At 66.3% G+C, this 113,514-nt stretch carries 99 protein-coding genes, 7 tRNA genes, 1 pseudogene and 1 riboswitch (2 of these 108 running past the window's edge); of the genes and pseudogenes, 40 read left to right on the top strand and 67 right to left on the bottom strand.

The window, feature by feature from the left end; translation table 11 throughout:
* The 5 genes from ABV518_RS04080 to ABV518_RS04060 all read right to left on the bottom strand — a co-directional run.
* On the bottom strand, window positions 1-853 hold the 5' portion of the coding sequence (locus ABV518_RS04080) for an NAD(P)/FAD-dependent oxidoreductase (protein WP_367765521.1). Its footprint begins 554 nt before the window's first position; the window shows 853 of its 1,407 coding nt (coding positions 1-853); it begins with the start codon at window positions 851-853; the stop codon falls past the left edge of the window.
* A 103-nt stretch (window positions 854-956) separates the two neighbouring features.
* Window positions 957-1,691 (bottom strand): SDR family NAD(P)-dependent oxidoreductase, encoded by a 735-nt coding sequence (locus ABV518_RS04075; protein WP_367765520.1) that lies wholly within the window; start codon window positions 1,689-1,691, stop codon window positions 957-959.
* Window positions 1,692-1,773: 82 nt separating this feature from the next.
* A complete protein-coding gene (locus ABV518_RS04070; RefSeq protein ID WP_367765519.1) occupies window positions 1,774-2,880 on the bottom strand; it encodes an alanine racemase in 1,107 nt (368 codons plus the stop codon).
* Window positions 2,881-3,014: 134 nt separating this feature from the next.
* Window positions 3,015-3,500 (bottom strand): RidA family protein, encoded by a 486-nt coding sequence (locus ABV518_RS04065; protein ID WP_367765518.1) that lies wholly within the window; start codon window positions 3,498-3,500, stop codon window positions 3,015-3,017.
* Window positions 3,501-3,515: 15 nt separating this feature from the next.
* The gene (locus ABV518_RS04060) at window positions 3,516-4,205 is read right to left on the bottom strand and encodes a haloacid dehalogenase type II (RefSeq protein ID WP_367765517.1); all 690 of its coding nucleotides are present in this window, start codon (window positions 4,203-4,205) and stop codon (window positions 3,516-3,518) included.
* Window positions 4,206-4,611: 406 nt separating this feature from the next.
* Here ABV518_RS04060 and ABV518_RS04055 point away from each other — a divergent pair, with 406 nt between their 5' ends.
* Both ABV518_RS04055 and ABV518_RS04050 read left to right on the top strand, forming a co-directional pair.
* A complete protein-coding gene (locus ABV518_RS04055) occupies window positions 4,612-5,289 on the top strand; it encodes a GntR family transcriptional regulator (RefSeq protein ID WP_367765516.1) in 678 nt (225 codons plus the stop codon).
* A gap of 370 nt (window positions 5,290-5,659) precedes the next feature.
* Entirely contained in the window at window positions 5,660-5,896 is a 237-nt protein-coding gene (locus ABV518_RS04050) for a cupin domain-containing protein (protein ID WP_367765515.1), read from the top strand.
* Between the two features lie 1,216 nt (window positions 5,897-7,112).
* Here the strand turns inward: ABV518_RS04050 and ABV518_RS04045 are convergent.
* Window positions 7,113-8,045, bottom strand: a complete 933-nt coding sequence (locus ABV518_RS04045) for an ABC transporter substrate-binding protein (protein ID WP_367765514.1) — start codon at window positions 8,043-8,045, stop codon at window positions 7,113-7,115.
* A 438-nt stretch (window positions 8,046-8,483) separates the two neighbouring features.
* Here ABV518_RS04045 and ABV518_RS04040 point away from each other — a divergent pair, with 438 nt between their 5' ends.
* The 3 genes and pseudogenes from ABV518_RS04040 to ABV518_RS04030 all read left to right on the top strand — a co-directional run bounded on the left by ABV518_RS04040 (window position 8,484) and on the right by ABV518_RS04030 (window position 9,606).
* Window positions 8,484-8,888 (top strand): helix-turn-helix domain-containing protein, encoded by a 405-nt coding sequence (locus ABV518_RS04040; RefSeq protein WP_367765513.1) that lies wholly within the window; start codon window positions 8,484-8,486, stop codon window positions 8,886-8,888.
* A pseudogene (locus ABV518_RS04035) lies at window positions 8,885-8,998 on the top strand (hypothetical protein); the annotation flags it as partial. The gene ABV518_RS04040 and the pseudogene ABV518_RS04035, both read left to right, overlap by 4 nt.
* A complete protein-coding gene (locus tag ABV518_RS04030) occupies window positions 8,962-9,606 on the top strand; it encodes a transposase (protein WP_367765512.1) in 645 nt (214 codons plus the stop codon). The pseudogene ABV518_RS04035 and the gene ABV518_RS04030, both read left to right, overlap by 37 nt.
* Before the next feature lie 126 nt (window positions 9,607-9,732).
* Here the strand turns inward: ABV518_RS04030 and ABV518_RS04025 are convergent, their stop codons facing one another.
* From ABV518_RS04025 to ABV518_RS04010, 4 genes are all read right to left on the bottom strand, one after another.
* Window positions 9,733-11,460: an ATP-dependent endonuclease gene (locus ABV518_RS04025; protein ID WP_367765511.1), complete on the bottom strand. Its 1,728-nt coding sequence runs from the start codon at window positions 11,458-11,460 to the stop codon at window positions 9,733-9,735.
* Window positions 11,461-11,772: 312 nt separating this feature from the next.
* Window positions 11,773-12,645, bottom strand: coding sequence for a C40 family peptidase (locus tag ABV518_RS04020; protein ID WP_367765510.1), 873 nt, complete (start codon window positions 12,643-12,645; stop codon window positions 11,773-11,775).
* A gap of 242 nt (window positions 12,646-12,887) precedes the next feature.
* Window positions 12,888-13,532, bottom strand: a complete 645-nt coding sequence (locus tag ABV518_RS04015) for a hypothetical protein (protein ID WP_367765509.1) — start codon at window positions 13,530-13,532, stop codon at window positions 12,888-12,890.
* A 112-nt stretch (window positions 13,533-13,644) separates the two neighbouring features.
* Complete coding sequence (locus ABV518_RS04010; RefSeq protein ID WP_367765744.1) at window positions 13,645-14,421, bottom strand: sigma factor; 777 nt, start codon at window positions 14,419-14,421, stop codon at window positions 13,645-13,647.
* A gap of 303 nt (window positions 14,422-14,724) precedes the next feature.
* Here ABV518_RS04010 and ABV518_RS04005 point away from each other — a divergent pair, with 303 nt between their 5' ends.
* Complete coding sequence (locus ABV518_RS04005; RefSeq protein ID WP_367765508.1) at window positions 14,725-15,048, top strand: ArsR/SmtB family transcription factor; 324 nt, start codon at window positions 14,725-14,727, stop codon at window positions 15,046-15,048.
* On the opposite strand, the gene ABV518_RS04000 is transcribed toward ABV518_RS04005, so the two are convergent.
* On the bottom strand, window positions 15,002-15,511 hold the full coding sequence (locus ABV518_RS04000; protein WP_367765507.1) for a hypothetical protein: 510 nt from the start codon (window positions 15,509-15,511) through the stop codon (window positions 15,002-15,004). The two genes, ABV518_RS04005 and ABV518_RS04000, sit on opposite strands and share 47 nt — an antisense overlap.
* Window positions 15,512-15,718: 207 nt before the next feature.
* Here ABV518_RS04000 and ABV518_RS03995 point away from each other — a divergent pair, with 207 nt between their 5' ends.
* Window positions 15,719-16,030 (top strand): winged helix-turn-helix domain-containing protein, encoded by a 312-nt coding sequence (locus tag ABV518_RS03995; RefSeq protein WP_367765506.1) that lies wholly within the window; start codon window positions 15,719-15,721, stop codon window positions 16,028-16,030.
* A 325-nt stretch (window positions 16,031-16,355) separates the two neighbouring features.
* Here ABV518_RS03995 and ABV518_RS03990 read toward each other — a convergent pair whose 3' ends face one another.
* Together ABV518_RS03990 and ABV518_RS03985 are read right to left on the bottom strand one after the other, a co-directional pair.
* Window positions 16,356-17,486, bottom strand: coding sequence for a tyrosine-type recombinase/integrase (locus tag ABV518_RS03990; protein WP_367765505.1), 1,131 nt, complete (start codon window positions 17,484-17,486; stop codon window positions 16,356-16,358).
* A gap of 87 nt (window positions 17,487-17,573) precedes the next feature.
* A tRNA-Leu gene (locus ABV518_RS03985) sits at window positions 17,574-17,655 on the bottom strand.
* 204 nt (window positions 17,656-17,859) lie between these two features.
* Between ABV518_RS03985 and ABV518_RS03980 the strand changes: the two genes are divergently transcribed.
* Window positions 17,860-18,465, top strand: a complete 606-nt coding sequence (locus ABV518_RS03980) for an ANTAR domain-containing response regulator (protein ID WP_066285573.1) — start codon at window positions 17,860-17,862, stop codon at window positions 18,463-18,465.
* A 128-nt stretch (window positions 18,466-18,593) separates the two neighbouring features.
* Here ABV518_RS03980 and pyk read toward each other — a convergent pair whose 3' ends face one another.
* The 11 genes from pyk to hisI all read right to left on the bottom strand — a co-directional run bounded on the left by pyk (window position 18,594) and on the right by hisI (window position 33,852).
* Window positions 18,594-20,084, bottom strand: coding sequence for a pyruvate kinase (gene pyk, locus ABV518_RS03975; protein ID WP_367765504.1), 1,491 nt, complete (start codon window positions 20,082-20,084; stop codon window positions 18,594-18,596).
* A gap of 72 nt (window positions 20,085-20,156) precedes the next feature.
* Window positions 20,157-21,614, bottom strand: a complete 1,458-nt coding sequence (locus ABV518_RS03970) for a glutamate synthase subunit beta (RefSeq protein ID WP_367765503.1) — start codon at window positions 21,612-21,614, stop codon at window positions 20,157-20,159.
* Complete coding sequence (gene gltB / locus ABV518_RS03965) at window positions 21,607-26,220, bottom strand: glutamate synthase large subunit (RefSeq protein WP_367765502.1); 4,614 nt, start codon at window positions 26,218-26,220, stop codon at window positions 21,607-21,609. The genes ABV518_RS03970 and gltB overlap by 8 nt, the downstream gene beginning before the upstream one ends.
* Window positions 26,221-26,482: 262 nt before the next feature.
* The gene (gene lgt / locus ABV518_RS03960) at window positions 26,483-27,625 is read right to left on the bottom strand and encodes a prolipoprotein diacylglyceryl transferase (protein WP_367765500.1); all 1,143 of its coding nucleotides are present in this window, start codon (window positions 27,623-27,625) and stop codon (window positions 26,483-26,485) included.
* Window positions 27,626-27,630: 5 nt separating this feature from the next.
* A complete protein-coding gene (gene trpA, locus ABV518_RS03955; RefSeq protein WP_310164526.1) occupies window positions 27,631-28,443 on the bottom strand; it encodes a tryptophan synthase subunit alpha in 813 nt (270 codons plus the stop codon).
* On the bottom strand, window positions 28,440-29,762 hold the full coding sequence (gene trpB / locus ABV518_RS03950; protein WP_367765499.1) for a tryptophan synthase subunit beta: 1,323 nt from the start codon (window positions 29,760-29,762) through the stop codon (window positions 28,440-28,442). Before trpB ends, trpA begins: the two co-directional genes overlap by 4 nt.
* Before the next feature lie 97 nt (window positions 29,763-29,859).
* Window positions 29,860-30,681: an indole-3-glycerol phosphate synthase TrpC gene (gene trpC / locus ABV518_RS03945; RefSeq protein WP_367765498.1), complete on the bottom strand. Its 822-nt coding sequence runs from the start codon at window positions 30,679-30,681 to the stop codon at window positions 29,860-29,862.
* Window positions 30,681-30,968, bottom strand: coding sequence for an HGxxPAAW family protein (locus ABV518_RS03940; RefSeq protein WP_066285586.1), 288 nt, complete (start codon window positions 30,966-30,968; stop codon window positions 30,681-30,683). Before ABV518_RS03940 ends, trpC begins: the two co-directional genes overlap by 1 nt.
* Before the next feature lie 109 nt (window positions 30,969-31,077).
* Window positions 31,078-31,710, bottom strand: coding sequence for a Trp biosynthesis-associated membrane protein (locus ABV518_RS03935; RefSeq protein WP_367765496.1), 633 nt, complete (start codon window positions 31,708-31,710; stop codon window positions 31,078-31,080).
* Window positions 31,710-33,287, bottom strand: a complete 1,578-nt coding sequence (locus tag ABV518_RS03930; protein WP_367765495.1) for an anthranilate synthase component I — start codon at window positions 33,285-33,287, stop codon at window positions 31,710-31,712. The genes ABV518_RS03935 and ABV518_RS03930 overlap by 1 nt, the downstream gene beginning before the upstream one ends.
* A 121-nt stretch (window positions 33,288-33,408) precedes the next feature.
* Window positions 33,409-33,852 (bottom strand): phosphoribosyl-AMP cyclohydrolase, encoded by a 444-nt coding sequence (gene hisI / locus ABV518_RS03925; protein WP_131134312.1) that lies wholly within the window; start codon window positions 33,850-33,852, stop codon window positions 33,409-33,411.
* A gap of 112 nt (window positions 33,853-33,964) precedes the next feature.
* Between hisI and ABV518_RS03920 the strand changes: the two genes are divergently transcribed.
* Entirely contained in the window at window positions 33,965-34,609 is a 645-nt protein-coding gene (locus tag ABV518_RS03920) for a TIGR03085 family metal-binding protein (RefSeq protein ID WP_367765494.1), read from the top strand.
* 100 nt (window positions 34,610-34,709) lie between these two features.
* Here ABV518_RS03920 and hisF read toward each other — a convergent pair whose 3' ends face one another.
* The 14 genes from hisF to ABV518_RS03850 all read right to left on the bottom strand — a co-directional run bounded on the left by hisF (window position 34,710) and on the right by ABV518_RS03850 (window position 45,838).
* On the bottom strand, window positions 34,710-35,486 hold the full coding sequence (hisF, locus tag ABV518_RS03915; RefSeq protein WP_131134310.1) for an imidazole glycerol phosphate synthase subunit HisF: 777 nt from the start codon (window positions 35,484-35,486) through the stop codon (window positions 34,710-34,712).
* Window positions 35,487-35,542: 56 nt separating this feature from the next.
* Window positions 35,543-36,403 carry an ATP phosphoribosyltransferase gene (gene hisG / locus ABV518_RS03910; RefSeq protein WP_367765492.1) on the bottom strand — a complete coding sequence of 287 codons (861 nt, stop codon included), beginning with the start codon at window positions 36,401-36,403 and terminating at the stop codon, window positions 35,543-35,545.
* An 89-nt stretch (window positions 36,404-36,492) separates the two neighbouring features.
* The gene (locus ABV518_RS03905; protein ID WP_028270786.1) at window positions 36,493-36,756 is read right to left on the bottom strand and encodes a phosphoribosyl-ATP diphosphatase; all 264 of its coding nucleotides are present in this window, start codon (window positions 36,754-36,756) and stop codon (window positions 36,493-36,495) included.
* Between the two features lie 96 nt (window positions 36,757-36,852).
* Entirely contained in the window at window positions 36,853-37,338 is a 486-nt protein-coding gene (ribH, locus tag ABV518_RS03900; RefSeq protein WP_367765491.1) for a 6,7-dimethyl-8-ribityllumazine synthase, read from the bottom strand.
* Between the two features lie 20 nt (window positions 37,339-37,358).
* Window positions 37,359-38,087, bottom strand: a complete 729-nt coding sequence (gene ribA, locus ABV518_RS03895) for a GTP cyclohydrolase II (RefSeq protein WP_367765490.1) — start codon at window positions 38,085-38,087, stop codon at window positions 37,359-37,361.
* Complete coding sequence (gene ribB / locus ABV518_RS03890; protein ID WP_367765489.1) at window positions 38,084-38,794, bottom strand: 3,4-dihydroxy-2-butanone-4-phosphate synthase; 711 nt, start codon at window positions 38,792-38,794, stop codon at window positions 38,084-38,086. Before ribB ends, ribA begins: the two co-directional genes overlap by 4 nt.
* A complete protein-coding gene (locus ABV518_RS03885) occupies window positions 38,791-39,426 on the bottom strand; it encodes a riboflavin synthase (RefSeq protein ID WP_367765488.1) in 636 nt (211 codons plus the stop codon). The genes ribB and ABV518_RS03885 overlap by 4 nt, the downstream gene beginning before the upstream one ends.
* Window positions 39,426-40,592 carry a bifunctional diaminohydroxyphosphoribosylaminopyrimidine deaminase/5-amino-6-(5-phosphoribosylamino)uracil reductase RibD gene (ribD, locus tag ABV518_RS03880; protein ID WP_367765487.1) on the bottom strand — a complete coding sequence of 389 codons (1,167 nt, stop codon included), beginning with the start codon at window positions 40,590-40,592 and terminating at the stop codon, window positions 39,426-39,428. The genes ABV518_RS03885 and ribD overlap by 1 nt, the downstream gene beginning before the upstream one ends.
* Window positions 40,593-40,766: 174 nt before the next feature.
* Window positions 40,767-40,921, bottom strand: a riboswitch (FMN riboswitch).
* 40 nt (window positions 40,922-40,961) lie between these two features.
* Window positions 40,962-41,642 carry a ribulose-phosphate 3-epimerase gene (gene rpe, locus ABV518_RS03875; protein WP_131134303.1) on the bottom strand — a complete coding sequence of 227 codons (681 nt, stop codon included), beginning with the start codon at window positions 41,640-41,642 and terminating at the stop codon, window positions 40,962-40,964.
* Between the two features lie 18 nt (window positions 41,643-41,660).
* The gene (locus ABV518_RS03870; protein ID WP_367765486.1) at window positions 41,661-43,241 is read right to left on the bottom strand and encodes an RsmB/NOP family class I SAM-dependent RNA methyltransferase; all 1,581 of its coding nucleotides are present in this window, start codon (window positions 43,239-43,241) and stop codon (window positions 41,661-41,663) included.
* Complete coding sequence (gene fmt, locus ABV518_RS03865) at window positions 43,238-44,158, bottom strand: methionyl-tRNA formyltransferase (RefSeq protein ID WP_367765485.1); 921 nt, start codon at window positions 44,156-44,158, stop codon at window positions 43,238-43,240. The genes ABV518_RS03870 and fmt overlap by 4 nt, the downstream gene beginning before the upstream one ends.
* The gene (gene def, locus ABV518_RS03860; RefSeq protein ID WP_367765484.1) at window positions 44,155-44,742 is read right to left on the bottom strand and encodes a peptide deformylase; all 588 of its coding nucleotides are present in this window, start codon (window positions 44,740-44,742) and stop codon (window positions 44,155-44,157) included. Before def ends, fmt begins: the two co-directional genes overlap by 4 nt.
* Window positions 44,743-44,806: 64 nt before the next feature.
* A complete protein-coding gene (locus tag ABV518_RS03855) occupies window positions 44,807-45,661 on the bottom strand; it encodes a cytochrome (RefSeq protein ID WP_367765483.1) in 855 nt (284 codons plus the stop codon).
* A gap of 105 nt (window positions 45,662-45,766) precedes the next feature.
* Window positions 45,767-45,838, bottom strand: a tRNA-Val gene (locus ABV518_RS03850).
* A 238-nt stretch (window positions 45,839-46,076) separates the two neighbouring features.
* Here ABV518_RS03850 and ABV518_RS03845 point away from each other — a divergent pair.
* The 7 genes from ABV518_RS03845 (at window position 46,077) to ABV518_RS03815 (ending at window position 48,362) form a co-directional block, all read left to right on the top strand.
* Window positions 46,077-46,149: transfer RNA gene (locus ABV518_RS03845), tRNA-Gly, on the top strand.
* 47 nt (window positions 46,150-46,196) lie between these two features.
* Window positions 46,197-46,267 (top strand) — tRNA-Cys (locus ABV518_RS03840).
* Between the two features lie 40 nt (window positions 46,268-46,307).
* Window positions 46,308-46,382: transfer RNA gene (locus ABV518_RS03835), tRNA-Val, on the top strand.
* Between the two features lie 55 nt (window positions 46,383-46,437).
* A tRNA-Gly gene (locus ABV518_RS03830) sits at window positions 46,438-46,510 on the top strand.
* A 46-nt stretch (window positions 46,511-46,556) separates the two neighbouring features.
* Window positions 46,557-46,628, top strand: a tRNA-Val gene (locus ABV518_RS03825).
* Between the two features lie 153 nt (window positions 46,629-46,781).
* The gene (locus tag ABV518_RS03820) at window positions 46,782-47,018 is read left to right on the top strand and encodes an antitoxin (RefSeq protein WP_367765481.1); all 237 of its coding nucleotides are present in this window, start codon (window positions 46,782-46,784) and stop codon (window positions 47,016-47,018) included.
* 129 nt (window positions 47,019-47,147) lie between these two features.
* Window positions 47,148-48,362 carry a benzoate/H(+) symporter BenE family transporter gene (locus tag ABV518_RS03815; protein WP_367765480.1) on the top strand — a complete coding sequence of 405 codons (1,215 nt, stop codon included), beginning with the start codon at window positions 47,148-47,150 and terminating at the stop codon, window positions 48,360-48,362.
* Window positions 48,363-48,550: 188 nt separating this feature from the next.
* Here ABV518_RS03815 and zapE read toward each other — a convergent pair whose 3' ends face one another.
* Window positions 48,551-49,588, bottom strand: a complete 1,038-nt coding sequence (gene zapE, locus ABV518_RS03810) for a cell division protein ZapE (protein ID WP_367765479.1) — start codon at window positions 49,586-49,588, stop codon at window positions 48,551-48,553.
* 217 nt (window positions 49,589-49,805) lie between these two features.
* Between zapE and ABV518_RS03805 the strand changes: the two genes are divergently transcribed.
* Genes ABV518_RS03805 through ybaK form a run of 3 tightly spaced genes read left to right on the top strand, consistent with a single transcriptional unit; the run spans window position 49,806 to window position 51,701 of the window.
* On the top strand, window positions 49,806-50,717 hold the full coding sequence (locus tag ABV518_RS03805) for a sulfurtransferase (RefSeq protein WP_367765478.1): 912 nt from the start codon (window positions 49,806-49,808) through the stop codon (window positions 50,715-50,717).
* 10 nt (window positions 50,718-50,727) lie between these two features.
* Window positions 50,728-51,189 (top strand): SufE family protein, encoded by a 462-nt coding sequence (locus ABV518_RS03800; protein WP_367765476.1) that lies wholly within the window; start codon window positions 50,728-50,730, stop codon window positions 51,187-51,189.
* 14 nt (window positions 51,190-51,203) lie between these two features.
* Window positions 51,204-51,701: a Cys-tRNA(Pro) deacylase gene (gene ybaK, locus ABV518_RS03795; RefSeq protein WP_367765474.1), complete on the top strand. Its 498-nt coding sequence runs from the start codon at window positions 51,204-51,206 to the stop codon at window positions 51,699-51,701.
* Window positions 51,702-51,714: 13 nt separating this feature from the next.
* On the opposite strand, the gene ABV518_RS03790 is transcribed toward ybaK, so the two are convergent.
* Entirely contained in the window at window positions 51,715-52,989 is a 1,275-nt protein-coding gene (locus tag ABV518_RS03790; RefSeq protein ID WP_367765473.1) for an alpha/beta hydrolase family protein, read from the bottom strand.
* Window positions 52,990-53,124: 135 nt separating this feature from the next.
* Between ABV518_RS03790 and ABV518_RS03785 the strand changes: the two genes are divergently transcribed.
* From ABV518_RS03785 to ABV518_RS03745, 9 genes are all read left to right on the top strand, one after another.
* Entirely contained in the window at window positions 53,125-53,616 is a 492-nt protein-coding gene (locus ABV518_RS03785) for a hypothetical protein (protein WP_131134291.1), read from the top strand.
* 14 nt (window positions 53,617-53,630) lie between these two features.
* Entirely contained in the window at window positions 53,631-54,140 is a 510-nt protein-coding gene (msrB, locus tag ABV518_RS03780) for a peptide-methionine (R)-S-oxide reductase MsrB (RefSeq protein ID WP_367765472.1), read from the top strand.
* A gap of 164 nt (window positions 54,141-54,304) precedes the next feature.
* A complete protein-coding gene (locus ABV518_RS03775; RefSeq protein ID WP_367765471.1) occupies window positions 54,305-55,672 on the top strand; it encodes a DUF6421 family protein in 1,368 nt (455 codons plus the stop codon).
* Window positions 55,669-56,439 carry an SDR family oxidoreductase gene (locus tag ABV518_RS03770; protein WP_367765470.1) on the top strand — a complete coding sequence of 257 codons (771 nt, stop codon included), beginning with the start codon at window positions 55,669-55,671 and terminating at the stop codon, window positions 56,437-56,439. The genes ABV518_RS03775 and ABV518_RS03770 overlap by 4 nt, the downstream gene beginning before the upstream one ends.
* 30 nt (window positions 56,440-56,469) lie before the next feature.
* Complete coding sequence (locus tag ABV518_RS03765; protein ID WP_367765743.1) at window positions 56,470-57,576, top strand: low specificity L-threonine aldolase; 1,107 nt, start codon at window positions 56,470-56,472, stop codon at window positions 57,574-57,576.
* A 58-nt stretch (window positions 57,577-57,634) separates the two neighbouring features.
* Entirely contained in the window at window positions 57,635-58,288 is a 654-nt protein-coding gene (locus ABV518_RS03760) for a DUF3000 domain-containing protein (protein WP_367765468.1), read from the top strand.
* Between the two features lie 42 nt (window positions 58,289-58,330).
* Window positions 58,331-59,659, top strand: coding sequence for an HRDC domain-containing protein (locus ABV518_RS03755; RefSeq protein WP_367765467.1), 1,329 nt, complete (start codon window positions 58,331-58,333; stop codon window positions 59,657-59,659).
* Between the two features lie 122 nt (window positions 59,660-59,781).
* Window positions 59,782-61,068 carry an acetyl-CoA C-acyltransferase gene (locus ABV518_RS03750; protein ID WP_367765466.1) on the top strand — a complete coding sequence of 429 codons (1,287 nt, stop codon included), beginning with the start codon at window positions 59,782-59,784 and terminating at the stop codon, window positions 61,066-61,068.
* The gene (locus ABV518_RS03745; RefSeq protein ID WP_367765465.1) at window positions 61,065-63,266 is read left to right on the top strand and encodes a 3-hydroxyacyl-CoA dehydrogenase NAD-binding domain-containing protein; all 2,202 of its coding nucleotides are present in this window, start codon (window positions 61,065-61,067) and stop codon (window positions 63,264-63,266) included. The genes ABV518_RS03750 and ABV518_RS03745 overlap by 4 nt, the downstream gene beginning before the upstream one ends.
* A 39-nt stretch (window positions 63,267-63,305) precedes the next feature.
* On the opposite strand, the gene ABV518_RS03740 is transcribed toward ABV518_RS03745, so the two are convergent.
* The 3 genes from ABV518_RS03740 to ABV518_RS03730 are packed head-to-tail and all read right to left on the bottom strand — an operon-like array spanning window position 63,306 to window position 66,500.
* Window positions 63,306-64,883 (bottom strand): ABC transporter ATP-binding protein, encoded by a 1,578-nt coding sequence (locus ABV518_RS03740; protein ID WP_367765464.1) that lies wholly within the window; start codon window positions 64,881-64,883, stop codon window positions 63,306-63,308.
* A gap of 2 nt (window positions 64,884-64,885) precedes the next feature.
* Window positions 64,886-65,629, bottom strand: coding sequence for an energy-coupling factor transporter transmembrane component T (locus tag ABV518_RS03735; protein ID WP_367765463.1), 744 nt, complete (start codon window positions 65,627-65,629; stop codon window positions 64,886-64,888).
* Between the two features lie 10 nt (window positions 65,630-65,639).
* Entirely contained in the window at window positions 65,640-66,500 is an 861-nt protein-coding gene (locus ABV518_RS03730; protein WP_367765462.1) for an ECF transporter S component, read from the bottom strand.
* Between the two features lie 231 nt (window positions 66,501-66,731).
* On the opposite strand from ABV518_RS03730, the gene ABV518_RS03725 reads away from it, so the two are divergent.
* Entirely contained in the window at window positions 66,732-68,156 is a 1,425-nt protein-coding gene (locus ABV518_RS03725; RefSeq protein ID WP_367765461.1) for a mycothione reductase, read from the top strand.
* 28 nt (window positions 68,157-68,184) lie between these two features.
* Here the strand turns inward: ABV518_RS03725 and ABV518_RS03720 are convergent, their stop codons facing one another.
* The 8 genes from ABV518_RS03720 to ABV518_RS03685 form a co-directional block, all read right to left on the bottom strand.
* The gene (locus ABV518_RS03720; protein WP_367765460.1) at window positions 68,185-69,210 is read right to left on the bottom strand and encodes a nucleoside hydrolase; all 1,026 of its coding nucleotides are present in this window, start codon (window positions 69,208-69,210) and stop codon (window positions 68,185-68,187) included.
* Between the two features lie 12 nt (window positions 69,211-69,222).
* On the bottom strand, window positions 69,223-70,200 hold the full coding sequence (locus ABV518_RS03715; protein WP_367765459.1) for an aldo/keto reductase: 978 nt from the start codon (window positions 70,198-70,200) through the stop codon (window positions 69,223-69,225).
* An 11-nt stretch (window positions 70,201-70,211) separates the two neighbouring features.
* Window positions 70,212-70,772: a hypothetical protein gene (locus tag ABV518_RS03710; RefSeq protein ID WP_367765458.1), complete on the bottom strand. Its 561-nt coding sequence runs from the start codon at window positions 70,770-70,772 to the stop codon at window positions 70,212-70,214.
* Window positions 70,769-71,386: a DUF402 domain-containing protein gene (locus ABV518_RS03705; RefSeq protein WP_367765457.1), complete on the bottom strand. Its 618-nt coding sequence runs from the start codon at window positions 71,384-71,386 to the stop codon at window positions 70,769-70,771. Before ABV518_RS03705 ends, ABV518_RS03710 begins: the two co-directional genes overlap by 4 nt.
* The gene (gene dxs, locus ABV518_RS03700) at window positions 71,383-73,356 is read right to left on the bottom strand and encodes a 1-deoxy-D-xylulose-5-phosphate synthase (protein WP_367765456.1); all 1,974 of its coding nucleotides are present in this window, start codon (window positions 73,354-73,356) and stop codon (window positions 71,383-71,385) included. The genes ABV518_RS03705 and dxs overlap by 4 nt, the downstream gene beginning before the upstream one ends.
* Window positions 73,357-73,485: 129 nt before the next feature.
* Entirely contained in the window at window positions 73,486-76,296 is a 2,811-nt protein-coding gene (gene acnA / locus ABV518_RS03695) for an aconitate hydratase AcnA (protein WP_367765455.1), read from the bottom strand.
* Between the two features lie 165 nt (window positions 76,297-76,461).
* On the bottom strand, window positions 76,462-77,859 hold the full coding sequence (locus ABV518_RS03690) for a class I SAM-dependent RNA methyltransferase (RefSeq protein ID WP_367765454.1): 1,398 nt from the start codon (window positions 77,857-77,859) through the stop codon (window positions 76,462-76,464).
* Window positions 77,856-79,823 (bottom strand): APC family permease, encoded by a 1,968-nt coding sequence (locus tag ABV518_RS03685; RefSeq protein WP_131134416.1) that lies wholly within the window; start codon window positions 79,821-79,823, stop codon window positions 77,856-77,858. Before ABV518_RS03685 ends, ABV518_RS03690 begins: the two co-directional genes overlap by 4 nt.
* A gap of 453 nt (window positions 79,824-80,276) precedes the next feature.
* On the opposite strand from ABV518_RS03685, the gene ABV518_RS03680 reads away from it, so the two are divergent.
* The 3 genes from ABV518_RS03680 (at window position 80,277) to ABV518_RS03670 (ending at window position 84,117) form a co-directional block, all read left to right on the top strand.
* On the top strand, window positions 80,277-82,619 hold the full coding sequence (locus tag ABV518_RS03680) for a SulP family inorganic anion transporter (RefSeq protein WP_367765453.1): 2,343 nt from the start codon (window positions 80,277-80,279) through the stop codon (window positions 82,617-82,619).
* A gap of 80 nt (window positions 82,620-82,699) precedes the next feature.
* Entirely contained in the window at window positions 82,700-83,371 is a 672-nt protein-coding gene (locus tag ABV518_RS03675; RefSeq protein WP_310164599.1) for a TrkA family potassium uptake protein, read from the top strand.
* Window positions 83,371-84,117: a TrkA family potassium uptake protein gene (locus ABV518_RS03670; protein ID WP_367765452.1), complete on the top strand. Its 747-nt coding sequence runs from the start codon at window positions 83,371-83,373 to the stop codon at window positions 84,115-84,117. Before ABV518_RS03675 ends, ABV518_RS03670 begins: the two co-directional genes overlap by 1 nt.
* On the opposite strand, the gene ABV518_RS03665 is transcribed toward ABV518_RS03670, so the two are convergent.
* The 4 genes from ABV518_RS03665 to dut all read right to left on the bottom strand — a co-directional run bounded on the left by ABV518_RS03665 (window position 84,084) and on the right by dut (window position 86,544).
* A complete protein-coding gene (locus ABV518_RS03665) occupies window positions 84,084-84,830 on the bottom strand; it encodes a DUF3159 domain-containing protein (RefSeq protein WP_367765451.1) in 747 nt (248 codons plus the stop codon). The genes ABV518_RS03670 and ABV518_RS03665 overlap by 34 nt on opposite strands.
* On the bottom strand, window positions 84,827-85,156 hold the full coding sequence (locus ABV518_RS03660) for a hypothetical protein (RefSeq protein ID WP_367765450.1): 330 nt from the start codon (window positions 85,154-85,156) through the stop codon (window positions 84,827-84,829). The genes ABV518_RS03665 and ABV518_RS03660 overlap by 4 nt, the downstream gene beginning before the upstream one ends.
* Window positions 85,157-85,172: 16 nt before the next feature.
* Window positions 85,173-85,886: a DUF3710 domain-containing protein gene (locus ABV518_RS03655; protein WP_367765449.1), complete on the bottom strand. Its 714-nt coding sequence runs from the start codon at window positions 85,884-85,886 to the stop codon at window positions 85,173-85,175.
* 136 nt (window positions 85,887-86,022) lie between these two features.
* Complete coding sequence (gene dut / locus ABV518_RS03650; RefSeq protein ID WP_367765448.1) at window positions 86,023-86,544, bottom strand: dUTP diphosphatase; 522 nt, start codon at window positions 86,542-86,544, stop codon at window positions 86,023-86,025.
* A gap of 95 nt (window positions 86,545-86,639) precedes the next feature.
* Between dut and ABV518_RS03645 the strand changes: the two genes are divergently transcribed.
* Window positions 86,640-87,128 carry a DUF3093 domain-containing protein gene (locus tag ABV518_RS03645; protein WP_367765447.1) on the top strand — a complete coding sequence of 163 codons (489 nt, stop codon included), beginning with the start codon at window positions 86,640-86,642 and terminating at the stop codon, window positions 87,126-87,128.
* A gap of 30 nt (window positions 87,129-87,158) precedes the next feature.
* Here the strand turns inward: ABV518_RS03645 and ABV518_RS03640 are convergent, their stop codons facing one another.
* Window positions 87,159-87,458, bottom strand: coding sequence for a DUF4193 domain-containing protein (locus ABV518_RS03640; RefSeq protein WP_367765446.1), 300 nt, complete (start codon window positions 87,456-87,458; stop codon window positions 87,159-87,161).
* Window positions 87,459-87,752: 294 nt separating this feature from the next.
* Between ABV518_RS03640 and sepH the strand changes: the two genes are divergently transcribed.
* Window positions 87,753-89,093 carry a septation protein SepH gene (gene sepH, locus ABV518_RS03635; RefSeq protein WP_367765445.1) on the top strand — a complete coding sequence of 447 codons (1,341 nt, stop codon included), beginning with the start codon at window positions 87,753-87,755 and terminating at the stop codon, window positions 89,091-89,093.
* Here sepH and ABV518_RS03630 read toward each other — a convergent pair.
* The 4 genes from ABV518_RS03630 to ABV518_RS03615 are packed head-to-tail and all read right to left on the bottom strand — an operon-like array spanning window position 89,090 to window position 94,519.
* The gene (locus ABV518_RS03630) at window positions 89,090-89,809 is read right to left on the bottom strand and encodes a thymidine kinase (RefSeq protein WP_367765444.1); all 720 of its coding nucleotides are present in this window, start codon (window positions 89,807-89,809) and stop codon (window positions 89,090-89,092) included. The two genes, sepH and ABV518_RS03630, sit on opposite strands and share 4 nt — an antisense overlap.
* Entirely contained in the window at window positions 89,802-91,049 is a 1,248-nt protein-coding gene (locus ABV518_RS03625; protein WP_367765443.1) for an alkaline phosphatase family protein, read from the bottom strand. The genes ABV518_RS03630 and ABV518_RS03625 overlap by 8 nt, the downstream gene beginning before the upstream one ends.
* Window positions 91,049-91,795, bottom strand: a complete 747-nt coding sequence (locus ABV518_RS03620) for a DUF5998 family protein (RefSeq protein WP_367765442.1) — start codon at window positions 91,793-91,795, stop codon at window positions 91,049-91,051. Before ABV518_RS03620 ends, ABV518_RS03625 begins: the two co-directional genes overlap by 1 nt.
* A 42-nt stretch (window positions 91,796-91,837) precedes the next feature.
* Window positions 91,838-94,519 (bottom strand): GNAT family N-acetyltransferase, encoded by a 2,682-nt coding sequence (locus tag ABV518_RS03615; protein ID WP_367765441.1) that lies wholly within the window; start codon window positions 94,517-94,519, stop codon window positions 91,838-91,840.
* Between the two features lie 90 nt (window positions 94,520-94,609).
* Between ABV518_RS03615 and ABV518_RS03610 the strand changes: the two genes are divergently transcribed.
* Both ABV518_RS03610 and ABV518_RS03605 read left to right on the top strand, forming a co-directional pair.
* Window positions 94,610-97,114, top strand: coding sequence for a DNA topoisomerase (ATP-hydrolyzing) subunit A (locus ABV518_RS03610; protein WP_367765440.1), 2,505 nt, complete (start codon window positions 94,610-94,612; stop codon window positions 97,112-97,114).
* A 9-nt stretch (window positions 97,115-97,123) separates the two neighbouring features.
* Window positions 97,124-97,642, top strand: a complete 519-nt coding sequence (locus ABV518_RS03605) for a DinB family protein (protein ID WP_131134259.1) — start codon at window positions 97,124-97,126, stop codon at window positions 97,640-97,642.
* 6 nt (window positions 97,643-97,648) lie between these two features.
* On the opposite strand, the gene ABV518_RS03600 is transcribed toward ABV518_RS03605, so the two are convergent.
* Window positions 97,649-98,641, bottom strand: coding sequence for a GNAT family N-acetyltransferase (locus ABV518_RS03600; RefSeq protein WP_367765439.1), 993 nt, complete (start codon window positions 98,639-98,641; stop codon window positions 97,649-97,651).
* Between the two features lie 131 nt (window positions 98,642-98,772).
* Between ABV518_RS03600 and ABV518_RS03595 the strand changes: the two genes are divergently transcribed.
* A complete protein-coding gene (locus ABV518_RS03595) occupies window positions 98,773-100,290 on the top strand; it encodes an FAD-dependent monooxygenase (protein ID WP_367765438.1) in 1,518 nt (505 codons plus the stop codon).
* Between the two features lie 5 nt (window positions 100,291-100,295).
* On the opposite strand, the gene cydD is transcribed toward ABV518_RS03595, so the two are convergent.
* The 3 genes from cydD to ABV518_RS03580 are packed head-to-tail and all read right to left on the bottom strand — an operon-like array spanning window position 100,296 to window position 106,495.
* Window positions 100,296-103,817, bottom strand: a complete 3,522-nt coding sequence (gene cydD / locus ABV518_RS03590) for a thiol reductant ABC exporter subunit CydD (RefSeq protein ID WP_367765436.1) — start codon at window positions 103,815-103,817, stop codon at window positions 100,296-100,298.
* A 3-nt stretch (window positions 103,818-103,820) separates the two neighbouring features.
* The gene (cydB, locus tag ABV518_RS03585; protein ID WP_367765435.1) at window positions 103,821-104,870 is read right to left on the bottom strand and encodes a cytochrome d ubiquinol oxidase subunit II; all 1,050 of its coding nucleotides are present in this window, start codon (window positions 104,868-104,870) and stop codon (window positions 103,821-103,823) included.
* Between the two features lie 20 nt (window positions 104,871-104,890).
* Window positions 104,891-106,495 (bottom strand): cytochrome ubiquinol oxidase subunit I, encoded by a 1,605-nt coding sequence (locus tag ABV518_RS03580; RefSeq protein ID WP_367765434.1) that lies wholly within the window; start codon window positions 106,493-106,495, stop codon window positions 104,891-104,893.
* Between the two features lie 256 nt (window positions 106,496-106,751).
* On the opposite strand from ABV518_RS03580, the gene ABV518_RS03575 reads away from it, so the two are divergent.
* Together ABV518_RS03575 and ABV518_RS03570 are read left to right on the top strand one after the other, a co-directional pair.
* Window positions 106,752-107,138, top strand: a complete 387-nt coding sequence (locus tag ABV518_RS03575) for a BlaI/MecI/CopY family transcriptional regulator (protein WP_367765433.1) — start codon at window positions 106,752-106,754, stop codon at window positions 107,136-107,138.
* A 6-nt stretch (window positions 107,139-107,144) separates the two neighbouring features.
* The gene (locus tag ABV518_RS03570; protein ID WP_367765432.1) at window positions 107,145-108,140 is read left to right on the top strand and encodes a M56 family metallopeptidase; all 996 of its coding nucleotides are present in this window, start codon (window positions 107,145-107,147) and stop codon (window positions 108,138-108,140) included.
* 169 nt (window positions 108,141-108,309) lie between these two features.
* Here ABV518_RS03570 and ABV518_RS03565 read toward each other — a convergent pair whose 3' ends face one another.
* Complete coding sequence (locus tag ABV518_RS03565) at window positions 108,310-110,418, bottom strand: type IIA DNA topoisomerase subunit B (protein WP_367765431.1); 2,109 nt, start codon at window positions 110,416-110,418, stop codon at window positions 108,310-108,312.
* A gap of 257 nt (window positions 110,419-110,675) precedes the next feature.
* Here ABV518_RS03565 and ABV518_RS03560 point away from each other — a divergent pair, with 257 nt between their 5' ends.
* Complete coding sequence (locus tag ABV518_RS03560; RefSeq protein WP_367765430.1) at window positions 110,676-110,897, top strand: hypothetical protein; 222 nt, start codon at window positions 110,676-110,678, stop codon at window positions 110,895-110,897.
* Between the two features lie 174 nt (window positions 110,898-111,071).
* Here the strand turns inward: ABV518_RS03560 and ABV518_RS03555 are convergent, their stop codons facing one another.
* On the bottom strand, window positions 111,072-112,388 hold the full coding sequence (locus tag ABV518_RS03555) for an RNA polymerase sigma factor (RefSeq protein ID WP_367765429.1): 1,317 nt from the start codon (window positions 112,386-112,388) through the stop codon (window positions 111,072-111,074).
* A gap of 249 nt (window positions 112,389-112,637) precedes the next feature.
* Window positions 112,638-113,514: the 3' portion of a DUF4192 domain-containing protein gene (locus ABV518_RS03550; RefSeq protein ID WP_367765428.1), read on the bottom strand. 380 nt of this gene lie beyond the right edge of the window; the window shows 877 of its 1,257 coding nt (coding positions 381-1,257); the start codon falls outside the window, past its right edge — the gene reads right to left on this strand; its stop codon occupies window positions 112,638-112,640.

Genomic DNA, 113,514 nt, shown 5'->3' with positions numbered 1-113,514 from the left:
GCCCGTTCCAGCCGATCTGCTGCCACGCTTCTTCGGACAGCGGCTTGGTCACGATCATCGAGGAATTGATCGGTATCAGGGTCCTGCTGCCAAGCAGCTGTCCGGAATACCCCTCGGTGCAGATGAATGTTTTGACCGCGGTCACCCGCCCGTTGTTCACAGTAAGGGTCTTGTCCTCGACGCTGCCTACCCGGCTGCCTTCGTAGATGCTCACCCCCATGGAGGTCAGGGTCCCAGCGAGACCGTAGACAAGTTTGGCCGGATTCATCCGCGCGCAATGCTTGTAGAAGAGTCCGCCGTGGACGGTGGAGATGTTGATCTTGCTCTGGAACTCGTCCCGGTCCAGCAGGTGGACATCGTCTTCGGTCAGCCCGTACTTCCAGTCGGTGTCACGCCTGGCTACCAGCCGGCCCAGCCCCGCTCTGGTGTGGGCAGCCACCAGCGCGCCGCCCTTGTTCTGATCCGCGTCAATGCCTTCGGCCCGGAGAATATCGAGGACGGAATCGACGCCGGCGACAAACTCCTGCTGCAGTGCAATGCTGGCGTCGATCCCTCCGCCGGATGCGCGGGCGAAGGTGGCCCGGTTTCCCGGGGGCATTGCTGAGAGCCAGCCGCCGTTCCGTCCGGAGGCGCCGTAGCCAATCTGTTCTGCCTCAAACACCGCGACCTTGAGTGAGGGTTCGAGTTTCTTGGCGAAGTAGGCGGCCCAGAGGCCGGTGTAGCCGCCGCCGATGATTGCCACGTCCACAGAGTCCTGTCCCGTGAACCGGGGGTAGCTCTGCCTGTTGTCCGCGAGGCCGGCCATCCAGAAGCCGAGATCTCCATTTCGGGGTGTTGCCGCAAGGGCTGTCATTGTGTCCTTCTTTGTCTGGGAACCGCTGGGCTAATAGGACGGCGGGGCCATCACGCGGGAGCCTTGGCCGGCAGCCGATGTGGCACCGCCACACGTTGGTGTTTCAGGCGGCGGTGTATCCGCCGTCGACGGGCAGGACCGCGCCGGTGATGTAGGACGATTCCGGGGACGCCATGAAGAGGATGGCATCGGCGATCTCTTCGGGGGTGGCCAGGCGCTGGAGCGGGATCTGGCCCTCACGCTGGGCGCGGTAGGCCTCGGGGTCTTCCCTGCGCTGGAACGATGCTTCGATGACCGGGGTCGCGGTCAGCCCCGGTGCAACAACGTTGACGCGGATGTTGCGGGACGCCCATTCGATCGCGGCACCTTTGGCGAGCATGATCAGGCCGCCCTTGGCCGCGGAGTACAGGACTTCATCGGGCTTGCCGACCATACCCAGCCGTGAGCTGACGAGGACGAACGAGCCACCCGTAGCGGGCATCAGCGGCGCGAAGTGCTTCATCACCAGGAAGGAGCTAAGCAGGTTGCTGTGCAACACGTTCTTCGCATCCACATAAGCCATCTCCGTCAGCGGGCCGCTGACCTGCAGGCCGTGGTTGAGGACGACGACGTCCACGGTTCCGAAGGACTCGGCCGCCTGCCTAGCCAGGCTTTCGACGAACGCCTCGTCGTTGAGGTCTCCCGGGACGTACAGGTCATCGGGCTGGGCGCTGTCGAGGTGCTCCCTGCGGCCGGTAAGCAGCAGCCGGGCACCTTCGTTGCGGAAGTGGGAACATACTGCCTGCCCGATTCCGCTGTTGGCCCCGGTGACCAGGGCCGTGGTCTTATCAAGTCTCATATCGGTCACTCCATTGTGGGTAAGTTGCTGGGGTTGCAGGCTGGGGACGGACGTCCCGTCCGGGGCGATCGGTCCGTGTCGGTCAGTTGAGGAATCCGCGGGCGTCGACAGGCCACCGTTCCAGCGTTGCGCCGGTGCTGTCGGTGACGATGTACTCCTCGAAGTTCACGACGACGGGGCAGACGTGGTTGGGCACCACCGGAAGCACGGTCCCGACTCCGGGGCGGAAGTCCCCGCCGGGAAGTGGGAGGAACCCGTGGTATTCGTTGAGCCTGGACAGGACGGCGCTGGTGCCGGCAATGGCACCGTAGCCGATCTCTGCGTTGCCTTCACGGCCGAGGGCTTTGGTGCCGATATCGAGGATGACCTGATCGGGGACCCAGTCACTGACCACCGTGCCGGCAACGAACAGCGCGATCTGATCCTGGGTGCAGGCCCCGAGCCTGGTGTTGTTCAGGTCGTTGAACACGTATTCGCCGGGCCTGATCTCGGTGATGACGCTGTTGGTGGCGAACTCCACGGTGGGTGTGGAGCCGGCACTGACCACCTCTGCAGTGATCCCGGCCGCGCTGAGGCTGCGGACCGCCGTGACGAGCGCGGCATCCTGGTCAATGGCGGCGCGCTTGCGTGCGTCCGGTCCGGCGCTGCCGTGGCCCGGATAGGTGAAGACGCCGGCCGGGACCAGGCCTCGGTTGCGCGCGGCGAGGGCCAATTCGCCTGCGGCCTCGGCAGGAGCCCCGGAACGGCGGGCCCCGCAGTCGACCTCAATCACGATCTGCAGCAGCCCGGCTTCGTCGCCCATCGCGTCGGCGAGGGCATTGATCGCCGCGACGTTGTCGACGCCGATCCGCAGCCGGGTGGTTTCGGCCAGTTTCCGGATCCGCATCCCTTTCGTTCCGGCAGCCCAGATCGGGTAGGCGATGAAGATGTCGTCGAACCCGGCCGCGGCGAAGACCTCGGCCTCACCCACGTTGCCCGCGGTGATTCCGACCGCCCCGGCCTTGACCTGGCGCCGGCCGATTTCGACGCACTTGTGCGTCTTGACGTGCGGCCGGACGTCCAGGTTGTTCCGGGTAGCGAAGGCCTGCATCCGGTCGATGTTCTCCTGCATCACATCGGCCAGCACGATCGGTGCCGGGGTGTCGATCCGCTCGAGGAGAGCCTTGAATGTTGATTGAATGCGGTTCACGCTGTACTCCTTGTAATTCTGTTTATGAATCGAGGAGCGCGGTGCTGGCTTCCTCGGATGCTGAATGTGCGGGACCCGCATCAGCGGGCCCCGCACAACATCGCCCTCGGACGTTACCGCCGTCCTGTCTGTTACTAAACGGCCGTGCAGATCATCTGGATTTCGACCGGAGTGTTCAACGGCAGCCCGGCCACACCGATAGCGGTACGGGCGTGCCGCCCGTTCTCACCCAACACTTCGATGAGCAACTCACTGGCCGCGTTGGCCACCCGGGACTGCAAGCCGAAGTCCGGCCCACTGGCCACGAAGACCAACATCTGCACGATCCGGACGCGGTCCAGATCGCCTACCGCCTGCACAGCGGCAGCGAGGCAGTTCAGCGCGCAATGGCGCGCGAGCTCCTGCGCAGTCTCCAGCTGAATGTCCCGGCCAACAACGCCCGTGCCCAGCAGCACACCGTCCTTGTAAGGCAGCTGGCCCGAGATATGGATGCTGGAGTCCACCGCCCGGTGGTCCACGTAGTACGCGTTATCGGCGAGGACGGGCAGCTCCAGGCCCAGGGCCCGGAGCCGTTCCACAGCCGAGGCGCCCTTTACGGTTTGAGGCAGTGGCAGACTCATCTGTACAAGTCTCCCTTAGGAGGCTGCGGGGCGCGGCAGGCCGAAGAGGACCGGGAGTTCGGCGATGTCGGTGATCCGCTCGTAGCCGAGCCAGTGCTCGTCCTGCTCGAAGCCGCGGTCGACATACACCTTGTTCTTGATGCCCATGACCGCCGCGGGTCGGAGGTCGTACATCGGGCTCGCGGAGACGTGCACGATCTCATCCGGCGTCGCACCGAGCTTGTCGAACATGTACTCAAACGCACGTAGCCGCGGCTTGTAGACGCCCATCTGCTCAGCGGTGATCACCACTTCGAACGGGGCCTGGAGGTTCGCCGAGAGGCGCATCGCATGGGCGGTGTCGCTGTTTGTGATGATGACCAGCGGAACTGCCTCCGCCAGGCGGTTCAGCGCCTCAGTGACACCCGGGTAGGGGCCCCAGCTAGGGATCTCTTCGTAGACAGCCCGGGCGTCAGCCTCCCGGTACTCAACGCCGAACCTCGCGCAGGTCCGCCTCATCGAGTCCGCGATGATCTGGTGGAACGGCTTGTACTCGCCCGTGCACTCGTCGATCCGATACGAGCTGCCGGCCCGCCTGAAATCGTCGGCGAGCTCCGGCGGGAGCCGGTCCCCAAGTACCCGCTGGATCGTCTCGCCGATGGGGAAGTGGATCAGCGTCCCGTTCATATCGAACGAAACGAATTTCGGATTGGTATCGATTGTCATGATTCTCCAAAGATCAAGGGGCGGCAGTGCCCGGCATGGCCCGGCCAGCTGCCGTGTGGATGTCCCAACCGTACGTACTAAAATTGTGAACTGTCAACACTTTTAAGTGTTTTTATTGAGAATCGTTTTCACCTAATCATGGTTCGGACCATTTGAGTGACGGCTAGGGAGCCCGCAGGGAGTGCTCAGTGCCGCTGAGGTAGGCGCGAGTACGGGCATCTCCACAAGTGGTATGGTGATTGTTGACTGTTTGCAGTTTTCCGCCCTAGTGTTAGCTCCAAGCTAGCCATCAAGTGACCAAGTCAGCAGAGCAAGGGTGCAGGGGAAGCGCTATTCCAACTCAAGTGGGCTGTGGCCGGCGTCGGAACACTCAATGGCATGCTGAAGTGAAGAAAGGGGAACGCGCATGAGCCTCATGAAAGGCGCAGTTAAGTTCCAGTCAAAAGTGACCGCGGACCTCATCGCGGAGTATCTGCGGGAGCGGATTTTGGACGGGACATTCGGGCCGTCGACGAACATCAACGAAGTCCAACTCGCCGCCCACCTCAGCATCAGCCGCGGGCCTCTCCGCGAAGCCGTCCAACGCCTCGTGCAGGAGGGACTTCTTGTCAGCGTACGCAACTACGGCACCTCCGTTGTCGACCTCGGACCTGAGGACATCAAAGACATCTACAAGGCACGCGTCGCCATCGAATTAGAGGCGGGCAGGCTCGTCCTCCAGCAAGACACAACCAAGCTCGCCGCCGAGCTAAATAAGGTCCTTCAGCGCATGCATGATGCGCTGAAGGACGACAGATGGCAGGACGTCGCAACCGAGGACGTTAAGTTCCACCAAACCATCGTCCGCGCGACCCTCAGCCCCCGCTTGGACCGGATGTTCTCAACCCTCGCGGCCGAAACCCTGCTGTGCGTCCGACAATTCCAATACATTCATGAACGCAAGGAAACCATCCTCGAACAGCACCGCCGTCTCCAGGAATTCATCCAGTCCGGCGACGAACCCGGCTACCTCGCCGAAATCGAATGGCACCTCAAGAAATCTGTCCCAATGTTGGAAGCAGCACGAAAAAAACGCACATCCTAACCTCTCGCTAACACAGCCTGCGTCTGATCAACTCACCACACCGCACTCTGCGTCCAGGAATAGTGGTCCGTAGGGAAGCAGCGAGCGAAGGGCAAGGTGTGCCGTGAAAGCGTCCGAGCGATCAAACACAAGAATGTACTCATCCTCCGCAGTCATTTTGACAACCTGCGGGATGAGACGGTGCCAGTCTATTGGTGGCTGGCACATCAGCCAGGGCAGCTGAGCTGCCCAAGAAAATTGGAGTGATTACATGGTCAAGGCCACGGTGTTGAACGCCACGACACAAAACCTGGGAACGCACATCCCCAAAGCGACTTCGACGACTCCGGGGCAGACCGAGGTGTCCTTCCGCCCTTGGGAGGCGGATGGCATGAAAACAGGAATCTGGGAAGTGACTCCCGGGACGTTCACGAGCAACCGCCCCGGATACCACGAGGTCTGCCAGATCCTCAGCGGCACGGCAACGGTCACGGAGCCTGACGGCCAGAGCTTCGAAGTTGGCCCAGGCTCATTGTTCGTCACCCCGGAAGGCTGGGAAGGAACCTGGACCGTCCACACGACACTTCGCAAGGTGTGGGTCTCGCAAGCCCTCGCCGCTGCCGGCTAGACCAGACCCATATTTTCCTTTGCCGAAAGGCAAAAAGCAGGAAGTGGACCAGCACTAATAGAACCGCACGCCCAAAGTTGGAGCTGCTATTGGGCGGTGGTCCCAGCTCAGGTTCTGTTAGTCACGATTGCTCCCTCTCTTGGAGGTTCCGGCTCGTTAAGGTCGGAACCTCCCCTTTTGCATGTGAGACGACCTACCGTATGTGTACCACGGCAACGTCCCTACGTTGCCGCGACCAATGTCGAGAAGAACGATCATCAGCCGGGAGCAGCAGCCCAGGAGCGGCAGAAGGAGGCCGCGGCGCACTCCGCGCCACAGGAGCTTCAGGCTGCATTACCGGCAGTCTCGAAACAATAGCTTCAAGACACCGATTCGAGGGCCCGATGAGCCGGTCGAGCGGGCGGGAAAGCACGGGTTCCCTGAGTCTCGGAAACATGTCTTACTTCAAATAGTCTCGCCGAGGGAGCGTGCCGGTACTTTCGAGTCAAAAAGGGCTGGTGACACCTGTGGGTTTGTTATCAAACGGCATTGACCCCTCAACCACGACAGCCCGCTCTTCCCCGCCCTGTACCCAAATATCGTGCGATCGGACGTCTTCCTGGACCTCTACACCAGCGACTGGCGTTCAATCCTTGGCCTGCTGAGGAAAGCAGCTGGACGGACTGCGCTACATCGTTCTCCGGCACCGGCTTCAAAATGGCCTTCGCCGAAGGCGAAATCGCAGCCTACGAAGCCCTCGGCATGCGCTCTCTCCAAGGCCTGGACCTCGTCAGCCCCAAACGGCCAAGGGAACCAACCTGGCTAAGCAGGGTTCAGATGCTGCGCCCGACAGGGAGTAATCCTCTTCAATTTACGCCCACGGAGGTTCCTCCGATGGGTTGCCGGTCGCCGGATTGATCGAGGGCATTGCTTGCGTGATCACGCTGCGCAAGTCCATCGCACCACTCAGAATCACGATGGACAGGTACGGTTACAGCACGATCGGTTAGATGCCGGAGCCCCTCACGTTCGCCAGCCCAAGCCTCAGAAGAGTTCCCAGGGCCAGGCTGACAAGCGTGAGGAGGATTGTGGGCATCAGCCCACGGAGGATGGATTTCATGAACGTAGTACTGGGTAACGTAGCCTCACCTGCTGTTGGGCTAGCTTTTACGGAACCTCATCTCACTCCTGCCGAGTTCTATACTTTCGAGAGTTACTTGCTGCTTGGCAGCCCCTATTATTTGAGGTTGGCCGTGGTGATGGCGGCGCCGCCCATGCCCCAAGTGTCGAGCGACTTCTTGTATTCCGGGCTGTCGAGAACCGCCTGCACGGCCTTCTGCAGGGCCGGCGTCAGTGCGGAGCCCTTCTTGAGGCCCATGGCGTTGATGTGGTCCGTGCGGGTATCCACCTGCGGAGTCAGAATCGTGAAGACGTTCGGCTGCTGCTCGTTGGCCCAGACAAGGGACGGGGTGTCGTAGAAGACGCCGTCAACACGCTTCGAGGCCAGCTGCGTCAGGGCATCCTGGACGTTGGGAAGCGTAATGCCGTTGATGGCCGGCTTGCCCTTTTCCTCGCAGGTCCACTTCGAGACGTTCGGCAGGTGCTTCAGCTGGGCATTCGAGCCTTTCGTGACCGCAATGTTCTTGCCGCACATGTCATCGTTGCTGATGTTCAGCGGGTTGCCATGGGCGACCGCCACCGATACCCCGCTGTTGAGGTAAGTAACCATATCTAGCACCTTCAACCTCTCTTCCGTAGGGGCCATGGTGGTCACGGTGAAGTCGTAGCGGCCGCCGTCAATGCCCGGAATGATCGTGTCGAAAGAGGTGTTCTCGAACTTCAGCTTCAGGCCCAGCTTCTTCGCCACCAGGCGGGCGACGTCCGGGTTCAAACCAATGGGGGTGGTGTTGTCATCAGCCAGGAAAGTCGTCGGCGGGTAGTGCAGGTCCATCGCCACCGTGAGTTCGCCCTTGTCCTTGAAAGACTGCGGCAATAGCGTCACCGCGGCCTGGTCCGGCTGAACGCCCTCTGAGATGTCGGCGGTGTTCGCCGTCTTTGACTTGGCTTCCTCAGATGCCGGAGCGCCAGTGGCAGAGCCTCCGCAGGCGCTCAAGGCCAATACGACAGCGATGCCGGCTGCGGCAGTCTGAACTTTGTTGATGGTCTTCATGGTGCTTCCCTTCGAATGGTTCAGCTGAATCGATCCGCTGAATGGGCAGTCCTTCCAGGACCTTCCGATCGACATGCCAGCATGATGCGAGGCTGGTCCTAGACTTGTTGCTTCATGCGGGCTGTGATCCGTATCTCGTCCGCATTCAAGAGCAATGCAACCCCCTTAATTGCAGACTGTCAACAGTTTGGAGCCCGAAGTTCTATTTATTTCCTTGGATCCAGACCTAGCAACTTCAGGCACGGACTGCTGACTGTTTACAGTGAGCTACGCGCCTTGATCGAGCCTTTCCCCGCGCCCCGATGCTGCCACCGCCATCTTCAACCTGCCCGACTATCGCGTCACCGACATTGAGTTCCTCACGTTCGGGCAGCGCCGGATCAACGTCGAAGCCACCGCCGAGGCAAGCTGCCCGTCCTGCGGAGTATCAGCACCCGGGTGCATTCACGCCGGCCCCAACGTCTGCGTGACATCCCCGTCGCCGGCCCGGTCGAAGTGATCTGGGCCAAGCGGAGATTCTTCTGCGACGAATACCTCTGCCCGCGCAGGACATTCGCTGAGGAAACAGCCCAGGTTCCGCGCCGGGCTCGGTCCACCCGACGGCTCCGCGACGCCCTCGTGGCCGCCGTCATTGAATCCGGACGGGCCGCCGCGGAGACGGCTTCCTCGTTCGGTGTCTCATGGTGGGTGGTCCAGCGGGCTCTGGATTCCGCGGCGCTGACGCTGCCTGATGTTGATGCCCTGGCACCCCGGATGCTCGGCATTGATGAACATCGCTACCGGTCTGTCCGGTTCTTCCGCGACCCAGCCACGAAGGCCTGGAAACGCTACGAACGTGGATGACCACCATCGTTGATCTGGACACCGGCCAGGTCCTCGGAATCGTGGACGGCCGCGACAGCGAAGGAGTCGGAGAATGGCTGTTCGCCGGGCCGCTGCAGTGGCATCTTGGCGTGCTGGTCGTCGCGATCGACCCGTCAGCGGCCTTCCGCAAGGCCCTGCGGATGTGCTGCCACGCACGGCGGTCTCGGTCGACGCGTTTCAACTGGTCAAGCTCGGCAAGGACATTCTCACCGAAGTCCGGAAACGCCTCAGCCAACAGGTCCACGGCCGCGGGGACGCTCCATCGACCCAGTCTGGGCCAACCGCCGACTACTCCTTCGAGCCGGAGATACACTCTCGGACTGGTCACGGAACAGGCTCGACAGCGTCTTCGCCACAGACGACGCCACCGGGAAGCTGCAGGCCGCCCTGGCTGGTCAAAGAGCAGCTCCGTACACTGCTGTCCACCGGATCCCTCGCCGACGCGGCCATGGCGAAAGACCGACTGCAGGCCCTGGTCGAACACGCTGCTCAGCCGGAAACGAACCGGCTCTGGCGAACCGTCTGTCGGTGGTGGAAAGAGATTGAAGTCCTCATTTTCACCGGCGCGACAACGGCGAAAGTGGAAGCTAACGACACCGAGATCAAGCACATAAAAAGAACAGTCCGGGGATTCACCAACGCACGGAACTACAAAACACGTATCCTGTTGCGCAGTGCCGCCAAAACAACGGCATGAACATCCATCGCGGCAGAAAATTCACCACGAACCGTGAAGAGCCACTAATCCTGGCACGTACGGACCAAACGGCTACAGGAGAACGTGAAGTTCTTAAAGCCACCTGCGTTTCTGGATTCCCTGTTTCTAGCCGACGCTCGCCGTTTCGAGTGAGACGCCTTCGTCCCTAAGCCGCTCCAGGCGCCGCTGATGGAACCTTAGTGCACCTTCTAGCGCCGTCAGGAAGTTAACCCAAGGACCAGCCCACGACTGGCTCGCGTCCAATTCTGCACGTTTACAAAGAGCGCTGATAACCGCAGCTTTGTGGGCCGATTTCACCCTGTACGGTTCCAGCATGCCTTGGGAGTCCTCCGAGAAAATATCGAACCAGGTTGAGTGCTCTTGATGCAGATCCTGGACCCAGCTATCCGGGAAAAGCCCTTCTATCGCGAACCGATCACGCACTGACAGGTAGTCCTGATTGGACTGGAAGGGTGTCTGCTTTTGACCAAAGTACTGTTGCAGCTCCCGCCGTTCTTTGATACCTGCCTCATCGCCGTCAAAGACAGGCACTGCAACTCGCTCACGTCGGATGAAGCCGTAATTAGCCCGGAGGAATCCAGACAGGTGCTTAACTCCCCCGAAGTCCAGAAATGCAGCTGAAAATAATAGGGGACATTTTTTCTCCCCTACTAAGTCAATGGTCTTCATAGCCCACGGAATCAAATCTTTATCAGACTGGCCCTCGACGAGAACGTTGATTTCACTCAGATTGAAGTAATCGCTGAAAGCCACTCCTAAGGCCTGACTCAAGTTCTCGGTCGCCTCCCGGTAGTTGGGGAATGCCTCGATTCTGGTCGTACCATCCACGAGAGACACACCGCTAATCCTGTGAACATTCTGCGGGACAAACGCTAAGGCATGAGTTGTGATCAGGACTGTCGACTCTTTTCTGAGCTGGTCGACGAGGTCAAGAGCCGAGCGGGAAAGCTCAGGGTGCAGGTAAGATTCCGGTTCCTCCAAGAGCCAAATGGGGCTGGAGCCCTGAGACCTCAGTTGTTCGGAGATCCAAATTAAACTGGCAAGGAGAGCAACAGACTGCACACCCTGACCCTTATGTTGGATTGATGTTCGCGTCGGGTCCCCCAAGGCGAAGTCAAAACCAGTTAGGAGCCCTTCGAGAGAATCATTTGGAAAACCAAACGATGCCACAAAATGGGAAAGTCCAGCCTCCGTTAGAGCAGCGTTGATGGTTGCGGCCACTGTCTCGAGCGAATCCTCTATCTCAGATACATACGGGGAAATCGTTCCTGCCACCTTCTTCACCATGAAGGGCATCAGAAGCTCGGTGTTCAGTTGATCCATCGTTTTTGCAGCGGGCACGTATTGAACAGAAAACAGCCCGAGGAGGTCGGAAACCAACTTGGTCTGCAGCCTGCTGAACGCGGTTTGTTCCGCAGGTGACCCGGTCTTCTTGGCATTGGGAAAGAACTGGTACACCGGATTGTCGCTCGGAGACATGACAAGGGAAAGCGTGAACTCTGCACTGTCACGAGGCCTGACGTCCACGAACTCTGTGAGGCGATCATAGGCTGCGAATACAGTCCTGTCCGGATGCTCGTCCTCGTCCACACCTGCGAAAGTTGCTACCAGGCTTGTCTTACCCGATCCAGCGACGAACGAAAGATCCCGGGCCTTACTGAACCCGAATTTGTTCTCGGGCCCCGTGAAGAAAAGCTCGACCGCGTGCAAAAGATTCGTCTTTCCTGTGTTATTAGGGCCAACTAGTGTTGTCCCTCCCTCGCCAATTGAAAGGGTCTGATCGATCGAGCCGACAGTACGAAAATTTCTAACACGCAGCGCTTTGAGCTTCACTTCAGCGGGTCCCCCGGTCTGGATCTGGCAAATCTTTCCTCGATTCAAGCATGAAAGAGGCGAATTTTATCCTAAGAACCGCAGAACAAAGTCTCTTAATGTCATCTCGTCGATCCGCTCGGAATGACCAAACGACAAACTGAGGACAGCCCAACATGACCGGAAGGAGGAGTTCGATCGCAAACTGGCCTCTCCCCGGATACCGCACCACCAGGCAGCTGCCCGGGGAAATGGTCGAGGCACTCATAGAATGAAGCCGCGGCCGATTTTGACCTCATCTGGGCTCCATGGCATTGCCCTGCACCTGATGCGTTAGAGCAGCAGGTCAAAGTACGCGGCGCCGGGGTTCCAATCAACTGGATGTAACAAAGTCCCTGCTGAAGGGTTGAGCGCGCTGTACATCATCCCCTCCCCCGCATAGATCCCCACATGGCCCCAGTTGTCCGGGCCTTGCGGGTTTTGAACCACCAAGTCACCCGGCTGCGGATTGTTGATTCGAGTACCGACCCGCCACTGCTCCACGCGTGGCAACTCAATACCGGCCTGGCGATAGATCCACTGCACATAACCCGAGCAATCCCACGCCTTGAAGGCTGTCCCACCCCAAACATAAGCCCCGCCCAGACCTTGCCGTGTGAATCGCAAGATCTCCAAGCGGATCTGACTCAAGCCGTCGGCCGACGTTGGCAGTCCGGTTGTGAGCTCACCTTCTACGCATTTGGATGGCGGCGAAGTACCTGCGAGCGCGCGGACTATGGCTTCAGCGTCCTGCTCCCACCGTGCGTACAGCTCGGGGAAGGCGGAAACCTGGACTGCCTGAGCAGCTTGTCCCTTTTCCCTTGAAGTCCAACCCGGGATATCAAGGAGGCCTCGAGGGCTGCCGCGATTGGGACCATTAGGACCACCATAGAAGGCGCGCGCATTGTAGGTCGGGTCCATCAACTGCTGGACGGTCCCCCAGCCGGCTGCTGGTCGCTGTTGAGCCGTACCGAGGGAGTCGTGGTCCCGGCCCACGCCCTCATGCGGGAACGAGAGCGAGCCGGGGACGTTTGTGTTGGCCAAGACCCGCAGACCGGATTCCTGCAGCGACATCATGATCGCGATAACCTGTCCAGCCCTGGGCACCCCCATCTCTTGGCCGACGGAGATGTAGGTCCTTGCGACTGCCAACTGTGCGTTCGTCAACCAACTTGGGACCTGACCCTCAAAGCTGATTCTCAACCCGGCGGCGTCGTCATCCGATGATGCCGCTGTCGGTTCATTGGGAGCGCAGGCGGAAGCTGTACCCGGTGTCGCTGCAGCCATCAGCGCTACGCCGGCACAGACAACCATCCCGCACACGAGAACCACCGTTGAGACAGCCGCGAATATCGCACGGAGGAGGGTTCTTCGTCTTAGCAATCCGGCCAGGACAACCGGGGCCGGCATTAGTAAACGATCCTGCTCGGCGTGGCATAGAAGCCAACCATGGCGCAGCGGTCGTCGGGGGCGGTTGGTGCTGGTGGGCAATTCACCATGACACTCACCGGGGCTATGTAGGCGTTCTCGCCTCGTGCTGTCCGATCAACTACGTTCACCTTCACCGTACAAACGTGAAGTCCGAGCCAGGGTGCCGGATAGTCGCGCACCTTGGCCAACTCGCCGTCGCAGGCGACAGACTCCGCCGTGCCGATGCGATAGGCCTCCTGCCCTGCCAGAGTTGTGAATGTCCCGGCAGTGATACCTGTTGCTTCGAATTCTTGGACCAGCACAGTTAGTGGATTCGATCCGTCCGGCAGGAGCGTCCACAGGCCGCGAAGTCTCGAGTACACCTCCGAGTACGATGACGAGCGAGTGTCCCAGGTGTAGATCTCTTGGGCGGCAAACAATGCCAGCCCACGGTAGTCTGCACCCTTCGGAGCCGTCACGGGATCGGCCGCTCCGTCGTCATGAGGTGATGCGACGGACGCGGAAGGGGAAGGCAGTGGCGGGCGGGAAGCCTCTGTCGTGGTATCCGGCTTGTATGACTGCACCGACGGCTGTGACGGGAAGAGCAGGACGACGACAACCAATACCAGACCGATAACAGCCATAACCACCACCCACGGCCGCCGTAGCCCAAGCCGCCCGCGCCAGCCAGAGCTCGGCAAAAGGAACATGCCACACCTCCTCAAGAAGCCCATGGTGAACCCGTCAGACCATGCCCTAGTCCGCTGGCCTTAGCTGACCCCACAGCACTCGCCATGCTGCCCGGTACAGCTGTCTCACGGGGCCAATCTGCACGGCAATGTACCTTTCCGAAACACCGAACTCAGCGGCAAGGCGAGCAATTGCCCGGGTTCTGTCCGGACCGCTTACGCCGGGTTGGACGAGAACTGAGGCTATTCGACGCAGTACCGGCGCAGGAAGGCAGTTGGCCGCAGCGGTGCCGACATCCTCCTCACGGGTAGATGCGGACGCCACCTCCAAAGCTGCAGTGATTGTCTTCGCGGTTTGGCGGACAACGGATGCAGCGTGCCATCGACGCCTATCGGTTGGCGACGGCGGACCGTAGCGTCGAGGCGCAGTGAGACTGTCGACAGCCAAGTCCCACACTTCATTCGAGACGTTCTCCCTCACGAGAGCGAGCACCATCCGTGCCCATTCCTGGTCAATGAACCTCTCCGTGGCGCGGTCACCATAGAAGGACAGCCTGGCCCATCCGTTTAGGAGAACCGCACCTTCGCCAGTCACGGGGTCCAATAACAGGGGTGATGTGGCGCGGCTCAACTCACGACGGATGTGGGCGGAACATACGTTTGAACAAACGCCCTGCACCCAAGCACCGAACGGGACACCCGGGAGCTTACGGTAGCGACCCCGCATGACGCCGTCCCAAACAGCCACGCGGACGTCCTGCATCACGTCCTCGATGTCGCTGGCCCGACCGATCCGGGCGAGATGGGAAACCACGTAACCGCGTACGCTCTCAACAGCCACCATGATTTGATCCACCGGAACTGCTGCTGCCTCGGGCGACGGCGCCCGTTGCAAGGAGATGTCCACGACTGGTGACATTGGTTCATTCTGCTGGGCATCGATGGCCCATTGTTCTGCACTCACGGTCTTCACCGGCTTTGACAGAGTTCCATTACTTCCGACGCCGCCAATGGGGCGTCCTTCGCGTGATGGCATCTGGGCCGATCACGACCACGAAAGGCTATAGAAACTATTGTCAAAGATACTTAAAGTATCGTCAAGAGTCCTGTTCTTACTTTTTGCCTCACGATCGACAAGAATGGTGCCATGCCACGGCTTACTAAACCGCACGACGACGCGTGGTCGCCTGATGTCGAGGCAGCGGTGGAGACGTTCGGCAATAGGTCGCGTAACGAAATCCTCCGGTACCTGACAGCCCACGGCCCAGCAACCCGCGGAGACATTGTGCTATCTGTAAGCGCCGGGGAGCCCAGCGTGGCAAAACATCTCCTGGCACTTGAGGAGGCCGGCGCCATTACGGTTGATGTGGAGCCCGGACGTCGGCACGGCCGCTCGCCCCGCTACTCAGCGAACGCACCCCGGATCAAGGAGCTTCTGGATGCCCATCTTCGGTATCTTCTGGAGCAGTAGCAGCTGCCTGCTCGCCACGCGGGTGAAGATCGATGTCCTTGTTGAGGTATTCAGAGATTAGACGCAGCGTTTCGGGAGAAACATCCCCAAGAGTCCGTGCGGCGAAGGACTTTACACGAGCTGCACGTAAGGATTTTACGAACTCGAGCTGGGAGTCAATTCGCTCTGGCAACGCCGCATCACTGCCAGGAAGCAGGTACGACGGATCCACGTTGAATATTTCGCAGAGCGCCGTCAAGAGTTCCGGATCGCTGACCAGCCGTCCAGTCCCATCCTTCATATAGAACCAGCGGGCCCGTGACAGCTTCACGCCCTTGGAAGCAAGCTGCTCCTGGACCTCGCGGAAGGTGACCGGCTTCCCCCGTTCTGCAACGGCGATGTCGAGCAGGAGATTAAGTCGGCGGGCAAGTTCGGCCTGTGGTGACGGTGAATCACCTCCGAGTTTCACCTCGTCAGCTGCCATTTGCCCATCCCTCCTCTCCCCTGAGGACAGCCTAGGACTTATCTTTCCTGATCGGCACCTTGTGGGCTCAGTTTTCCCTCAAGATGCGGCGTCCTCAGAATTAGGGGGCGTCTGGTCCTTTTCAGGAACTTGTCGGAGGCGTACCCTGCTGCTGTAGACCCGTCTACAGCTACCTTCATTTCGCCGATATGCCGGGTTGTGGCCTCCATGTCTATTGTCCTGCTGAACAGAACACGAACCCGGATCCTCCGAGTCCTTCTTCTGGAAGGCCCTTCCACGTGTCATGAGTTGAGCTTGAAGCTCCGGCTCTCACTCTCGACCACCCGGCGCCACCTCAACGTGTTGACATCCGTGGGACTTATCGACCGCGTCCCTGCCGGGCGGTTTCGTGCCAGTCCCGAAAAAGTGCGCAGCGAAGTGGAAGCAATCGGAATCGTCTATCTAGGCGGGGGCATGCCGCCGGCTCCATTGCTTCAAGGGAATAGGGCGACGCCGGGGCCGCCACTAACGATCATGTAGATTCCGTGATTCAGTACATGAACTTCAAAATGGCAGCGCACTTTTGGAGTTCTAATGGATCTGGAGTTCTTCGAACCGGCAGAGGCCGCGGCCCTCATGCGTTGCACTGAGGCCTGGCTGCGCGAGGGTGCCACTAGCGGAAAGTTCCCGCACGCATGTTGGGGCAAAGGAAAGATCATTTTCACGTCCGAGCACATCGTCGAAATCGCCAAGTTGCGGGAGGTCCCTGCGCACGAAGTCCCTTCGACGCAACAGCGCCAAATTGGAACGAGGGCGAAGCGGAGGTTGGCGCCCGTACGCTATGTGCAGCCCTGAACGGCAGCCCTCAGCGAGCAAATCCACTGATCGAGCGCTCAGTGGCATCCGCGCCGGCCTGCAGTGCCTCTGGCATCAGGTGGCCGTAGACCTGCTCTGTAGTCCGCGTTGAAGCGTGGCCTAGACGCCGCGAAATGGTGAACAGGGGCACGCCATCCTGGATCAACCATGAGGCATGTGTATGACGCAGGTCGTGAATTCGTGGTGACTTCGTCAAGCCGTGCGATTGGGCAGCTTGGACTGCTGGAACCCAGTAGTGGTGCCAGAACAACTTGTGCACTATCCGCTCCCCCTTCGGCGTCGTGAACAGAAGGTCATCACTGGGCCGGCTGGCGACAAGCGGAACGAGCAGATCAACCAGGGCAGGGTTCAGGCCGATGGTGCGCTTCCCCGCCCCGGTCTTGGTTGTTCCGATGTAGTACTTGGACTGTCCGTCCCGTTTCCAGGCCTTGTTGACGCGAACAATAGGCGGCTTCGAGAGCAGGTCGACATCCGCCACCTTCAGCGCTGTTGCCTCGCCAAACCTGGTTCCCGTCATGACAAGGAAGTTGGTGAACGTCTTGTACCGCTCCCCCATCACTTCAAGGACCATGTTGAATTCGGCATGAGTAAGGAACATGGCTTCATCTTCAGCCTTGTCTATGCGCGGCAACTGCACGCCGCGACACGGATTGCGGGTGATGTACCCAAGCTGTTCTGCTGTGTTCATCGCAGCGGAGATGAGGCCGTGAACGTTGTGGATCGTCTTAGGCGCTTTGCCCTTGGCCATCATCGCCTTGGCCCAGTGGTTGAGGTGGCGATAGTCGAGTTTGTCGACGGGGATGTGGCCAATGATGTTCCGTATGTGCAGATTCAGCATCACTTGATACGTCCTGGTGGTTCCACTGGACGGCCGGATCAAGAGGTCGATGTGTTCCTGCACGACTTCCGCCACGGTGGGAACGCGGGCCTCGTTGGACAGAAGGGCGGATTGTGCGACTTCGAAGGACTGGCCATTAGCGTCCAGTAGGCGCTTTAGGGTCTCAGCTTCATATTCCGTGGCAACGGTTATGCCCTGCTGCTCGCGGCTCTTCGGGTCCCGCCACAACACCATGTAGGACGATGTGCCGTCCTTTTTGGTGCGTTTCCGAATGCTGGCCACACAAAAAACGGTACGCCGCTGTCAACACTTTGGGCGGTTTTGTCAACACCCAAAGACGAAACAGGCCCCTGACCTGCGGAAACACTGTGCCCGAGGTGGGACTCGAACCCACACACCTTTCGATACCGCATTTTGAGTGCGGCGCGTCTGCCAATTCCGCCACTCGGGCGCGGAATACATGGAGCAACAGGGTACGCCCACAGCTGATTGTGAGCAACGCGATCGCTTCACGTACGCGGAATTACTCTACATGCAGATAGGCTGAATTCCAGAATCGCGCCGTTGACGCCGCAAACGACCATGCAGATCAAAGTACAGCCGCGGGCGCACCTAAGATAGTGATGTTCCCGCCGTACCTTTTCAAGGAGATCCCGTGACTGAACAGACGGAGTCAAACCCCACGTCCCAGCCGGCGCGCCGCGTCATTGTGGCTGAAGATGAAACCCTCATCCGCCTCGACATCATCGAAATCCTCCGCGGCGAAGGATACGAGGTTGTCGGTGAAGCAGACAACGGCGAGAAGGCCGTGCAGCTCGCCGAGGAACTCAAGCCTGACCTCGTCCTGATGGACGTGAAGATGCCCGTCATGGACGGCATCTCCGCCGCCGAGAAGATCGTCAAGGCCCGCATCGCCCCCGTGGTGCTGCTGACCGCCTTCAGCCAGAAGGAACTCGTGGAGCGGGCCCGCGACGCCGGCGCCATGGCCTACGTGGTCAAGCCCTTCACCCCCGCGGACCTCATCCCGGCACTGGAGATCGCACTGTCCCGCCACGAGGAAATCAAGGCCCTCGAAAGCGAGGTTTCCGACCTCCAGGAGCAGTTCGCCACCCGCAAGCTCGTAGAGCGCGCCAAGAGCCTGCTGACCACCAAGATGGGCCTCACCGAACCCGAAGCCTTCCGCTGGATCCAGAAAACCTCCATGGACCGCCGCTTGAGCATGCGCGAGGTCGCCGAGACGATCATCAACCAGGTCAACTAGCACCCGGACACAAGAAAAGGACCCCTGCCAACCGGCAGGGGTCCTCTTCCTTAACCAGTAGAAAAACGCAAAAGGGAGGACCCGCGCCAGCCGGCGGGGACCCTCCCTTTTGTTCTAGCTATGGAAGCCTAGGACTTCTTCTTCTTTTCCGGCCACGGGCCGAGCTTTTCCTTGTTCCCGGATGCCTCGCCCAGACCAGTGGTGTCGGCGAGGTCGCCCACCTTGTGGACCTTCAGCGAGTTCGTGGAACCGGCCTTTCCGGGAGGGGAACCGGCAGCGATGACCACGAGGTCGCCGTCCTGCACCAGTTCCATTTCCAGAAGGCTGCGGTCAACCTGGGCGGTCATCTCGTCAGTGTGGCCCACCATCGGGACCAGCACGGGCTGGATGCCCCAGGTCAGCGCCAGCTGGTTCCACACGTGCTCCACCGGGGTGAACGCGAAGACCGGCTTGATGGGGCGCAGGCGGGACAGGCGGCGTGCGGAATCACCGGACTGGGTGAAGGTACAGATGTACTTTGCTTCCAGCTGGTCGGCGATTTCGACGGCGGCGCGGGTGATGGCGCCGCCACGGGTCTTGGGCTTGGTCCCCAGCGGCGGGACGCGCTCCAGGCCGTGGACCTCGGTGGATTCGATGATCCGGGCCATGACCTTGACGGTTTCGATCGGGTACTTGCCCACGCTGGTCTCGCCGGAGAGCATCACGGCGTCTGCACCGTCAAGAACCGCATTGGCGCAGTCAGAGGCCTCCGCGCGGGTGGGGCGCGGGTTGTCGATCATGGATTCGAGGACCTGGGTGGCCACGATGACCGGCTTGGCCCAGCGGCGTGCCAGTTCGATGGCGCGCTTCTGAACGATCGGCACTTCCTCGAGGGGAAGCTCAACGCCGAGGTCGCCACGGGCCACCATGATCGCGTCGAACGCGTCGATGATCTCGTGGAGCTGCTCCACTGCCTGCGGCTTTTCGATCTTGGCGATGACCGGCACGCGGCGGCCTTCTTCGTCCATGATCTCGTGCACGCGGACGATGTCGGACGCGTCGCGGACGAACGAAAGAGCAACCAGGTCAACACCGCGGCGCATGGCCCAGCGCAGATCGTCCTCGTCCTTTTCGCTCAGCGCAGGAACGTTGACGGCAACTCCGGGCAGGTTGATGCCCTTGTTGTTGGACACCATGCCGCCGACGGTCACGGTGGCGACAACCTTGACGTCGTCAACCTCGATGGCACGCAGCGCCACCTTGCCGTCGTCGATCAGCAGGGCATCGCCCACGTTGACGTCTTCGGTGAGGCTCTTCAGCGTCGTGGAGCAGATTTCCTTGGTGCCCGGAACATCTTCGGTGGTGATCGTGAAGATGTCACCCTCGACCAGTTCGTGCGGGCCGTCCACAAAGCGGCCCAGGCGGATCTTCGGACCCTGCAGGTCGGCCATGATGGCCACCGGCTTGCTCAGGTCGGCCGCTGCCTTGCGGACGTTCTCATAGGTGTTGTCATGCACGGAGTAATCGCCGTGGCTCATGTTCATCCGGGCAACGTCAACGCCGGCCTCGAGTACCGCAAGGGTGTTCTCGTAGCTGGCGATGGCCGGGCCGAAGGTGGCCACAATTTTTGCGCGTCTCATATACCTACCCTAGTAGTTTGCTGCATTGATTAAGTTGTTGCGGAGGTGAACCCGCGGCGAACTGCCCGGGCGTCAGAGAACCGCCATCGCCCGGTCCGTCGGAGCCACCGGGGCAGGCAGGATGGTGCTGCCCATAAGGAACTTGTCCACGGCGGCGGCACATGCCCGGCCTTCGGCGATGGCCCACACAATGAGCGACTGCCCACGGCCGGCGTCTCCGGCCACGAAGATGCCCTCGGTGTTGGTCATGTAGTAACCGTCGCGGGACACGTTTCCGCGACCGTCGAATTCAGCGCTGACCTGCTCGCTGATTCCTGCCGGCTCGGCGCCGGTGAAGCCCAGGGACAGGAACACTAGGTCCGCCGGGATGATCCGCTCGGTACCGGCCTTGGGGAGCCGCTTACCGTCGACGAATTCAGTTTCGGCAACCTTCACGCCGGTGAGCTTGCCGTTTTCGCCCACAAACTCCACGGTGGAAGCGAGGTACGTGCGTTCGCCGCCTTCCTCGTGCGCGCTGGCCATCTCGAACAGCGTGGGGAACGTCGGCCAGGGCTGGTGCCCGGCGCGTTCCGACGGCGGCTGCTTGCCGATGGCCAGGGTGGTCACCGACGCTGCGCCATGGCGGTGCGCGGTGCCGAGGCAGTCAGCACCGGTGTCGCCGCCGCCTAGGATCACCACATGCTTGCCCTTGGCGTGGATCTGGTTCTCGACGGTCTCTCCCGCCACTACGCGGTTCGCCGGTACGAGGTAGTCCATGGCGTAGTGCACGCCCTCAAGGTCGCGGCCCGGGATGGGCAGGTTCCGCGGGACGGTGGCGCCGGTGGCAATCACGACGGCGTCATAGCGGCGGCGAAGCTGCTCCCACGTCACGTCGGAGCCGACGGCGACGCCGGTGCGGAAGCGGGTGCCTTCGGCCTTCATCTGCTCGATGCGGCGGTCCACCTGTTCCTTCTCCATCTTGAAGTCGGGAATGCCGTACCGGAGGAGCCCGCCGATCTTGTCGTCACGCTCGTAGACCGCGACGGTGTGTCCCACGCGGGTCAGCTGCTGGGCAACGGCCAGGCCGGCAGGTCCGGAGCCGACGACGGCAACGGTCTTTCCGGTCAGGCGCGTCGGGGGCAGCGGGTTGACCCAGCCGTTTTCGAACGCTTCGTCGATGATGGAGACTTCAACCTGTTTGATGGTCACCGCGGGCTGGTTAATCCCCAGCACGCAGGACGCTTCGCACGGCGCCGGGCAGAGCCGGCCGGTCCACTCGGGGAAGTTGTTGGTGGCGTGGAGCCGCTCAATCGCTTCTTCGCCCTTGTCCCGCCAGGTGAGGTCGTTCCACTCCGGAATCAGGTTGCCCAGCGGGCAGCCCTGGTGGCAGAACGGGACGCCGCAGTCCATGCAGCGGCCGGCCTGTGCCTTCAGGACACCCTTTTCCTGGGCCTCATAGACTTCCTTCCAGTCCATGATGCGAACCGGAACGGGACGGCGCGGCTGGGTTTCACGCTGGCGTACTTTCAGAAATCCGCGTGGATCAGCCACCGGTCACCTCCAGGATTCGAGACCATACTTCTTCGCCGTCAGGGTCAAGGCCCTCTTCGATGGCGTCGAGACGGGTTTGCAGGACTGCCGCGTAGTCGCGCGGCAAGACTTTGGTAATGCGGGCAGCGGTGTCGTCGAAGTTCTCAAGCAGCCGCTGGGCGTGGAGCGACTCCGTCTCCTCGACATGCTTGACCAGCAGGCCGTGGACGATGTCACGGTCCTCGGCGTCAAGCTCGCGAAGCTGGAGTTCGCCGGACTGCAGGGCATCCTTGTTCACGCGGGTGGTCTGCAGGTCCAGCACGTAGGCGGTGCCGCCGGACATGCCGGCGCCGAAGTTCCGTCCGGTGCGGCCGATGATCAGCGTCTGCCCGCCGGTCATGTACTCGCAGCCGTGGTCACCGATGCCTTCAACAACGGCGGTGGCGCCGGAGTTACGGACCAGGAAGCGTTCGCCCACCTGGCCGCGCAGGAACATTTCACCACTGGTGGCGCCGTAGCCGATCACGTTGCCGGCGATCACGTTGCTTTCCGCCTTGAATACGTTGGTGCGGTCCGGCCGGACGATGATCCGTCCACCGGAAAGGCCCTTGCCCACGTAGTCGTTCGAGTCGCCGAACAGGCGCAGCGTGATGCCGGCGGGCAGGAAGGCGCCCAGCGACTGTCCCGCGGTACCGGTCAGCGTGATGTCGATCGTGTCGGTGGCCAGCAGGTCGGTGCTGAACGTCTTGGTCACCACGTGGCCCAGCATCGTGCCCACCGAGCGGTCGGTGTTGATAACGTCCACGGCGATCTTCACCGGGCTGCGGTCAGTCAGCGCCTCGGTGGCCATCGTGATCAGGCGCTGGTCGAAGTGCTTGTCCAGCTCATGGTTCTGCGAGGTCAAGTTCCGCAGCGGCGCGTCGTCGTCGAACTCGAGTCCGTGCAGGATCGGGTCCAGGTCCAGGCCGTCGGCCTTCCAGTGGTTGATCGCTTCACGGGCGTCCAGCACCTCGGCGTGGCCGATCGCTTCCTCGATGCTCCGGAAACCGAGCTCCGCGAGGATCTCGCGGACTTCCTCGGCCAGGAATTCGAAGAAGTTGACCACGAACTCGGGCTTGCCCGTGAAGCGGGCCCGCAGTTCGGGGTTCTGCGTGGCAACACCTACGGGGCAGGTATCCAGGTGGCAGACGCGCATCATGATGCAGCCTTCCACCACCAGCGGTGCCGTGGCGAAACCAAACTCTTCGCCACCGAGCAGCGCAGCAATGACAACGTCGCGGCCGGTCTTGAGCTGGCCGTCCACCTGCACCACCACGCGGTCGCGCAGGCCGTTGAGCATCAGGGTCTGCTGGGTCTCCGCGAGCCCCAGCTCCCAGGGCACACCGGCATGCTTCAGCGAGTTCAGCGGGGAGGCACCCGTGCCGCCGTCATGGCCTGAGACGAGTACGACGTCGGCCTTGGCTTTGGTGACACCGGCGGCAACCGTGCCGATCCCCACTTCGGAGACGAGCTTGACGTGCACGCGTGCCGAGGGGTTGGCGCGCTTCGCATCGTAGATGAGCTGCGCGAGGTCCTCGATGGAGTAGATGTCGTGGTGCGGGGGCGGGGAGATGAGTCCGACGCCGGGGGTCGAGTGGCGTGTCCGGGCAACCCAGGGGTAGACCTTCTGCGCCATCAGCTGGCCGCCTTCGCCGGGCTTGGCACCCTGCGCCATCTTGATCTGGATATCGTCCGCGTTGCTCAGGTACAGGCTGGTCACGCCAAACCGGCCCGAGGCGATCTGCTTGACGGCAGAGCGGCGCTTCGGGTCCAGCAGACGGTCAACGTCCTCGCCGCCTTCACCGGTGTTGGACTTGCCGCCCAGCTGGTTCATGGCGATCGCGAGCGTCTCGTGGGCTTCCTTGGAGATCGACCCGTAGCTCATGGCGCCGGTGGAGAAGCGCTTGACGATGCTGGAGACGGGCTCGACCTCTTCGAGCGGAACAGCGGGACGGTCGTTCTTGAACTTGAGAAGCCCGCGCAGGGTCATCAGGTTCTCGGACTGGTCATCGACACCGCGTGTGTAGGACTTGAAGATGTCATACCGGCGCTCACGCGTGGCGTGCTGCAGCCGGAAGACGGTCTCAGGGTTGAACAGGTGCGGCTCGCCGTCGCGGCGCCACTGGTACTCGCCGCCGCCCAGCAGCGGGCGGTGCGGCTGCTCGATGCCGCCTTCGGGGTAGGCCATCTGGTGCCGCGCGGAAACCTCCGCGGCGATGACGTCAAGGCCCACGCCACCCAGCTGCGAGTGCGTGCCGGCGAAGAATTCGTCCACCAGTTCCTGTCCGAGGCCCAGTGCTTCGAACGTCTGCGCCCCGGTGTACGACGCGACGGTGGAGATGCCCATCTTGGACATGATCTTCAGGACACCCTTGCCGAGGCCCTTGATGAGGTTGTAGACGCCGTCCTGCGGGGTGACCCCGACAACGTCGCCTGCGGTGATGAGCTGCTCCACCGATTCCATGGCCAGGTACGGGTTCACGGCGGACGCGCCGTAGCCGATCAGGACAGCCACGTGGTGCGTCTCGCGGACGTCGCCGGCCTCGACCACCAGGGCGGTCTTGGTGCGGTTGGCGCTGCGCAGCAGGTGGTGGTGCACGGCGCTGACCAGCAGCAGCGAAGGAATCGGGGCCCACTGCGCGTTCGAGTCACGGTCGGACAGCACAACATACTGCACGCCGCGGTTGATCGCGCCGGAGACCTGTTCGCAGATCTCGGTGAGCCGGGCACGCAGCGCGTTCTCGCCGCCCTCGGGGCGGTACAGGCCGCGGACCTTCATGGCGATGCGGTCGCCGTCGGGCGTTTCGATGTTGGCGATCTTGGCGAGCTGGTCGTTGTTGATCACCGGGAAGGGCAGCATGACCTGCGGCTGGCGGACCTGCTTGGTGTCCAGGAGGTTGCCGTTCGGGCCGATGGCGCACGTCAGCGACGTGACCAGCTCTTCGCGGATGGCGTCCAGCGGCGGGTTGGTGACCTGGGCGAAGGACTGCACAAAGTAGTCGAACAGCAGGCGGGGGCGCTTGGACAGCACGGCCACCGGGGTGTCCGAACCCATGGCGCCCAGCGGCTCGGCGCCGGTGCGGGCCATCGGGCCGAGCAGGATCTTCAGCTCTTCGGTGGTGTATCCGAAGGTCCGCTGGCGGATGTTGACCGACGCTGCCGTGTGGACCACGTGCTCGCGCTCGGGAAGATCCTTGAGGTCGATCAGGTTGTCCTTGACCCACTCAGCCCAGGGGTTGGCTGCGGCCACCTCGGCCTTGACCTCTTCGTCGTCGATGATGCGGCCGGTGTCGGTGTCCACCAGGAACATCTTGCCCGGGGAAACGCGGCCCTTCTTGACAATCTTGGAAGCCTCGACGTCGATCACGCCTACCTCGGAGGCGAAGACGATGAGGCCGTCCTCGGTGATCCAGTAGCGTCCGGGGCGCAGGCCGTTGCGGTCCAGGGTGGCGCCGACGAGGTTGCCGTCGGTGAAGGACACGGCAGCAGGACCGTCCCACGGTTCCATCAGCAGGGAGTGGTACTCGTAGAACGCACGCCGTGCCGGATCCATGGTGGCGTGGTTTTCCCAGGCCTCGGGGATCATCATCATGATCGAGTGCGTGATGGGGCGGCCGGAGAGCCACAGCAGCTCGGCTACCTCGTCGAAGGACGCGGAGTCGGATGCGCCGGGAGTACAGATCGGGTACAGCTCTTCGGGCGAGTCCCCCAGCAGCGGGTTGGCCAGCTGGGACTGGCGGGCGCGCATCCAGTTCCGGTTGCCCTTGACGGTGTTGATCTCACCGTTGTGGGCAATGGTGCGGAACGGCTGGGCCAGCGGCCAGGACGGGAACGTGTTGGTGGAGAAGCGCGAGTGGACGATCGCCAGCTTGGTCTTGAAGCGCTTGTCCGAGAGGTCCGGGTAGAACGGCTCGAGCTGTGCGGTGGTGAGCATGCCCTTGTAGACGATGGTCCGGGAGGACAGCGACGGGAAGTAGACACCGTACTTGTTCTGGGCACGCTTGCGGATCCGCCAGGCGCGGGAATCCAGCTCGTTGCGGTCCAACTCTTCGCCGCTGGCCGAGGCAAGGAACGGCTGGGAGAAGTACGGCATGCAGGCGCGCGCCATGGCACCGACAAGGTCAGCGACGATGGGGACCTCGCGCCAGCCCAGGACGGTCAGGCCTTCATCGGCGGCGAGGCCTTCGATGCCGGCCTTTGCGGCATCGGCTTCGCGCTGCTCGGCGGGCAGGAAGGCGGTACCGGCCACGTATTGGCCGGGCGCGGGAAGTTCGAATTCGGTGACGGCACGGAAGAACTCGTCGGGGATCTGCATGAGCAGGCCTGCGCCGTCGCCGGTGCCTTCGTCGGCGCCCACGGCACCGCGGTGCTCGAGGTTGCGCAGGGCGGTCAGGGCGGCGTCGACAATGTCGTAGCCGGGCTCACCGCGGAGGGTGGCGATGATCGCAAGGCCGCAGGCGTCCTTCTCCTGCTCGGGGTTGTACAGGCCGCGGGCCTCCGGCAGGGACGCAAAGCGCTTGAACGGCGACATGGCAGCCTCAGGCTGGTCCGGTTCGGACCAGCTGGGAGTGTGAAGAGTTTGGCTCATGGGAGACGTCCTTCCTCCTGATCGTGCGTATGGAAGGGACACCGTTGGCCCCACTCAGAGCGCCTCTGTGATGGGCACAACAAAGTGTTACTTACTGGAAATTGTAGGTCAGCACGGCCTGCTGAACTAACAGTTACGCAGGCCCCCGACCCGGGCTTGACCGGCCAGCAGCTCTATGCTGGTCCGGGGCTGGCCCGATGCCACGACGCTGTGGTGTTTGGGCGCTGCGAGCGGTGGCTCTGCGACCCTGCTTAATGCCTGGCTACTTGGTACTGCCAGCCTCCGGCGCGGTCCCCGCGGCTTTGCCGCCGGAGCTTTCGGCTGCCGGCGATTCCGTGAGGGTCTGCCCGCCAGCCGAAGTTTCCGGCTCCTCATCCGTTGGGGTGGAAGGGCGCCTGGAACCGCTTTGGTTATCAGGGAGATTATCACGCGATTCACTATCTGAGACAACAGAGTCCGTATCACGGACCGGTTCGGCGCCGTCTTCGGGCCCCTCGACGGCGGGTTCCCGGCCGCCCAGATAGACACTGTCCGGGTCCGGCTTGCCCTTCATTCCCAGGAGGATGAAGACAACCAGCGCCACCACGAATACCAGGATGCTGGTCCAGACGTTCAGCCGTGCGGTGATGCCGAAGAGGTTGATCTGCTCCGCGTCATCGATGCGCATGGCTTCGATCCAGACCCGGCCCAGGGTGTAGTACATGGCGTAGGCCCAGAAGAGGCGGCCGCGGCGGAAGTGGAATCTCCGGTCCAGGGCCAGCAGGATCAGCACGCCGGCGATGTTCCACAGCGACTCGTACAGGAACGTGGGGTGGAAGAGCGTGTCCGCCGGCAACCCGGCAGGGAAGTTGGCGTTATCCGCATCCACCTGCAGGCCCCACGGAAGGGTGGTGGGCCCGCCGAAGAGTTCCTGGTTGAAGTAGTTGCCCCAGCGGCCCACGGCCTGTGCCAGCAGCAGCCCGGGAGCGGCAGCGTCAAGGAAGGCGGTAAGTTTCACGCCCGACCGGCGGCAGCCGATCCAGGCGCCAACCACACCCAGCACCACGGCACCCCAGATGCCCAGGCCGCCCCGCTGGATCTGCGGGATCAGCCACAGGTCCCCCGTTCCGTCGAAGCCGGGCCCGAAGTACGCATCCGGGGAGGACACCACGTGGTACAGGCGTCCGCCGATGATGCCGAACGGGATGGCCCAGATGACGATGTCCCAGACGCTTCCCTCCGGCGCTCCACGCCGTGCCCAGCGGACGGACGTGAGCCACAGGCCCACGATGATGCCCGCCAGGATGCACAGGGCGTAGGCATGGATGCGCAGCGAACCCCACGGCAGCGGGATGTCGAAGCCGGACCAGTCCGGACTCGGGATGCTCGCCGGCACCATGGCCGCGGCGTGGAGGAGGGTCTGCATAGGGGCTACTTCCTGGTCAGTCCGGTGCTGAGGTCTTTGGTCAGCTTCGCGACGGCGTCCACGCCGCCGTCCCTGATGGCGGACACGAGGGCGGTGCCCACGATCACGCCGTCGGCATAGGCTGCAATCTCGGCCACCTGCCCGGCGTTCGAAACCCCGAGGCCAACGCAGACGCGTTCGGCGCCGGCCGCCTTGGCCGCAGCCACGACGCCCTCGGCAGCCGAGCTGACGGAGGACCGCGCGCCCGTGACGCCCATGATCGAGACCGCGTACACAAAGCCGCGGCTGGCCTCCACCGTGCGCTTCATGCGCTCCGTGGACGACGACGGCGCCACCAGGAACACCCGGTCCAGGCCGTACTTGTCGGACGCTTCCATCCATTCCGCGGCCTCGTCGGGGATAAGGTCGGGAGTGATCAGGCCGGCCCCGCCGGCTTCGGCGAGGCGGCGTGAGAACTCGTCCACGCCCATCCGGACCACCGGGTTCCAGTAAGTCATGACCAGCACGGCGGCGTCGGTCTGGCTGGTGATGCCGGCAACGACGTCGAAGACCTGGCGGACCGCGAAGCCGTTGGCCAGCGCCTCGGTGGTGGCGGCCTGGATGACCGGGCCGTCCATGACCGGGTCCGAGTACGGGATGCCGATCTCGATCAGGTCGGCGCCGTTCCGCGCCAGGGCGATGCCCGCGGCGATGGTGTCCTCAACGGTGGGGTACCCGGCAGGCAGGTAGCCGATCAGGGCCGACCGTCCCTCAGCGCGGGCCTTGTCGATGGCGATTGCCGATTTGCTGGTGCTGCTGATGTTCTGAACGCCGGTCACAGCTGCTCCCCTTCCTTGCCGATGGCGGCCTCTGCGGAATCCTTGTCCAGCAGGTCGAACCACTCTGCTGCGGTGGCAACGTCCTTGTCACCGCGGCCGGACAGGTTCACGATCACGATCTTCTCTGCTGCCCCGGCGGCACCGGCCTCTGCCGCCAGCCGCTGGCCCACCTTGATGGCGCCGGCAAGGGCGTGCGAGGACTCGATGGCGGGAATGATGCCCTCGGTGCGGCACAGGAGCCGGAACGCCTCCATGGCTTCGCTGTCCGTGATCGGCTCGTAGCTGACGCGTCCAATGTCGGCGAGGTAGGAGTGCTCCGGGCCGACGCCCGGGTAGTCCAGGCCTGCGGAGATGGAGTGGGACTCGATCGTCTGGCCGTCGTCGTCCTGCATGAGGTAGGAACGTGCGCCGTGCAGCACGCCGGGCTTCCCCAGCGTGATGGTGGCCGCGTGCCGGCCGGTTTCGACGCCGTCGCCGCCTGCCTCGAAGCCGTAGATCTTCACCGAGGGGTCATCCAGGAAGCCGTGGAAGATGCCGATGGCGTTGGAGCCGCCGCCGATGCACGCGCAGACGGCGTCAGGAAGACGGCCCGCCTGCTCGATGATCTGGGCGCGGGCTTCCTCGCCGATGACCTCGTGGAAGTAGCGGACCATGGCCGGGAACGGGTGCGCGCCGGCGGCCGTGCCCAGCAGGTAGTGGGTGTTGCCGACGTTGGCCACCCAGTCGCGGAGCGCCTCGTTGATGGCGTCCTTGAGGGTCTGTGAACCGTTGGTTACGGGGATCACGGTGGCGCCGAGGAGTTCCATCCGGGCCACGTTCAGCGCCTGGCGGCGGCAGTCTTCAGCGCCCATGTACACAACGCATTCCAGGCCCAGCAATGCTGCGGCCGTGGCGCTGGCCACGCCGTGCTGGCCTGCGCCGGTCTCGGCGATGACACGGGTCTTGCCCATGCGCTTGGCCAGGAGGGCCTGGCCCAGGACGTTGTTGATCTTGTGCGATCCGGTGTGGTTCAGGTCTTCGCGCTTGAGGAAGATCCGCACTCCCCCGGCGTGTTCGGCGAAGCGCTTGGCCTCGGTCAGCAGGGAGGGCCGGCCCGAGTAGTTCTTGTTCAGCTCGGCGATCTGCGCGATGAAATCGGGATCGGCTTTGGCCTTTTCGAATGTGTCCTCAAGCTCGTCAAGGGCCGCGATCAGTGACTCGGGCATCCACCGTCCCCCGTAGGAGCCGAAGTAGGGTCCCGGGGCGTGCTTGAGGGAGCCGCCCTGCAGGAATGCATCCACCGAGCCTTCGTCAGAGCCGGCTGTCGGCGCTTCGGCCATCAGTCTCACCATCCTGTTCACTTTTTCACTAATGAGTTCATGCGGCATCCCGTCCGCGGTTGCCTGGGCAACCGGTGACGGGATGGTGCCGGCGCGGCTAGGCGCGTGCGGCGATGGCCGCGGCGCCTGCCGCGGTAAATTCGGCGATCCGGTCCCGCGGCGTCGAGTCGCTGACCAGGGCCTCGCCCACCAGGATGGCGTTGGCGCCGCTGGCAGCGTAGTGCGTGACGTCGTCGACGCCCCGCACCCCGGACTCGGCGATGACCAGCGCTTCGGCGGGAATCATCCCGGCAAGGGACGCGAAAACGGAACGGTCGACGTCGAGCGTCTTGAGGTTGCGCACGTTCACGCCGATGATGCGCGCCGCAGCCGCCACCGCGCGTTCGATTTCCTCTTCCGTATGCGTCTCCACCAGCACGTTCATGCCAAGTTCGCGGCTGAGTGCGCTGAAATCCCGGAGTTCGCCGTCCGACAGCGATGCGACGATGAGCAGGATCAGGTCCGCACCGTGGGCGCGGGCCTCCCAGATCTGGTATTCGTCAAGCGTGAAGTCCTTGCGCAGCAGCGGCACGTCCACGCGGGCACGGACGGCATCCAGGTCCGCGAGGGAGCCGTTGAAGCGCCGCTGCTCGGTGAGGACGCTGATGACGGCGGCACCGCCGTCGGCGTACTGCTCAGCGAGCGAGGCCGGGTCCACGATGGTGGCGAGGTCGCCCTTGGAGGGGCTCCGCCGCTTGATTTCGGCAATGACCTTCAGCTGGTCCCGCCGGGCCGCCGGGCCGTCAAGGGCGGCCCAGGCGTCACGCGCCGGGGCAGCCGCAGCGGCCAGATCCTTCAGTTCCGCAAGCGAAACGAGGCGCTTCCTGGCCTCCATATCCTCCCTGACACCGGCATTGATGTCATCGAGAACAGTCGCCATCAGTGGCCGGAGTTCTTCAGCTTGCTGCCTTCGACGCCGTAGCCTGCCTTGCGCATGACGAAGCCCAGGATCAGGCCGAGGACCATCACGGCTGCACCGGCGATGAAGATCGGGGTGTTGGCAATAACAAAGGCGATGGAGCAGACCAGCGCGCCGACCAGCATCACGATCACGCAGGTCCAGGCTGCCGGGCTGTTGCCGTGGCCGAGTTCCTGGCTGTGGTCAACGCCGTGGTGGACAGCGGATTCCGTGGCGGACTTGGACGCGGACGCGGGTGCTTTGCTCATGTGAATCTCCTCAGGATCAATACTGCTTACATTCTGCCATTTTTTGGCCGGGACCCGGTTATCGGCTGCCCGTGGGAGGGCATGTGACCGGCCCGGCGGCCTGGCACGGTCAGGTGGGGTCGTCTCCGCGTGACAGCCTGTCCCAGCTGTCGATCTCGTCAACGGGTCCCGCGGCCGCTGCACTGCCCGAGGTCCGTGCGTCGTACTTTGTCCGGGACTTCCAGTAACGGCCCGCCGGAATGATCAGCAGGGCGCCCAAGGCGAGCAGGACACCGACGACGACGGCGATCGCGGGGAACGCGGTCACGCTCACTTCGGCGCTGCTTCCGGTGACGCCCGTGGCGGCGGCGATGGAGCCCTGCGCGGCGGACAGCGGGTCAGCCAGCACGGTGGCTGCTGCGGCCACGATGCCGGCGGAAGCCAGCATGATGATGGCCGTGATGATCCAGCGCGCGATCCGTCCGGCGATGGCCGCGGCCAGGCCGCCGGCGAGGGCGACAAGGGCCAGCGCCGTCACCGTGGTGGCCGCCTTGCTCCCCTGCACCTGCAGGGCCGTCTGGGCACTCCCGGCCTGGCCCACCTGGTCAGGGTCCAGGGTGACCGAGATCCAGGTCTGCGTGGTGGTGCCGAACACGGCCAGTGCCAGCACCGCGACCAGGAGGACCAACGTAGACTTGCGGGCCCAGGCCGGGGTGCCCGCGGCTTTGGACATGTTGCCGGCCGTGACGTCCGGAACCGGCATCAGGCGCCCGCCTGTGTGGTGGTGCCGGCGTCGGGAATGGTCTCCGCCGAGATGTTGTGCAGGGAACCGGCGGTGTGGACGGCCCGCAGCGGGGCGGCAGCCTTGTTCACGGTTTCCAGGGCTTCGGTGGGGTTGACGGAGTCCGCCACGATGCCGCCGCCGGCCTGGACGTAGGCACGTCCTTCGCGGAGCAGTGCCGAGCGGATGGCGATGGCCATGTCCATGTCACCGGCGAAGTCCAGGTAGCCCACCACGCCGCCGTAAATGCCGCGGCGGTGGGGCTCCAGTTCGTCGAGCAGGCGCAGCGCCCGCGGTTTGGGCGCCCCGGACAGGGTGCCTGCCGGGAACGTGGCCTTCAGGACGTCGTAAGCCTTGGCCTGCGGTGACAGTTTGCCCACCACGGTGGAGACCAGGTGCATGATGTGGCTGAACCGCTCCACTTCCATGAACTGGGTGACGTCCACCGTCCCCGCGACGCAGACCTTGGAGAGGTCGTTGCGGGACAGGTCCACCAGCATGAGGTGCTCCGCGCGTTCCTTCTGGTCGGCCAGGAGTTCCTCGGCCAGTGCCTTGTCCCCCTCGACCGTCTTCCCGCGGGGGCGTGAGCCGGCGATCGGGTGGGTGATGACTTCCTCGCCGGTCACTGTCACCAGTGCCTCGGGCGAGGATCCGACGATGGAGTACTCCCGGCCGTCCGCGTCCTCGAGGCTGAAGATGTACATGTACGGGCTGGGGTTCGTGTTGCGCAGCACCCGGTACACGTCAAGGGGCGACGCTCCGCACTCCATCTCGAAGCGGCGGGAAATCACCACCTGGAAGACTTCGCCGTCGATGATGGCTTCCTTGCCTCGGTCCAGGGCGGCAAGGTAGTCCGTTTCGTCCCAGCGTTCCTGCACGCTGGAGGCAAAGTCCAGCGCGGCGGGCTCCAGGACGGAAACCGGCTGGGCCACGGGCGTGCTGATCTGTGTCAGCAGGGCTTTGACCCGGGCCACGGCATCGTGCCAGGCCTCGTCCACGCGGTCCGAGCTGCCGTCGAAGTTGATGGCGTTGGCGATCAGCAGGACAGTGCCGTCCACGTTGTCGTGCACGGCCATGTCCGTGACCAGGTTAAGGGCCATCTCGGGCAGGTGCAGGTCGTCTTCGGGCGGGCTGGTCAGCCGTTCCCAGTGCCGGACGGTTTCCCAGCCCAGGAAGCCCACCAGGCCGGACGTGAACGGGGGCAGCCCGTCAAACCTGTCCGTGCGGAGGGCCTCGATGGTGTCCCGGATGGCGTCCACGGGATTGCCGTCCACGGGGACACCCACGGGCGGCTGTCCCAGCCAGTGCGCGTTGCCGTCCTTGGTGGTGAGCGTGGCGCGCGACTTGGCACCGATGAACGAGTAGCGGGACCAGGTCCCGCCCACCGCCGCGGACTCCATCAGGAACGTGCCGGGCTGGCCCTGGGCCAGCTTCCGGTAGAGGCCGATCGGGGTCTCCGCGTCCGCCAGCACCTTGAGGCGGACGGGAATGACACGGCTGCTGCCTGCGAGTTCGCGGAACTCCTCGAGGCCCGGGCTGATGATTCCAAGGTCCTGCATGGCTATGCTTCTCCGCCTGTTCTTCTTCGACGCCGGTGGAGGGCGTCAGTTGTATGCTGCCGAAAGTATGTTTTAGACGCGGGCCGGTCTCCCGCCCGGAAAGTTACGCCAGGGACGGCGGTCAGACCGCGGTGCCGGTCTGGACTTCAAGGCCCCTGCCGTCGAAGCAGGTGCGGGTCCCCGTGTGGCATGCGGCGCCGACCTGGTCCACGCGCACCAGGAGGGCGTCGCCGTCGCAGTCCATGGCCACGGACTTGACCCACTGGACGTGGCCGGAGGTGTCGCCCTTGCGCCAATACTCCTGGCGGGAGCGGGAATAGAACGTGACGCGGCCGCTGGTCATGGTGCGGTGCAGCGCTTCGTCGTCCATCCAGCCGAGCATGAGCACCTCGTTGGTGTCGAACTGCTGGACGACGGCGGCCACCAGCCCGGCGCTGTCCCGCTTGAGCGCGGCGGCGAGATCAGCGGGAAGCGGGCTGGCTTCGGGGGTCGCTGCCGGGGCGGCCGCAGCGGGTGCGGGCAGGGGCGATCCGGGGGCTGGGGCGGGGGCGGGCTGCTCAGACATCAGACCAAGTCTAGTGCCTCTGCAGGGACCCGGCCGGTGTGTGAACAACGGCACGTTCGGGCTGGCGGTTCTGCTGCCCAACTTCCCCGGTGTCGTGCTAGTTTCACAAGTGATGCATTTCGTCGATCCGTCCCGAGAAGTCCTGGCCGAAACCCTGCTGGCGGCCGGCCCTGATGCCCCCACCCTCTGCAGAGGATGGCGCACCAGGGACCTTGCCGCGCACCTTTACCTGCGCGAACGCAAGGCCGCCGTGGGACTGGGCCTCATCATCAAGAGCCTCTCCAAAGCCTCGGATAAAGCCACCGCCAAGCTGGCCGCGAAGCTGAAGACCGGCGATGACTACACCCGGCTGGTGAACACCTTCCGGGCAGGTCCGCCGGCGCTGTCCCCCATGAACATCAAAGCCCTGGACGAAAGCTCCAACCTCATTGAGTACTTCGTCCACACCGAGGACATCCGCCGTGCCGTGGACCGCTGGGCTCCCCGGCAGCTCGACGAAGCCTACTCGGACGCACTCTGGGACGAGCTGATCAAGCGTGCCGCCATCCTTTACCGGGGCGTGGACCTGGGCATCGTCCTGGTCCGGCCCTCCGGCCCGCGGCACGTGGCCAAGCGCGCCCCCGTATCGGTGGCGATCGTCGGCGAGCCCGGCGAACTCCTGATGCACGCCCACGGCCGCACACGCCACGCCCTGGTCACCTTCGAAGGCCAGCCCGACGCCGTCGCGCTCCTCCAGTCAGCCGAAGTGGGCCTGTAGCTCACTCCGGTGGTTGAGTCCGTCGAAACCAGATCTCGACAGGCTCGATCACCGACGACAGGCTCGATCACCGACGACCTGCCCGGTCAACGAATGAGGATCAGCGGACTTCGAAGCCTGCGTCCCGGATGGCCTGCTTGACCTGGGACATCATGTCGTCCGGGCCCCAGTGGAAGATCGAGGCGGCCAGCACGGCGTCCGCTCCGGCGGCGACGGCCGGGGCAAAGTGCGCCGGCTCCCCCGCACCGCCTGAGGCGATGATCGGAACCCGCACCGCTGCGCGGACCAGGCGGATCAGCTCCAGGTCGAAGCCGTCCTTGGTGCCGTCGGCGTCGATGGAGTTCAGCAGGATTTCGCCCACCCCGCGGTCCGCGGCCTCCTTCGCCCAGGCGATGGCGTCGATGCCCGTGCCCGTACGGCCGCCGTGCGTTGTCACTTCGAAGCCCGACGCCGTGGGCTGGGACCCGGGGCGTGTGCGGCGGGCATCCACCGAGAGAACCAGCACCTGCGATCCGAAGTGGCGCGTGATTTCGTCGATGACGTCAGGGCGGGCCACCGCGGCCGTGTTGATGGAGGCCTTGTCGGCGCCGAAGCGCAGGAGCTTGTCCACCTCCGCCACACCGCGTACCCCGCCGCCAACGGTCAGCGGGATGAAGACTTCCTCGGCGGTGCGGCGGACCACGTCGAACGTGGTTTCGCGGTTGCCGGAGGACGCGGTGACATCCAGGAAAGTCAGTTCGTCGGCGCCGGCGTTGTCGTAGCGGTGCGCCAGCTCCACCGGGTCCCCGGCGTCGCGTAGTCCTTCAAAGTTGACGCCCTTGACGACACGACCGGCGTCGACGTCGAGGCACGGGATGACTCGTACAGCTACAGCCATGGGTACTCCTGGAATTCTCTGTTGATTCTGCTGTGCCGTGGAACCCGGCGGGAGGCTCAGATGCGGCAGGCGTGGATGCTGCTCACGAGGATGGCGCGGGCGCCGAGGTCGTAGAGCTCGTCCATGATCCGGTTGGTTTCCTTCTTGGGCACCATGGAGCGGACGGCCACCCAGTCCGAATCGCGCAGCGGCGAGACCGTGGGTGATTCCAGGCCGGGGGTCAGCGCTGCGGCCTGCTCCACCAGTTCCTTGCGGATGTCGTAGTCCATCAGGACGTACTGGCGGGCCACCAGGACGCCCTGGAGGCGGCGGATGAGGACTTCGATTTCCTTGGCGGTGCCGTTCGCGGCGCCGCCTTCTTCGGTGCGCTTGATCAGCACGGCCTCGGACTTGAGGATCGGTTCGCCGAAGATCTCCATCCCGGCGGCCTTGAGGGTGTTGCCGGTTTCGACGACGTCGGCAATGGCGTCCGCGACGCCCAGGCGCACGGAGGACTCAACGGCACCGTCGAGGCGGACCACCTTGGCTTTGATACCGAGCCCGGCAAGGTAGCCGCGGAGCAGGCCGTCGTAGCTGGTGGCGAGGCGCTTGCCCTCGAGCTGCTCGACGCCGGCGAAGTCCCCTACCGGGCCCGCGAAACGGAACGTGGAGGCGGCGAACCCCAGAGGCATCAGTTCCTCAGCCTCCACCTCGGCGTCCAGCAGGAGGTCGCGGCCGGTGATGCCGACGTCGAGCGTTCCCTGCCCGACGTAGACGGCGATGTCGCGGGGGCGCAGGAAGAAGAATTCAATGTCGTTGTCCGGGTCCACCATGACCAGTTCGCGGGTGTCGCGGCGCTGGCGGTAGCCGGCTTCGGACAGCATGGCGGAGGCGGCTTCGGACAGGGAGCCTTTATTGGGGACGGCTACTCGCAGCATGGGGGGTCTTTCTAGGTTGGGAGGTCTGTTGGTCAGGCAAACGGGCCACGCGGGGACAGGACTGGTGATGCCAGCCGCTGCCGCAGTGGCTACAGATGCTTGTAGACGTCTTCCAGGGTCAGGCCTTTGGCGAGCATCAGAACCTGCAGGTGGTACAGCAGCTGGGAGATTTCCTCGGCCGCGGCTTCATCGGATTCGTACTCAGCAGCCATCCATACTTCGGCCGCTTCTTCCACGACTTTCTTGCCGATGCCGTGGACTCCGGACTCCAATTCAGCGACGGTGCGGGAGCCTGCCGGGCGGGTGGCTGCCTTTTCACTCAGTTCAGCGAACAGCGTCTCGAAATTCTTCACGCCCTACAGCCTACTTGCTGCGGGCCGGAGGGCGCCTGTCGGGCCGTTGCATGACGGGCGCGATGTGAGTGAAGACACACCGCGCCCGTCAGCGTGCTACGCGTACTGCTTGAGCACCACGGCGGTGGCCAGCGCAGCGGTGACGGCCTCGTGGCCCTTGTCCTCGCTGGATCCGGGCAGTCCCGCGCGGTCAAGGCCCTGCTGCTCGGTGTCGCAGGTCAGGACGCCGAAGCCCACCGGCACGCCGGTGGCGACGCTGACGTTGGTGAGGCCCGACGTCGCCGCCTCGCAGACGTATTCGAAGTGCGGCGTGCCGCCGCGGATCACCACGCCGAGGGCGACAACGGCGTCAAAGTGCGGTGCCAGCCGTGCTGCGGCGACCGGCAGCTCAAAGGCTCCGGGGACGCGCAGGACGGTGGGTTCGCCGATTCCGGCGTCCTTGGCGGCGCGGAGCGCACCGTCCAGCAGTCCGTCCATGATCTGGGTGTGCCAGCTGGCGGCCACGATGGCCAGCCTGAGCTGCGACGTTTCCGCCGGGTTGAGGGTCGTGAGGTCGATATCGGGTGCGCCGTGGCCACTCATGGGTATGTTGATTCCGTTCTTCAGTCTTGTTCGTGCTGGAAAGTTTCGGGCGCGGAGCCGGGCACCGCCACCACATGGGTATCCAGCGTCAGCCGGTGCTCCATGCGGTCCTTTTTGGTCTGCAGGTAGCGGATGTTCTGGTCGCGTGAGGGCACCTCGGTGGGGACCATCTCCACCACCTTCACGCCCGCCTTGGCGAGCCTGTTCTGCTTGTCCGGGTTGTTGCTCAGCAGCCGGACCTCGTGCAGGCCCATCTCCGCCAGGACCTGCGCGGCCGCGCTGTAGGAACGTGCATCCACCGGCAAGCCCAACTGCTCATTGGCTTCCACGGTGTCGAAACCGGCCTCCTGGAGGGCGTAGGCCTTGATCTTGTTGGCCAGCCCGATCCCGCGGCCTTCCTGCCCCCGCAGGTACAGCAGTGTGCCGCCATACGCGTGAATCATTTCCAGGGCATAGGCCAGCTGTTCGCCGCAGTCGCAGCGGTAGGACCCAAAGATGTCACCGGTGAGGCACTCCGAGTGGAGCCGGACCAAGGGAGCCTTGCCGTCCTGGGGCGGGTTGGGGGAACTGACCGAGAGATGCTCGGCGCCGGTGACGAGATCGGTCCAGGCCTGGGCGATGAAGTCGCCGAACGCCGTCGGCAGCTGCACGATTGGCCCGCCGCTGACCGGATGGTGGACCTTTCCGTTGCCCGCCTGCGCGTGCTGGCTGCTGTGGTGGGTGTTGCCCGTAACCCCGGAAGCCGTCATCGTTTCTCCTCTTCTCCGCCCGGGTTTCCTGCCCGGGTACCACTGTGGGCGGGTGTGCCCGCTGCCTCAAGGTAGGCCACCAGATCTTCGATCGAGATCAGGGGGCAACCATGTTCGGCAGCGAAGGCACGGAGCCCGTCCAACCGCATCATTTCACCGTCGTCGTACACAACTTCCGCGATCACGCCCACCGGCTCCAGGCCGGCCAGCCGGCACAGGTCCACGGCCGCTTCAGTGTGGCCGGGGCGTTCCCGCACTCCCCCGTTAACGGCCCGCAGCGGAAAAATATGCCCGGGCCGGGTCACCGATGCCGGACCCGCGGCGGGGTCGGCCAGGATGCGTGCTGTCAGGGCCCGGTCCGTGGCCGAGATGCCGGTGCTGACGCCCACTGCCGCGTCGCAGGACACCGTGTAGGCGGTGCCCTTGGAATCCTGGTTCACCGCGACCATCGGCGGCAGCGCCAGGTCATCGGCGCGTTCCCCGGACAGCGGGACGCAGATGACGCCGGAGCTGTACCGGATGGTCCAGCCCATCAGCGCCGGAGTGGCATGCTGGGCGGCGAAGATGATGTCGCCTTCGTTTTCTCGGTCCTCATTGTCCACCACCAGGACGGGCCTGCCGGCGGCCATGGCGCGGATGGCGTCCTCCACCGGGTCAAGTCCCAGGGCGGCGTCCGTTGCCGGCTCGAGGTGGGCGGTGCCGTTCATCGGGTTCCTCCTGTGGCTGCGCCGGTGCTGAAGGCCAGCAGCCGTTCGGTGTACTTGGCGAGGACGTCCACCTCAAGGTTGACCTTGCTGCCGGTGGTTTTGGCACCCAGTCCGGTTTCGGCGAGGGTGGTGGGGATCAGTCCCACTTCGAACCAGGGCTCCGGTTCCGGGGCCGGGCTGACGGCGGTGACGGTAAGCGAAACACCGTCAATGGCGATGGAACCCTTTTCGGCGATGTACCGGGCGAGGTTGCCTGGGACAGCGAACCGCAACCGTTCCCAGTTTCCGAGCGCCTCGCGCTCCACGAGCTGCCCGACGCCGTCGACGTGGCCCTGGACAACGTGGCCGTCGAGGCGGCCGCCGGCCTGGACGCACCGCTCAAGGTTGACGGAGTCGCCGGCGGCGAGTTCGCCGATGGTGCTGCGGACCAGGGTTTCGCCCATCACGTCGACGCTGAAATCCTTGCCGTCAATCTGCGTGGCGGTCAGGCACACGCCGTTCACGGCGATGGAGCCGCCCAGTGCGAGGCCCTCGGTGCTGGCGGGGGCGTGCAGCCTGACGGTGGCGCTGGTGTCGCCGTCCCGTTCCACGGACAGGACCTGTCCCTGTTCGGCAATTATTCCGGTAAACATCAGTGGCCTCCCAAGGCTGGTTCGGCGCCGCCCAGGCGCGCGTGTGGTTCAGAGTGCGGTTGTGGTTCCAAAGTTGGAGTGTGTTGGGGACGGAGGTGCAGCCGGAGGTCCCGGCCGAGGGTCCTGACAGCGCCGCCGTCGGACTGGTCCCAGTCCCATTGCTGGGCGTCCGCCAACGTGGTGATCCCGAGCCCGTTCAGTGCAGGCGTCCCGGATCCCAGCAGCGTGGGGGCCAGGTACACGATCAGCTCGTCAACGAGGCCGGCCGCCAGGAAGGCACTGAGGATCCGGGAGCCGCCCTCCACCATGACGTGGCGGATTCCCGCCGCGTACAGCTGCGAGAGGGCTTCGTGCGGTTCACGGGTGGGCAGGTGGAGGACCCGGCCGTCGTCGCCCCAAACAGCGGCGTCCGCCGGAATGTCCCGCAGGCCCATCACGGCCCGGAGGGGCTGCCTGCCGGACACGGCACCTGACGCGTCGCGGGCGGTGAGCCGCGGGTTGTCGACGAGTACGGTCTGGGTGCCCACCAGGATGGCGTCGATCCTGCCGCGGAGACCGTGGTTGTCGGCCAGTGATTCCGGGCAGGAGATCCACTGGCTGGTCCCGTCCTCGGCGGCGATGCGGCTGTCGAGCGTCTGCGCGATGTGCAGCGTCACGAACGGCCGTTTCGCCGCAACACCCTGGAACCACTGGCGGTTCAGCTCAAGGGCCTCCCCCGCGGCGAGGCCGCTGCGGACCCTGACGCCGGCTGCGCGGAGCGTGGCCGCGCCGCCTGCTGCCGGGTCGTGGGGATCGTCCACGGCGTAGATGACATCCGTGATGCCGGCTTCGATGATGGCCTGGGCGCACGGCCCGGTCCGGCCGACGTGGTTGCACGGTTCGAGCGTCACCAGCATGGTGGCGCCGCGCAGGTCCAGGCCGGCCGCAGCCGCCTGGGCGATCGCGTCGGCCTCGGCGTGTGCGGTCCCGGCGCCACGGTGGTAGCCGGTCACCAGATGCTTGCCTGCGGAATCAACGACGACGGCGCCCACCAGGGGGTTCGCGCCGCGCGGCCCGCGCAGGGCTGCTTCCAGTGCTGCATCCATGGCGGATGTTTCCGCCGGGCTGAAGGCGGTCACTCTTTGTTCGTTGGGCGCCGGGGCCTGCAGCCGTGTGGGCGCGGTCATGGCAGGACCGCCGGGCAGGCTTGGCCGGATTCCACGCCGTGAGGAGTCAGGGCGTCGAAGAGCCATCGCAAGGGGTTCATGTGTGTTGTCGTTCCTTCCCTCTAGAACCGCGATGGCTCCGGGGGTATACGACAGCAGAAGGCTGCGGCATCAAAAGACGCCGCAGATACAGCTGTACGTGCTTCTCTCATCCAGACTTTAACTGTCGGTACCGGAATTTCACCGGTTCAACCGTCCGCCGGTTCCTTCCCTGGATGGGGATAGCGCCGGCTCGCGGGTCGCGGACTGTCACCGCCGGTTCGGACTTACACCGACCCCGGAGCACGTATTGTGTGTTGCTATTCTGCCACAACCATGAAGGTGGCCTGACTATTCCGGCGACCCCGCGCGTAACGTTTGACTGCCTGCTTTACGCAGCCGTTCGATGGCCGCCGCCGGGTCCTCCGCGCCGTACACCGCGGAGCCGGCGACGAAGACGTTGGCTCCTGCTTCGGCTGCCCGGGTGATGGTTTCCTCGGTGATGCCGCCGTCAACCTGGATGGCCACACCGATCCCGGAACCGTCGATCGCTGCCCTGGCCCGGCGGATCTTCGGGAGCGTGAGGTCCAGGAACGCCTGGCCGCCGAATCCGGGCTCTACCGTCATGATGAGCAGCATGTCCAGTTCGGCCAGCATGTCCAGGTAGGGTTCCACCGGCGTACTTGGCCGCAGTGCCATGCCTGCCTTCGAACCCCGGGCCCGGAGTTCGCGCGCCAGCTTGATGGGGGCAATCGATGCCTCGGCGTGGAACGTGACAGACGCGAGGCCGGCGTCCGCGAACCCGGGTGCCCAGCGGTCGGCGTCGGCGATCATCAGGTGGGCATCCAGCGGCACCGGGCTGACGGCCTGGATCCGCTGGACCACCGGCAGGCCGAGGGTGAGGTTGGGAACGAAGTGGTTGTCCATCACGTCCACGTGCACGGCGTCGGCATTGCTGATGCGGTGCAGCTCGGCTTCGAGGTTGACGAAGTCGGCGGAGAGGATGCTCGGGTTGATGCAGCATTGCGTCATGGGTGACCCTTTCACTGGTCAGGCCTTTTTACGGATCAGGGCGAGGAACATGGCGTCCGTGCTGTGGACGTGGGGCCAGAGCTGGGCGGTCAGCCCGTGCCCGGCGCCGAGGTTGCCGGTGAGGCTGACGCTGTCCAGGACCGCGCCGGCATCCAGCAGTTCGAGGTCGTCGCGCTTCCGCAGGGCATCGGTGACGACGGCGGTGGTTTCGGCGGGGTGCGGCGAGCACGTCACGTACGCCACCACACCGCCGGGGCGGACTGCTGCGAGGGCCGACTTGAGCAGGTCACGCTGCAGCGGCCCAAGGTCTGCGAGGTCCTTGGGCGTGCGGCGCCAGCGGGACTCCGGACGGCGGCGAAGCGCGCCGAGTCCGCTGCAGGGGACATCCACCAGGACGCGGTCAAAGGATTCGGGCTGCTCGGTGCCGACCTCCCGGCCGTCGCCGGTGCGGACGCGCCAGGCGTCCCTGGGGACGGCTGACAAGGCCTGGCTGACGAGTTTCGCCCGGTGCGGGGCCGGTTCGTTCGCCAGGAGGGTGGCACCCCGGGCATTGGCCAGGGCACCGAGAAGGGCGGCCTTGCCGCCGGGTCCGGCGCAGAGGTCCAGCCAGGTTTCCGGTCCGGCGCCGGGGTCCAGGTCCACGGCTGCCAGCGCGCGGGCCACGAGCTGTGAGCCGACGTCCTGGACGCGGGTGCTGCCCTCACGCACGGATGCCAGCCGGCCGAGGTCGCCGCCGCTGGAGAGGGCCGAGCCTTCCACCAGTTCCCCCGGGGTGGCTCCGTTTTCGAGGGCTTCGTCGAGGCTTCCCAGTCCAGGCAGGGCCACCAGGTTGACCACCGGGGCCGCGTTGTCGGCTTCCAGGAGATCGTTGATTTCGGCGGCGGACCGGCCGTGGGCCACGAGCGACTGGCGCATGGCCCGGACGATCCATTCGGGGTGCGCGTACCTGATGGAGGAGACCTTGGTCTCGTCGGTTTCGCCGGCGACCAGCAGGTCCAGCCATTCCTCGAGCGTGTGCGCCGTGACCTTCCGGAGCACCGCGTTGATCAGCGCGGACGGGCCGGCGCCGATCACGGCACGGGCCAGGCCAACGGTCTGGTCCAGGGCGGCGTGGGCCGGTACTCGCATGGCCAGCAGCTGGTGTGTCCCGATCCGGAGGGCATCGAGGATGGCCGGATCCAGCTGGTCCAGCGGCCGGTCAACGCAGCGGGCCAGGACGGCGTCGTACGTGCCCTGGCCGCGGAGGGCGCCGTAGCTCAGTTCCGTGGCGAATCCGGCGTCGCGTTTGTCCAGCCCGTGGTGGCGGATCCGGGACGGCAGCACCAGGTTGGCGTAGGCGTCCTCCGCAGCGACGGCGCGGAGGACTTCGAAGGCCACCAGCCTGGCGGGATCGGCCCGGCGGGTCCGCTGCGCCGGAGCGTTTTCGGTGAAGCTCCGCTGCGCCGGGCGGTTGCGTTCCCGGCCCTGCGCGTTGCGCTGGCTGTTGTCCCGCTGTCCGCCGCCGCCTCTGCCGCGCTGTGAGCCGCTGCTGCGCTGGCCGTCGCCGCCGGCGTTGCCGCCGCGGCCGGTGCCGCCTGTGTTTCCGCCGGACATGCTCATTCGAACACCACGCTTTCAAGGGAAGCCATGCCGCGGGCCCAATCGGCCGCGGCCATCATCTTTTTGCCGGCGGGCTGGATCCGCGTCAGCTCCACCGCATGGGAGCCGGTGCCCACCAGGACGCTCTTGCCGTCAAGCACCAGCGCGCCGGGGGCGACGTCCGTGGCGTCCGGCCGCAGCCGGACGGGTTCCAGCTTGACCCGCTGTCCGTCGAGGGTTGTCCAGGCGCCGGGCTCGGGGGTGACCCCGCGGGCGCGCCGCCCGATGGCCAGGGCGGGCTGGTGCCAGTCGAGGCGGCCGTCGTCGAGGGTCAGTTTGGGGGCCAGGGTAACGTCTCCCTGCTGCGGTTGCGCGGCAGCTTTGCCGGTGTCGACGGCGGAGAGGGTCTGGGCCAGGAGCACGGCACCGCTGTGGGAGAGCCGCTCGAGCAGCCGCCCGGCGGTGTCCTCGGGGCCGACGCTCTCGGTAAGGGTTCCGAACACGGGCCCGGTATCCAGGCCGGCTTCCAGCTGGAAGGTCACCGCACCCGTGACGTCGTCGCCCGCGATCACCGCACGCTGCACGGGGGCGGCGCCGCGCCAAGCAGGCAGCAGCGAGAAGTGCAGGTTGATCCAGCCGTGCCGCGGAATGTCCAGGGCTGCCGGGGGGATCAGACCGCCGTAGGCAACAATGGCCGCGACGTCCGGGCTGACGGCCGCGATCCTTGCCGTGACATCCGCGTCCACCTTGGCGGCGCGGATAACGTCAATGCCCAGTTCGGCGGCACGCTGTGCAACGGGCGACGGCGTGAGCACGCGTTTGCGTCCCACCGGCGCGTCCGGGCGGGTCAGGACTGCAACGACGTCGAAGCCCGCCTGCACCAGGGCGTCCAGCGAGGGCACCGCGACCGCGGGGGTGCCGGCGAACAGTACCCTCATTCAGAAGCACCCGGAGCCGCGGCACCGAAGCTGGCCCCGCCGAAACTGGATCCGACGGTCTTGGCCCGCTTCGCCGTCGTCTGCTCCGTGATGGCGTCGTAGTTGGCGTTGCGGATGGAGCGCAGGGCCTTTTTCCGGTCCTCGCCCTCCAGCCGGTCGGTGTAGAGGATGCCGTCCAGGTGGTCGGTCTCGTGCTGGAAGCAGCGCGCCAGCATGCCTTCGCCCTCGACGGTGACGGGATTGCCGTGGAGGTCAACGCCGGTGACCTTGGTGGCCCGGAAGCGCCGGACGGGGAACCCCAGCCCGGGGATGGACAGGCAGCCTTCCACGTGGTCCGGCTGGTAGTCGTCGCTGTTTTCCAGGACCGGATTAACGATGTGGCCGTCCACGCCGCCAACGCGGTAGGTAAAGACGCGCTGGCTGACGCCGATCTGCGGCGCGGCCAGGCCGGCGCCCTCGACGTCTTCCATGGTCTCGGTCATGTCCGCCACCAGCTTGGCCAGCTCAGGCCCGAACTCCGTCACGGGATCGGCCACTGTGCGCAGCACAGGGTCGCCGATGATGCGGATATTCAGAATGGCCATGTACTTGTCTTTCCTTACGGTTGGCGGATGGGGAACCAATCCAGTTTAGGCGGTGCGCAGGAGGCTAGGCAGTCCGTGCCGGCAGGGGCGGCGGGACAGGGATGAGGGCCGTGCCGGCGCTGATGGTGTCGGCGGAAAGCTCCCAGACGCGGCGCAGCGCGCAGAACTTCCACCAGTGGTGCTTCAGGACGTCCGGGTTGGCACGGACCGGGCGCACTTCCGTTTCGCCAATGGCCACTGCCAGGAGGACGGGGTTCTCACCGTATTTCCAGGGCTCCCATGCCCCGGCCACCGGGTCCACCAGGCTTTCCTCGGCCTTCATCCCGGCCACCAGCTGCATGACCACTTTGTCATCGAGCGGCTTGACGGTGCCGTCCCGGGTGGTGCCCTTGGTTTTGTAGTCGATGACGCAGATCCTGCCGTTGATCTTCGCCACCAGGTCCAGCGTGCCCGCGTAACCGACTGATTTGTTCCAGACCGTGATTTCCGGGGCGATGGGTTCCACCCGGTACAGCTCCCACCACTCGTCGAACCGCACGGCAAAGGCTTCCTCCCCGTTGGCGGCCAGCGCCTCCCGGGTTTCCTTCATGGCATGCGGACGGCCCAGGGCACGGAGCGCCACCTGCTCGCAGTAGTTGTGGACGCGGTCTCCGCGTTTGGCGGCTTCATCGCGGTACGTTTCGGCGGCCTTCGCCGCCCGGTTGACCGCCTGGCGGATCTTGGCCGGGCTGCCGAGGCAGTCCGCCAGCAGCGGATCCTTTGCCAGGCTGCTGGCACCCATGTAGCCAAACCAGCCGTCCAGTCCGTGCGGCTGCTGGCCGATCACCGTGGTGATGGACGGGACAGTGAACGGCTCAGACGTGGAGCGCGCGTACATGCGGCCGTATTCGGTGGCGTGGGCAAGAAGCGGATCAGTCATACAAAGACTCTTTCACAAGGGGCTGACAGAATGGCCGGCGCAGGAACCCGGGCATAAAAAAGGTCCGTTTCCGCTCCTTAGGAGCGGAAACGGACCGGTTATCGGTGGGCGATACTGGGTTCGAACCAGTGACCTCTTCGGTGTGAACGAAGCGCGCTACCACTGCGCCAATCGCCCCGATGCATTTGAATGCTAGCCCACCATGGGCCGAATCCGAAATCGGGCGCCAACTCAAACGGCGCACCACGTGAATTACAGGCCTGTAATTCGAAAATTTCCCTAGATTCCGGGGATCCAGGGGCATCCGGGCAGCGCCGGGCACCCCCGATTTGGAGAATCCCTGAACCTCCTATAGAGTTCTTACTCGTTGGAACGCGAGGAAATGCCCAAACGGCAGGGAATCACGCCAATAAATGCGGACGTAGCTCAGCTGGTAGAGCACCACCTTGCCAAGGTGGATGTCGCGAGTTCGAATCTCGTCGTCCGCTCGCAGGACACTGTCACGGCAATGGCTCTTACGAACCGGCGCTTACACGGTGGGTTGGCCGAGAGGCGAGGCAGCGGCCTGCAAAGCCGTATACACGGGTTCGAATCCCGTACCCACCTCGGTGAAAACCATGGTTTCCGGTTAATCCCGGATGGCAATGGGCGATTGGCGCAGCGGTAGCGCGCTTCCCTGACACGGAAGAGGTCACTGGTTCGATCCCAGTATCGCCCACCAAGCAAGGAAACTTGCTTCATGCAGTTCGTCTGGCCCCGGCCGGCGCACTTCATACGCGGACGTAGCTCAGCTGGTAGAGCACCACCTTGCCAAGGTGGATGTCGCGAGTTCGAATCTCGTCGTCCGCTCTCTTCTTTACAAGAACACATCCCAATAAACCGGTCTTCCGGTTCCGGGCGATTGGCGCAGCGGTAGCGCGCTTCCCTGACACGGAAGAGGTCACTGGTTCGATCCCAGTATCGCCCACTAGCAGCAGCTCCCACCGGAGCTGCTTTTTTATTGCCCCGCCACATTTCGCCGTTTGACAGGTTTTGTCACAGCACCTTGGCACCTCCAGGAGACAGGGCTAGGATCGGTTGCGGAGGAGCGACCTGGCTCCGCGATTGAAGGGAGGTGCTCGTGGGACTGATTGACGATCTTAAGGGCAAGGCTAAAGGTCTTATCCATGGCAACGAGCAGGCCATCAAGGACGGCATCACCAAGGCCGGCGATTTTGTCGACACAAAGACCGGCGGCAAGTACGCAGGTCACGTGGACAAGATCCAGGACGGCGCTTCCAAGCTCGTTGACAAGAACGGAACCCCCGGTGCTGCACCTGCCGCCGAGCAGGTTCCGCCGGTCGACAGGGCTCCGTAAAAAGGATTTGGCCAGGGCTTTGCCCTAGCACGTCAAGGGGGCGCGGGTCCCGCCGGGAGGCGGCACCCGCGCCTTTGGCGTTTAACGCCGCTTACAGGCAACCCGGCCGCAGCCGGTAACCTGCCAGATATGCCACATCCCTCACCAACCGTCCCCGCCGGCACCGCCAACCGGTCCCGCCACCTGTCGCAGCCGGTCGGCGCGGGCATTATGACGGCTTTGGTGGGCTTTACGTCATCCTTCGCGGTGGTCCTGGCCGGACTCCGGGCCGTGGGCGCCACGCCTGCCCAGGCGGCATCGGGCCTGCTGGCCCTCACCCTCGTTTTCGGTGTCGGGGTCCTCTGGCTTTCCTGGCGCTCCAGGGTTCCGGTGACACTCGCGTGGTCCACGCCGGGAGCGGCACTGCTGGCGGGAGCCGGAACGGTCGACGGCGGCTGGCCGGCCGCCGTCGGAGCCTTCCTGGTGACAGGGGTGCTGATCGGCCTCACCGGGCTGATTCCGGCGCTCGGCAGGCTGCTGGCGCGTATTCCCGCCTCGCTGGCGCAGGCCATGCTGGCCGGCGTGCTGCTGTCGCTGTGCCTGGCGCCGTTCACCGCGCTGGGAACCAGCCCCCAACAGGCGGCTCCGGTCATCATCTGCTGGCTCCTGATGATCAAGTTCGCACCCCGCTGGTCCGTACCCGCCTCGCTTGCGGTGGCCCTGGCCGTCATAGCCATCCATCTGGCCACGGGTGGCGCAGGGAAGCTGGAGGGTGGATACCTTCCCGCTCTCACGTGGACGGCTCCTGCATTCAGCGTCCAGGCCATCGCCGGGATCGCCCTGCCGCTGTTCATCGTGACCATGGCGTCGCAGAACATTCCCGGTGTGGCGGTGCTGAAGTCGTTTGGCTACACCACGCCGTGGGCACCCTCCATGCTGGTGACCGGCGCCGGCACGATGCTCAGCGCACCTTTCGGCGGCCACGCCATGAACCTGGCGGCCCTCAGTGCTGCCCTCGCCGCCGGCTCCGAAGCGGGCGCGGACAGGAGCCGCCGCTGGATCGCGGCCTTCACCTCGGGCCTGGCCTACCTGGTGCTCGCACTGTTTTCAGCAGCACTGGTGACGCTGGTCAGCGCCGCTCCCCCGGGCCTTCTGGAGGCAGTTGCCGGGCTGGCGCTGATCGGCACCCTGGCAGCTTCGGTGTCGTCCGCGCTGGCGGTGGCGGAGGAACGGATTGCTGCATCCGTGACATTCCTGGTTGCTGCCTCGGGTCTCAGCATTGCGGGCATCGGCGCCGCCTTCTGGGCGCTGGCAGCCGGCCTGCTGGTGCGCTGGGTTCTCAAGGACCGCAGGACGCAGGACTGATGGTGAGTCCCGCCGTCGTGGGGCACTTTGGGCGGCGAAACCCGGGAAGCTGGCCACCGCGGCGGCATGTCCGTGTCGAAGTGCCCCTAGAGTGGGGCAGCAGGGTCCCTACGTGGCGACGGAGTCGACACGAAAGGGCCTGCCCCAATCTTTAGGCCGGGGAGGCCAGGAACCGGGCGGCCCTGCGTTTAGGACGGCTCGTGGTTCTGGCCCTCGCGGGCAAGGGCTGTCAGTCGGGACACGGCGCGGTAGTACTTCTTGGTGTAGCCGCCGTGCATCATCTCGTCGGTGAACAGTTGGTCGAACGGGACCCCGCTGGCCAGGATGGGCACGTCTTTGTCATACAGCCGGTCGGCCAGCACCACAAAACGCAGGGCCACTGCCTGTTCGGTGATGGTTTCAACGTTGCGCCACACCACGCCGTCGATGCCGTCGATCAGCTGCCGGTAGCGGCTCGGGTGCACACCGGCGAGGTGGTTGATCAGCGTGCTGAATTCGTCCTGCGCCACGGTCTTGCCGTCGAACTCGGCCTTCATCTGGGCCGCGAGCTCGCTGTTCTTCAGCGGCGACGGCGGCGTGGGCAGGCCGCGGTGGCGGAAGTCCTCGCCGTCGATCCTGATGACCTCAAACTGGTCTGCGAGGACCTGGATTTCACGCTGGAAGTCGACGGCGGCAAACCGGCCGTCACCCAGTGAACCCGGAAGGGTGTTGGACGTCGCGGCCAGTTTCACGCCGGCGTCGGCCAGTTCACGCATCAGCCGGGACATCAGCACGGTGTCGCCCGGATCATCGAGCTCAAACTCATCGATGCAGACCAGCTTGTAGTGGCTCAGCGCCTCCACCGTTTTGCGGAAGGAGAGGGCCCCCACCAGGTTGGTGTACTCCACGAACGTGCCGAAAGCCTTCGGCCCCGGGGCTGCGTGCCACAGCGATGCCAGGAGGTGGGTCTTGCCCACGCCGAATCCGCCGTCAAGGTAGATGCCGGCGCGGGAGGTGTCCTTCTTGGCAAACAGCTTCTTGAACAGCCCGCCACCATTCCCGGCGCCCACTCCGTGCGCAAAGCCCTCCAGTTCCCGGACGGCGTGGGCCTGGCTGGGCTGCTTGGGGTCCGGGCGGTAGCTGGCGAAGGAGACCTGGCCAAACCGCGGTGAAGGAAAAAAGCCCTTGAGGAGCTCATCCACCGAAACTGCCGGAGTGCGGGCGGCAAGCTGTTCGATCTGTACCAAGGTGGTCCGTTCTGCTGGTGGGTTGTCCCCAGAAAGGATACCGGCAATGCGGCACGGCTTCCCCGCCAAAGCACCGGCCTGCAACGGACGTGACGAAGGCCATATTTCCCTCTGTTAACGCAACAGCGGACTTCACTGCCCGCCGTGGCTAGTGTTGAAGCAGGTTCCCAGCATCCTCCTGCAGGTCCGCCGTACGTTTCAATGAAAGGCCATCACCTTGTCCTACCCAGTTGAACAGAACGAAAAGTTCGCCGCCTACGCCCGTCCCGAGCGCCTGGTTTCCACCGAATGGCTCGCCGCCGCCCTCGAAAGCGGCGCCGTGGCCGATGGAAAGCTGGTGGTAGTGGAGTCCGACGAGGACGTCCTGCTCTACGAGACCGGCCACATCCCCGGATCAGTCAAGATCGACTGGCACACCGACCTTAACGACGAGGTGACCCGCGACTACGTGGACGGTGAGGCTTTCGCCGCCCTGGCCGCAGCCAAGGGCATCTCCCGCGACAGCACCGTGGTCATCTACGGCGACAAGTCCAACTGGTGGGCTGCCTACGCCCTCTGGGTCTTTACCCTGTTTGGCCACGAAGACGTCAGGCTGCTCGACGGCGGCCGCGACAAGTGGATCGCCGAAGGCAGGGACCTGACCACAGAGACCACTGCCCCGGCCGCGGGTGACTACCCGGTGGTGGAACGCAACGACTCTCCCATCCGCGCCTTCAAAGAGGACGTGCTGGCACACTTCGGCAAGCCGCTGATCGACGTTCGTTCCCCCGAGGAATACACGGGACAGCGCACCCACATGCCCGCCTACCCGGAGGAAGGCGCGCTCCGTGGCGGCCACATCCCCACGGCGGCGTCCATTCCGTGGGCACGCGCTGCCGCGGCGGACGGGACCTACCGCAGCCGCGAGGAGCTCGAAGCCCTGTACCTCGGCGAGGCAGGCCTGACCGCAGGCGATGACGTGGTGGCGTACTGCCGGATCGGCGAGCGTTCCAGCCACACCTGGTTCGCCCTCAAGTACCTGCTGGGCTTTGACACCGTCCGCAACTACGACGGCTCCTGGACCGAGTGGGGCAACGCCGTGCGCGTCCCCATCGTCAAGGGTGCTGAGCGCGGCTCCGTCCCGGCGTAAGCTGGAGTAGATGACTACTCATGCCTTGCCCGCCTCACTGGCGGAAATCGTCGACGACTTCCAGGCGCTCACGGAGCCCGAACGGCTGCAGCTGCTGCTCGAGTTCTCGCGCGAACTGCCGGAGTTGCCGGACCGCCTGAAAAACCACCCCGAGCTCCTGGAGCAGGTGGTGGAATGCCAGTCGCCGCTGTTCCTGACCATTGAGACGGAAAAGCACGACGCCGGTTCGGCCGGCGCCATCCGGCTCTACTTCAAGGCGCCGCCCGAAGCCCCCACCACGCGGGGTTTCGCCGGGGTGCTCCATGAGGGACTCGACGGGCTCAGCGCAGCGGAAATCCTCGCGGTTCCCGATGACATGCCTGAACTGCTGGGCCTCACCCGGGCCATCACGCCGCTGCGGATGCGCGGCATGACCGCCATGCTCGGCCGCATCAAGCGCAAGGTCGCCGCCTCGTCCCGGCTGCACAGCTAGGCAGCACCCAAAAGATGGGGCGCAAAAGCACTTCCCAGGGAACGCCGGCCACCGCGGTACTGACCGCGGCCGGCGTTCCCTTTGTGCTGCACCCGTATACCCACGATCCGTCCGCGGCAAGCTACGGAACGCAAGCCGCCGAAGCCCTCGGCATAGAACCAGCCCGGGTGTTCAAGACGCTGATGGTGGAGGTGGAAGGCCGGCTGGCAGTAGGCGTGGTTCCGGTCAGCGGCAACCTGGACCTGAAGGCCTTCGCAGCTGCCCTGGATGCGAAGAAGGCGGCCATGGCGGATCCCAAGGCGGCCGAACGACGCACGGGCTATGTGCTCGGCGGAATCTCGCCGCTGGGCCAGCGGCAGCCCTCACCCACGGTGATTGACGGCAGCGCCGAGACCCTGGAGACCATGCTGGTTTCGGGCGGGCGGCGCGGGCTGGACATCGAACTGGCGCCCGCGGATCTCATCCGCCTCACGTCCGCCGTCACGGCCCCGATCGGTACCGTCAAAGCCTAGGAAGTCCTGTGGCCTACCCGGCAGATCCGTTCTGGCCGGGGTTGACCCTCGGCGCCAACTGCTGCCGGAGCCATGCTTTGACCAGGCGCTCCCAGCGTTCGGGATCCACGTTCCATTCCTTCGTGTGCCGGGCGTGGTTGAACGTCTCGAACGTGACCATTTCCGGGTTCCGCTCAGCCAGCAGCGCAGACGGCCCATACGGCACGTATTCGTCGTCCACGCTGTGCACAATCAGGGTGGGCGTGCGCAGTTCAACTGCCCGGGCCACCCAGTCCATGGCCTTCAGGTCCACCGGCGCCGACAGGCCGGTCAGCCGGCGTCCCAGCGGGTGGCCCAGCATCAGCTGGCCGTAGCGTCCCACCAGGGACGGGATCCTGTTGATCTCTGCGTGGTGGGCCAGGACGTTGACCCAGTTGATGACCGGAGCGTCCAGGACCATTGCCCGGATCAGGTGCCGGTATCTGGAGAGATCGGCCGTCTGGAGGCAGATGGCGCCGCCCATGGACCAGCCGAAGAGGACAATCTCCTCGGCTCCGTTGGCCAGCGCGTATTCGATGGCAGCCTCGATGTCACGCCATTCAGTGGACCCCAGGCCGTAGCGTCCGTCGTCGGCCGACGGCGCCAGGCCGTCGTTGCGGTACGACACCAGCAGGCTGGTCAGTCCGAGTTCCAGCGCCGGGCCGACGGCCCGCAGGGCCTCCTGGCGGGTGGCGCCCCGGCCGTGGACCATCACCGCCCAGGTCCGTGAACTGCCACCGGCCCGGATAAGCCACGCCGGCGCCTGCCCGCCGTCGACCTCAATCAGGACGTCCTCGGCAGGGAGGCCGACGGCGGCAGGGTCAGGATGGATGGCGCCGCTCCACCAGCCGCGGTGGGCGGTGTTAAGGTCGCCGCTGTAGACCGCCTCGACTTCGCGGAGGACTGTGCGCTCCGCGGGTGAGTAGGAGACGATGCGGCCGATGCGGGCGTGACCCTTGCCGCCGTCGAAAAAGAGCCCGTACACACCGTCCACGGTGGTGTCCGGTGTGGCCGCGAGGATGACCTGCTGGCCCTCGCCTTCGCGGATCACGGCCAGCACTTCCTGGTCCGACACCCTCCGCGGTGAGGGGGTGATCACCCGCCGCGCAAAGTACAGGGCCAGGGCTGAGGAGCCGGTGGCAAGAAGGCCGGCCAGGGCCCCGCCGCCGATGACACCGCCGATCGCCCACTTGGCCCGCAGCGACATCCCGCCGTCGGCAGCAGGGACCGGGGCGGCCGTTGGGGCAGGGGTCCGTGTAGAAGAAGCCATGGGTCCATTCTTACTGCCAATGGCCCGCCGGCCATATTCGGCCACCCAGCCGCCGCCCAGCCGCCGGGCAGCGCACGGCGGGCCGCACCGGGGCAAATGGATGCAGCGGCAGGGGCGCAGGACTAGGCTGTTGGCATGAGCGATCCCATCGTCATCCTGACCGAAGAACCCCTGGGCGCGGACGACCGCGTCAACATAGAACGGCTGGTGAACGGGTCGGACTCGCGCCTTGTGGTGCTGGTGCCGGCCAACACGGAACGCCACCTGGTGGTGGACTTCCTGGAGCATCTGTCGCTGCTGGAAATTTCCAAGGCTTTCCGGGAACTGACCAGCCGCGCGCCGGATCCGGCATCGGAACGCGCGGAAGCGGCCGAGACGCTGGCCGTGTCACTGGCCGCCCTCGAAGGGCTGGGTGCCGGCGTGACCGGCGAGGTGGTGGACGGCGGAGCCGTCAAGGGTCTGGTGGCCAAGGTCAAGGAACTTGGGGTGACGCAGGCTGTGGTGGTTACCCGCCCGCACGCCGTGTCGGACACGTTCCACACCGACTGGGCCAGCAAGGCACAGGACCAGCTCGGCATTCCCGTCCTGCACCTTTATGCGGGCTCGGGATTTATCGGTGACTCCTGAGCGTTGAACAGGCCATGAGCATCTTCGGAAACAAGATATTTGGCAACAAGGCCACGGATTCCACCCAGGACTTGTTGCCCGCGGACCACCCTGCCGGCAGCACCGGAAAGTCGGACGCCGAGTGGCGGCAGGAACTGACCCCCGAGGAGTACCACGTGCTGCGCCAGGCCGGAACCGAACGGCCCTTCACCGGCGAGTACTGGGACACCCACACGGCCGGCGTGTATCAGTGCCGGGCCTGCGGCGCCGAGCTTTTCACCAGCAACGAGAAATTCGATTCGCACTGCGGCTGGCCGTCCTTCTGGGCCCCGCTGGCGGAGGGTACGGTCCGCTACATCCACGACCGGACGCTGGGCATGGAGCGGGTCGAGGTGCGCTGCGCCACCTGCGATTCGCACCTGGGCCATGTGTTCGAGGGCGAGGGGTACGGAACGCCGACTGACCAGCGCTTCTGCATCAACTCCGTCTCGCTGAAGCTCGTCCCCCGCGGGGAAGAGCAGGAGCAGGACAAGGCCGGGTCCTGATTGCCGTAAGCGCCGGGCCAGCCACCGCCCACGCTGGACCTGGACGTGTTGTTGCGGTACTTGAGCTTGAGAGTTTCTTATGCTCAGCCATATTTTGAGTTAGGGAATCTGGTTGCTTGCTACGCTCGCCGTAGACGCCCAAGCAACCAGAAAGGCAGCCTCAGATGACCGAAACTGTGATCATTGCCCCCGCCAGGATTTCCGCCGACAATCCAGGCTGGCTCCGGCTCAAGGCTGCCGCCACGTCACTCCAGTTGCTCCAGGTCCAGGACGGCTCCGTCCCCGACCAGGACGCGCATCCGGCCGCCGCGGGCCATGTTGCCGCGATCATTGAGTCCATTGACGAACTGGCTCCCCGGTTCCCCCACGACGCCGCCTACCTCGAGGCAGTCACGGACGATTTCCGGGCCTGGGCCAAGGCCGGCTTCGGCGTACCGGATTTCCTGGCTTCGCTGCTTGCTTTCCAGCCGCAGGAACAGCGCGAGGACGGCCTCCAGCACCTGGTGGTCTTCCCCATGTACACCCAGAACGGCAGCAGCAGCCGGCTGGTGGAGGCCGTGCTGATCGACGTCATCTGGCCTGAATTCATCGCCGCCCTGGAGGCCGGGGATTACTCCAACCGGCTTTTTGTGCCGATCCGCTTCCTGGACTTCACGGCCGGCTACAACACCAACTCTGCCGTGCTGTTCCCGGAGACCGTGGCCGTCCGCGCGACTCCCACCTTCACCTGGGGCGCCATCTTCGCGGACCGGGAGGCGGCCCGGTTCCGCCGCGTCCTGCGTGCCGCCGCGGACATCACGTCCCTCGAGCTGCCTGCTGGTGCCGCGGAGCTGCTCGAGGACCAGGAACTGGCAGAGGCGACGTTCGTGATGTGGGACCTGATCCACGACCGGACGCACATGCGCGGCGACCTGCCCTTTGACCCGTTCATGATCAAGCAGCGCATGCCGTTCTTCCTCTACTCGCTGGAAGAGCTCCGCTGCGATCTCACGGCCTTCCGCGAATCGGTGCGGATTGAAAAGGACAACGACGCCGGTCCTGTTGCCCGCCGCCACGCGAAGCTGGTCCAGTACGCCATCATCTTCGACCGGATCTTCCGCTTCGCCATCACGGGCAACCGGGTCCGTAACTACGACGGCCTGGGCGGCCAGCTGCTGTTCGCCTGGCTGCACCAGGCGCACGTGCTCCACTGGACGGACAGCAGGCTCAGCATCGACTGGGACCGGGTGACGGAAGCGGTGATCGCCCTCGGTGCCCGGATCGATGAGCTCTACTGGCGCTCCATCGACCGGCCCAAAACGGCGCACTGGCTCGCCGCCTACCAGCTGATCTCCGGCACGGTCACCCCCAACCCTGCTTCGGTCTGGGCGAAGGGCCCGGACGCCCTTGCGCTCTCCGGCCCCCCGCGCGGCCTGACGGACCAGGTGCTGGACGACGAATTCCCGCTGTCCATGTTCTACGAGGCATTGGAGAAGAAGATGCGACCGGTCATTGAATCCACCGCCGGCATCACCGGCAGTTCCGCCCTGTGAACGAAGCCGAAACAGTGCCTGCGGCCGGCGCCCAGGATGGGGCCGCGGCCCTGAATGTGCTGGTCACCGGCGGCAGCGGCGCCTCCGGCGTCGCCGTGGCAGGTGCGCTCCGGCGCGCCGGGCACCGGGTTTTCACCGTCGGCTCGGACCGGGTCCGCATCGAGGATGCGGCGAGGAAGGCGGGCGACGGCGTCACACCGCTCGTGTGCGACCTCGCGGACCTCGCCGCTGTGCGATCCCTCCGCGGGACCCTGGCCGGCACCGCCGGGCGGATGGACGCCGTCATCCACCTGGTGGGCGGCTGGCGCGGCGCGAAGGGCATCGCTGACCAGGACGACGCCGACTGGGACTTCCTGGAGCGCGGCGCCATCACGACGCTCCGGAACGTGTCCCGGGTCTTCTACGACGACCTCGCCGCCTCCGGAACCGGCAGGTTTGCCATGGTCTCCTCCACCGCAGTAGACAGGCCCACTGCCGCCACGGCCAGCTACGTGGCCGCGAAAGCCGCCGCCGAAACCTGGACCATGGCCCTGGCGGAAGGCTTCAGCCACACCGCGGCCGGCACTGAAGGCTCCAGCGCTGCCCCCGGGAGTGCCGCCGTCGTACTTGTAGTCAAGGCACTGGTAGACGCGGACCTGCGCAGGGCGCATCCGGAGCGGAAGTTTCCCGGCGCCACCGACGTCGAAGACCTGGCTGCCGCCGTCGTTGGCCTGTTCAGCCGGCCGGCTTCTGAGCTGAACGGCCGCAGGCTGCTGCTGGCCACCTGACCTCCCTAGACTGAAAGCGTGAACAAAGCGATGACAACCACAGCCGAATCCGGCACGCACACCGCCGGCCGCCTCCATGACCCGTCCGTCCGCGGGTTCGCGTCGGACAACTACTCGGGGGTCCACCCCGAGGTCCTGGCCGCCCTCGCGGCAGCGAACGACGGCCACCAGGTCTCCTACGGCGAGGACGACTATACGGCGCGGCTGCACGAACTCCTGGAGGACCACTTCGGGGCCGGCATCGAAAGCTTCCCGGTGTTCAACGGAACGGGCGCCAACGTCCTGTCCCTCCAGTCGCTGCTCCCCCGCTGGGGCGCCGTCATCTGCGCCTCCACGGCCCACATCAACATGGATGAGAACGGCGCGCCGGAACGGATCGGCGGGATCAAGCTCCTGCACGTCCCCACCCCGGACGGAAAACTGACACCGGAACTTATCGACCGCGAGGCCTGGGGCTGGGGCGACGAGCACCGCGCCCAGCCGCTGGCCGTCTCCATTACCCAGACCACCGAACTGGGCACGTGCTACACGCCGGCTGAGGTACGGGCTATCGCCGACCACGCCCATGCACGGGGCATGAAGCTCCACATGGACGGCGCCCGGCTGGCCAACGCCGCGGCCCACCTGCAGGTGCCGCTGCGGGCGTTCACCCGCGACGCCGGCGTGGACATCCTCTCCTTCGGCGGCACCAAGAACGGGCTGCTGTTCGGCGAGGTGGTGGTGGCCCTGAACCCCGAGGCCGCCCACGGCCTGGTCTACCTGCGCAAGATGAACATGCAGCTGGCGTCGAAGATGCGGTTTATGTCCGCACAGTTCATCGCCCTGCTGGAGGATGGCCTCTGGCTCCGATCGGCCTCGCACGCCAACGCCATGGCGGCCCGCCTGCGCGCGGCGGTTGACACGATCGAGGGTGTCCAGCCCACCCAGAACACCGAATCCAACGGTGTGTTCGCCGTCCTGCCCGAAGGCGTGGCGGACAAACTCCGGGAATCCTTCCGGTTCTACGACTGGAACGAAGCGGCCCGGGAAGTCCGGTGGATGTGCTCTTTCGACACAAGCGAGGAGGACGTTGATGAGTTCGTGGCCGCGATCCGCAGCGAGCTGGCCGCCTACAACGCCGGTAAAACCGCCACGTAGCATGGGGCGGCGGACGGCGAGCCTGCACAGTCTCTCCCCCGCAGTTGCGTAATCTGCGATGGTGAACGCACTCGCCCAGGTTCCCCCGGAGTTTCTCCACGCCTTGGGAACCCTTAGGAAAGCACAATGCCGCAGCGAACTGCGGCTTGCTGAGATTCCGGCACCGGCACGCCTGGCGCCCTTTGCCGTGGCGCTCGGCGCGGAAGTCATGGCCTCCGGCTCCGCGGGCGCTACCACCCCCGTCCATGGACCTGCCGCAATGGCCCTCGCCGCGGCGTCCGGCACCGAAGACGACGAGGACACCGAGCTGGCCACCGGCCGGTTCATCCTGCTGCACGATCCCGACGGCTCGGCCGTCTGGGACGGCGAGTTCCGGATCGTGACCTACATCCGGGCACAGCTGGAACCGGAAATGGGCAACGACGAAATGCTGGGGACAGTCGCCTGGACCTGGCTGGTGGAGGCGCTCGAAAACCACAAGGCTCCCTACCGCGCGGCAGGCGGCACCGCCACCAGGGTCCTGTCCGAGAGCTTCGGAACCCTCGCAGACAGGCCCGGGTCGATCGACATCGAACTGCGCGCGTCCTGGACCCCGGCGTCGTCCGACGTCACGGCGCACCTGGAAGCGTGGTCGGACATGGTCTGCACGTTCGCCGGCCTGCCGCCACTGCCGGACGGGGTATCGTCGCTGCCGAACCGGCGCCGGAACTAGCCCGGAATTCCTGAACCCCCTTGTCGGTAAACTGAAGGCACCATGACCCCTCACATTCCGGATAACACCACAGCCGGCGCTCCGGCTGCTGACACCCCTCCCCACATCACGGTGGACGGCTTTGACAGCCCCATCCCCGTGGTCATCGACCTTGACGCACCGCGCGACGGCGTACCCCTCGTGATCGAAACACAGTCCGGGCTGGAGCGCTGCGCCGCTGCGATCGCCGCCGGCACCGGGCCCGCAGGCGTGGACGCCGAGCGCGCCTCCGGCTTCCGGTACGGCCAGCGCGCCTTCCTGGTCCAGATCCGGCGCGAAGGCTCCGGCACCTGGCTGATCGATCCGGAGCCCTTCGAAAACCTGGACATCATCAACGACGCCCTTCAGGGCGTGGAATGGATCCTGCACGCGGCCAGCCAGGACCTGCCATGCCTGTCGGAACTGGGCATGTGGCCGGACAGGCTTTTTGACACGGAACTGGCTGCACGGCTGGCAGGACTTCCCCGCGTCGGGCTTGCCGCAGTGATAGAGCAGCTGCTGGGATTCGGCCTGGCCAAGGAACATTCCGCCGCCGACTGGTCCACCCGCCCCCTGCCGGAACCCTGGCTGCGCTACGCGGCCCTGGACGTGGAAGTCCTCACCGAACTGCGCGAGGAACTCATCGAACTGCTGGAGGCGGACGGCAAGCTCGAATACGCGGAGCAGGAATTCGCAGCCATCCTCGAGGCCGGCGTGGCCCCGCCCCGGGTTGACCCGTGGCGCAAGACGTCCGGCCTGCACCAGATCCGCGACCGCCGCCAGCTCGCCGCAGTCCGCGAGCTGTGGCTGGAGCGCGATTCACTGGCCCAGAAGCGGGACGTGGCACCAGGCCGGCTCATCCCGGATTCCGCCCTCGTATCAGCCGCGAAAGCCATGCCTTCCACCGTCCCCCAGCTGCTCGGCACCAAGGGTTTCCACGGCAGGGCGGCCCAGCGCGAGGCGCCGCGCTGGCTCCGCTGCATCGCGGCTGCCCGCGACCTGACGGACCTGCCCCCGCTGCACCTGCCCACCAACGCCCCGCCCCCGCCCCGGGTGTGGGCCGACCGGGACCCCGAGGCGGCCGCACGGCTCGCCACGGCACGGCCGCTCCTGCAGGAGAAGGCAGAGGAAACCAACCTTCCGCTGGAGAACCTGCTGACGCCCGACTACCTGCGCCGCATCGCATGGCGCCCGCCGGCGGAGATCAGCGAAGAAACGATTGCCGGGGAACTCCGCTCCCTTGGTGCCCGGGAATGGCAGGTTGGACTGGTGGCTCCGCTCATCACGGCGGCGTTCCTGGACCCCCGACCCTTGCCGGCCAAGGAACCGAAAGCAGCCCCGGCCGCCCAGTAAACGCCTCCCCGCCGAGCCTTGCACACTAAGTTACTGGCGAGTAACATAGGGTGCACTGCCGTCCGGTACAGTGCTGCCCCTTGGCCTCTGACCGGCGCCAACGTCTCGATGAGGAGTTATACGTGAGCCACCACGGAAGCAGCGGAAATCCGCGCACTGTCCGCGACGTCGTTTTTGTCGACGGCGTCCGCACACCCTTCGGCCGGGCCGGCGAGAAAGGCATCTACGCCGGAACCCGCGCCGACGACCTGATGGTCAAATGCATCCGCGAGCTCCTTCGCCGCAATCCGTCGCTGCCTGCCGAACGCGTGGACGAGGTGGCCGTCGCCGCCACCACCCAGACCGGGGACCAGGGCCTGACCCTGGGGCGTACCGCGGCGCTCCTGGCCGGCCTCCCCCGCTCGGTCCCGGGATTCGCCATCGACCGCATGTGCGCCGGCGCCATGACCGCTGTGACCACCACGGCCAGCGGCATCGGCTTCGGCGCCTACGACGTCGTGATTGCCGGCGGCGTGGAACACATGGGCAACCACCCGATGGGCTCCGGCGCCGACCCCAACCCGCGCTTTATGTCCGAACGCCTGGTGGATCCCGCGGCACTCAACATGGGCAACACAGCCGAGAACCTGCACGACCGCTTCCCGGCCATCACCAAGGACCGCACGGACGCGTACGCCGTCGCCTCGCAGGACAAGCTGGCCGCCGCGTACGGCAACGGCCAGATCCAGCCCGACCTGGTACCCGTGGCCACGCTCAAACCGGGCGAAGGCTGGACCTTGAACAGCGTTGACGAGCCGCCACGGCCCGGCACCACGCTCGAGGACCTGGCCGCCCTCCGCACACCGTTCCGGGCCCACGGCCGGGTTACGGCAGGAAACGCCGCCGGCCTGAACGACGGCGCCACCGCCGCCCTCCTTGCTTCCTCAGACGCGGCCGCCGAGCTCGGCCTTCCCGTCAAAATGCGACTGGTCAGCTACGCCTATGCCGGCGTCGAACCCGAAGTGATGGGAATCGGCCCGGTGCCGGCCACAGAAAAGGCCCTGAAGAACGCCGGACTCAGCATCGACGACATCGGACTCTTCGAAATCAACGAGGCCTTTGCCGTGCAGGTCCTGAGCTTCCTGGACCACTTCGGGATTTCCGACGACGATCCCCGGGTCAACCGGTACGGCGGCGCGATCGCGGTGGGCCACCCCCTGGCGTCTTCCGGCGTCCGGCTGATGAACCAGCTCGCACGGCAGTTCCAGGAGGATCACTCCGTCCGGTACGGCATCACCACCATGTGCATCGGCCTGGGCATGGGCGCCACGGTCATCTGGGAAAACCCGAACCACGCCGACTACAGCGGCGCCACCGGTGCCACCGCCCGCCAGCAAGCCGACGCCGCCACCGAAGGAGCCGCAGCATGAGCGCCGCCGATTTCACCACGTTTGCCGAACTCTTCCCGCACGAAACCGTGACGCACTCCTACGTCCGGGACATCGTGCTTCCGGCGCCGCCCGGCACGTCCAGCCCCGGAACTCTCGCACTGATCACGCTGGACAACGGCCTGGACCACTCCAAACCCACCACCCTGGGCCCCAACACCCTGGTGGAACTGGGCACCGTCCTGGAAGGGCTGAAGGAACGTGCCGCCCGCGGCGAAATCGTGGGCGTGGGCGTGACCGGCAAACCGTACTTCCTCGTCGCCGGGGCGGACCTTTCCGCCGTGAAGTCGCTGGAGAAACGCGAACATGGCCTGTGGATGGCCCAGCTCGGGCACGACGTCTACGCCACCCTGGCCAACCTGGGCGTTCCCAGCTTCGCGTTCATCAACGGCGTTGCCCTCGGCGGCGGCCTGGAGATCGCCCTGCAGTCCACCTACCGCACCGTGTCCACGGGCGCCGGCGCACTGGCCCTGCCGGAAGCTGCACTCGGGCTGGTCCCCGGCTGGGGCGGCGTGTACATCCTCCCGCGCCTGATCGGACCGGAGGCCGCGGTCAAGGTCATGATCGAGAACCCGCTCAGCAACAACAAGACCCTCAACGGACCCGAGGCATTCCGGCTCGGCATCGCCGACGCCCTGTTCGAACCCGCGGACTTCCTGGAGGAGTCCCTCTCGTGGGCGGCCAAAGTCATCACCGGCGACGTCATCCCGGAGCGGCCCCACGCCGTCGACCCCGCCGATCCCGGCGTCGCCGGGAGGTGGGCCGCCGCCGTCGCGGCCGGCAGGATGATGGTGGAAGCCAAGACTTCCAACGCGTCCCCGGCCCCGGCCAGGGTCCTGGACATCCTCGAGGCCAACCGCACCATCACGCAGGCGGAGTCCGCAGAGCTTGAATGCGAAACGCTCGCCGGGCTAATGCAGACCGACGAATTCCGGGCTACGGTGTACGCGTTCCTGGACCTGGTCCAGAAACGCTCCAAGCGCCCGGCCGGCGCCCCGGACCGTAAACTGGCCCGCCCGGTCACGAAGATCGGCGTTGTGGGTGCGGGACTCATGGCCAGCCAACTCGCCCTCCTGTTCGCCCGCCAGCTCAAGGTCCCCGTGGTGATGACCGACATCGACCAGGCCCGCGTGGACAAGGGCGTGGGCTACGTCCATGCCGAGGTGGACAAGCTCCTGGGGAAGAAGCGGATCAGCCAGGACGCCGCCAACCGGACGAAGGCTTTGGTGACGGGATCGGTTTCCAAGGAAGCCTTCGCTGACGCCGACTTTGTCATCGAGGCCGTCTTCGAAGAGCTGAACGTCAAGAAGCAGGTGTTCGCCGAGGTGGAGGCGATCGTTTCGCCGGACTGCATCCTGGCCACCAATACGTCGTCGCTGTCCGTCACCGCCATGGCCGCTGACCTCGAACACCCGGAGCGGCTGGTCGGCTTCCATTTCTTCAACCCTGTGGCTGTGATGCCGCTGCTGGAAATCGTGCGCGCGCCCAGGACCGACGACGACGTCCTGGCCACCGCTTTTGAGCTCGCCCGGGGGCTGAAGAAAACGGCCGTCCTGGTCAAGGATGCGCCCGCGTTTGTGGTGAACAGGATACTGCTGCGGCTGATGGGTGAAGTCACCGCAGCCTTCGATGAAGGCACCCCCGCCGACGTTGCCGACAACGCCCTGCGGCCCATGGGCCTGCCGATGACCCCGTTCACGCTGGGCGCCATGGTGGGACTGCCGGTGGCACAACACGTCCAGGAGTCCCTGAACGCCGCATTCGGCGACCGCTTTGCGGTGTCCGCCAACCTGAAGAAGCTGATCGACAACGGCGTGAAGTCACTCTGGGCGCCGGCACAGGACGGATCGCAGGAGATCCCGGACTCCACGCTGTCGCTGATGTCCTTCGGAACGTCGCCGTCCACCGGCGACGAGGTCCTGCGCCGCGTCCAGGATGCCTTGGCCCAGGAGATCGGCCTGATGCTGGCCGAAGGCGTGGTGGCGGGTCCCGAAGACATCGACCTGTGCATGATCCTCGGCGCGGGCTGGCCGATGTTCCTGGGCGGCATCACGCCGTACCTGGACCGCGTGGGCGCCTCCGAGCGGGTCAACGGCAAGCGCTTCCTCGCGCCGGGCATCGCGTCCGGCACATCGGTGGCCAGCCCGAACCCATCCGGCCAGGAACCGGTCAACAGTTAGGGAATCCGCCGGCGGCCGGGAAACCAGCCGCTGGCGGAATCAGCCGGCGGCCAGCAGCCGGCCGGAGTCCAGGTGCACGAGCCTGTGCGCGATGGACCGGGCGTAGTGGAGGTCGTGCGTGACCAGCACGACGGCGGTGCCCTCCGCGGCGGCCTCCCGCACCACCCGGTCCAGCGCCGCCAGTCCATGTCCGTCCAAGGCAACCGTGGGCTCGTCCAGGGCGAGGACAGCCGGGCGGCGGGCCAGGACGGTGGCCAGGGCCAGCAGGCGCTGCTGCGACGCCGGAAGTTCCGCCGGGTGCCGGCCTGCAAGATGCTCCAGGCCGACGGCGTCCAGGGCCTGCCGTACTGCCTGGTCCGCTGCCGCGCCAGGGTGATTGGCCGTGGCGCGGCCGCGTGCCGACGTGAGCCGTCGCCGGTGGTGCCGGTCCAGGCCGAAGCGGACTTCCCGGTCCACGGTCCGCTCAAACAGCTGGTCCCGGGGCTGCTGGAACAGGAGCCCGACCTCGCCGGACACACGCCCCACGGGTTGCCCGCCGATGTTCCGCCCGTTGACCAGGACGCTGCCTGCCGTGGGCTGGAGCAGGCCGTTGAGGTGCCGCAGCAGCGTGGACTTTCCGGCGCCGTTGGCGCCGGTGACGGCCACGATCTCGCCGGCCGCGACGGACAGGCTGAGGCCGTCCAGGACGGGTGCAGCGGCGGCTTCCGGCGTGGCTGGTGCCCATGCCCGCCGCCGGCTGCGGCCGTAAGCAAACGAGACGTGCCTCAGTTCCAGGGCGGGCTGGCGAGGGACCCGTGCAACGCACTCCGGCGGCACGATGCCGGAGCCGGCGGCCGTCGGCGCGCAAACCACGCCGGCCGCCTCCAGCACCCCGGCAGCGGAGACCTCCGCCGGCGTGCCTGCCAGCGCCACGGTGCCGCCGGTGAGCAGCAGCCAGGCATCGGCGTCGAGCAGCAGCTCATCGGCCCGCTGGCTCAGGATCACGACGGCGGTGCCGTCCTTGACGAGGTTCCGCACCAGGTCCGCGAGGTTCTCCGCCCCCGACCGGTCAAGGGAAGCAAACGGTTCGTCCATGACCAGCACTGCGGGGCCGGAAATGACGGCGCATCCGATGGCCAGTCGTCGCAGCTGCCCGCCGGAGAGCGTTGCGGGATCCCTGTCCAGCAGGTGGGCCAGGCCGGTCCGTGACGCGGTACGCCGGACAGCTACGGCCATTGCGGCCCGGTCCACTCCGGCGTTTTCCAGCCCAAACGCCAGTTCTTCTGCCACAGTTGCCCGGACGGTGGACAGCGCAGCGGCGGCGTCCTGTGGCACAAAACCCACACTGCGGCCCCAGCTGCCGGGGTTGATGCGCGGATCGGTGGCCTCGCCGGTGAACCGCAGCCTGGTGCCGCCCAGCTCAAGGAACCCGGTCAGCGTCCCGCCGGTGCCGGGAAGCAGCCAGCCGGCGAGCAGGCGTCCCAGGGTTGATTTGCCGCTGCCGGAACCGCCCAGCACTGCTGTCAGCGTGCCCGCAGCCAGGGACAGGTCTACGCCGTCAAGGACAGGCGCCGCGTCGCCGGGGTAGGTGAACATGTCAATCCCGGCGGCCAGCGCGGGGATGGTCCGTTCCGCCATCCTCAAGCACCCGCCGTCGGCTGCCACAGGCGGACAGCGATTGCCGCGGCGGCCGCGAGCAGGAGGACCAGGCGCAGCCGGCGCTGCAACGGCGGATCCGGAACCTCCCGGTAACTGGTCCGGGGTCCGGCGCTTCCGAAGCCGCGGGCCTCCAGGGCTGCCGCGCGGGTACCTGCCTCCTCCACCAGGGACAGGACCAGCGGAATGGCCTGCCATCGGAACGCGGCCAGCCGCCGGAAGGCGCCGCCGGTGATCACCAGGCCGCGGGCTTCCTGTGCCTGCCGGATCCGCGCCAGGCGTGTGCTGATGGCCGGCAGCAGGGTCAGGGTGGAGGCGAGCACAAAGGCGAACCGGAAGTGGACGCCGCGGGCGGACAGGGCAGCCACCAGGTCCGGGACGCTGATGGTGAACGAACACAACAGCAGCACCAGCACTGCTGCTGAGAGCTGGGCAGCCCGCTCCAGGGCGAAGCGCAGCCCTTCAGCAGTGACCCGGGCCGGGCCCCATTGCGCCAGGACGGAGGTGCCTTCGGGAAAGAAGAGTCCATGCAGGATGAACAGCGAGAGGACCAGGGGAACCAATATCCCGGCCGCTGCCGGAGCCATCCGGCGTCCCGCTCCCCCGGCGACCGACAGGCATGCCGCACCGGCGATCACCGCGAGCGACAGCGGCAGGCTCGCGGCCGCCGTCGTCATGACTGCCGTGCTGCCGGCAGCCGCCAGCGAGGTGAGGGGATGGAGGCGCATCAGGGGCGGGTCAGGAATCCTGGCCGGTGGACTGGACCGCGGAGTGGCCGGCGGCCAGGCCCTTGGACTGGTCTGACCCGGCCAGCACACGGTGGCGCCCGACAAAGGGGAACTGCTGGCGGGTGCGGCGCGGCAGGGCATAGACCAGGACGGCCACCAGGGTGAAGACGATGGCTTTGTCCATGGGGTCGGAGATCAGCGCCTGCTTGGTGATGGCGGCCAGCAGGGTGTCCCCCATGGAGCGGAAGGCGCTCACGATGGCGCCGGTTGCCAGGCCGGACGTGCCGCCGAAGACAAACGCGGCAATGGGGGCGGAGACCACGCCGCCGATGATGCCGGTCAGGAAGCCCGCCACCGGGGCCAGGTAGAACCGGCGGAACAGGCCGTACCGCGCGGCGAGGCCGGCCAGGCAGCCGATCAGGGCGGCGCCGGCGGCGAAGGGCAGGACGGTCGGGTTGAAGAAGGACCAGACGATGCTGCTGAGCGCGCCTGTGGCGGCCCCCGCAGCCGGTCCGGCAAGGACGGCGATCAGCACGGTGCCGATCGCGTCCAGGTAGAAGGGCACCAGCGTGCTGCCGACGAACTGGCCGAGCACGATGTTGAGCACCAGGGCCACGGGAATCAGGACCAGCGTGGAGACGGGCAGGGTGGGAAGGACGGCCACAATCAGCAGGACGGCGCCCGCCAGGAACCCGGAGAGTGCAATCAGGGCCGACGCGCTGCCCGGCCCGCCGGTGATGTCGGCGGGCTGGTTGAGGACGAGGTAGATGTACGTGCCGGCGATGGCCAAGGCGCCGAGGATTTCCAGCAGGCGGCGCTTCCGGGCGGCCGCCGGCGTCGGGGATTCCAGCGTGAGGGAGGGCGATGACATGGCGTTCCTTCGAAGGTTCGTAGCTGGCCCGGCGGGCCCGCGCGGTGCGGAACGCCGCCTATGTCACCTCGGCGGCAGCCGGCAGGAGTGCCCGGCCGGTCCGGCGACCAGTCTACCGGGCAGCTGTCCCTCGTAGCCGCTGTTCCGGCTTGGAACCGCGCCTGCCATAGACTCACGGGACGGGTCGCCAACGCCCGCCGCGCCACTGCCGACCTCACGAAAGACGGATGCATGCCCCACTACGACCTGGCCATCATCGGCTCCGGATCCGGCAATTCGCTGATCACCCCGTTCTGGGACGGCAAGAAGGTGGCAATGATCGACGGCGGGGTGTTCGGCGGCACCTGCCTGAACGTCGGGTGCATCCCCACCAAGATGTTCGTTTATCCGGCCGGACTGGCCGCCATGCCCCGGGAAGCAGGCCGCCTCGGTGTGGACCTGAGCCTGGACAAAGTGCACTGGAATGGCGTGCGGGACAGGATCTTTGGCCGGATCGACTCGATTTCCGAGTCCGGCCGGCGGTACCGGGCCGATGAACTGGACAACGTGGACCTATACCAGGAACACGTACGGTTCACGCGTCCCCGGACGCTCGTCACAGACACAGGCGTGGAGCTCACCGCGGACCGGGTGGTGGTGGCCGCCGGCTCACGCGCCGTGCTCCCCGACGTTCCGGGGATCGGCCTGCCGCAGGTGCACACGTCCGACTCGGTCATGCGCATTGACGGCCTGCCGGAGAGGGTGGTGATCGTCGGCGGCGGTTATATCGCGGCGGAGTTCGCCGCAGTGTTCCATGGCTTCGGCGCCGCCGTCACCCAGGTAAACCGTTCCCGTCGGCTGCTCCGCGGCAACGACAGGGAGATCGCAGGGCGCTTCGCGGAGGCTGCCGCCAGCCGCTGGCGGCTGGAGTTGGGCTATGCGCTCCTTTCCGTGGAGGACAACGGTGACGGCTCGGTCACCGTGGTGTTCTCGGACGACGGCGGCAAGCCGCTGCGTGTGGCCGCTGACGTCGTCCTGATGGCCACGGGGCGGGTGCCGAACACCGACCGGCTGGGCGTGGACGCTGCCGGGTTTGACCTGGATGAGGACGGCACGCTCTCCGTGGACGGCAACCTCAGGGTCCTCTCCGGCGGCAAGCCTGTGGAAGGGGTGTACGCCCTGGGCGACATCGCGAACAGCTACCAGCTCAAGCACGTCGCCAACCGGGAAGCCCGGGTGGTGGCGCACAACCTCGAACACCCGGACCGGCCCCGGTCCATCGACTACACAGCCGTGCCGTTTGCCGTATTCTCCAATCCGCAGGTGGCCTCGGTGGGCCTGACCGAGGAGGACGCCAAGGCGCAGGCCGCTCCGGGGACGAAGATTGTCACGGCGGTCCAGGACTACGGCTCAACGGCCTATGGCTGGGCCATGGAGGACGAGGAAGGCGTGGTCAAGGTCGTGGCGGAAAAGTCCACCGGGCGCCTGCTCGGCGCGCACATCATGGGCCACGAAGCCTCCATCCTCATCCAGCCGCTGGTCCAGGCGATGGCCACGGACGTGCCGGTCCATACACTGGCGCGCGGTCCCTACTGGATCCACCCGGCATTGACCGAGGTGGTGGAGAACGCCCTGCTGGCCCTGGACGTGGACCTGCCTGGCGACGCCCCGCTGTAGGGCTGGCGGGTGAGTGCCGGGCCGGCGTTCAGCGCAGCCGCGCCGCGAGGCCGCCGACGGACCGGATGAGTTCCCCGAAGGCCTGTTCAGGCTTGTTGTCCGAGACGATCCGGGCGTTGGGCGGGTGATTCCACAGGTTCCGGTAATCGGCCACGGTGGTCCCCATCAGCAGGGGCGAGTCAACCTCGACGTCCACGGTGGCCAGGCGGGTTGCGTAATCGAGCGTCCCGGCGGCCACCCCGGCGGCGAAGTAATCGTGGACGTGCGCCACGTAGCCCTGGCCGTAGAGGCGGTGAAACTCGAAGTAGAAGCGCAGGGCATCAGACAGGTGCCGCACCAGCGGACTGTCGGCCGTGCTTCGAAGCCCTTCAGGCTGCTTCGGCAGGACCAGCTCCCGCTCACTGCAGCCGGCCGCCTCCGCGAGCCGCAGCACATGCTCCGGCCGCAGCTCGATCCGCTCAGTGGTGTCCAGTGAACAGACAATGGGCAGCCGGGTCACCGGCAAGCCGCGGTAGGCCGCATAAACTTCCTTGGCAGCCTGCGGATCCACGTGCGTATTCCATTCGGCGGTGGGCGTGGTGTTGCCCTGGTGGTAGAAGCTGCCGCCCATGATCACCACCTTGGCCAGCAGTTCGGGGAGCCGCGGTTCGCGCCGGATGGCCAGGGCAAAGTTGGTCAGCGGCGCCGTGATCAGTGCCGTCAGCTCCCCCGGGTGGGCCCGTGCCGCCTCCACCCAGACGTCGGCGGCGTGCCGCTCCGAGACCGTCCCGGTCGGGGCCGGCAGGACGGCGTGGCCAATGCCCTGGGGTCCGTGGGTTTCGGGCGTGGTCACCAGCGGGATGGACAGTGGAACCTCCGCACCGACGGCGACCTCGACCCCGGTGCGTCCGCACAGCTCCAGCATGGCGAGGGTGTTTCGCGCCACCTGGTGCGCATCCACGTTTCCCGGGGATGCCGTCACGGCCACGAACTCCACGTCCGGCAACGACGACAGATAAGCCAGCGCCAGGGCGTCGTCGATCCCGGTATCCACGTCCAGCAGGAGCCTGGTCATCGGTGCAGTCCCCTAGAAGAGTGCGACTTTGGGGACTTTGGGGAAAATGTCATCCAGCTCGGCAAGCTCCTCAGGCGTCGGCACCCACGCCACGGCCTCTGCGTTCTGCCGGATCTGTTCGGGCCTGGTGGCCCCGGCGATCACGCTGCTCACCGACGGCTGGGCGGCGAGCCAGGAGAACGCCACCTGGATCTCGGACAGGCCGCGCTGGTCGGCGAAAGCACTGAACCGCTTGAGCTGGCCCCAGTCGGCGTCGCGCACCAGGTGGGTACGGGTGTGGCTGAGGCGCGTCCCCTCGGGCGCCGTGTCCGGCGAGTATTTTCCGGTGAGCAGCCCGTTGGCCAGCGGGAAGTACGGCAGGACGCCAAGGCCGTACGCTTCGGCTGCGGGCGTGACCTCCTGCTCCGCGCGCCGGTCCAGCAGGTTGTAGTGGTTCTGCGTGGAAATGAACCGTGTGCCGCCGGCGGCGCGTGCCACGAACTCAGCCTCGGCGATCTGCCAGCCCGCACGGTTGGAATGCCCGATGTACCGGACTTTTCCGCTGCTGACCAGGTCGTCCAGTGCGGACAGCGTTTCGTCGATCGGTGTCAGCGGGTCCGGAGTATGGAACTGGTAAAGGTCGATCCAGTCGGTGCCCAGCCGCCGCAGCGATGCCTCCGCGGCCCGGATGATGTAGCTGCGCGAGCCCCGGGCGCCAAAGTCCCGGCCGTTGGCGCCGCGCATGTCCATCCCGAACTTGGTGGCCACCACGGCTTCATCCCGCCGGCCGGCCAGGGCCTTGCCCAGCATGGTTTCGCTCAGGCCGGGCTCGCGCCCGTAGGTGTCGGCCACGTCGAACAGTGTCACGCCGGCGTCGAGGGCGGCATGGACGACGGCGTCGGTGGCCTCCTGGGACTCCGTGGCCGTATGCGCCCGGCCCAGGTTGTTGCAGCCCAGTCCCACAACGGAGACGGTAAGGCCGGAGTTTCCGAGGCGTCGGTATTCAGTCATGGATTTCCCGTCTAGAGGCTGAAGCTGTTGGCCGGCTTCGCCGAGTACTTGAGCTTGAAGCTGTCCGGTTCGGTGAAGGAGGCGGCACCGATGCTGAGCTTGGTGAAGTCCAGATCCTCGCCGCGGCTGCAGACCTTGATCGCGTTGACGGCCTTGTTCACCTCGGGGCACAAGCAGAAGATGTTCAGCTTGTAGTCGCTGAACTCCGAGCGCTCCACCGTGCCCAGCCCCCGCCACGCGAGGTGGCTGATGAGGGCGTCCTTGGCCTTTTCCTCAAGGTAACGGTCCCGCTCGGTGCCGTCCTTGGTCTTGAGGGCGAACTGGGCCACCACCCAGAACTGCTCCTCGTCGGGGATCTCCGCATAACCGTCCTCCGTGCACTGGACAGCGAACGCATCCATGAGGCCCTCCACCGCGGCGGCATCGGCGACGTCGGTCTCCTCGGTCTTGCTCTGGTGCCCCACAACACCGTAGTTCATCACGAACTGGCTGTAGTCCTCGTCGAACCAGCCTTCGCGGAAATGCAGCACTCCCTCGTCGTCCCGTTTGTAGACCCTGATGATTCCGCTCATGACCGTCCCTTCGTGAACCAGTCGACGTCTGTTCCGTCGAACGGTGCGTGCTGTGCCTTGACGGCCTGATAAAGCTCGTCCGCGGCGGCCTGGATGTCCTCAACCAGCCGGTCCGGGTAATTCATGGCGACACGGTGGTCGGCGAACTCGTCCTGGTCGTCGATAAAGACGCCTCGGCCGGCCATGCGGATAACGTCCAGGTCCATGTCGATCACATGGAACTCGGTGACGGCAGGCCGGATATCCGTCCACTCATGGGCAACGGCCAGGTCCACGTACACGCGGACACCGCTGGGGTGGGCGTCGTCATAGAACGTGGCAACCCAGTCCCCGGAGCGCGGCACCAGCAGCACGGCGTCTGACTGGGTGTAGAACGCGGCGCCGGGCCGGGAACAGAACTCGTTGGTCCCCTGGAAAATCCACCAGCCGTGCCGGTCTTCACCCAGGTAGCGTCCCGGGACCACCCAGTGGGCCTTGCCGTTCCATTTGCGGTTCCGGGCCACCACGAGCTGGCCGGGCTGCAGCTGGCCCGGAACCCGGGTGGTGCTGGTGTGCATCGCCGGGCCGGATTCGCCCACGGCCCCCGGGTATTTCAGTGCGTCTTCTTCCCTCACAGAATCGGAAGGCTGCCGGTGGTGGGGTGTTCCTGGCCCGGGAGGGGACGCGCAAAGGGGACCTTTGTGCCCAGAACCTGGGCGACGACGTCGTGCGTTATCTGCTGCGCGGTCAGGCCGACGCGTTCCATGACCTGGCTCCGGGTGCCGTGGTCGAGGAACTCGACCGGCAGGCCAACCTCGTTCAGGGCGGTGTCCACGCCGGCGGCGCGCATTTCCTGCCGGATCCGGGATCCGACACCGCCGGCGCGGACACCGTCCTCGATGCAGATGACCAGGCGGTGGTGGGAGGCCAGGGCAATGATGGAGCGGCGCACCGGCAGGACCCAGCGCGGGTCCACCACGGTGGTGCTGATTCCCTGCGCGCCAAGGCGGTTGGAAACGTCCAGGGCCAGTTCGGACATGGCTCCGACGCTGACGATCAGGACGTCGTTTTCGGTGGACCCGGCCGGCCGGCGGGCCAGCACGTCCACACCGTCGCCCAGCCGTTCGATGGCTTCAACCTCGGCGCCTACCGTGCCTTTGGAGAAGCGGACCACGGTGGGGGCGTCGTTAATGGCAACGGCCTCGCGGAGTTCCTCCCGCAGCCTGGACGCGTCCCTCGGCGCGGCAAGGTGCAGCCCCGGCACGATCTGCACCATGGACATGTCCCACATACCGTGGTGGCTGGCGCCGTCCGGGCCGGTGACGCCGGCGCGGTCCAGGACGATGGTGACGCCGGCCTTGTGCAGGGCAACGTCCATCAGGAGCTGGTCGAACGCGCGGTTCAGGAACGTGGCGTAGACGGCGACGACGGGGTGGAGGCCGCCGAAGGCCATGCCGGCTGCGGAGGTCAGGGCGTGCTGCTCCGCAATCCCGACGTCGATGACGCGGTCCGGGTGCCTTGCGGCGAATTTGTGCAGGCCCACGGGGATGAGCATGGCGCCGGTGATGCCAACGATGTCGGCCCGTTCATCGGAAATGTCCGCGATCTCATCGGCGAAGACTGACGTCCAGGACTGGGCGCCGGCAGCGCCCGTCGGTTCGCCCGTTTCCGGGTCGATGATGCCTACGGCGTGGAACTGGTCGGCTTCGTGGGCGCGGGCGGGGGCGTAGCCGTGGCCCTTTTCGGTCATGGCGTGCACGATGACGGGGCCGGCGTAGTTCCTGGCGGTGGACAGGGCGTGCTCCATGGCCTGGAGGTTGTGGCCGTCCACCGGGCCGATGTATTTCATGCCAAGGTCTTCGAACATGCCCTGCGGGGCCCACCAGTCCTTGATGCCCTTCTTCATGGCGTGCAGGCTCTTGTAGGTGAACTGCCCCACGGGGCCGCCGTTCTGGAGCTTCTTCTTCCACCAGTCCAGGGTGCCCTCGTAGGCGGGGGCGGCGCGGAAGGAGTCGATGGTGGGACGCAGCGAGGCGAGGTAGTCGGCGAAGCCGCCCACGGTGGGAGCGTAGGAGCGGCCGTTGTCATTGACCACAATCACCACGCGCCGGCGCTTGTCGGCGGCGATGTTGTTGATGGCTTCCCAGGCCATGCCGCCGGTGAGGGCGCCGTCGCCGACGACGGCGACGGTGTAGCGGTCGCCTTCCCCGGTGAGCTTCCGGGCGCGGGAGATGCCGTCCGCCCAGGAAAGGGACGAGGACGCGTGGGAGCTTTCCACGATGTCGTGCTCGGATTCGGCGCGGGACGGGTAGCCGGAGAGGCCGCCCTGCTGGCGGAGGGTGCTGAAGTCCTGGCGTCCGGTGAGGAGCTTGTGCACGTACGACTGGTGGCCGGTGTCGAAGACGATGCTGTCGCGGGGCGAGTCGAAAATGCGGTGCACGGCAAGGGTCAGTTCAACCACCCCAAGGTTGGGGCCGAGGTGTCCGCCTGTCTGGGAGACGTTCGTGATCAGGAAGCTCCTGATCTCAGCAGCCAGTTCCGGCAGCTGCTTTTCGGACAACCCGTTCAGGTCCTGCGGATTCCGGATGGCGTCCAAGAGTCCCAAATGACCCCTCCTTCAGGTGGTAGACGTGCCTGTTAACTCTAACGCGTCTGTTCAAATCAAAAGCCGAAGCCCCGGCTGGTCGGTGACCGGCCGGGGCTTTGGGGAGTGCTTGCCTGGGGCAGAAAACCGCTAGTTGGCGGAGATTTGGCGCAGGACGTACTGCAGGATGCCGCCGTTGCGGTAGTAGTCCGCTTCGCCCGGGGTATCGATGCGCAGGACGGCATCGAAGGACTTGGCGGTGCCGTCTTCAGCGGTTGCCGTGACCTTCAGGGTCTTGGGCGTGGTGCCTTCGTTCAGGGCGGTGACGCCCTCAACCGAGAAGGTTTCCGTGCCGGTCAGGCCAAGGGTGGCCGCGGATTCTCCAGCCGGGTACTGCAGGGGCAGGACGCCCATGCCGATCAGGTTGGAGCGGTGGATGCGCTCGTAGCTCTCGGCGACGACGGCCTTGACGCCCAGGAGCGCCGTGCCCTTCGCTGCCCAGTCACGCGAGGATCCGGAACCGTATTCCTTGCCTGCCAGGACCACCAGCGGTGTGCCGGCTGCCTGGTAGTTCTGCGCGGCGTCGTAGACGTAGGCCTGCGGGCCGTCAGCCTGGGTGAAGTCGCGGGTGAAGCCACCCTCCACGCCGTCGAGGATCTGGTTCTTGATGCGGATGTTCGCGAACGTGCCGCGGATCATGACTTCGTGGTTGCCACGGCGTGAGCCGTAGGAGTTGAAGTCCTTGCGCTCCACACCGTTGGCCAGGAGGTACTGTCCGGCCGGGGTGTCCGACTTGAAGGAACCTGCCGGGGAGATGTGGTCGGTAGTGACCGAGTCGCCCAGCTTCAGCAGCACGCGTGCGCCGGAGATGTCCTGGACGGGTTCCGGCTGTGCCTTCATGCCCTCGAAGTACGGGGGCTTCCGGACGTACGTGGAGTTGGGATCCCAGGCGAACGTGTCGCCGGCGGGGGTGTCGAGTGCCTTCCAGCGGTCGTCGCCGTCGAAGACGCCCTCGTAGCCGCGGGCGAACATGTCCTTGTCGATCGAGGAATCGATGACCTGCTGGACCTCGACCGGGTTGGGCCAGATGTCCTTCAGGAAGACATCGTTGCCGGCCTCGTCCTTGCCCAGGGAGTCGGTGTCGAAGTCGAAGTCCATGGAACCGGCCAGGGCGTAGGCGATGACCAGCGGCGGGGAGGCCAGGTAGTTCATCTTGACGTCCGGGTTGATCCGGCCTTCGAAGTTGCGGTTACCGGAAAGCACCGCGGTGACGGAAAGGTCGTTGGCCTGGATGGCCTCGGAGATTTCGGCGTCCAGCGGGCCGGAGTTGCCGATGCAGGTGGCGCAGCCGTAGCCCACGATGTAGAAGCCAAGCTTCTCCAGGTACGGCGTCAGGCCGGACTTTTCGTAGTAGTCGGTGACAACCTTGGAACCGGGGGCAACGGAGGTCTTGACCCACGGCTTGGACGTCAGGCCCTTGTCGACGGCGTTGCGCGCCAGCAGTGCGGCGGCAAGCATGACGGACGGGTTGGACGTGTTGGTGCAGGACGTGATCGACGCGATCGAAACTGCGCCGTGGTCCAGCTCGAACTCGCGTCCGTCTTCGGTCTTGATGTGGACCGGGTTGGACGGACGCCCGTGGGCGCCGTTCGCTGCGGACACAACACGGCTGGTCTCGGTGGTGTGCGAGTCGGCGTGCGTGAAGGACGGGGCGTCCGAGGCCGGGAACGATTCGTCCAGGGACTCGTCAACGCTGCCGTCTTCGATGGCCACGTAGTTGTGGATGTCCTTGCGGAACTGTTCCTTGGCATCCGTGAGCTCAATGCGGTCCTGGGGACGCTTGGGGCCGGAGATGGAGGGAACAACCGTGGACAGGTCCAGCTCAAGGTACTCGGAGAACTTGATTTCGCGGGAAGGATCGTGCCAGAGGCCCTGTTCCTTGGCGTAGGACTCCACGAGTGCCACATTTTCGTCCGAGCGGCCGGTGAGGCGCAGGTAGTCCAATGTGACGTCGTCGATCGGGAACATTGCGGCCGTGGAACCGAATTCCGGGCTCATGTTGCCGATGGTGGCGCGGTTGGCCAGCGGCACCGCGGCAACGCCTTCGCCGTAGAATTCCACGAACTTGCCCACAACACCGTGCTTGCGGAGCTGCTCGGTGATGGTCAGCACCACGTCGGTGGCGGTGGCGCCGGCCGGGATGGACCCGGTCAGCTTGAAGCCAACGACGCGCGGGATGAGCATCGAGACGGGCTGGCCCAGCATGGCAGCCTCGGCTTCGATGCCGCCAACGCCCCAGCCCAGGACACCCAGGCCGTTGACCATGGTGGTGTGCGAGTCGGTGCCAACGCAGGTGTCAGGGTAGGCACGCAGTGCGCCGTCAACTTCGCGGGTCATGACCGTGCGGGCCAGGTATTCAATGTTGACCTGGTGCACAATGCCGGTTCCCGGGGGAACAACCTTGAAGTCGTCGAAGGCCGTCTGGCCCCAGCGGAGGAACTGGTAACGCTCGCCGTTCCGCTGGTATTCGATCTCCATGTTGCGCTCCAGTGCGCCGGAGTTGCCGAAAGCGTCGATCTGCACGGAGTGGTCAATGACCATTTCCGCAGGAGCCAGGGGGTTGACCCGCTTGGGGTCGCCACCGAGTTCCTTGACCGCTTCACGCATCGTCGCCAGGTCAACCACGCAGGGTACACCGGTGAAGTCCTGCATGATCACGCGGGCAGGCGTGAACTGGATTTCTGTATCTGGCTGGGCATCAGGATCCCAGCCTGCCAAGGCGCGGACGTGATCGGCAGTGATGTTCGCGCCGTCCTCGGTCCTCAACAGGTTTTCAAGCAATACCTTGAGGCTGAACGGAAGGTTTTCTGCACCTTCAACGGAGTTCAACCGGAAAATTTCGTATTCGGTTCCGGCTACATTAAGTTTGCCTTTTGAACCGAAGCTGTCCACAGTGCTCATCGCAGGACTCCTCTCGCAACAGTTTCATCTTTGTCGCGCGGTTGACCGCTTGCTAGTTAGGCAGGCCTAATTAGTGCAGGCCCTCAAAATTGCATGGGGTCACCCGTGAATACGGAGCGCGACGTGGGACTACTAAGGGCCATAGTAGTCCAATTAGTTTCCCTGTCAGCGGCCTGGCGTCAGCAAAGCCACCGTCTCCAGGTGATGGGTGTGGGGGTAGAGGTCAAGGGCCCGCAGGCCCGCCAGGGACCAGCCTCCCTGCTGGAAGTAACCCACGTCACGTGCGAATGACGCCGGGTCGCACGACACATACGCAATGGCCCGCGGACCGGCGGCGATCAACTGGCCCACCACTGCCTTGCCGGCACCCGCGCGGGGCGGGTCCAGCACCAGGGCATCAAAATTGCGCGGTTTCTGGCGGAGGATACGCTCAACCCGCCCCTGGATGACCTCAACCTGCGGCGCTCCGTGCAGGTTCTTGCGGGCGTCCTTGCTGGTGCCCGGGGCGCCTTCCACCGACAGGACAGAGCCGGTTTCGCCCACGGCGTCGGCCAACGGCGCGGTGAAGAGCCCGGCGCCGGCGTAGAGGTCGGCCACCACGGAACCTGGCGAGAGGAAGCCGCCGTTGTGCAGAAAACCTGTGACAGCCCCCACAAGGGCTTCGGGCGCGTCGCGGTGGATCTGCCAGAAGCCGGCGCCCGAAACCCGGTAGTCGTGTCCCCCCGCGGACTCCTGTACCCAGGTGCGTCCGCGCAGTTGCTGTACCTCATCGGTGAGCGGATCGAACGTGGCGACCGAGACGTCGTCGGGAACCTGTGCGGCGATGGCGCTGAGCCGCTTGGGCTTCGTGCCGGGAGCCGGGGCCAGCAGCACCAGGGGGCGGGAGCCGTTGGCCGGGGCCGCCACTTCCACGCGGTCGATCCCCTGCAGGTCAATGTCCCACAGGCGCAGCCGGTTAATGCCGTCCGAGGCGAGCGGCATCTCCCGCAAGGGGATGATGTGGTCCGAACGGTGGGCGTGCATGCCCAGTTTTCCGCCCGGGGTGACCGAGAAACTTGCCCGCGTCCGCCACCCGAGGCCGGTGCCGGCGTCGTACGTGGTGTCAGCATCAGGGCCGCTGCCGGCCACAGCCTCAACGGTGATGTCCCCGCCGGGAAGCTGCCCGACGCCGGCGAGCCGCTGCAGCTGTTCGGCCAGCACCGCTGCCTTCAGGCTGCGCTGGCGGTCCAGGGAGATGTGGCCGAACTCGGCGCCTCCCACCGGCGGGTGGCCGTGGCCCCAGGACCGTCGGGAGTCGGCGGCGTGCCAGAAGTGCTCCACGCGGTCCGGTGATGCTTCGAGGACGTCGACCACGTCGGCGCGCCAGAATTTGGCTGATTCGCCGGCGTCGGTCAGCCGGACCCGGACTTTTTCGCCGGGGATCGCGTGCCGGACGAAGATCACCCTGCCTTCGTGCCGTGCCACGCAGTGGCCGCCGTGGGCCACCGGACCGACGTCGAGCACCAGCTCCTTAACGTCCTTGGCGGAAGCGGGCTGGGGGTGGGACTGGGTCTGGGAGCTCATTGGATATCCTGCAGGTTCTTTGCTTCTTCGGATGATTTCAGCTGCCACGGAACGCTGGCCACCATCACGCCAGGTTCGAAGTGCAGCCGGGTCTTGATGCGCAGCGCTGTCTGGTTGTGGACCAGCTGCTCCCACCATTTGCCCACCACATATTCGGGGATGTAGACCACGATGAGGTCGCGCGGGGAATCGCGCCGCATGTTCTTGACGTACTCCATGATGGGCGTGATGGTTTCCCGGTAGGGGCTTGCCAGCACTGTCAGCGGCACGGGAATGTCCAGCTTTTGCCAGTCAGCCACCGTGTGGGCGGTTTCCTCGGCGTTGATGTCCACGGTGATGGCGTCCAGCCGGGACGGCCGCGACGCCCGCGCGTAGGCAAGGGCCCGGAGCACCGGTTTGCGTACGTGGGAGACCAGAAGGACGGCGTGGACCCGGGTGGGCAGGGCACGCGGCGAGGAGTCCTCATCCACGGCCAGCTCCTTGGCCACGTTGTCGTAGTGTGCGCGGATGCTCCACATGATCAGGAACAGGACAAACATGGCCAGCAGCGCGATCCAGGCGCCCTGCTCAAACTTGGTGATCAGGACGATTACCAGCACCAGGGCAGTCATGCCGAAGCCGATGGTGTTGATGGTGCGTGACTTGGCCATCCGCAGCCGGACCGTCTTGTCCTTGGCGAGCTTGAGGTGCCTCCCCCAGTGCCTGACCATGCCCAGCTGGCTGAGGGTGAACGAGATAAAGACGCCCACGATGTAGAGCTGGATCAGCTTGGTGACATCGGCGTTGAAGGCGATGATCAGCACCAGCGCACCGGCGGCAAGGGCCAGGACGCCGTTGCTGAACGCCAGCCGGTCTCCCCTGGTCCGCAGCTGGCGGGGAAGGTAGCCGTCCTGGGCCAGGATGGAGCCGAGGACGGGAAAGCCGTTGAACGCGGTGTTGGAGGCAAACACCAGGATCACGCCTGTCGCGGCCACGACGATAAAGAACGGGATGGACCCGGGACCGAAGATGGTCTGGGCGATCTGGCTGATGGCCGGACTTTGGATGTAGCCTTCCGGCAGCGGCAGGCCGTCCACGAGGAATTCCGTAGCGGGGTCCAGGACGATGTGGACCTTCGTGGCGTTGGCAAGGTACATGATGCCGGCGAGCATCGACGCCCCGATGACGCCGAGCAGCAGCAGCGTGGTGGCGGCGTTTTTGCTTTTGGGCACCTTGAAGTTGGGCACTCCGTTGCTGATCGCTTCAACACCGGTGAGGGCCGCGGCGCCGGACGAGAAGGCGCGCAGCAGCAGGAAAGCGCCGGCCAGGCCCACGAGCCCTTCATCAAAACCGGGGGCGGGGACGATCGTGAAATCCGCGGACGGGGCCTCACGCAGCTGGCCGGTGGCGGCCTGGAAGATCCCCACCGCCGTCATGCCCAGGATGGAGGCCATAAAGATGTAGGTGGGGACGGCGAAGACACTGCCGGCTTCCTTGATGCCGCGGAGGTTCACCAGGGCGAGGATCACGACGCCGATGGTGGCGATGAGCGCCTGTTGCCCGTGCAGGGAAGGCACGGCCGTGGTGAGGTACGTGGCGGCCGAAGACATCGAGACCGCTACGGTCAGGACGTAGTCCACCAGCAGGGCCGACGCCACAGTGAGTCCGGCGAACTTGCCGAGGTTCTCATTGGCGATCTCATAGTCGCCGCCGCCGGACGGGTAGGCGTGCACGTTCTGGCGGTAGGAGGCCACCACCGTCAGCAGCACCACCATTACGGCGAGGCCCACCCACGGCGAAAACGCCACAGCGCTCACGCCGGCCAGGGCAAGGGTCAGCAGGATTTCATCCGGAGCGTACGCAACGGAGGACAGGGCATCGGAGGCGAACACCGGAAGTGCGATCCGTTTGGGAAGCAGGGTGTGGGCGAGCCTGTCGTTCCTGAAGGGCCGGCCCACCAGCACCCGTTTTATGGCGTTCAGCATTGTCAGCACAATTGTTCCTTGAGACTACTCACGACGCCCCACTTCTGTTGAGCACTAGAGCAACCTTACGACACTGCCGTCAGACCCGATCGGGTGCCCGCCTTCGGCAGGCACCCACACATCGGGGCAGCGGTCCAGTCACACCGCAACAGGGTGTCACCGGACTAGACCACGATGCTCCGGCAGCGGCGCTGGCCACTGGGTTTGGCCGGTCCGTGGACGTAAAAACGGCACCAAGCAGGGAACTTGACTTGAATACCGGGCACCGGAGTGTGCACCGCGGCACGGCAGGAAACCGGCCCCCGCGGCACTGTTTGCACGGCACCCGAATCCTCCGTGTGACGCCGGCATGGGCCGGAAAACAGGGTGTTGTTTCTCACTGCGCAGTTCCTTGCACGCGCCGTTGGCCGGTCAATAGCGTGGCCACCACTGCCGGACAAACGAAGGACTGACATGAGAACAGCACCTGTTGCGACGGAAACTTCCCACCCGCTCACCAAGGACGGAGGACCACCGCCCGGTGTCCCTGGGCCCGGCGGGCCCGCCCGCCGGCTGGCCGACGTGCTCCGGTACGACCTGCCGGCGTCGCTGGTGGTTTTCCTCGTGGCGGTGCCGCTCTCGCTGGGCATCGCGGCAGCCTCGGGAGCGCCCATCATGGCCGGCCTGATTGCCGCGGCGGTAGGCGGCATCGTGGCCGGCAGCCTGGGCGGCTCGCCGCTCCAGGTGAGCGGGCCCGCCGCAGGCCTGACGGTGATTGTGGCAGGGCTCGTTGACCAGTTCGGCTGGCCGGCCACGTGCGCCATCACCGCCGCGGCCGGGGTGCTGCAGGCCGTCCTGGGCCTCGCCCGGTTTGGCCGGGTCGCCCTGGCCATCGCGCCGGTTGTGGTCCACGCGATGCTGGCGGGCATCGGCATCACCATTGTCCTCCAGCAGTTCCATGTGCTCGTCGGTGCGGGTTCCGCCAGTTCGGCGATCGGCAACATCGCCGCGATCCCCGCCAGCCTGGCTGCCATCGAGATCGCGGCTGCAGCGCTTGGCATCACGGTCATCGGAACATTGCTCCTCTGGAAGCGCCTGCCTGAGCCGGTTCGCCGCGTTCCCGGTCCGCTGGTGGCAGTCATCGCCGCCACGGCACTCTCCCTTCCGTTCGGCGTCGACCGGATCACGTTCAACGGATCCCTGACCGATTCCCTGGGCCTGCCTCAGTTGCCCGCCGGCAACTGGAACGCCGCGGTCATCGGCGCCGTCACCATCGCCCTGATCGCAAGCGTGGAATCCCTGCTCTCGGCAGTGGCCGTGGACAAGATGCACCACGGCCCACGGACTAACTTCAACCGGGAACTCCTGGGCCAGGGCGCCGCCAACGTGACGTCCGGACTCCTCGGCGGCATGCCCGTAACGGGTGTCATTGTCCGCAGCGCCACCAACCTGGAAGCGGGGGCACGGACCCGTTCCTCCGCCGTCCTGCACGGGGTCTGGGTGCTGGTCTTTTCACTCCTGCTGGCCGGACTGATCCAGCTGATCCCCGAGTCCGTCCTGGCCGGACTGCTGATCATCGTCGGCGCGCGGCTGGTGCGCCCCGCGGACATCAGCACGGCGCGGCGGACCGGTGACCTGCTCGTCTACGTGGTGACGCTGTCCATCGTGGTGTTCGCCAACCTGCTCGTGGGCGTGCTGACCGGACTGCTCCTGGCCATTGTGCTGGTGCTGTGGCGGATCGCGCGGGCAACTGTGACCGCAGCCCCGGATCCGGGAACCGGGGGCGGCTGGCGCGTGGTGATCGACGGCTCCTGCAGCTTCCTGTCGCTGCCCCGGCTCAGCGCCGTACTCGCCACTGTCCCCGCCCGTACCAGCGTGACCCTTGAACTGGACGTCGACTACCTGGACCACCCGGTCCATGACGCGCTGGACGCCTGGCAGACCCGCCATGTGGCCACCGGCGGTACCGTCACGGTGGAGGAACACGGCACCGCCAGCCTGGAGGATGCCCACGCCGCACCGCCCTGCCGCGGTGACGCCCGGTCCGCCCTCCGCGGCGGATTCGCCCCGTGGCGCAGCTGGCAGCAGCAGACAACGTCCTCCCCCGCCGCGGAGAGCCCGGACGTTCCGTCCCTGCAGCCGGTCATGGCCGGCGTCGAAAACTACCACCGCCGCACGGCTGACCTGCTCAGGCCGCACGTCGGCGAGCTGGCCACCTACCAGGACCCGTCCACGCTGTTCCTGACCTGCGCGGACTCACGCCTGGTGCCGAACCTGATCACCAGCAGCGGCCCCGGAGACCTGTTCACCGTCCGCAACGTGGGCAACGTGGTGGGCAGGCCTGGAACCGATGCCGCCACTGATGCGGCGCTGGAGTTTGCCGTTGCCAAACTCGCCGTCGAGTCCCTGGTGGTGTGCGGCCACAGCGGCTGCGGAGCGATGACGGCGCTGCTGGACGGAGGGGACAGCGGGGACAGCGGGCAGGGGCCAATCGATGTGTGGCTGGAACAGTCCCGCGCCAGCCTGGCGGCCTTCCACAACGGCCACCCGGTAAAGGGCGCGGCCGCGGCGGCGGGGTTCAGCCCTGTGGACCAGTTGGCCATGGTCAACGTGGCCGTCCAGCTGGAGCGGCTGCAGGGCCATCCCTCGGTGGCTGGCGCACTGCAGGCAGGCACGGTCCAGCTCACCGGCCTGTTCTACGACATCCCCACCGCCCGTGTCCTCCAGGTCACTGCCAACGGCATCGGCCACCTGCACCCGCTTCCGGAGCCGGCCGGCGCCCCGGAGCCTGTGGCCGCCGGCGCCGGCAACGCCTGACGCGCAGCTGAAAGGATCGCCGCGCGGGGCCGGTAGAGTTCTAGCAGCAGTAATGGGCCAGGAAAGTTGAGGAGATACGGGTGGCGCACTTCGTGATCATGGGATGCGGCCGGGTGGGAGCAACGCTGGCGCACACGCTCGAGGACGCCGGCCACTCTGTGGCCATTATCGACCAGGACGACCGCGCCTTCCGCCGTCTCCGCCAGGGCTTCACCGGCCGGAAGGTCACCGGCGTCGGGTTTGACCGGGACACGCTGAAGCAGGCCGGAGTCGCCGAAGCGTACGCCTTCGCGGCGGTCTCCAGCGGCGACAACTCCAACATCCTGGCCACCCGCGTTGCCCGTGAGACGTTCCACGTCCCGCACGTCGTGGCCAGGATCTATGATCCCGGCCGCGCGGAGATCTACCAGCGGCTCGGCATTCCCACCGTCGCGGCGGTGCGCTGGAGCGCGGACCAGGTCCTGCGGCGCATCCTTCCCGAACAGCACCTGGCCGGGGATTTCCGGGAACCCTCCGGCCGGCTGGTCCTGGCGGAACTGGACCTCGACGCCGGCTGGATCGGGCACCGGATCACCGAGATCGAGAAGGCTGCCGACGTCCGTGTCGCGTACCTCACCCGGTTCGGCGAAGGCATCCTCCCGGAGCCGGGCATGGCCTACCAGGACGGGGATACCGTCCACGCCATGCTGCTGGTGGACCGCAGCCCGCAGGTCGCCCACATTCTGGCCAAAGCACCCGCCAAGGAGTTGTAGTGAAAGTTGTCATCGTGGGCGCCGGCAGTGTCGGCTCGTCGATCGCCAGGGAGCTGCTGGCGCACAAGCACGAAATCCTGCTCATCGACCTCAAACCAGAGGTCATCGGACGCAGCGGACTCCGCGGCGCGCACTGGCTCGTGGGCGACGCCTGCGAGCTCAGTACCCTGCAGGGCGCAAAGATGGAGGACGCCGACGTCGTCGTTTCAGCCACAGGCGACGACAAGGTCAACCTGGTCGTGTCGCTCCTGGCCAAGACCGAGTTCGGTGTGGGCCGCACCGTGGGCCGGGTCAACAATCCGAAAAACGACTGGATGTTCAACGACTCCTGGGGAGTGGACGTCGCCGTCAACACCCCCCAGCTGATGACCGCCCTCGTGGAGGAAGCGGTGGAGATCGGTGACCTTGTCCGGCTGCTCACCCTTCAGACCGGGGTGTCATCGATCGTGGAGTTCACCGTCCCGCACGATTCGCACGCCATCGGCCTCACCGTGGGCGAGATCCACTGGCCTGAAGACTCCACGCTCGTGGCCATCCTGCGGGACCATGCCCCCATCACGCCCAGCCGGGATGACGTGATCGACGGCGGCGACGAACTGTTCTTTGTTACCACCATCGCGGCTGAAGACGAACTGCGCGCCCTGCTCTCCCCCGAATCAGCCGAGGCCTCCGACGGAGAACACGCGCCCGAGGGCGTCCAGCCGGTGGAAGCTCAGGCCCCGGAGGACGACGGCTTCGACGGCTGAGTGCCGTCGTCGGCCGGAACCGGCCGCGTGAGGAGCCAGGCAATCCAGATGCCCAGGATGTACAACGGCGCACCCATGATGAGCCGGGTGGTGGCCAGCGCCGCGAGTCCGTCTTCGCCCAGCAGATACAGCGGAACCTGCACCACAAGCCGCAGCATGAGGACAGCGATAATGATCCAGGTCCCCAGCTGATAGGCCTTCACACGGGCAGGGTCCTTGCGCCAGTCAAGGCCCTCGTTCCGGATGAAGCCGAACAGCAGGCCGGCAATGGGCCACTTGACGAAGATGGATACCACCATGGCCAGGATGTAGGCCGCGTTGGTGAAGAATCCGGGAAGGTAGAAGTCTTCTGCCTTGCCTGTTGTATTGGCCAGCCAGGCAGAGATTCCCACACCCACCACGCCGGCCAGGGCCTGCGTCAGGGGCCGTCGCTGCACGAGCCGCACTACGGTGAACACAGCTGCGGACGCCAAAGCTGCCACCAGTGAAGGGGTCAGGTCGCGGGTGATGGTGAAGGCAATGAGGAAAACCAGTCCGGGGAGGATGCTCTCGGCAATGCCCTGGACACCGCCGGCACTGCGCAGGACATCGATCCGGCCGTCGTGCGTGCGGTGCAGGCCGGCCTTGGCCGCGTACCCTTCGGCGAGCCCGGCCATCGTCGGCTGCTCCTGGGACGGCTCGGAAGGCTTCTCGGGCTGCTGCGGCGCGGTCATTCGTTCTCCTGGCGGGACAGTATTTCGTAGCGTGGGTTGAACATCGTGGGCAGGCCCTGGCTGTGCGTCAGCATGCCTTCAAGCCGGACTTCGGTGCCGGCGTCGATTCCCGGAACGCGGCGCCGGCCCAGCCAGATGACGCGGAGCCGGCCGGTCGCGGTCCTGGAGCCCGGCCGCGGACCTTCCGAGTCGGTGACAATGGCCGTGAACGCGGCCGTCTGGTCGGCCGGCACGTACGTGACCGACTCGATGTAACCGTGGCAGGCCACCCGGCCCTTGTCCGGGAGCTCGCTGACGGGCACGCCGGCTCCCCCGTGCGGGGACATGGCACCCTGACGGGAATCAGCCAATCTGTGTGATCTCCGGGCCGCGTTCGGGTTCCTGCAGAGCAGGGGCACCGGGCGGCGGCGTCATGCTGGCGTCCTTGGGCAGGCGCAGCTGGAGCAGGTCACGCGGCGGCATGGGGCTGTCGCCGCGGATCACCACAATCTTGCGGAAAAGCGTTTCCAGGGGGCCGGCGGCGTCCCGGTCCATGGCTGCGGCTCCGCCCAGGACGCCGCGCAGGAACCAGCGCGGACCGTCGACCCCAACGAAGCGGGCCACCCGGTAGCCCTGGCTGCCATCCGGCGCACCGGCGGGAAGCTTGGCCACCAGTTCGGTGCCGAACTGGCCCTGGACTTCTTCAACCTGTCCGCCCTGGCTGCCCACGGACTGGCCGATCTGTTCCCGGATCTCGTCCCAAAGACCCTCGGACTTCGGGGCGGCGAACGCCTGGAGCTGCAGGCTGGAGCCGTTCAGGTCCATGGTCACGGCCACCACACGCTGGGTTGCTTCTTCCACCTCGAGCCGGAGCTGCAGTCCCTCGCTGGGTGAGATCAGGAGGGCGCCAAGATCCACGTAGCCGTCACGGCTGGTGATTTCGGAGACATCAAAAGGTCCGGTTGCGCTGCGGCCGGTAGCGTCCAATGACTCCTCCGCGGCCTCCGCCGGTGACACCGGGGCGTCCGGTTCGTCTGCTTGTTCCTTCTTGGCTTTCCTGCCGAGCCCAAAAACCATGGGTCGTCTCCTTAGTTGTGAATGTGCGCGGCCGGCGGTCCCGCCGTAAGCCTGGGTCCCGCCATAAATCGTCAATGCCGGACGGCCGCCACCTGCACTGGCCGTGGCGCGAACCCGGTCCTGCTTGGGCAGTGGGTCAGGCAGTGGGAGGCGTAAATCCGCCGGTGGAGCCGAACCCGCCGGCGCCCCGCACGGACCCGTCCAGTTCATCGACGGGGACGAACTGTGCGTACTCCACCCGCTGGATGACCATTTGTGCAATTCTATCGCCGCGCCGCAGTTCAATGTCCTGCCGGTTGTCCGTGTTCAGGAGGGTCACGGAGATTTCGCCGCGGTAGCCAGCGTCAACGGTGCCAGGCGCGTTTACGATCGTCAGCCCGTGCTTCGTGGCCAGGCCGGAGCGGGGGTGGATCAGTGCCACGTAGCCGTCCGGCAGGGAAATGGAAACCCCGGTGGGAACCAGCTTCCGCTCCCCCGGCTGCAGGACCACATCAACGCGAGCGCGCAGGTCCGCGCCGGCGTCGCCGGGGTGGGCGTAGGACGGAGCTTCCAGGCCGGGGTCGAGCATTTTCAGCTGTACCTGCAGGGTGGGGGCGCCGAGCGCTGCGTGGGCCTGGGGTTCGGAAGCGGTTTCTACCGTGGCAAGTTCGTCAGTCACAGTCACTCACTCTAACGCCCGCGCGCATGTTCGGCCTAGCTTCGGCGGTTCCGGGCCAAGATGAAATAGGCCCCCAAAGATGGAAAGCTGGGGGCATGCCCGAATCAAGCTCCGCCGTACCGGTTCCCAACAGCCCCTCCGCCACTCCTTCGGTGGTTTTCCGGGAGAAACTCTGGCCAACGCCGTGGGTGTGGATCATTGTGGCCGGGATCGCAGGTGCGGGCATCCTGGTGTTTGCCCCGATCAGCGCGGCGGCCGGCTACACGGCGGCAGCGGTGCTGTTCACCATCATGGCCGTCCTCCTGGTGCTCTCCACCCCCACCATCACGGTCACAAATGACGCCCTCACGGTGGGACGGGCAACGATCGAGCGCCGGTTCGTCGGCAGTGTCCAGGCTTTCCGCACCAAGGAAGCGACAGCTGAGCGCGGCACCAGGCTCAACGGACTGGCCTACCTCTGCATCCGGGGCTGGATCGACCCCGTGGTCAGGATCGACATCACCGACCCCTCGGACCGGACCCCGTACTGGCTGACATCCACGCGCCGCCCCGAGGAACTCACTGCCGCCCTGTCCGCCAAATAGCGGGCCGCTGTCCAGGAGCCGTAATCCCGGTCAGCCTTCGCACTCCTTGCAGTAGAAGCGGCCGTCTTTTTCCCTGGCGATCTGGGACCGGTGGCGGACCAGGAAACATGAGGAGCAGGTGAACTCGTCGGCCTGCGCGGGGACCACGTGGACCAGGAGCTCTTCGCCTGAAAGGTCCGCGCCGGGGAGTTCGTAGCCGGCCGCTAGATCACTCTCGTCCTCCTCCACCACCGCGGTGGGCTTGTCCGAACGCCGGGTCTTCAGTTCCTCAATGGAATCCTCGTTGAGGTCTTCTTCGGACTTCCGCGGCGCATCATAATCGGTGGCCATTTCCTCTAAACCTCGCTCCATTTCCGGTGGCCGGGTGCGTCACCTTCATAACGCCGGACGCTGTGCGTTTGTGCCCTGCGTGGGGCACATCTTTCCGCAAGCCGGCGGTAAAAGCCAGAGCCCGGGAAAGGTCCCGGCGGTGGTGTCTCCAAAACGGCAGCGTCCGCCGCCGCGCTCCCCGGCAAAGGCCCGGAAACTCCCGGAATATCGCGGCGCGCCCTATCTCCTAACCCAAAAAGGGACTGCCGGGTGGCAGAGTTTCGATTGATAGTAATGCCAGGGTGGAGGATTTGTATGCAGGATCTACGGCTTGTAGGCGTACACGACGACGGGGAGCATCTCCTGTTGAGCGGTGCCGGCGGCGAGATGTTCCAGCTGCCGATCGATGAAGCGCTGCGGGCAGCCAGCCGGTCTTCGGCGAAGGCCGCGTTCGGCGTGCCCCCCGTTGCCATGTCCCCGCGGGATATCCAGGCGAGGATCCGCAGCGGTGCCACCGCCGCGGAGGTCGCAGACCTTTCCGGGCTGCCCCTTGCCAAGGTCGAACGCTACGAGGGGCCCGTGCTCGCTGAACGTGAGTATGTGGCCCAGCAGGCCCGGAAAATCGAGGTGGCGTCCCCTTCGCCCGGTCACGACGCGTACCGTTCCGCTTTCGGCGACAACCCGGCGTCGCTCGACGACATGGTCTCGCACCGGCTGCGGGCCCACGGCATCGAACCGTCCTCCGTCGAGTGGGACTCCTGGCGGCGTCCGGATGGCAGCTGGACTGTGGCTGCCCGCTTCGAAGCGAAGAAGGACGGCACGGCAGGCATCGGTGAGGAACCGCCGGCACTGTGGACCTTCAGCCCTGCCCGAAAGTCCCTGCAGAATGCCAACCGCTGGGCGCAGCAGCTCAGCGAGCTCGAACCCCTGGACGGCCTTGTTCCCGCACGGCGGCTGACCGCCGTCTCGGACCGGCCTTTTGATTTTGAGACCGATGCCGAAGCGGCAGCCCGCCACTCTTCCGGCCCGCACACCGGACCGCATGCCCTCCAGCCGGCCGGCAAGGACGCCGACGGACTGCTGGACATGCTCCGTTCACGCCGCGGCCAGCGGCTGGGTGTGGACGAGGACGCCGATGACGCCCTCGCGCTGCTTCTCACGCACGGCGTACCGGCAGCCCATCCGAGGCCTTCCGAGGTCCAGCCCGAGCCGGAGCAGCAGGAGCCGGCTCCCGCCGGTTCCGAGCCCGACGCCCCGGCGGCCCAGGCTGATCCCCTCACCCGCAGGCGTGACGCCAGGCCGTCCATGATGTCGCGGCTGAGTCTTCTCCCTTTGCACAAGGACGACGACGATGACGTCCTGAAGCTGCACGACGGCGTGAGCACCGAAACACGGGAAGTCACCATTGTGGCGTCCCCGCCCCGCCCGGCCGGACAGGGCGCTCCCGCTGCCGTCCCGCCGAAGGAGCACACAGGTGCCAGTTTTGGCCTTGAGGAGCTGCTCGGGGGCCGGAACCTGCGGCGCCCGAATGAGGATTCCGCTCCGGCCGCCCGTGCTGACCGTGATGCTGACGTGCCCGAACGGCAGCCTTCCAAGCCGAAGCGCTCCAGCATTCCCACGTGGGACGAGATCGTGTTCGGGACCAGGGGCGACTAGCCTGCTGTTCCGCCTGAACCTCGCCACAGGCAGGCGTCCGTCTCGAACGGCAACAGCTGGTCCTCCTGGGCCATGATGTGGGCACCGTGCGCGGTGACCCGCCGCATGTAGTGACGGCGGCAAAGGGTTTCGTAACCCACCACCGGAAGCTGGCCTTCCGTGGAGGCCGCCGCGGGATCGCTGGCCATGTCCACGTCGCCCACCACCACCTGGGCGCCTTCCATGACCATCACACCGTCCACGGTTCGCGCGTTGTGGGTGGCCCGCCGCCCGCACCAGCACAGCGCCTCCACCTGCAGGACCTGGACCCGGTCGGCGAGTTCGATCAGCCGCTGGGATCCCGGAAAGAGCCTCGTGCGGAAGTCCGCGGTGATCCCGAACGCAAAAACGTCGACGTCGATCTCGTCCACGAGCCGCGCCAGCTGTTCCACCTGGAGGGGTGAATAGAACTGCGCTTCGTCACAGATCAGGTAGTCCACGCGCTGGCCGCGGGTGCGCCTGTCCACCACTTCATCCCAGAAGTCAGTACCGTCCGTGACCTCCAGGGCGTCGGTCTCCAGCCCAAGCCGGCTGGAAATCCGCGAGCCGCCGGCCCGGTCGTTCCGGCTGAACCTGATCCCGCCGCGCCCGCGGGCACGGTGGTTGTAGTCCATCTGCAGGGCCAGCGTGGACTTGCCGCAGTCCATGGTCCCGGAGAAAAACACCAGCTCAGCCACGTCCGGCCTTTCGGCCTTCCGCGGTGAAACACAGCAGCGGAACTTCCCGTTCGGCTTTGGTCAGCGAGCCGTGCTGGCCCACTACCTCCATGGCGGCCGGGCGCACCCGTCGTTTGTCGTAAAGCGCCAGGGCGTCCCGCGCCGCGATCATCACGTCGCCGATCCGGGGTCCGACGGCGGGACGCAAGTCTCCGAACAGGCCGCCGGCCACCGCGTCGTCACGGGTGAACGCCCAGATCCTGTCGCCGAAGCGGTTCCGCCAGGCATCCAGCAGCTTGTCCCGTCCGGCGTCGTCGACGGTTTCCTCGAGGTAGAGGTGCACCATGCGGGGCTCGCCCGCGGTGTGCCGCACGCCGGCGATGAGGGCGGGATCCGCCGCGTAGTCGATCCGCTGCGCCGGCGGCACGTCAAGCATGCCGTGGTCCGCAGTGAGCAGCACCGTGGTTCCGGCCGGGAGGGAGGCGTTGAGGCGCTTGACGGTGGCGTCCAGCTCCTCCAGCTGGTGTTCCCACTGCTCCGACTGGCAGCCGTACCGGTGGCCGGCCTTGTCCAGTTCGTTCACGTAGAAGTACATCAGCGACGGCCCGGCCGCAGCCATGGCTTCGGCGGCGGCGCCCGTGCGGGCATGCGAGGTGGTGCCCGAGATGAAGCGGCCGCCACGGAGGGCCGCCTGGGTCATGGGCGAGTTGCCGAACTGCGGCAGGCTCACGGTGGTCACGTCGACCGAGGCGGCGGCCCGTTCAAAAACTGTGGGGAACGGCTGCCACGTGAGCGGGTCAACGCCGGCGTCCCAGTTGCCGAGCATGTTGACCACTTTGTCCTGGTCCGGGTCCAGGACGTCGTAGCCCACCATTCCGTGCTGGCCCGGGGCCAGCCCGGTCCCGAAGCTGGCGAGGGCCGCAGCAGTGGTGGACGGGAAGGTGGAGTCCAGCCAGACCGGAATGTTGCCCTGCCCCTTGTTCATGACGGACCGCAGGAACGGTGTGTGCGCGGACTTCTGCTTCAGCAGGTTCCGGCCGAGTCCGTCCGCCAGGACCACGCAGACCCGTGACGATGGCGGCAGGCCCAGGGTGTTCGTGAACCCGTCGACGCCCAGGCTTGCGGCGGCGCTGGTGAGTACGTCCGAGATGGAACGCTGGCCGAAGGCGGGCGGGTGCGGCAGGGTGGCCGTGCCGGCCCGTTCGGCCGGAGACGCTTCGGCCACAGATGAAGGGACTGCGGTTTTTCCGTGGTCCGGCATCAGCGCTGCTGGTGTCCGCGGCTGAGGCGGTTTCCGAAGACGCCGGCACGCGGGCGGGGCTGCATGGACTGTGCGCCGTGCAGGACCGGCGAGGTGGATCCTGTGTTGACGGCCCGCAAGGCACGGGCGAAGAGCTTGGCGTCCTGGACGGCCTGGAGCCCGTCAGCTTCCGCGCTGATCCGCAGCACGATGTCCTCCTGGGCGATGGTGCCGCTGTAGCCGTGGTCAGCTTCACACTGCGGGTCCCCGCAGCTGGCCGGGCCCATGTCCAGCCGCTGGCCGCCGGACCAGGCGATGGCCAGGGTCAGTTCGCGCACGGGGTCAGAGGGCTTGTAGTTCTGCGGCTGGGCGTACATGTAGCTGAGGACCACCGACCGGATCTGCGCCACGGGAACGGACTCGGTGGAGATCTGGGCCACGATCTGCTCGCCGGCTTCATCCAGCTGCTGGTCGTCCACGTGTGTGATCACCAGCATGTCCGAGGTGAGCACCAGGACCGTGATGTGGCGCCGCACCTCTGCCCGGTCAAAGTGCGTCTCAAGGTGGACCAGGTGTGCGACGCAGTCGCGGCCGTCCAGGGCGTCGTCGACGACGTCGGCCACCAGCCGGGGGTAGAAGCCTGCCTTTTGCAGGGCACCGTCAAGGCTCTGGCCTTGGGCGCTGTGGCTGTGTGAGCTGTGGGGGCGGGTGGCCTGGTTGTCATTGCCGGGCGTTTGAGGCGTCGACGTGGGAGGCTGTGAGCTCATTCCCCCATTTTCACAGATCGGCCGGGGACTTGCTAACTGCGGCTACCCCAGCATGGCCCGGCGGGCGCTGTCCGTCCGCTGGGCCGCGTTCCCGATTCGAACGTCCGCGGCGAGGATGGCAACTCCCTGCGTGCCGCAGAGCACGGGGTTGAAATCGACCAGCGCAATCTCGGGGTGGTTGTCCTTCATCCAGGCGAGCCGGCCGGCGAGTTCCTCCAGTGCAGCCACATCCACGGCGGGCAGGCCCTGGTAGCCGAAGAGCTTGCGGGCGGCCCGCGGGCTCCGGATGAAGTCCTTGACATCGGCTGCGGACAGGGGCGGCGTACGGTGGGCCCAGTCGTCCAGCAGGTTGACGGCGTCTCCGGCCAGGCCGAACGAGACGACGGGGCCCAGCAGCGGGTCTTCGATGGCCCGGAACGTGCAGGCCTGCCCCACCGGGGCCATGGACTGCACCTCAAGCGACGCCGGGCCGTACGATGCCAGGGAGCGCCGCATCTGCACGATGTTGTGGCGCAGCGATTCGGCGTCCTCGATGCCCAGGCGCACGCCGCCCAAGTCCAAACGGTGCCGGAGTGCCGGGTCGGTGGTTTTGAGGGCGACGGGCCATCCCAGCGCCTGGGCCGCGTCGACGGCCTGGTCTTCGGTTTCGAAACCGAGGGACGGCAGGACGCTGATCCCGTAATACTGCAGGAGCGAAGCTGCCGCGTCCTGGTCGAGCTGTTTGAGCTGCTCGCCGTGGACGTCCGCGAGCAAGAGCTCCAGTCTGGCGCGGGCGCCGTCGGGGTCGCATCCGACGGGTTCCACAAAGTGGCCGTGGTCCCGCGCAACCCATTCGGCGTACCGGACCACGGCTGCGAGCGCCGCCACGGCCGCCCCGGGGTTGGAAAAGCACGGGACGGCAGGTGCCTCACCCACCATCCCTTCCACATAGATGGACGGGTCAAGGATGCCGGTGAAGGCAGCCACCACGGGTTTGCCTGCTTCCGCGGCACATTCGGCCAGGACTCCGGCGATGCTTTCCACGGTGAGGCCGCGCGCCGGGAGCAGGGCCGCTACGACGGCGTGGACGTGCTCGGACGCCAGGGTGTCCTGGAGGCTGCGCCGGAGGGCCGGCAGTGCGAGCGACATGCCGGCGTCGAGGTCCAGGCCGGTGACCAGCGAACCCACGCCCAGGCCCTGGGCCAGGGCACTGTCCGCCACGACTTTGGCCAGGGCCTGCGAGTTGCTGAGGATGGCCAGTTCCGGGCCTGCCGGCAGCGGCTGCCCGGCCACGATCTGGGCCACGTCCATGAGCTGTTCGATGGTTTCCACCCTGATGACCCCTGACTGGCGCATCATGGCATCCAGGGCACCGGCGGGCGCCTGGGTGGTGCGGACGGCATGCCCGGGCGGCAGGCGCAGGCCCATGGACTCGGACTTGGCCACGATCACCGGTTTGGTGCGCGCCAGCCGCCGCGCGAGGCGGGAGAACTTGCGGGGGTTGCCGATCGACTCCAGGTACAGGGCGACCGCGGCGGTGTCGGCGTCGTCCTCCCAGAACTGCATCATGTCGTTTCCGGAGACGTCCGCCCTGTTGCCCGCCGACAGGAAGGTGGAGACTCCCATCCGGCGCCTGCTGGACGCGGCGTAGAGGGACACCCCGATGGCGGCTGACTGGCTGAACAGGCCTAGGCCGCCCCGCCGCGGCAGGGTGGGCGCCATGGAGGCGTTCAGCGATACGTCCGGGTGGGTGTTGACGACGCCCAGCGAGGCGGGGCCGATCACGCGCATCCCGTTGGCCCGTGCCTTGCGGACCAGGTCGCGCTGGCGGGCGAGGCCGCGTTCGCCGTCGTCAGCGAAGCCTGCGGAGGCGACCACCACCCCCTTGACGCCGGCGGCGGCGCAGTCGTCCACCACGGCGGGGACTTCCTCATACGGGACCGCGATGACCGCGAGCTGCACCGGGCCGGGAACCTCGGACAGCCTGCCGAAGGACAGCATGCCGGCGAGCTCCAGCGCTTCGGGATTGATGGCGTAGACAGGCCCCGCGAAGCCGCCTTCGATGATGTGCTCCAGCAGCTGGTGGCCTACCGTCCCCCATTTGCGGCTGGCCCCGATCACGGCAATGGACGACGGCGCCAGCAGGTCCCGGACGCTCCTCGCCTCGGCGCGGTGCTCGCGGGACTCCATCACCGCTCGGGATTTGTCCGTGGGGCCGATGTTGAATTCGAGGCTGACCACGCCGTCGTCGAAATGGCGTTTGACGTCATATCCGGCGTCGGAGAAGACCATCAGCATTTTCCGGTTCTCCGGCAGCACCTCGGCGCTGAACCGGCGGATCCCGTTTTCCTGGGCGGCTGCGGCGAGATGCTCCAGCAGGATGGAGCCGATGCCCCTGCCCTGGTGCGCGTCCGCGATGTTGAAGGCGACCTCGGCCTCGGTGGGATCATCGAGCCGGTCGTAGCGGCCGATCCCGATGATCTCGCCGCCGATGGTGATCACGAACGCCACCCGGTCCTTGTAGTCCACCTCCGTGAAGCGCTTGAGCTCCTTGCTGGAGAGCCTGGCCTTGAAGGCGAAGAACCGCATGTAGATGGAGTCCTGGGACTGGCCGGTGTGGAAGGCCTGCACGGCGTCGGCATCGGCGGGGTGGATGGGCCTCAGATGGGCGGTTCCGCCGTCCCGCAGGACGACATCGGCTTCCCAATATTCCGGATATACGCCGTCCCCGGGCTGATCCACCATAGGCTTAGCCTAGCCAAAAACTCCCGCCGCACACCCCGGTGCGGCCAATCAGTGCCAGATCCAGTACCCCCAGAAGGATTTACCAGCCCCATGGCCCGCCGCCAAAGTCCAGCCCCCGCAGTGGATTCCAGCCCCTTCACCGAGAACATCGTGGATATCGATGTCACGTCCGAGATGGAAGGCTCCTTCCTGGAGTACGCCTATTCGGTGATCTACTCCCGGGCCCTGCCTGACGCCCGTGACGGCCTCAAGCCGGTGCAGCGGCGGATCCTGTACATGATGAGCGAGATGGGCCTCCGGCCGGACCGCGGCCACGTCAAGAGCGCCCGCGTGGTGGGCGAGGTCATGGGCAAGCTGCACCCCCATGGCGATACGGCCATCTACGACGCCATGGTGCGCATGGCCCAGGACTTTTCGCTGCGGCTCCCCCTGATCGACGGGCACGGCAACTTCGGCTCGCTCGACGACGGCCCGGCGGCCCCTCGGTACACGGAGGCCCGGCTCGCGGCGGCGGCGCTGACCCTCACGGACCACCTCGACGAAGACGTGGTGGACTTCGTCCCCAACTACGACAACCAGCTGACCCAGCCGGACGTCCTTCCGGCGGCGTTCCCCAACCTGCTGGTCAACGGCGCCACCGGCATCGCGGTGGGCATGGCCACGAACATGGCCCCGCACAACCTGGTGGAGGTCATCTCCGCCGCGCGGCACCTGATCGCGCACCCGGACGCCACGCTGGATGACCTGATGCGTTTTGTCCCCGGCCCGGACCTGCCCACCGGCGGCCGGATCGTGGGCCTGGACGGCATCCGCGACGCCTACGCCACCGGCCGCGGCTCCTTCAAGACCCGCGCCAAGGTGGAGATCGAACAGCTGTCGGCCCGCCGCACCGGCCTGGTGGTCACCGAACTGCCCTACATGGTGGGGCCGGAAAAGGTGATCGAGAAGATCAAGGACGCCGTCAACGGCAAGAAACTGACCGGCATCAGCGACATCGTTGACCTGACCGACCGCAAGCACGGGCTGCGCCTGGTCATCGAGCTGAAGAACGGGTTCAACCCCAACGCCGTGCTGCAGCAGCTGTACCGCTACTCCCCGATGGAAGACTCCTTCGGCATCAACAACGTGACCCTGGTGGACGGCCAGCCGCAGACCCTGGGGCTCGTGGCGCTGCTCACCGTGTATGTGGGCCACCGCATCGACGTCGTCCGCCGCCGCACCGCCTTCCGCCTCGGCAAGAAGAAGGACCGCCTGCACCTGGTGGAGGGCCTGCTGGTGGCCATCGTGGACATCGACGAGGTCATCCAGATCATCCGTTCCTCCGACGAGGCCGCGGCCGCCCGTGTACGGCTGATGTCCATCTACGACCTCACCGAGATCCAGGCGAACTACATCCTGGAACTGCGCCTGCGCCAGCTGACCAAGTTCTCCCGGATTGAGCTGGAAAAGGAACAGGACGAGCTGCGCCGCGAGATCGCCGAGCTGGAAGCCATACTCGGTTCCGAGGAACGGCTCCGGGAACTGGTCTCCAGTGAACTGGGTGAAATCGCGGAGAAGTATGGCACCCCGCGCCGCACGGTGCTGCTCGAGTCCGAAGCCGTCTCCCCCACAGTGGCCGCTGCCCTCGCCGCACCCAACGGCAAAGGCAAGGCCGCGCCGCTGGCGCTGGAAATCGCCGATGACCCCTGCTGGGCGATCCTGACGGCGTCCGGGCAGATCGCCCGCACGTCCAACCAGGAGCCCCTGGCTGAGTCCGGCCCGCGGTCCAAGCACGACGTCTTTTTATCAGTTGTCAAGACCTCGGCCCGCGGCGAGATTGCCGCCGTGACGTCGCAGGGCCGCATGCTGCGGCTGCAGGTCATGGACATGCCGGTCCTGCCCCCGATGTCCGGTCTGCCAAACCTCGCCGGCGGCGTCCAGGCCAAGGAATTCATCACACTGCTCAAGGGCGAAACGCTGGTGGCGTTTGCGCCGCTGGACCAGGTCCTGGCCATCGGCACCGCCCAGGGCGTGGTGAAGCGCGTCCAGCCCGACTACCCCCTGAACCGCGAGGACTGGGAGATCATCGCCCTCAAGGACAAGGACGAGGTGGTGGGTGTGGCCCCTGCCGGGTCCGAAGAGTCCGACCTCGTGTTCCTGACCCGCCAGGCCCAGTTGCTCCGTTTCGCTGCGGGGGCTGTCAGGCCGCAGGGCAGGACGGCCGGCGGCATGGCCGGCATCAAGCTGGCTTCCGATGACCAGGTGGTGTTCTTCGGCGCAGTGGCGCCCGGGGACGACGACGCCGTGGTGGTCACCATCGCCGGGACCAACGGGGCGCTGCCCGGGACCGCACCGGGAGCGGCCAAGGTGACGGCCTTCGCCGAATACCCTGCCAAGGGCCGCGCCACCGCCGGCGTCCGGGCGCACCGGTTCCTCAAGGGCGAAGACACGCTGCTCCTGGGCTGGGCCGGACACGGTCCGGCGAAGGCAGCCTCGGCCGCCGGGGTGGCGCGTTCCCTGCCGCAGGAGCACGGCAGGCGTGACGGGTCCGGCATCCCGCTGTCCCAGCCCGTCGATGTGGTGGGTCCTGCCATGGCCTGGCCGGATCCGTCCTAGACTGCTGCCATGCCTATCGTTCCTGATGAAAAAGACTGGACCTGGGTCCTGACCCGGCCCTGCCCGGAGTGTTCCTTTGACGCGTCGACGGCCACGCCGGCCACCGTGGGACGGACCGTTGAGAACATGCTGCCGCGGTGGCGGGCCGTCCTCCGCCGCCCCGACGCGGCCGAGCGGCCAGACGACGAAACGTGGTCTGCGCTGGAATATGCCTGCCACGTCCGCGACGTGTTCAGCCTGTTTGACCAGCGCCTGAACCTGATGCTCGACGATGACGACGCCCGGTTCGAGAACTGGGACCAGGACCTCACCGCCATTGAGAAGGACTACGCCGGCGCTGACCCGGCGGTGGTCAGCGCCGAGCTGACGGCCGAAGGCCAGCAGGTTGCGGAGTCATTCGCCGGTGTGAGGCAGGCCGAGTGGGGCCGGAAGGGCCTGCGCAGCAACGGCTCTGAGTTCACAGTCCTGACCCTGGCGCAGTACTTCCTGCACGACGTCGTCCACCACCTCCACGACGTCGACGGCTGAGCGGGCTCAGAGCTCCTTGTCCCACGCCATGCTGGTGTTGACCGCCTGATACCCCATTTTGGTGTAGAGGGCCAGCGCGCCCGTGGGGTTTTCCGAATCGACGTCCAGTGAGGCCACATCCATGCCCGCGTCGGTGAAGCGGCGCATGGCATCGGCAAGCAGGGCCTGGGCGATCCCCCTGCCGCGGTACTCGCGGCGCACGCCGAGCAGTTCGGTATAGCCCTCGCGGATGCCGCGCTGGACAGCGATGTCGGGGTCGTGGCTGGCCAGCTGATAGCCGGCCACTTCCCTTGTGGCGCTGTCCAGGACCACCGTGCTCAGGTCCGGGCGGGCCAGCGGATGGTTCACCGTGAAATGCCAGTACTCCTCGTCCCGCGGTTCGCTGCCCCAGTGGTCGCGGAAAGCTTGGTTGTGCGCAACGCGCACTGCCTCATGCAAGTCCGGCCCCATGCCGGCCAGTTCCAGGCCGCCGGAGAGGAGGTTGGCCGGCACCGGCCGGTCCAGGGGCCGGTGCATCTCATTGAAGTAGCGCACCACCGTGAACCCGGCCGACTCCAGCAGCCTGGCCTGGTGGCGGTGCTGCTGCTCGGTGCCGATCCTCAACAACGGCGCCCGTTGCGTGCCGCCGTCGGCAGGGTCTTCCGCGAACCGTCGCCGTGTGCGTTCCTCCAGCCAGCACATCAGCGCCCTGCCCACGCCGCGGCGCTGCCAGCCAGGGTCCACGCAGCCGAACCCATGGGCTTTCCCGGATCCCGGATTCCTGGAGATCCGCGCGTAGGCCCGGGGAACGCCGTCGTTGTCCAGGCCGAAGATGGTGTTTTCCGCGGGCGGGTTTTTCCGGGATTCCACATGCTGCTGCAGGTCAGCCTCGCGCTCGTACCAGACGGGATTTTCCACGGCGGCGGTCCGCGCGATCAGCGCCGCCCAGGCCTGTACGTCGGCTGCCGTCGCAGGCCTCCACTGAAGCCCCGGGAAGTCCACTGTGAGGTCCTGGTTCATGCAAACAGGTTAACGCAGGCGCCAGTTCATCCTTATATTTCCAATCTACGCCCGGCACGGGGGCTTGCGGCAAGCCCCCGTGCCGGGCGGATAATCGCCGGACGCCGGAAAGCAGGGAACGGGAGCAGGACATGACTGGGTTGAAACCGACACATACTGAGCACGAAGTGGTGATCGCCGGAGGAGGTCCCACGGGGCTGATGCTCGCGGCCGAATTGGCGCTGGCAGGAGCCGACGTCGCCGTTGTCGAGCGGCGCCCCAACCAGGACCTCCCCGGCTCGCGGGCAGGCGGCCTGCACTCACGGACCCTGGAGGTTCTTGACCAGCGCGGAATCGCCGACCGGTTCCTCGCCGAGGGGCAGGTGGTCCGGGCCGCGGGTTTCGGACCGGCACGCCTGGACCTCAGCGACTTTCCCACCCGGCACAACTACGTGCTCGGGCTGTGGCAAAAACACATCGAACGGATCCTGGCCGGCTGGGTCGCTGAGCTGCCGGTGAGGTTCTATCGGGCACGCGAGGTGACCGGTTTCGTGCAGGACACCACCGGCGTCGACATCCGGCTGTCCGACGGCCTGTCGCTGCGGGCGGAGTATCTCATCGGCTGCGACGGCGGGCGCAGCCTGGTCAGGAAAGCAGCCGGCATCGGGTTCCCCGGCTGGGATCCGACCACCAGCAGCCTGCTCGCCCAGGTGGAGATGGCCGAGGAACCGGAACTGGGCATCCGCCGCACGCCCTCGGGCACGCACGCCCTCGGCAAGGAGGAGTACGAGATCAAGGACGGCGAAGTCGTCTACAAGCCCGGGGGGACGGTTGGGGTCATGCTGACCGAACCGCAGGTCGGCACGGGAGAGCCCACGCTGCGCGACCTCAGTGAGGGCCTCATCGCCGTCTACGGGACCGACTACGGGATACACAGCCCCACCTGGATCTCCAGGTTCACCGATATGACCCGGCAGGCCGCTGCCTACCGGGACAGGCGGGTCCTGCTGGCCGGCGACGCCGCACATGTGCATGCCCCGGATGGCGGGCAGGGGCTCAACACCGGCGTGCAGGATGCGGTGAACCTGGGCTGGAAGCTGGCCCAGGTGGTCAAGGGGACTTCCCCGGACAGCCTGCTGGACAGCTACCATGCAGAGCGGCATCCGGTCGCTGCCCGCGTTCTGCGCAATTCCATGGCGCAGGTCGCGCTGCGCCGCCCGGACGAGCGCACGGAAGCCCTGCGGGACACCGTGGCCGAGCTGCTCGGCATGGACGAGCCGCGCAAGCGCTACGCCGCGATGATGTCCGGCTTGGACATCCACTACGACCTCGGCGAAGGACACCCGCTGAATGGACGCCGCATGCCCGATCTCGACCTCGTCACCGCCGACGGCCAGCTGCGGGTCTTCACCTTGCTGCACAGCGCCCGGCCGGTGCTGCTCAACCTCGGTGAGCCTGGCTGCTTCGATGCCGTTCCGCGGCCGGACCGGGTCCAGTTGGTCGACGCCTCCTACGCTGGTGCGTGGGAGCTACCGGCGCTCGGGGCGGTCGCTGCGCCCTCAGCGGTCCTGATCCGGCCCGACGGCTACGTTGCCTGGGCGGGCGGCCCCACGCAGCCGGGCCTCGCAGAGGCGCTGACCACCTGGTTCGGCCCGCCCTACCCGGCGTAGCGCCGTCACGGTGCCGGCACCATGCCGGCGAGCTGCTCCGCATCCTGTACCCGCCGCGGGGAAAGTTCAAGCACGTCGTCCTCCGGGTGGATGTCGGCCAGGTTGTGGGTCACCAGGACCACCGTGCGGTCCGCCAGGCCGTAGCGCAGGTCTGCCAGCATGGCGCGTCCGGCTTCGGCGTCGAGGTGGGCCGTCGGTTCGTCCAGGAGGATGACCTCGGCCCCGGTCATCAGCGTCCGGGCAACTGCCAGCCGCTGCCGTTCCCCGCCGCTGAGGAACGACCCTCCCGGCCCGATCCGGGTGTCCAGTCCTGCCGGCAGGCGGGAGACGAGCCCGCTGAGGCCGACGGCGGCAAGGGCGGCTGCCATGTCGCCGTCAGCTGCGTCCGGGTCATCCGCCGTGGCGCGGCCCAGCAGCAGGTTCCCGCGCACCGTGGAGTCGAACAGGTGCGCCTCCTGCGGGCACCAGGCGGCCCGCCCGGTGACACGGACCTGGCCGGCGGACGGTGGAAGGAAGCCAAGCAGCACGGCCAGCAGGGTGGACTTCCCGGCCCCGGACTGCCCGGTGACAGCCAGCCAGCGTCCGGGCGCGGCCACCGCGCCCAGCCCCGTGAACACGGGATCCCCGCCGGGCCAGGCTGCCGCCACACCATCAAGCTCCAGCCCCGGGACTGCGCCGGCACGGGCGGCAACGCGAACGACGCAGTCGGCTGCTGTGCCGTCGGCGGCGGGGGCAGTGGCAGTGGCTGCCGCCGGGGTGCCGGCGAGGGCGCCGGACCGGCCGATCCGGCGCAGGACCGTGCGGAATGCCGGGAACTGGCGGACCGCCGTCATCATGGCTGCGTAGGGTTCCACCAGCGCCAGCTGCAGCAGGACGACCACGGCCAGCGTGGCGGGCGCCAGCGATCCGTCCAGCACCTGCGGCGCGCCCATGACGGCGGCAGCCAGTGCAGCCACCCCGCAGGCTGCGGTGGTGACCGCCTGCCCCAGGCCCTCGGCCCAGGCGGACCGCTGGGACGCCCGGGTGGCTGCGCGGTCCTCCGCGGCAAGGCCGGCGAGGACTGTGGCGGCCACCCCGTTGGCGTGGAGCTCGGCCCTGGCGTCCAGCGCCGCGGCCGTGCGCCGGAGCACGCCGTCGCGCAGGCTCTGTTCGGCCGTTGCGGACTTCCGGTCTGCCCACAGGGCCGCTGCAGGGGCCAGGAGCAGGCTGGCCGCGGCGGCAGCTGCCACGGCGGGAAGCGCGGCCGTCACCAGCAGGCCTGTCGCAGTGAGCGCCGACGCGGCCACCGCGGCGGCGGTCAGGGGCGGCAGGACCACGCGCGGGAGCAGGTCCCGGACGGTGTCGACGTCGTTGATCACCGAGCCGAGGACGTTGCCGCCCTGCAGGAGCCGGCGGAGGGACAGCGCCCGGCGGCTCAGTGACTCCCACAGGCGTCCGCGGAGCCGGGTGAGCGCGGCGAACACGGCGTCGTGCACCAGCAGGCGTTCCCAGTAGCGCAGGACGGCGCGACCGATGCCGAAGAACCGCACGCCCACGATGGCGGTGAGCAGGTACAGGATGGGCGGCTGCTCGCTGGCGCGGATAATCAGCCAGCCGGACACCCCGGACAGGCCGACGGCGAACAGTGCCGCCAACGTTCCCACCACGGCGGCGCCGGTGAACCGGCCGGCGACCGGCGCGAGGAGACGGGCCAGGAGCAGACCCGTCGCGGGAGTCCTGTCCCCGCCGGCGCGGACCTCGGCCGACGGCACTGCGCCGGCCGGGGCGACGTTGGCCTCCGCGTCCATGCCGGGCGCCGGCAGGACAGCTTCCGCGCGTTCCCGGGCCGGGCGGGTTGCCGGTGCGCCGGAAGCCGGGAAGGACGGATCCGTCAAGCCCCGTGCCGAGACGGGAACCACGTGGTCCGCCAGGGCACGCGTCCGTGCGTCATGGGCCACCAGGATCACCGTGACCCGGCCCCGCAGCGCCAGGATGGCATCCTCCACCCGGGCCGCCGAGGCGCCGTCCAGGTGCGCGGTGGGTTCGTCGAGCAGGAGCACCGTGGCGCCGGACCTGATGCGCGCCAGCCCGCGGGCCAGTGCCACGCGGCGCAGCTCCCCCGGGCTCAGTTCGGCCGGGTGTTTGGACGCCAGGTGGCCGGCGGCAGCCGCGGCCAGGCACTCACGGGCCGCCGCTGCATCGGGTTCCGGCGCCCCGGCTTGGCCGGCCGGTCCGGCCCCGCCGGCCAGGTACAGCAGGACTTCGTCGAGGACCGTCGGCTGCACCATCACCGGATGCTGCGGAACCCACGCGATGCTGTCCCGGCTGAACCCCTCCAGCCGGCCGGTGACACTGGTTCCCGCGCCGTCGCCGATCGTCCCGGCCAGGACTCCCAGCACGGTGCTTTTGCCCGTGCCGCTGGGGCCATCCAGGGCGGTGATCCTGCCCTGTGGGGCTGTGAAGGTGAGGGGCCCGACGGCGGGTGCGGACCTGCCCGCATAGGTCACTTCGAGGCCGGTGACGGTCACTCCCCCGCCGGCTGCCGCGGCAGCCGGCGTGCCGCCGTCGGACTCCACGGCCCGGGGCTGAGCGTTGCCGGCCGGCAAGGGTCGGGGCTCGGGCGCGGCGGTGACCGCGGTTGTTTCGGCGAGCGCAGCGCGGCCGTCGTCGCTGGCGTGGTGGGCGGTGCCCAGCTCACGGAGCGGGAGGTAGCAGTCCGGCGCGAGGATCAAGGCCAGGAGTCCGGCCTCCAGCGGCATGTCGCCGTGTACGAGCCGCACGCCGATGAAGACGGCCACCACCGCCACCGAGATGGTGGCGATGAGCTCCAGGGCCAGTGCGGAGAGGAAAGCGGTGCGCAGTGTCCCCATGGTCCGGGAACGGTATTCTTCGGAAATCTCCTCAAGGGCTTTGCGCTGGGCCGTGGCGCGTCCCAGTCCCACCAGCACCGGAAGGCCTTTCGCCAGCTCCAGCATGTGGGCGGAGAGCCGGGACAGGCTGGCCTGGGCGGCCCGGACGTTGTCCTCCGTATACCGGCCGATCAGGACCATAAAGAGCGGGACCAGCGGGACGGTCAGGACGATCACCACGGCACTGACCCAGTCGGCGAACAGGATCCGCGCCCCGAGCAGCAGCGGAATGGCGGCGCAGTTCACCAGTGCGGGCAGGAACTGGGTGTAGTAGCTGTCCAGCGCATCCAGGCCCCGGGTGGCCAAGACTGCCAGGCCGCCGTCCGCAGGGCCGGTGGCGCGGGCCCCGTTCCGCAGCGCACGTGCCAGCAGTCCGTTCCGCAGCTCCTCCTTGACGCCCAGGGCGGCGCGGCGGGCGGCAACGCCCTGGGCCCAGACGGTCACGGACCGCAGGACGACGCCGGCCAGTCCCCATCCGATCCCGTCCTGCCAGCCGGGGCCGGCGGCGGTGAGGCCCGCGAGCATGGACGCGACCGCCTGCCCCATCAGGACCAGGGACAGGGCCTTCAGGGCCGCCAGGAACCCGAGCCAGTAGATGGCTGAGCGCGTGACAGGGCCGGACGGGAAGCCTGGGCGCACGGCTCAGCCCTTGGTGGTGAAGGCTTTGGCAGCGATGGCCGGAAGGAAGCTGTGCGCCTCCGGGATGTGGGCGGCGCTGACGCGGCGGCGGAACACCCAGTAGGTCCAGGCCTGGTAGGCAATGACCAGCGGCAGCCCCACGGCCGCCACGATGCTCATCAGGCCCAGAGTGTAGTCCGAGGATGAGGCGTTGGAGATGGTGAGGTTGAATTCCGGGCTGAGCGTGGAAGGCAGCACCACGGGGAAGACGGCGCCGAAGATCGAGGCGGAGCCCAGGACCAGGAAAGCTCCCAGCGCTGCGAAAGCCCGTCCCTCGGCGCCCTGGCGGGCCAGGAACCAGGCTGCTGCCGCGGCCACCACGGCTGCGGCCACCGCGGCGAACGTCCACGGCTTGCCTGCCAGGAGCTGGACGCTGACGGCCCACCCGGCCAGCGGCAGGAGCAGGACCGGCAGGAGGCGGACGAACCAGCGGCGCGCACGGTGCCGCACATCGCCGTCGGTCTTCAGGGCGAGGAACGCCAGGGCATGCAGCAGCGAGAAGCAGACCACGGCCAGCCCGCCCAGCACGGCGTATCCGCTGAACCATGCGAACGGGCCGCCTTCGCGGTCACCGTTGGCGTTGAGCGGCAGGCCGGTGGTGGTGAGCGCCAGCGCTGCTCCGACCCCGAACGCGGCGAAGAACGAGCCCAGGGCAATGGCCCAGTCCCAGCGTACGCGCCAGCTGTCGCTGTCCACCTTGCCGCGGTATTCGAAGGCGACGGCACGGAAGATGAGCGCCACGAGCACCACCAGCAGCGGCAGGTAAAGGGCGGAGAAGAGGGACGCGTACCAGAGCGGGAACGCGGCGAAGGTTGCGCCGCCTGCTGTCAGGAGCCAGACCTCGTTGCCGTCCCAGACCGGGCCGATGGTGTTCAGCAGCACGCGGCGCTCGGTGTTGTTCCGGGCGAAAAGCTTCATGAGCATCCCCACGCCGAGGTCGAAACCCTCCAGAAAGAGGTATCCCGTCCACAGCACTGCGATGGCAATAAACCAGATGGTGGGCAGCAGTTCCATTTCTTGCGTTTCCTCTGCTCTTAGTAGGCGAATGCCAGGACGTCGTCGGCCGGTTTGCCGGGACCCGGGCCGCCTTTGCCGCCGGGTGTGGCGTCCTCGTTTTCGTCCACCGGGGAGTGGGCCAGTTCGGGCATGGCCGAGACGATGCCGCCGCGGATGTACTTGACCAGCAGCTTCACTTCCACCACCAGCAGGAGCGCGTAGACGGCAGTCAGCACCACCAGGGAGGTCAGCAGTTCGCCGGCGGAAACGCCCGGGGAGACAGCGGCGGCGGTGAACATAAACACCTGGTCAATGCCGTTCAGGTCCGGGTTCGGGGCCACAACGAAGGGCTGCCGGCCCATTTCGGTGAAGATCCATCCCGCGGCGTTGGCGCCGAACGGGGCCAGGATGCCAAACACGGCCAGCCGCATCAGCCAGCGGGACTCGGGCACTGTTCCCTTGCGTGTCACCCACAGCGCGACGAGCGCCGCCAGCGCGGCGAGGCCGCCGAACCCGATCATCATCCGGAAGCCCCAGTAGGTCACTTCCATGACGGGGACGTACTGGATCTCCTGGCCTGCGCGGTCGCCGTAGATCGGATTGTCCGGCAGGTGCGTGCCGTAGTCGGCTTTGTACTGGTCCAGGAGGCTGTTGACGCCCTTGACCTCGGTGGTGAAGTCCCCCTTGGCCAGGAAGGAGAGGATGCCCGGGACTTCGATCAGGGCGACGATGTCGTCACAGTTGCCGGAACCGAGGTTGCCGACGCTGAGCACGGAGAATCCGGTGCCGTCGTGGCACGCTGCCTCCGCCGCAGCCATCTTCATGGGCTGCTGCTCGAACATCAGCTTGCCCTGCAGGTCGCCGGTGAGGGCGGTGCCGGCGAAGGAGATCATCGCGACGACGGCGCCGATGCGGAGGGAGCGGATCCAGACTTTGTGGTCGGTCCGGTCACGGCCCGGAATGTCCGTCTCGCCGGGCACGACGTTGCCGTCAGCGTCCACGGTGTCTATGCCGTCACGCCGGCGCCGCCAGAGGTGGTACCAGGCGATGCCCAGCAGGAAGCCGCCGGCCACAGCCAGCGCGCCCATCAGGGTGTGCGGAACGGCCACGAGGGCTGTGTTGTTGGTGAAGACGGCCCAGGCGTCGGTCATGACCGGCCTGCCGTCGATCATTTCCACGCCCACCGGGTGCTGCATCCAGCTGTTGGCCACGATGATGAAGTAGGCGGAGAACAGGGAACCGACCACGGCGATCCAGAGGCAGGCGAGGTGGATGCCGGGCTTGAGCTGCTTCCAGCCGAAGATCCAGAGCCCCAGGAACGTGGATTCCACAAAGAACGCCAGGAGTGCCTCCAGCGCCAGCGGGGCGCCGAACACGTCGCCCACAAAGCGGCTGTATTCACTCCAGGCCATGCCGAACTGGAACTCCTGGACGATGCCGGTGGCCACGCCCATGATGAAGTTGATCAGGAAAAGCTTGCCCCAGAACTTGGTCATCCGCAGGTACTCCTGCTTGCCCGTGCGGTGCCACATGGTCTGCATGATGGCCACTACCAGGCCGAGCCCGATGGTCAGCGGCACCATCATGAAGTGGTAGACGGTGGTGATGCCGAATTGCCAGCGTGCGATTTCCAAGGCGTCCAAGGCAGTCCCTACTGTTGTCGGGTTCAACTTTTCTACGTTCCGTAGAACTTGACTTCTACCGAGTGTAGAACAATGCGCACGGCACTGTAAACCAACAGTTCCATCATCGCGGCCGGCCCACAAGGCTGCGGCGCGCCCGGTGTTCTACTTGGCGTAGAAAGTGGAGCCGAAACGCGGTAAATTTGTAAGTGTAGTGTTCAGCTGGTGTCACCACGGCCTGCGGGTCCGCGGTGCGGGGAATCAAAGGATGTATGGAATGGCTAGTCTTGGCGAACTGGAACGGGCAGTGATGGACCTGCTCTGGGCGGGCCACGAAGCAGCCACCGCAAACACCCTGCGCGATCTGCTGGCGCAAAGCACGGAAGCAACGGGCGGCGCGGCGGGGCATGAAGGCAAGGAACTGGCGGTCACCACCGTCCTTACTGTGCTCTCACGGCTGGAGAAGAAAGGCCTCGTTGAGCGGGAGCGCGGAACCCGGCCGCACCGCTACCAGGCCGTTTCCAGCCGGGAGGAGCACACGGCCGAGCTCATGCACGAGGTATTGGGATCCGCCCCGGACCGCGAAGCGGTCCTGGCGAGGTTTATCGGGTCCGTGACGGAAAGTGAAGCCGAAACCCTGCGCAAACTGCTCGGCCACATCTAGCGGGCCATGTTCTGGACCTCATACCTGCTGGCGGTCCTTGCGATAGTCCTGGCGTGGCCGGTGCCTATCTTTCTTTCCCGCGCGCAGTGGCCTGCCCGGTCGCCGTTCACCGCGATGCTTCTGTGGCAGGCCATCGCCCTCGCGGGTGGCCTCTCCATGATCGGCGCGATGCTGGTCTACGGCCTGGAACCGATCGGGGACAACCTGATCGCCGGGCTGCGGGCCCTGGCGGGAATGGTGCTGTTTAACGCCCCCACCACAGCCTTGGGCTTCTGGCATCTTTTTGCCCTGTCAGCCGCGGCCCTGCTGACCGCCCACCTGGTCTTCACGCTGCTGCTCACGTACTACAAGATCGAACGGCAGCGGCGGCGGCACCGCGAACTCCTTGCCCTGCTGGCCTCCCCCTCCACCGAAGGGGCAGGAACCGTGGTCATCAGCCATGACTCGCCGGTGGCCTACTGCCTGCCCGGCGGCGCACGCTCTGTCACCGTGCTGTCCGATGGCCTGATGGCAGCCCTGGAACCGGCCGAGCTGCGCGCCGTCCTGATTCATGAGAACGCGCACCTGAGCCAGCGCCACCATCTCCTGCTCTGGGCGTTCGCCGCCTGGCGGCAGGCGCTCCCCTGGCTTCCCACCACGCGGCTGGCGCAGGAGTCGGTGAACTCGCTCATCGAGATGCTGGCCGACGACGTCGCGCTGAAGACCGAGAGCAAAGCTACCCTCATCAAGGCCATTGCGATTGTGGCCAGTGGCTCGGCTTCATCGGGCGCCGGGGCCGGTTTCCAGCCAAGCGGTACGGCCGGCCTGGCCCTTGAGGGCCTGGAAACCGCGGCGGGCGTCACCGGGTCCGACTCTGCGCGGACCACGGCCTCCAGGGTCAGCAGGCTGCTCTCGCCGCGGCCACAACTGCCTGCCGCTATCCGTGGCAGCGTCCTGGCGGGCTGCGTCCTGCTTCTGGCGCTCCCCACGGCACTGCTGATCGTACCCGGCCTGCTGGGCTGAGGACCGGCAGCTCCGCCGACGAAACGTTGCCGTTCCTTCAGTGCCGGGTGGCCTGTCGATTGCTCCGCAAGCGCCCTTTTGGGCGCCCAAAAGGGCGGTGGGCCCACGCCGGCGGGGTTCCCTGGCCGAGCTTGCGAGGTGAGGGAGCCGGTGGGGACACTCGATGGAGTCAGGCGTCGATCCGCTCCCGGTCCAGGCTTGCTGCGCCGGCGATAATAAAGTCCTTGCGCGGCGCGACATCAGAGCCCATCAGGAGGTCGAACGTGTCCTCGGCCTGCTTGGCGTTTTCGATGCCGACCTTCCGCAGGGTCCGGTGCCGCGGATCCATGGTGGTCTCCGCCAGCTGCTCCGCGTCCATTTCGCCCAGGCCCTTGTAGCGCTGGATCGGTTCCTTGTAGCGCTTGCCTTCCTTGGCGAGCCGGGCCAGGAGGACGTGCAGCTCCGCTTCCGAATACGTGTAGATCATCTCGTTGGCCTTCTGGCCGGCGTTAATTACTTCAACCCGGTGCAGCGGCGGAACGGCAGCGAAGACCCGGCCCTCGTCAATCATCGGCCGCATGTACCTAAAGAACAGGGTCAGCAGGAGTGTGCGGATGTGGGCGCCGTCCACGTCAGCGTCGGTCATCAGGATGACCTTGCCATAGCGGGCGGCGCTGATGTCGAAGCTGCGGCCGGAGCCGGCCCCCACCACCTGGATCAGGGCGGCACACTCGGCGTTGGACAGCATGTCCCCCACGGAAGCCTTCTGGACGTTGAGGATCTTCCCGCGGATGGGCAGCAGTGCCTGGAAGTCCGAGGACCGGGCGAGCTTGGCCGTTCCCAGTGCGGAGTCACCTTCCACGATGAAGAGTTCGGAACGCGCGACGTCGTCAGTGCGGCAATCCGCGAGCTTGGTGGGCATGGAGGAGGTCTCCAGCGCATTCTTCCGGCGCTGGGTTTCCTTGTGGACCCGCGCCGAAATGCGGGACTTCATCTCGCTGACGATCTTCTCCAGCAGCAAAGCCGACTGGGCCTTGTCGTTGCGGTTGGCGGAGTTGAGTTTGGCCGTAATCTCCTGCTCCACCACCTTGGCCACGATGGCACGCACGGCCGAAGTGCCCAGGATTTCCTTGGTCTGGCCTTCGAACTGGGGCTCTGCCAGGCGGACGGTCAGGACGGCGGTGAGGCCTGCGAAGATGTCGTCCTTGTCGATCTTGTCGTTGCCGGCCTTGAGCTTGCGGGCGTTGCTCTCCACGGCCTTGCGGAAGGTCTTGACCAGGGCCTGTTCAAAGCCGGACTGGTGCGTTCCGCCCTTGGGCGTGGAGATGATGTTCACGAAACTGCGGACCGCGCTGTCGTAGCCGATGCCCCAGCGCAGGGCCACGTCCACTTCGCAGTCGCGTTCGACCTCGGCAAGCTGGCTGTGGCCACGCTCGTCCAGCACCGGGACGGTTTCCTTGAACTTGCCGGCGCCGTGCAGCCGCCAGATGTCCGTTACTGCCGGGTCAGCGGCGAGGAAGTCAACGAACTCGGAGATGCCGCCGTCGTGGTGGAACACTTCTTCGTGCGGGCCGGACTCCCCCGGTGTGCCGGGCAGCCGGCGCTCGTCGCGGACGGTGAGCTGGAGTCCCGGCACGAGGAACGAGGTCTGGCGGGCACGTGCGGCCAGTTCGTCGTAGGAGAACTTGGCGTCCGGGGTAAAGATCTGGCGGTCCGCCCAGTAGCGGATCCGTGTGCCCGTGACACCGCGCTTTGCCTTGCCGATCACGTCCAGCACGGACCCGTCCACGAAGGGCGCAAACGTGGCGGCCGGATCCACCTTGGTGCCCTGGTCCTTGAAACGCCCCGGCTCGCCGCGCCGGAAGGACATCTTGTAGGTCTTGCTGCCGCGGTCCACCTCTACGTCGAGGCGGGCGGACAGCGCGTTCACCACCGAGGCGCCCACACCGTGGAGGCCGCCGGAAGCGGTGTAGGAGCCGCCGCCGAACTTGCCGCCGGCGTGCAGCTTGGTGAAGACCACCTCAACACCGGTGAGGCCCGTCTTCGGTTCCACGTCCACGGGGATGCCGCGGCCGTCATCGTGGATCTCCACGGAATTGTCCGCGTGCAGGATGATCTGGATGTCGTGGCCGAAGCCCGCCAGGGCCTCATCAACGGAGTTGTCGATGATTTCCCACAGGCAGTGCATCAGGCCGCGGGAGTCGGTGGAGCCGATGTACATGCCCGGCCTCTTGCGGACGGCTTCCAGGCCTTCCAGGACGGAGAGGTGCCGGGCGGTGTAATCAGAACTTGGTGCCACGGGTTGTGAACTCCTTCAGTGACGTAACAGCAGGCGCTTGCGGCGCCCTTCCTAGCCTAGTCGGCCCGGCCCCGAAGGCCGGTCTGCCACTCCTGGCAGAGCGTGTGGGCGGGGCCACTCGTGATGGTTTTGTGATCAGGTCAGCGCGCCTTGATGAATTCTTGCGGATACGCGTACAGCGAACTTGCCCCATCCTTGCGATGGAATTGCTACGAATACTGGTTACATAGACATACAGATCTACTAAGGAGGCCGAAATGACAACAGCAGTGGCAGACCGCACACTCAACGCACTGGACCGGTGCGATCGCTGCGGAGCGCAGGCATATGTCCGTGTTGTACTCGAGTCCTCCGGCGGGGAGCTGCTCTTCTGCGGCCACCATGCCCGCGCGGTCGAGTCAACGCTCAAGCCGTTGAGCTCCGACTGGCAAGACGAGACGGGCCGGCTTCACGAGAAAGCGCCCGTAACAATCGACTAGACCGCCAGGAATCTTTCAGGACCCCTCCGCCGGAGGGGTCCTGAACCTTTTTAAGCCGGGTTTGCCGGAGCCCCCGTGGCAAAAAGATGCGGGCCGCCGGGCGTCCATGATCCGTAGGATCGTCGACGCCGGGCGGCCCGCATCTCGTTGAACCGTGTCCCGGTCCGGCCTGTCCTAGTCCAGGTAGTCCCGGAGCACCTGCGACCGCGACGGGTGGCGCAGCTTGGACATGGTCTTGGATTCGATCTGGCGGATGCGCTCACGCGTGACGCCGTAGACCTTGCCGATTTCGTCTAAAGTCTTCGGCTGTCCGTCGGTCAGGCCGAACCGCATGGCCACCACGCCGGCTTCGCGCTCCGAGAGGGTGTCCAGCACCGAGTGCAGCTGCTCCTGCAGCAGCGTGAAGCTGACAGCATCCGCGGGAACCACGGCCTCGGAGTCCTCGATGAGGTCACCGAACTCCGAGTCGCCGTCCTCGCCGAGCGGGGTGTGCAGCGAAATAGGTTCGCGGCCGTACTTCTGGACCTCGACGACCTTTTCCGGGGTCATGTCCAGTTCCAGGGCCAGCTCTTCGGGCGTGGGTTCGCGGCCCAGGTCCTGAAGCATCTGGCGCTGCACACGGGCCAGCTTGTTGATGACTTCGACCATGTGCACCGGGATGCGGATGGTGCGGGCTTGGTCGGCCATGGCACGGGTGATGGCCTGGCGGATCCACCAGGTGGCGTACGTGGAGAACTTGAAGCCCTTGGTGTAGTCGAACTTCTCCACTGCACGGATCAGGCCCAGGTTGCCTTCCTGGATCAGGTCCAGGAACAGCATTCCACGGCCGGTGTAGCGCTTTGCCAGGGAGACCACCAGGCGGAGGTTGGCCTCCAGCAGGTGGTTCTTGGCGCGCTTGCCGTCGTGGATGACGAACTCAAGCTCGCGCTTGAACTTCGGGTCCATGGAGCCGTCATCGGCGTTGATCTTCTCTTCAGCGAAGAGCCCGGCTTCAATCCGGAGCGCAAGGTCAACTTCCTGCTCGGCGTTGAGCAGCGCAACCTTACCGATCTGCTTCAGGTAGTCCTTGACGGGGTCGGCAGTGGCGCCGGCGGACATGACCTGCTGGACAGGGGCGTCGTCGTCGTCGGCGTCGGAGTAGACGAACCCCTTGCCGGTGGCAGCTGTTGCTTCCTTGGCGGCGTTGATTTCACCGTCGTCGACGGCGTCCGGGCCGTCCAGGATGATGTCGTCGAGGTCTTCCTCGACGTCGTCCTCGTCGTCGGAGCCGCGGGCGGCTTTTCCGGCGGCTTCAGCAGCGGCCTTGGCGCCGGGCTTGGGCCCGCGCTTCTTGGGTTCAGGCCTGCCATCCCCATCACCGGCGGTGGCATCCTTGACAGCTTTGTTTGCTGCCCGCGTGGCTGCACGCTTGGCGTTCGTTGCAGCCTGCTTCTCCTCAGGGGACAAGTCGTCCTGGGCGGCGGGTTCCTTCTTCGCGGAAGACGGGGTCACAGAAAACCTTTCTAGCGGCGGTCTGTGGAATCACCATACGGGCAACACCACTATGACCCTGTCAAGTCCGTGATCAACATCAGGTGCAACCACGGCCGGCAGAGTCCTTAAGTAGAACTGCCGGGGCGGCTGTAATGTTCCCGAAAAGGGACCCATTACGTGCACCAGATTCACGGACCCAACCGGGTCTCGGCATCCATTGTCTCACGGTTTTCCCAAACGCGGCCGCACGCCTCCGCCCGCTCCCTGTCAGGCGGCATCAGGTCCAAACTTCTGCCAGGCAGCCTCCTTCCGCGCAGCCCAGCCGCAGAGAGTCCCCCGCCGGACAAGTTCGAGCAGGAGTTCAGCGAGCCGGTAACCGGGTTCTTCGTCCAGCGCCTGCCCCAGGTGCGCCGCTGCATACGAGCCACGTCCGCGGCACCACGAAATCCAGCCGCGCCCCGAGAGCGCCGCCGCGGCGGCCTGCCCGCCACCGGCTGCCAGCTGCTCCAGGACGCGGTCCAGGTTGTTCACACTGGTCCAGTCCGGCACGGGCGGCTCCAGGCCCAGCAGGACCTCGCCGTATCCCGGCACCGCGGACTTCGGATCCGGTGCCGATTCGGTCACGGCAGTCGCGGTGCCGGACCCGGTGTCCTCCAGACCAGCAGCTTCCTGCAGGCCGGCCGCCCGGGGACGCACTGGCGCCAGGCGGAATTCGGAGTCAAAAATCCCAAACTGCTCCGCGCCGGCGCGTGCGGCAGTCCTGCCCGCGGCGGCCATCACCAGCACCGCGTCCCGCCAGGAAGGTACGCGCAGTGATGAACGGAGGAAGCCCTGGACGAGCGGGTCGGCCGGGCACTGCCCGGAACGGAGCAGCGGTTCCCAGGAGTCAAGGAGCGCGTCGAACTGTTCCCTGCTGCCCCGGCGGAGATCCAGCGGGACCATCCACGCCGCTTCGGCTGCGCGCAGCCGGGTCGTGTCCTCCGAGGACATGGCGACAGGCGCGGGACGCTGTTCCTCGGGCGCCGGCCCGACGCTGCTGCCGCGGAAGACCATTTCGGCGTTAAGCCTGCTGTCCAGGATGTCACTGGTGGGACGGCCCGGCAGTGGGCAGCAGGATTGGTCTGTGCAATAGGCGTCGCGCCAG

It is taken from the genome of Arthrobacter sp. HS15c, from assembly GCF_040812005.1.
In the GTDB taxonomy this organism is placed as follows: Bacteria; Actinomycetota; Actinomycetes; order Actinomycetales; family Micrococcaceae; genus Arthrobacter.
Note: the sequence above shows the minus strand (reverse complement) of the source record. Positions and strands in the feature narration are given on the sequence as shown.

What these genes read in the sequence shown, in the direction of transcription:
- ABV518_RS03885 (WP_367765488.1), bottom strand. Translation starts at nt 39,426, where the DNA reads ATGTTTACCGGAATAATTGCCGAACAGGGACAGGTCCTGTCCGTGGAA.
- ABV518_RS03765 (WP_367765743.1), top strand. Translation starts at nt 56,470, where the DNA reads ATGACAACCACAGCCGAATCCGGCACGCACACCGCCGGCCGCCTCCAT.
- lgt (WP_367765500.1), bottom strand. Translation starts at nt 27,625, where the DNA reads ATGCAGACCCTCCTCCACGCCGCGGCCATGGTGCCGGCGAGCATCCCG.
- ribA (WP_367765490.1), bottom strand. Translation starts at nt 38,087, where the DNA reads ATGACGGCTTCCGGGGTTACGGGCAACACCCACCACAGCAGCCAGCAC.
- ABV518_RS03715 (WP_367765459.1), bottom strand. Translation starts at nt 70,200, where the DNA reads ATGACTGAATACCGACGCCTCGGAAACTCCGGCCTTACCGTCTCCGTT.
- hisG (WP_367765492.1), bottom strand. Translation starts at nt 36,403, where the DNA reads ATGCTGCGAGTAGCCGTCCCCAATAAAGGCTCCCTGTCCGAAGCCGCC.
- ABV518_RS03815 (WP_367765480.1), top strand. Translation starts at nt 47,148, where the DNA reads ATGCCACATCCCTCACCAACCGTCCCCGCCGGCACCGCCAACCGGTCC.
- ABV518_RS03710 (WP_367765458.1), bottom strand. Translation starts at nt 70,772, where the DNA reads ATGAGCGGAATCATCAGGGTCTACAAACGGGACGACGAGGGAGTGCTG.
- ABV518_RS03605 (WP_131134259.1), top strand. Translation starts at nt 97,124, where the DNA reads ATGCCTATCGTTCCTGATGAAAAAGACTGGACCTGGGTCCTGACCCGG.
- sepH (WP_367765445.1), top strand. Translation starts at nt 87,753, where the DNA reads ATGCAGGATCTACGGCTTGTAGGCGTACACGACGACGGGGAGCATCTC.
- ABV518_RS03690 (WP_367765454.1), bottom strand. Translation starts at nt 77,859, where the DNA reads ATGAGCTCCCAGACCCAGTCCCACCCCCAGCCCGCTTCCGCCAAGGAC.
- msrB (WP_367765472.1), top strand. Translation starts at nt 53,631, where the DNA reads ATGAGCATCTTCGGAAACAAGATATTTGGCAACAAGGCCACGGATTCC.
- trpB (WP_367765499.1), bottom strand. Translation starts at nt 29,762, where the DNA reads ATGGCCGAAGCGCCGACAGCCGGCTCTGACGAAGGCTCGGTGGATGCA.
- ABV518_RS04005 (WP_367765508.1), top strand. Translation starts at nt 14,725, where the DNA reads ATGCCACGGCTTACTAAACCGCACGACGACGCGTGGTCGCCTGATGTC.
- ABV518_RS03730 (WP_367765462.1), bottom strand. Translation starts at nt 66,500, where the DNA reads ATGTCATCGCCCTCCCTCACGCTGGAATCCCCGACGCCGGCGGCCGCC.
- ybaK (WP_367765474.1), top strand. Translation starts at nt 51,204, where the DNA reads ATGGGGCGCAAAAGCACTTCCCAGGGAACGCCGGCCACCGCGGTACTG.
- ABV518_RS03645 (WP_367765447.1), top strand. Translation starts at nt 86,640, where the DNA reads ATGCCCGAATCAAGCTCCGCCGTACCGGTTCCCAACAGCCCCTCCGCC.
- ABV518_RS03680 (WP_367765453.1), top strand. Translation starts at nt 80,277, where the DNA reads ATGAGAACAGCACCTGTTGCGACGGAAACTTCCCACCCGCTCACCAAG.
- ABV518_RS03570 (WP_367765432.1), top strand. Translation starts at nt 107,145, where the DNA reads ATGTTCTGGACCTCATACCTGCTGGCGGTCCTTGCGATAGTCCTGGCG.
- ABV518_RS03575 (WP_367765433.1), top strand. Translation starts at nt 106,752, where the DNA reads ATGGCTAGTCTTGGCGAACTGGAACGGGCAGTGATGGACCTGCTCTGG.
- ABV518_RS04045 (WP_367765514.1), bottom strand. Translation starts at nt 8,045, where the DNA reads ATGAAGACCATCAACAAAGTTCAGACTGCCGCAGCCGGCATCGCTGTC.
- ABV518_RS04050 (WP_367765515.1), top strand. Translation starts at nt 5,660, where the DNA reads ATGAAAACAGGAATCTGGGAAGTGACTCCCGGGACGTTCACGAGCAAC.
- ABV518_RS04075 (WP_367765520.1), bottom strand. Translation starts at nt 1,691, where the DNA reads ATGAGACTTGATAAGACCACGGCCCTGGTCACCGGGGCCAACAGCGGA.
- ABV518_RS03745 (WP_367765465.1), top strand. Translation starts at nt 61,065, where the DNA reads ATGAGCGCCGCCGATTTCACCACGTTTGCCGAACTCTTCCCGCACGAA.
- fmt (WP_367765485.1), bottom strand. Translation starts at nt 44,158, where the DNA reads ATGAGGGTACTGTTCGCCGGCACCCCCGCGGTCGCGGTGCCCTCGCTG.
- ABV518_RS03625 (WP_367765443.1), bottom strand. Translation starts at nt 91,049, where the DNA reads ATGCCGGACCACGGAAAAACCGCAGTCCCTTCATCTGTGGCCGAAGCG.
- ABV518_RS03595 (WP_367765438.1), top strand. Translation starts at nt 98,773, where the DNA reads ATGACTGGGTTGAAACCGACACATACTGAGCACGAAGTGGTGATCGCC.
- ABV518_RS03775 (WP_367765471.1), top strand. Translation starts at nt 54,305, where the DNA reads ATGACCGAAACTGTGATCATTGCCCCCGCCAGGATTTCCGCCGACAAT.
- ABV518_RS03685 (WP_131134416.1), bottom strand. Translation starts at nt 79,823, where the DNA reads ATGCTGAACGCCATAAAACGGGTGCTGGTGGGCCGGCCCTTCAGGAAC.
- ABV518_RS03785 (WP_131134291.1), top strand. Translation starts at nt 53,125, where the DNA reads ATGAGCGATCCCATCGTCATCCTGACCGAAGAACCCCTGGGCGCGGAC.
- ABV518_RS03790 (WP_367765473.1), bottom strand. Translation starts at nt 52,989, where the DNA reads ATGGCTTCTTCTACACGGACCCCTGCCCCAACGGCCGCCCCGGTCCCT.
- ABV518_RS03800 (WP_367765476.1), top strand. Translation starts at nt 50,728, where the DNA reads ATGACTACTCATGCCTTGCCCGCCTCACTGGCGGAAATCGTCGACGAC.
- ribH (WP_367765491.1), bottom strand. Translation starts at nt 37,338, where the DNA reads ATGAGTGGCCACGGCGCACCCGATATCGACCTCACGACCCTCAACCCG.
- ABV518_RS03930 (WP_367765495.1), bottom strand. Translation starts at nt 33,287, where the DNA reads ATGCAGGACCTTGGAATCATCAGCCCGGGCCTCGAGGAGTTCCGCGAA.
- ABV518_RS03720 (WP_367765460.1), bottom strand. Translation starts at nt 69,210, where the DNA reads ATGACCAGGCTCCTGCTGGACGTGGATACCGGGATCGACGACGCCCTG.
- ABV518_RS04015 (WP_367765509.1), bottom strand. Translation starts at nt 13,532, where the DNA reads ATGGCTGTTATCGGTCTGGTATTGGTTGTCGTCGTCCTGCTCTTCCCG.
- hisI (WP_131134312.1), bottom strand. Translation starts at nt 33,852, where the DNA reads ATGTCTGAGCAGCCCGCCCCCGCCCCAGCCCCCGGATCGCCCCTGCCC.
- ribD (WP_367765487.1), bottom strand. Translation starts at nt 40,592, where the DNA reads ATGACCGCGCCCACACGGCTGCAGGCCCCGGCGCCCAACGAACAAAGA.
- ABV518_RS04000 (WP_367765507.1), bottom strand. Translation starts at nt 15,511, where the DNA reads ATGGCAGCTGACGAGGTGAAACTCGGAGGTGATTCACCGTCACCACAG.
- rpe (WP_131134303.1), bottom strand. Translation starts at nt 41,642, where the DNA reads ATGACGCAATGCTGCATCAACCCGAGCATCCTCTCCGCCGACTTCGTC.
- ABV518_RS04065 (WP_367765518.1), bottom strand. Translation starts at nt 3,500, where the DNA reads ATGAGTCTGCCACTGCCTCAAACCGTAAAGGGCGCCTCGGCTGTGGAA.
- ABV518_RS03610 (WP_367765440.1), top strand. Translation starts at nt 94,610, where the DNA reads ATGGCCCGCCGCCAAAGTCCAGCCCCCGCAGTGGATTCCAGCCCCTTC.
- gltB (WP_367765502.1), bottom strand. Translation starts at nt 26,220, where the DNA reads ATGAGCCAAACTCTTCACACTCCCAGCTGGTCCGAACCGGACCAGCCT.
- ABV518_RS03740 (WP_367765464.1), bottom strand. Translation starts at nt 64,883, where the DNA reads ATGGCGGAACGGACCATCCCCGCGCTGGCCGCCGGGATTGACATGTTC.
- pyk (WP_367765504.1), bottom strand. Translation starts at nt 20,084, where the DNA reads ATGAGACGCGCAAAAATTGTGGCCACCTTCGGCCCGGCCATCGCCAGC.
- ABV518_RS03655 (WP_367765449.1), bottom strand. Translation starts at nt 85,886, where the DNA reads ATGGTTTTTGGGCTCGGCAGGAAAGCCAAGAAGGAACAAGCAGACGAA.
- ABV518_RS03870 (WP_367765486.1), bottom strand. Translation starts at nt 43,241, where the DNA reads ATGAGCATGTCCGGCGGAAACACAGGCGGCACCGGCCGCGGCGGCAAC.
- ABV518_RS03620 (WP_367765442.1), bottom strand. Translation starts at nt 91,795, where the DNA reads ATGAGCTCACAGCCTCCCACGTCGACGCCTCAAACGCCCGGCAATGAC.
- hisF (WP_131134310.1), bottom strand. Translation starts at nt 35,486, where the DNA reads ATGGCTGTAGCTGTACGAGTCATCCCGTGCCTCGACGTCGACGCCGGT.
- ABV518_RS04030 (WP_367765512.1), top strand. Translation starts at nt 8,962, where the DNA reads ATGGCTGTTCGCCGGGCCGCTGCAGTGGCATCTTGGCGTGCTGGTCGT.
- ABV518_RS03940 (WP_066285586.1), bottom strand. Translation starts at nt 30,968, where the DNA reads ATGAGCAAAGCACCCGCGTCCGCGTCCAAGTCCGCCACGGAATCCGCT.
- ABV518_RS03640 (WP_367765446.1), bottom strand. Translation starts at nt 87,458, where the DNA reads ATGGCCACCGATTATGATGCGCCGCGGAAGTCCGAAGAAGACCTCAAC.
- ABV518_RS04055 (WP_367765516.1), top strand. Translation starts at nt 4,612, where the DNA reads ATGAGCCTCATGAAAGGCGCAGTTAAGTTCCAGTCAAAAGTGACCGCG.
- def (WP_367765484.1), bottom strand. Translation starts at nt 44,742, where the DNA reads ATGGCCATTCTGAATATCCGCATCATCGGCGACCCTGTGCTGCGCACA.
- ribB (WP_367765489.1), bottom strand. Translation starts at nt 38,794, where the DNA reads ATGAACGGCACCGCCCACCTCGAGCCGGCAACGGACGCCGCCCTGGGA.
- ABV518_RS03600 (WP_367765439.1), bottom strand. Translation starts at nt 98,641, where the DNA reads ATGAACCAGGACCTCACAGTGGACTTCCCGGGGCTTCAGTGGAGGCCT.
- ABV518_RS03725 (WP_367765461.1), top strand. Translation starts at nt 66,732, where the DNA reads ATGCCCCACTACGACCTGGCCATCATCGGCTCCGGATCCGGCAATTCG.
- ABV518_RS04060 (WP_367765517.1), bottom strand. Translation starts at nt 4,205, where the DNA reads ATGACAATCGATACCAATCCGAAATTCGTTTCGTTCGATATGAACGGG.
- cydB (WP_367765435.1), bottom strand. Translation starts at nt 104,870, where the DNA reads ATGGAACTGCTGCCCACCATCTGGTTTATTGCCATCGCAGTGCTGTGG.
- ABV518_RS03755 (WP_367765467.1), top strand. Translation starts at nt 58,331, where the DNA reads ATGACCCCTCACATTCCGGATAACACCACAGCCGGCGCTCCGGCTGCT.
- acnA (WP_367765455.1), bottom strand. Translation starts at nt 76,296, where the DNA reads ATGAGCACTGTGGACAGCTTCGGTTCAAAAGGCAAACTTAATGTAGCC.
- ABV518_RS03760 (WP_367765468.1), top strand. Translation starts at nt 57,635, where the DNA reads ATGGTGAACGCACTCGCCCAGGTTCCCCCGGAGTTTCTCCACGCCTTG.
- trpC (WP_367765498.1), bottom strand. Translation starts at nt 30,681, where the DNA reads ATGGCGACTGTTCTCGATGACATCAATGCCGGTGTCAGGGAGGATATG.
- ABV518_RS04010 (WP_367765744.1), bottom strand. Translation starts at nt 14,421, where the DNA reads ATGGTGGCTGTTGAGAGCGTACGCGGTTACGTGGTTTCCCATCTCGCC.
- ABV518_RS03920 (WP_367765494.1), top strand. Translation starts at nt 33,965, where the DNA reads ATGCATTTCGTCGATCCGTCCCGAGAAGTCCTGGCCGAAACCCTGCTG.
- ABV518_RS03995 (WP_367765506.1), top strand. Translation starts at nt 15,719, where the DNA reads ATGTCTATTGTCCTGCTGAACAGAACACGAACCCGGATCCTCCGAGTC.
- ABV518_RS03935 (WP_367765496.1), bottom strand. Translation starts at nt 31,710, where the DNA reads ATGCCGGTTCCGGACGTCACGGCCGGCAACATGTCCAAAGCCGCGGGC.
- ABV518_RS03615 (WP_367765441.1), bottom strand. Translation starts at nt 94,519, where the DNA reads ATGGTGGATCAGCCCGGGGACGGCGTATATCCGGAATATTGGGAAGCC.
- ABV518_RS03735 (WP_367765463.1), bottom strand. Translation starts at nt 65,629, where the DNA reads ATGCGCCTCCATCCCCTCACCTCGCTGGCGGCTGCCGGCAGCACGGCA.
- ABV518_RS03660 (WP_367765450.1), bottom strand. Translation starts at nt 85,156, where the DNA reads ATGTCCCCGCACGGGGGAGCCGGCGTGCCCGTCAGCGAGCTCCCGGAC.
- ABV518_RS03855 (WP_367765483.1), bottom strand. Translation starts at nt 45,661, where the DNA reads ATGACTGATCCGCTTCTTGCCCACGCCACCGAATACGGCCGCATGTAC.
- ABV518_RS03560 (WP_367765430.1), top strand. Translation starts at nt 110,676, where the DNA reads ATGACAACAGCAGTGGCAGACCGCACACTCAACGCACTGGACCGGTGC.
- ABV518_RS03665 (WP_367765451.1), bottom strand. Translation starts at nt 84,830, where the DNA reads ATGACCGCGCCGCAGCAGCCCGAGAAGCCTTCCGAGCCGTCCCAGGAG.